The following is a 96,832-nucleotide window of genomic DNA, read 5'->3' on the forward strand; positions in this document are numbered from 1 at the left end:
GTCGGACCAGGTGAGGTTGTTCTGCGCCAGCTCGGCGGCCAGCAGCACCTCCTGGATACCGCCGCGGGTCACACCCACCTTCTTGCCCTTCAGGTCGGTGACCTTGGCCACCTTGGCCTCGGGGGCCGCCACCAGGCGGGCACCGCCCTTGGCGAAGCCGGCGACGATGTAGATGGGGGCGCCGGCGGCGCGGCCGGAGATGGCGGCCTCGGACGCGGTGGCGCCCACGTCCAGCTCACCGGCCACCATGGCCTGCATGATGTCGGGGCCCTTGGCGAAGATCCGCTCCTCCACCTTGATGCCGCAGTCGGTCAGCATCTGGGTGTAGGACACGGCGCCGAAGTGGGCCAGCTTCAGGTTGCCCAACCGCACCACATCCTCGGCCGCGGCCGGCAAGGCCGACAGCGACAGGGCGGACGCGGTGAGAAGGGCGGCCAGCAAGGTCTTTTGGGACAGGGTCTTCTTGGACTTCATCTAAGATGCCTCCCGGGCTTTGGTATCCAATGGCCGCCGATCAGCGCCGGCGGTTCCTGGTCGTCTTGGAACTGGCGCCGATACTAGCAGAAGCTGTGCCAACCGCCGGATCAAACCATCACCGGGAAGGGGAACGGCTTGAAACACCAGCATCCCCGCCACCGTGCGCAGGTCAGGTCTTAAGTTGGGGAAGGGACGGGTGACGCACCGCCGGCGGTTTTTCCGCCACGGCGGGGAGGGGGCTGTCACCTTTTCCGCCGCGACCGGGCGGCGGCCGGTCTTGTTCCGTCAAGCGGCGTAGGCGACAGCGGCGAATTGCGCTATGACGGCGTCCAAGCGGCCGCAAGGCCGATGGGGTTCCTGCCTTTCGGAGAGCTTGGATGAACCGTTCCCTGTACGCCCTGGGCGCGCCGTTGGCGTTGGCCCTGGCCGTCACCGTTTCGCCTGTGGCCATGGCGGCGGAGGCCACGCACGGCCTGACGCCGATGGAACTGGCGACGATGGACCGCGCCAGCGACGCGCGGGTGTCGCCCGATGGCCGCCATCTGGTATTCGACGTGCGCACCGTCGACTACGACAACAACAAGTCCAGCCATTCCCTGTGGCTCAAGGAACTGGACTCCCAGGGTGACGGCCACCGCCTGGCCATTTCCGAGGGCGGCGCCACCAACCCGCGCTGGTCGGCCGACGGCAAGAGCCTCTATTTCCTCTCCGGCCGCTCCGGCAGCCAGCAGGTGTGGAAGACGGACGCCAGCGGCGCGCAAGCCACGCAGGTGACGACCTTGCCGCTGGACGTGGGCAGCTTCAACCTGGCGCCCGACGGCCAGCACGTCGTCGTCTCCATGGCCGTGTTCCCCGGCACCGAGACGGGTGACAAGCCGGCCAAGCCGGCGCAGATCGCGAAGTCCAGCGGCGTGGTGTTCGACAAGGTCTTCGTCCGCCACTGGGACGAATGGGCCGACGGCACCCGCAACCACCTGTTCGCCCTGGCGCTGAACGGTGAGGGGGTGGCCACCGGCGCCCCCGTGCCGCTGATGAAGGGCTTCGACGGCGACGCGCCGGGCAAGCCCTTCGGCGACGACAGCGAAATCACCATCAGCCCGGATGGCAAGACGGTGGTCTTCACCGCCCGCCTGGCCGGCCGGACGGAACCGTGGAGCACCAACCTGGACCTGTGGCAGGTGCCCATGGACGGCAGCGCCGCCCCCGTCAACCTGACGGCCGGCAACGCCGCCATGGACACGGGGCCGGTGTTCAGCCCCGATGGGTCCAAGCTGGCCTGGCGCGCCATGAAGCGGCCGACCTTCGAGGCCGACCGCTTCGGCATCCTGGTCCGCGACCTGAAGAGCGGCGAGACGCGCGAGATCGATCCCAGCTGGGACCGTTCCGCCGACACGCTGGCCTGGACCGCCGATGGCCGCACCCTGCTGACCACGGCCTACGACGTAGGCCAGTCCAAGCTGTTCTCCGTCGACGTGAAGTCGGGTGCCGTGAAGGCGCTGACGGGCGAGGGCCACGTGACGGCCATCGACCTGGTGAAGGGCGGCGACAAGGGCGTGGTCTACATGGCCGACAGCTTGTCCGGCCCATCGCAGGCCTACAAGGTGTCGCTGAAGGGCGGCAAGGCGGAGCAGCTGACCCATGTGGGCGCCGACAAGCTCGCCGGCGTCACCCTGGGCGCCTATGAACAGTTCAGCTTCCCCGGCTGGAACAACGAGACGGTGCACGGCTATGTCGTGAAGCCGGCCAACTACCAGGAAGGCCACAAGTACCCGGTGGCCTTCATCATTCATGGCGGCCCCCAGGGTTCCTTCGGCAACGCCTGGAGCTTCCGCTGGAACCCGCAGGCCTACACCGGTGCCGGCTATGCCGTGGTCATGATCGACTTCCACGGCTCCACCGGCTATGGCCAGGCCTTCACCGACGCCATCAGCCAGCATTGGGGCGACCGCCCGCTGGAAGACCTGCAGAAGGGCTGGGCCGCGGCGCTGGCCAAGTACCCCTTCCTGAATGGCGACCGGGCCTGCGCGCTGGGCGCCAGCTACGGCGGCTTTATGATCAACTGGATCGCCGGCAACTGGAATGGCCCGTGGAAGTGCCTGGTCAACCATGACGGCGTCTTCGACAACCGCATGATGGGCTATTCCACCGAGGAACTGTGGTTCAGTGAGTGGGAAAACGGCGGCAAGGTCTGGGAAAACCCCGCCGGGTATGAGCGCTTCAACCCCGTCAACCACGTCGACCAGTGGACCAAGCCACAGCTGATCATCCACGGCGGCCGCGACTTCCGCATCCCCTTCGAACAGGGCCTGGGCGCCTTTACCGCCCTGCAGCGCAAGGGCGTGCCTAGCAAGCTGGTGTACTTTGCCGACGAGAACCACTGGGTGCTGAAGCCCCAGAACTCCGTCCAGTGGCACCAGGAGGTGCTGGGCTGGCTGAACACCTGGACGGCCGAGGCCAAGTAAGGCCCGGTGTCAGCTAAAAGCAAATGGAGAGGGGGCCGTCCGTGGGGGTGGCCCTTTTTCTATGGGTCCCGCTGTTAGTTTTCAGAGCATTCGTCAGCGCGGGCATTACCCATGAACCGATCCTGTATGGCCGCAATGATGCTCGTTCTCTCCGTATAGACTTCAATGTAACTCGTATCGAAGGCCCAGATCTCCACCAGCGCATTGAGCACGAGCGGGGCCATCGGCCCATCAGCGGTGAAGTTCTTAGCTTCCACACGCGGTGTTTCTTGACCCGGAACCCAGGCGAAGACTCCATCCAGAAGTTGGGGGATACCCCGAATGCGCTGCAGCAGATCGGATAAGGCGGGCACCAGACGCGGCGCTGGTTCCTCGTAGTCTTCCAACCGTTTGCCAAGACCCTCCACCGCGCCCGCATACCAGGTGCCTATGCCCAACTCCGGCAGCGTGGCAATAAAATCCAAGATGGATGCCACTTGCATGCCTGTGCAGGTCACCTGGTCCCCATCGATGTCCGCGCCACGGATGTCAAGGGTCAGCATGAAATCCTGCGCTTATGAAATAAGGCATACATCCCCATCATCATGACATCGAAACAAGGCATCGTTCAATCTGGTCGCGGCAGCACGACATGCCAGACCCAGGGAGGGGTGTCGAGGAGGACCTGGCGGGCACCTGAATAGGGCGATTTTTCACGGCCGCTGCCCTTGAAGATGGCGCATCCAATACAACCATTGTTGCCGCCTGGATCAACCGCCCGTCGTGAAAACGCCATGGATCAGATGCTGCCGCCGTCCACCGGAGCCAAGCTAGCCGCTTCAGCCGAGAATTTCCTCATCACCTACGGTGAGGCGCGCTATGCCAGCCCTCCCGTATCAGATCGGGCCTTCGACTGTTCCTACTTCGTCTGGCTTGTCATCAGAACTGTGAATCCACACTTTGACCGCGAAGCGTCCGGCGCCATTGCTGCGGACCGCCTTCGCTTCCAGCCGGTGCTGGGCGCACCGGAAGCCGGTGATATTGTTTATTTCCCGCCGGGCCCGGTGCCTTATGAGGTCAAGAAAGGTCGTAAGGGGAATTACCCCGGACACGTTGCCATAATGGTGTCCGCTTCCGAGTTTATCGGTATGCAAAGCAGCGGCGTCGGCAGGGTTCATGTGCCCGACACTTGGTGGTGGCCCCGTACCAAAGAATTTTACCGCTACATAGGACCCACGCAATGAAGCTCGCGCCCACGATCGCCTTTCTGGTCGGCATTTCAGCATCGGTCGGCAATGCGGCCGTAAATGTAGACGCCATTCCGATGGGGAATCCTCAAGGTACGCCCGAGATGTTCGGGACATGGACGGTCACCAAGGTCCTCTGCAGGGACTGCGCAGGTCGGCGCCCGGAAGAGGTGGGGACGAAATTCACCTTCGCTCCGACGTCGTTCACGGATCCATTCTCAATCACCTGCGCCAATGCCTCTTATCCCAACCGGGCCATACCCGGCGACCAAGTCATGAAACTCTTTGGTAGCAACTTGCCCAAGAGCGCCAAGAATCTTATTCCTCAGAAGGGGTCAGTCATTGATGCGCGGCTTGCTTGTGACAAAGGTCCCGTCGGCCGAGTATTGTTCCTGGGCGACGATAAGGCCATTTATCTCTATGAGGGCGAGGACTATTTCATAGAGCGCGCCAAGACACCGTAATCCCTTACCCCGCCTGGCCCGCCCGCTTCATCGCCCCTTCGATATCCGGCAGGAATACCGTCAGGATGCCCAGGGCCGGCAGGTAGGCGCAGATTTTGTAAACGGTGGTGATGCTGGTCAGGTCGGCCAACCAGCCCAGGGCCGCGGCGGCCACACCGGCCACCCCGAAGGCCAGGCCGAAGAACAGGCCGGCCACGGTGCCGACCTTGCCCGGCATCAGCTCCTGGGCATAGACGACGATGGCCGGGAAGGCGGAGGCCAGGCAGACGCCGATGACACCGCTGAGCACGCTGGTCCAGAACAGGTTGGCGTAGGGCAGGATCAGGGTGAAGGGCAGCACGCCCAGGATGGACCACCAGATGACATGCTTGCGCCCGAAGCGGTCGCCGATGGGCCCGCCGGCGATGGTGCCCACGGCGGCGGCGCCCAGGAAGATGAACAGGTGCAACTGCGCCGCCTTCACCGAAACGCCGAAGGTCTGGATGAGATAGAAGGTGAAGTAGCTGGTGATGCTGGCCAGGTAGACATACTTGGAGAAGATCAGCGCCAGCAGGATGGCGAAGGCCAGCCCCACTTGGCGCGGCGTCAGGCCGGTCAGATCCTCCTTCACCGCCTTGGCGGCCTTGGGCTTGGCGTTGCGCTTGTACCACAGGCCGATCCTGGCTAGGACGATCATGCCCAGGAAAGCGGCCAGGGAGAACCAGGCGATGCTGTCCCGGCCGTGCGGCACGATGATGAAGGCGGCCAGCAGGGGCCCCAAGGCGGAACCGGCGTTGCCGCCCACCTGAAACAGCGACTGCGCCAGGCCGTGCCGCCCGCCCGAGGCCATGCGGGCCACGCGCGAGGATTTAGGATGGAAGACGGAGGAACCGGTGCCCACCAGGGCCGCCGCCGCCAGCACCAGGGCAAAGCTGGGCGCCGTCGCCAGCAGCACCAGGCCCACCAGGGTGAAGCCCATGCCGATCGACAGGGAATAGGGCTTGGGCTTGGCGTCGGTGTAAAGGCCGATCAACGGCTGCAGCAGCGAGGCGGTGATCTGGTAGACCAGGGTCACCAGGCCCACCTGGCTGAAGCTGAGGTCGAAGCTGCCCTTCAGCATGGGGTAGATGGCCGGCAGCATGGACTGCATCATGTCGTTCAGCAGATGGCAGAAGCTGATGGCCCCCAGCACCGAGAACACGGTGCCTCCGACCTTGGTCGTGGCCTGGACAACGGGGGATGGTGCCGCCGCACCCACGCTTTCAGCCTGACTCACCGGTGACACTCCCACCACAGGGGGCCGCGTGGCGCCGCGATCTCCCGATTTCCCAACCAGCCCCCTTGCATTTCGGCGGCTGATGGACAAGCTAGCGCGCATGCCGGCGGCCTGCTTTCGTCTTTAGGCCAAATTATTGCGGAAGCGGGCCAACAAAGAGAGACGCATCTATGGTCCGCGACGTCCGCTCCCAGGTCTATGAGACAGCACCCCAGCCGATCTTCGCCCTGGGCAACGACTATCCACCGGGGCATGTGCTGCCGCCGCACCAGCACCGCCGCTGCCAGCTGCTGTATGGCATCCGGGGCGTCATGACGGTGGCGACGGCGCAAGGCTCGTGGATGGTGCCGGCGGAGCGGGCGGTGTGGATCCCGGCCGGCGTGGTGCATGAGGTGGCGGTGGTGGTGGGCCCCGCCGCCATGCGCAGCCTGTACATCGACCCGGCCGTGCTGCCGGCGGCGCGCGGACCCGACACGCTGGACCCTGGCGGGGGTCGCTGCCAGGTGGTGGGTGTCACGCCGCTGGTGCATGCCCTGCTGATGGAGGCGGCGGAGCTACCGGTCGATGACGCGCCGACGGACAGCAGGGGCGGCATGATCATGGCCCTGCTGCTGCATGAACTGGCGGCGCTACCGGTGCTGCCGCTGTCCATGCCCCTGCCCAACGATGCGCGGCTGGCGGCGCGCTGCCGCGCCTTCGTGACCGACCCCGACCCGCATGCCACCATCGATGGCTGGGCCAACGACCTGGGCATGAGCCGCCGCGCCTTCACCCGCCAATTCCGCCGCGAGACCGGCCTCAGCTTCGCCGCCTGGCGCCAGCAGGCCTGCCTGTTCGCGGCCTTGCCCCGGCTGGCGGCGGGGAACGCGGTGACCACCGTGGCGCTGGATCTGGGTTATGACAGCCCGGCCGCCTTCACCAGCATGTTCAAGCGCCTGCTGGGCGTGCCGCCGAGCCGTTACCTGCGGGCCTGAACGAACAGGGCGGCGCTCGCCGGCACCGCCCTGTCCTTAAGCCCAAAGACCATGCGGACGGTCAGACCGCCTGGAACGTGGCGATGGCCGGCGCGCCAGCCATCTGACCCGTGTAGGTGACGATGAAGGGAACAGGCAACTGCGGCCCCAGCAGAACGGTGGCGGTGATGATGTACTCCTCCCCCTTCGACAAGCCCTGGCCCGTGACGGCGAAGACGGTGACGTTGGGGGACGGCCCGCCCCAGACATAGCTGCCGATGCCACCAGCGATGTTGGCGCCGTGGCCCGAGATGCGGGTGTTGGTGAATTCAGTCACGCCGGCCATTCCGATCTCCATTTTCCAAAGGGTTGAGGCCCAAGACGATGCGAGCCGCGGCGTGCGGCATTAAATTGTTCGCATTTGCGATAGGGCACGCATAAGGTGTGCCGCAATGCACCAATCGTCAATTCAAAAAAGGGCAGAGTCGGAAAAAATTCTTATTTAGGTTGTGGCGCGCCAAGCCGTCCGCCTTCAGGCGTCGATGATGGCCACCGCGCGGGTCCAGCCGGCCGACGCCCCCTTGATCTTGGCCGGGAAGCAGCTGACGGTGAAGCCGGTGGGGGGCAGCGCTTCCAGATTGTACAGCTTCTCCAGATGGCAATAGCCGATGTCGCGGCCGGCCTTGTGGCCTTCCCAGATCAGGCCCACGTCCTTGGTCACGGCGAACTTCTTGGCGGTGTGGGGGAAGGGGGCGTCCCAACTCCACGCGTCGGTGCCGGTGACGCGCACGCCCCGCTCCGTCAGGTACAGCGTCGCCTCCCGCCCCATGCCACAGCCGGCGCCCAGGAAGTCGGCATGGCCGTAACGCGAGCCGGCGCGGGTGTTGACCAGGACAATGTCCAGCGGCCGCAAGGTGTGGCCGATGCGCGCCAGTTCCGCCGCCACTTCGGCGGCACTGACCACATGGCCATCAGGCAGGTGACGGAAGTCCAGCTTGACCCCGGGATTGAAGCACCACTCCAGCGGCACCTCATCGATGGTGATCGCCCGCTCCCCCTTGTTCATGGTGGAAGCGTAGTGCCAGGGCGCGTCCAGATGGGTACCGTTGTGGGTGGACAGACGCACGGTCTCGGCCGCCGCGAATTCCGCGTCCGGCATGTCGTTGGGGTCCAACTCGGGGAAGAACATCGTCAGCTCATGCAGCGTGTCCTTGTGTGTCTGGTACTCGATGTGCGGGCGCATGAAGGGCGGATCGGCCACCACGTCGTTGTCGAGGGTGACGGAGATGTCGATGAAGGTGCGGGCCATTTGGTATCCTTATCCTCCCGTTTTGGGTCCGCATTAGACCGGCGCGCGGGGGTAAAAGGAAAATCGATAAAACCCATGCGATATCATCGACGGGGCGGATAGATCAGGCCCCTTTAGGTGTGGCCAAGTTGCGGGCCCGTCAGGCGGCGGGAATTGAGGCTTTCATCCTGTCAGGTTACCCGCATGTGGGCAAATGCGACCTGCTCGCCCACCGCGTCCTGCCGCATTTGAGCCATGGCCCCATTTTAAAACGTTTCTTGAAGGGGAACATCTGTACCCTTAACCCCAGCCGCAACCGCCGGTATACAGGCGGCTTGCGGCTGAATTACGGGATGCGTCGGCCATGGCTGTGGAAGAGTACCGGAAACGTGTGAAATCCGAAAAGCGCGCGGCGGCCCTGGCCGCCGCCGGCCGGGCCTTCCTGTCCCAGGGCTACGACCGCACCACCCTGGCCCATGTCGCCAGGGAGGCCGGGATCTCCACCGGCACGCTGTTCAAGCACTTCCCCACCAAGGCCGCCCTGTTCGAGGGCATCATGGAAGAGCTGTGGGAGGTGGATCCGGAGCTGCAGCGCCCGCTGCCATCCGCCGGCAATCCCGCCGCCGGCCTGACCACCATCGGCCATGATTATGCCGGCAAGCTGCGCCAGCCCCACACCGGCCCCCTGTTTCGCGTGATCATCGCGGAGGCGCCGCGCTTCCCCGAACTGGGCCGCGCCCTGTTCCTGCGGGGCAAGGCGCCTTACCTCGACCGCCTGCACGCCTACCTGCGCGCCGAAATCGCGGCCGGCACCATGGCCATCCATGACGTGCCACTGGCCGCGCGCCAGTTCCTGGGCATGATCAACGACCTGATCTTCTGGCCCACCTTCCTGGCCGCCGACCAGGTGGTGGATGATGCCGAGGTGGCGCGGGTGGTCGATGAGGCGGTGCTGACCCTGCTGGCCCGCTACGGCCGGCCGGTCAAGGGCGGGGCGGTATCGCCGGGTTGAGCCGCTGGGCGAACAGCCATTCCCGCCAGCCGGGCGCCAGGATCATGTCCGGCGGCACGCGGTGTTCCATGCCCTGATAACGCACGAAGACAGGCGCGCCGCCGGCGGCGGCCACCGCCTCCGCCCAGGCATGGTCGGGCGCGTAGGGGTTCTCCCTGTCCTGGTCGCCATGGACCTGCAGGGTGGGCACGCCCGCCACCCCCGCCGCCCGTGCGCGATCCGGCGGCACGGCGGAAAAAGCCACCGCGGCGGCGAAGCGGCCCGGCTTGGCCACCAGCGCGTCCAGCGCCGCCGAGGCTCCCATGGAGAAACCCACGACATAGATCCGCGCCGTGTCCACCGGCAGGCGTCCCGCCAAGTCATCCACCAGGGCCAGCACGGCGGGCAGGGAGACACCGGGATGGGATGCCAACAGGCCGTCCTCGCCCGGGGCATAGTCGGCGCTGCGCGCGTCCACCTGCGGCACCACCACATAGGCGGGGAAGCGCCGCCGCAGGTCGGGCAGGGCCCAGGCCTTGGCGAAGCCGGTCATCTGCCCGGCATTGTCGTGGCCGATGCTGCCGGAGCCGTGCAGGACCACCACCAAGGGCAGCTTGACCAGCGCCGGCTGGGCCGCCACCACCGTGGCCGGGACCAGCAAGCGGTAGGGCACGGCTCGCCCATCGGGGGCCGTGTAGGTCTTGGCCGCGAAGTCGTCGCTGAGCGGCGTCCTGATGACCTCCTCCACCGCCTGGAGGTCGGCCGGCAGCGGGGCGTAGGGCAGGGTGCGTTCCTCGATGCGTCCCGCTTCCGCCTGTGCCGCTGATGCCAGCGCCATCATCGACAACGCCACCCAACCTGTCCGCGGCACGGCCACCTCTCCCTTAGTCCGCCAGCAACATGGGGGCGCAGCCGTTGACCAGCAAGCGGTCGCTTTCGTCCTTCAGGGCGACACCCGTCACCTGGCGGCGCCAGGCCTCACGCAGCAGCCAGGCCAGCTTGAAGGCCGCCAGTTCGTGGCCCAGGCCGCCGTCGCGGATGTTGGACAGGCAGTTGCGTTCGGCATCCAGGCGGCCGGGCGCGGGGTTCAAGGTCAGGTAGACGCCCAGGCTGTCAGGGGCGGACAGGCCCGGCCTCTCCCCGATCAGCACGGCCACGGCGCGGGCGCCCAGCGCCTGGCCCACCGCGTCGCCCAGGGCCACCCGCGCCTGGGACGCCACCACCACCGGGGCCAGGCGCCAGCCCTCTTGCCGGACCCAGGGCAGGAAGGCGGCCAGCAGGGGCAGGGCCTGGCGGTGTACCGCCGTCGCCGACAGGCCGTCGGCGATCACGACCGACAGATCAGGGCTGGCGGTGGGCAGGGCGGCCAGCGCCAGCCGGCTGGGCGTGTCAAGCAGACGTCCCAGGTCCGGACGGCTGAGGTAGGTGGCGCGGTCGGGTGCGGCGCTGTGCACCGCCACCGGCGCCACCCCCAGGGCCGTCAGTTGCTCCACCAGGCCGGCGGCGTCGAACGGGGTGTGCACGGCATCGCGCGCCTGGGCGTGCGCCAGGGCGAAGCGCAGCACCTCCGCCGTCGGCAGGCTGTCGCCGGCGCGGCCCAGGGCGATGCGCGCCGGCGTGGCGGCGGCCAGGTGGGTCCAGGCGTCGGACGTGACCGTCGGCTTGTCCATCAGTGCCACCCCCGCAGCAAAGGCTGGCTCGGCGGCTGGGGCAGGGGCCGGCCGTCGGCGCCGGTGATGCCCGTGGCGGCCAGCCACGCCTCGAACTCCGGCGCGCGCTTCAGGCCCAGCAAGCGCCGGACATAAAGGGCGTCGTGGAAGGAGGTCGACTGATAGTTCAGCATGACATCGTCCGCCCCTGGTACACCCATGACGTAGGACACGCCGGCCGTGGCCAGCAGGGTCAACAGCGTGTCCATGTCGTCCTGGTCGGCCTCGGCATGGTTGGTGTAGCAGACGTCGCAGCCCAGCGGCAGGCCCAGCAGCTTGCCGCAGAAATGGTCCTCCAGCCCGGCGCGGATGATCTGCTTGCCGTCATAGAGGTATTCCGGCCCGATGAAGCCGACGACTGTGTTGACCAGCAGGGGCCGGAACTCCCGCGCCACGGCGTAGGCTCGCGCTTCCAGCGTCTGCTGGTCCACGCCATGGTGCGCGCCGGCGGACAGGGCGCTGCCCTGACCGGTCTCGAAATACATGACGTTGTCGCCCACCGTGCCGCGCTTCAGCGCCCGGGCCGCTTCCATCCCTTCGCGCAGCAAGGCCAGGCTGACGCCGAAGCCCTCGTTGGCCGCCTGGGTGCCCGCCACCGACTGGAACACCAGGTCCAGCGGCACGCCCCGGTTCATCAGTTCGATGCTGGTGGTGACATGGGTCAGGATGCAGGCCTGGGTGGGGATGGCGAAGCGCTGGATGACCCCATCGATCAGGCGTGCCAGGTCGGCCAGGGTCGACAGGCTGTCCGACACCGGGTTGAGGCCGATGACGGCGTCACCGCAGCCATAGAGCAGGCCGTCCAGGATGCTGGCTGCCACGCCACCGGGATCGTCCGCCGGATGGTTGGGCTGCAGCCGCACGGCCAGGGTGCCGGGCAGGCCGATGGTGTTGCGGAAACGGGTGACGACGCCGCACTTGCGCGCCGCCAGGATCAGGTCCTGGTTGCGCATGATCTTGGACACGGCCGCCACCATCTCCGGCGTCAGGCCGGGGGCCAGGGCCGTCAGCGTCTCCGTCGTGGCCAGGTCCGACAGCAGATGGTCACGGAAACCGCCCACCGTCAGGTGCGAGACGGGCGCGAAGGCCGCCGTGTCGTGCCGGTCCAGGATCAGGCGGGTGACCTCATCCTCCTCATAGGGCACCAGCGCCTCGGTCAGGAAGGTCTTCAGCGGCAGGTCGGCCAGGCACATCTTGGCCGCCACGTTCTCCTCTGCCGACTGGGCCGCGATGCCGGCCAGCCGGTCTCCAGACCTCGGCGGCGTCGCCTTGGCCATGAGATCCTTCAGATCGGCGAAGGTCCAGGTGCGGGGGCCCACGCTGATGCGGTACGGCGCGCGTCCAACCAAACCCACGTCTCCCTCGATCCCTTGAGCGGCCTCATGGCGCAAGCGATCATGACATCGAATACCGGCGTGGAGAAGGCGGCCGCGCCCCCCTCGTCTCAAGTGGCCCCACCTGGGCAGGGGCAAAGCGGCCTCCGCCACGGGGCGGCACCCTGGTATGTTGGTTGTGGATGCAGGGGAGGGGCGGGTATGAACCGGTCGGTGTGTTCCGCTGTCTTGGGGGCGTGGCTGTTCTTGGCGGGTACGGCCGCGGGCGCGGTTCCCGTGTCGCTGGCGCTCGACACATCGGAGGCGGATGAGGCCCTGCGCATCCTGGACAAGCGGGCGACCCATGAAACGGTCACGGCGGAGGATTGGAACCGCCTGTTCGCCACCAGGCCCTATCAGTGGCTGAAGGCCCGGGAGGCGGCCATGGGACGCCCCCTTTCCGACGAGGACTTCCAGCGTTTCCTGACGTCGTCGGAAGCGGCGGCCCAGCGGGCCGACTGGGCATCGACCTTGGCGGCCATGAAGCAGGCGGACATGGCCCGGCTGGGCGCCGGGGTGCTGGCATGGCTGCCGCCAGGGGCCAGCATCCGCGCCCAGGTGTTCCCGGAGATCAAACCGCAGCGCAACAGCTTCGTGTGGAAAAAGCCCGCCACGTCGGAGGCGGACGATGGCGGCGGCCCGGCCATCTTCCTAGCCGTCAACCATCAATCGCAAGACCAGTTCGAGAACACGGTGACCCACGAATGCCACCACATCGGCCTGGAAAGCCTGGCGGCGCGACAGGAAGAACTGCAGGCCGGGTTGCCCCCCAATGTGAAGCGCGCCGTGAACTGGCTCAGCGCCTTCGGGGAGGGCGAGGCCATGCTGGCGGCCGCCGGCGCCGATCGGCATCCCCATTGGGAAGACGATGCCCTGGTCCGTGCCCGCTGGGACGGCGACATGCAGCGCTTTGCCGCCGACCTTGCCGCCATCCAGCAGTTGCTGATGGACATCCTGGACGACAAGCTGATCCAGGACGGGGATATCATGAAGCGCGCGGCCCCCTTCTGGGGCGACGCCCAGGGGGCTTGGTACACGGTGGGCTACGAGATGGCCGTCCTGGTGGAAAATCGTTTCGGCCGCGCGGCCTTCAACGATTGCCTGCTCGACCCGCGCAAGCTTCTGGAACTCTATAACCAGGTGGCGCAGGAGGCCGACGCGCACGGCGCCCGGCTGGCCACCTGGTCCCCGGAATTGCTGAAACGGCTGCAAGGCGGTTGACCCCCACGACCACGCGTGGAACGGGGCGGATGGAACGGGCGCGACAGTCGCGAAGTTATTGTGTACCAATACCTTGGTAGACACCGTTGGGTAGACACCGTTTAGGGAACGCGCCCATGATGCCCCATGAGGATGAGCCGCCCGCGCCGTCGTCGGTTTCCCGCGCCCTCATCCTCTTCGTCGTCCTGGTCCTGGGGATCGGGCTGGCCATCGGCTATCTGACGGCGCCGGGCCTATGGTACCTGCGTCTGGCCAAGCCCAGCTTCACGCCACCCAACTGGGTGTTCGCACCCGCCTGGACCACCCTCTACGTTCTGGTCGCCATCGCCGGCTGGGTGGTCTGGCGGCGGGACAGGGACAGCCGGCCCATGCGGCTGTGGTGGATCCAGATGCTCCTGAACTTCTTCTGGTCGCCCATCTTCTTCGCCGCCCATCTGCCGGGCCTGGCACTGGCCGTCATCCTGTTGCTGCTGGCCACCATCCTGGCCTTCATCGCCACGGCTTGGCGCAGCGACCGGATCGCCGCCCTGCTGTTCCTGCCCTATGCCGTCTGGGTCGCCTTCGCCACCGCGCTGAACGCCGGGATCTGCGTGCTGAATTAGGGAGCGGGCCAGGAGGAAAGGGCGGACGCCGGGATTCCGGGACCCGCCCTTTCACAACGGATCAATCCGTCACGCCGGCGTGGCGTTGGGATCGACCTTCACCACGGCCCAGATCTGGTTGGTCAGCGCCGCCCACGTCCCCAACCCGACAGTTCCAGCCTGCGTGAAGCTGATGACCCAACCGGCCGCGCCCGACCACCCGATATATCCAGGTACGCCCACGCTGGACCCCAGCACCCATTTGGCGTTGCCCGAAGACGAATCCGTCGTCTGAACGAGCTGATTGTTTATCGCGCTGAAATTCGTCGGCATTGCCAGGTATTGCTTGCTGGCACCGTTGAGGAAGAACGAATAAAGGCCATCCTGCCTCAGGATCCATCGCTGGGTGACATCGTTGGGATCCAACGGCTTCAGAATTAGGGCGCCCGTGCCATCGGCTTTCTGCGGTGCGATGACATTGCCCAGGTTCTGGATATAAAAGTAGATGGAACCATTCCCCAAGTAATCGCCGCTGGCGTTTCGCAAGGTGAGCGCCGGCAGTGACGGCAGGGGCGTGACGGTGACGGGGAAGTTTTGCGGAGCGTCGGACGTGGAGATATTGTCCTTGTAGGTCTTCAGGCCTTGGACGGCCGCCGCCCGGTAGGTCTTGAGCGTGGCGATGGCGGGATCGGCGATGGCGGCCAAGGCGGTGGCCGTGCCGTTATAACGCTCCGGGTGCTCCTTGGCGTCCCGGTACTGCCCCAGCAGGGTATCCGTGGCGTCGATCTCCTGCTGCAGCGCCGCGCAATTGTGGAGCAGGGTTGTGCCCAACGCCCACGGGGTCGGCTGCGGCAGTGTTTTGTCTTTCAAGGCCGCACGGGCGACGGCGTCGTAGTCGGTGATCGTGGCGCTCAACGCGACCGAATTGGCTGCGGAAACCGACAGCAGGAAAGTGTTCACGGCATCGAACGCGGCCACCGCGTCCAACTGCCCCGGTATGACCTTGCCACCCTTGGAGACATAGTAGACTTGAGCCCGGGTGTTCGAGAGCGTCCGCTTGAAATTCTGCTGCACGTCAACCGAGGCGCTGGCGCTGAACGCCCCCTGTGCCGCCACTGAAATCGAGGTGTGCAGGTTCCGCTGCTCGGTTTCACTGGTCGTCAGCCATTGAAACACCATGGTGACGGATGCGCCCTTCTCGATTTCACGGACATAACCGTGGCCGTAACTTGCCGAGAAGGGTCCGGCGCCGGCCGGATTCTGCAGAAGCGCCACCGCGGGGTCGGTCAATGTAGGCTGATTGTAAGAGGAGGTGCCGGTGACGACCTTGCCCACGACGGTCAGCCAGACGCCGTAGCTGCTGTAGTCGAGGGAATTGAAAATATCCAGCGAACCGGACGCGGAAAAAATGCCGTAACTGGCACTGGCGCTGGCCTGGACATGCAGGCTGGTGGCCAGCTCCTCTTTGGAGGTCGCGAAGGTGATGGTCAGCGCCTCCTCGGCGCTGTTGCTTGGGCTCGTGGTGCTTCCAGGCAATTCAGCAGGCACGTTTGCCATGCCGATCAACTTGGAGGCGCCGGTCGCGATATCCACACCCATTCCCAGCGCCAGCCCCGGTGCGCAATCAACTTGCAGATCCATGATTTTCTCCATTTCTACATTAACATGCTGTTTGCGTAGTTTTTTCTACTAGCAAGTGCATGCAGCGGAGGCTATCAAGCCGTTGCCGACAGAATGTCGATAGGGTGTGAATGGCGGTTGACCGGTGCATCATCGGGGCGTCACCCCGCGCTCGCTGTCCGTTCACCAGGCGGTGCCGGTTCAGTGCCCGGGTGAGCTTTGCTCGTGCTCTGGCGGCCTTTCTCGCCGTTTGGCTGGCAACCGTTTGCGCCGTGGCCCAGGGAGCCCCTTCCACCGTGGAGCAACTGGCCACGCCGCTGTTCAGCCATATCGGCGTCGCCGAGGGGCTGCCGGTGCCATCCGTCCAGAAGGTCGCGCAAGATCGGGCGGGCTTCATGTGGTTTTCCACGCCCAGCGGCCTGGCCCGCTGGGACGGATACCGGATGCGCGTCTTCCGGCATGTGGACGGGCGGGACGGCAGCCTGCCGGAGAATTTCGTCGACGAGCTTCTGCCCGACCCGGACGGATCGATGTGGGTTTCCACCCTGTCCGGCCTGATCAGCCGCTGGGATCCCGTGACCGAACGGTTTTCGACCTATCAACCGCCGGACGAGGGGACGGGCAGGGTGGGGCCGATGGCTGGTGATGGCCATGGCGGGGTGTGGGCCGGTGGCCGCAACGGGTTGATCCATCTCGAACGGGCCAGTCCCGTCACCCGACGGATCACGCGCCAAGGGGTGGGCATGGTCTTCCGCGACCGTGACGGCATCCTATGGGTCGGTGGCAGCATCAAGGCGCCACCGCTATCCCGCATGAACCAGCGGGAGGAACTGGTGCCGGTTCCCTTGCCGCATGGGGCCGACGCGCCGCTCGTGTCCATGATCCAGGCGCCGGACGGCACCCTCTGGTACGGCACCTATGACGGCGCGCTGGGCCGGATACGCCTCATCGACGGACGCCCCCAGGCCGAGGCCGTCCTGCCGCCGCAGGGTTGGTACGCGCTGTCCCTGGTGCAACCCGATCCGGACACCCTCTGGATCTCCCTGTTCGGCGGCGGGCTGTTGTCGTACGACATTCCCACGGGACGTACCCGTCACATTCGCCGTGACGCGGTCGAGCCGGGTCGCCTTCCCGACGATTTCGTGACCCAGATTTACCTGGACCACTCCGGGCTGGCCTGGGTGGCGCATCAATCGGGGGTCGAGCGCTTCGATCCCGGCGGCCAGGCGATCCGTCCCATCTTCGCCCCCAGCGCCACCCTGCAAGGCGACCAGGTGCGCAGCATGGCGCTGGACGCGGACGGTGGCCTTTGGCTGGGCTATCGCCGTGGTGGCGTGCAACGCGTGGACATGGCTAGCGGCGCCGCGCCACGCTTCTTGCCCCGGATATTGACCGAGAACCGGCCCTATGAACTGATCCAGGGCTTTGCCCAGTTGCCCGATGGCGACATGCTGACCGCCACGCGCTTCGCCGTCTTCCGCACCAGCCCGCGCACCGGCCGGGTGGCGCCGATCCAGCCCCTGGCGGGATTGAACACGACGGTGCTGCTGGCCGACGGCAACGATCTGTGGGCTGGAGGATTTTGGGGGCTGGGCCGGTTCGACGCCCATGACATCGATGGTGGGCCGCGCGAAACCTGGCGGAACGACGCGGCCGCCCCGGGAAGCCTGAATTTCGGCGCCATCAATGCGCTGTGGCGCGACACCGCCGGGCGCCTTTGGGTCGGTACGGTGGGCGGCCTAGACCTACTCGGTGCCGAACCGGCGGCGTTTCCGGCATTTCCGGCACGACCCCAACGACGGGGCCAGCCTGCCCAACGACGTTGTCAACGCTTTCGCCGAGGATGGACAAGGACGACTGTGGGTCGGCACCGAAGGAGGGATCGGCATTTTGCTCCCGGCCGGGGATCACTTCGACCGGCTGACCCGGGCCCGAGGCCTGCCCAGCGACGGCGTCCGCATGCTGTTGCGCGATCGCCAGGGCCGCATGTGGGTCAGCACCGATGCCGGTTTGGCCATGGTCGACCCCGGCACCATGGCCGTCCGCCGTTTCGACGCCGCCGATGGCGACGGCATGCATTCCTATTTCGCCCGATCCGGCGTCCTGTTGCCGGATGGCGGCCTGCTGTTCGGCGGTGTGGCCGGTATGACGCTGGTGAGGCCTGACCGGCTGCGCGACTGGTCCTATGTGCCGACCATCGCGGTAAGTCAAGCGAAGGTCGGCGGCCGGGTCTTGCCGGCGGCGGAACCGCTGGTGGTGCCGTCGGACAGCCGTAGCGTCGAGGTGGAGTTCGCCGCCCTCGACTACGCCGCGCCGGAGCACAACCAATATGCCTACCAGTTGGAAGGGTTCGACACGGGCTGGATCTCGACCGACGCCGGTCGGCGCATCGCGGCCTATACCAACCTCCCTCCCGGGTCGTACCGTTTGCTGCTGCGCGGATCGAACAGGATCGGCACTTGGGCCCATCCGGTCGCGTTGCCGGTGACGGTGCTGCCGGCCTGGTATCAGACCAGCTGGGCAAAAACGGCGGGCGTGATCGCCGGATTGGCGGCCATCGCCGGTCTGATACAGGCCCGCACTGGCCAGTTGCGCGCCCGGCAGCACACGCTGGAGCGGCTGGTGGCCGACCGGACGCTGGAACTGCGCCACGCCGTGGATCGGGCTGAAAGCTCGGACCAGGCGAAGTCCCGTCTTCTGGCCGTCGTCAGCCATGAAATCCGAACGCCGCTCAACGGCATCCTGGGCATGCTCCAACTCCTCGACCCGGATCGGCTGCCGCCGGACCAACGCCACCTGCTGGACATCGCCGAGACGTCGGGAGGCACGCTGCTGAGCCTGCTCGACGGCATCTTGGACTATGGCCGGTTGACGGCGGAGGGAGAGACGCTGGCGCTGGGCGACGTCGACTTGCGCCGCCTGGCCGAGGCCGCGCTGGTTCTGCTTGGCCCACAGGCGGACGCCAAAGGATTGGACCTGCGCTTGGAAATCGCCCCGTCCGTTCCGGTTTCCATTCGCGCGGACGAGGCCCGCCTCAATCGTGTACTGCTGAACCTCCTGGGTAATGCCGTGAAATTCACCCCGGCGGGTGGCATCCGTATGTCGGCTTGGGTGACCGATGGATTGCTGCTCATCGCGGTATCGGACCAAGGCATCGGCATCGCGCCGGAATTGCGCGACGCCATTTTTGAGGATTTCGTGCAAGCTGACGACAGCATCACCCGGCGCTTCGGCGGCACCGGACTGGGGCTTGCCATCAGCCGGCGCATCGCCAGGCTGATGGGAGGCGACCTTACGGTCGACAGCACCCTGGGCCACGGCAGCACCTTCATCTTGGCCGTACCGCTGGTGCATCCCGTCGCCTGCGGTGAAGCCGGGCCTTCGTCCTCGCAACCTCGTCATCGGCCATCGTTCCGGGGGGCTGGTCCAGGGCTGGAAGACGGCGGCCTGCCCGCTTGGTCGGTGCTGGCGGTGGATGACGATGCGGTCAACCGGCAAGTGGTCGCCGGATTACTACGCCGCCTGGGGCAGAAACCGACCCTTGCGGCCTCGGTGGCCGAAGCCTTGGACCGGATGAGGACACAGTCCTTCGACGTGGTCATGACCGACCTCCACATGCCAGGCCAAGACGGTTTTGTCTTGGCGGAGAGTTTGCGGGCGCTGCCTGGCCGGTCCCCACGCGTCATCGCTATGACGGCGGATCTCACGGACGTGAGCCGGCGGCGCTGTCTGGCGGCGGGCATCGAGCTGACCATTTCCAAGCCCCTGTTGCTCAGTGCCGTGCGGGCGGCCTTGGTATGCGGGGAGGGGGCGGCGGCTTGGGAAACGGTCAACCAAGCGGGATCGGAACCGGGAAACCCACTGGATCTGGCTTTCCTGCGGCAGCAATGGCAGGCGCTGGGAGCGGGGGGCCTGACACGGCTGACGCGGTTGTTCGTCCGCACATCCCGGACCACGCTGGCTGCCTTGGAACGCGCCGCCGTCGAAAACGACCGCCGGCAACTGCGCGAAATGGTGCACCGGTTGCGCAGCGCCGCGGGGGCGGTGGGCTTGGCTGAACTGTACGCGGCGGCCGGACGGCTGGAAACGGCGGCGGAACGGGGTGACGCGGCCGATTTCATCGCCTGGGTGGCGGATTTGCGCCGGCAACGCCGGGCCGGCTTGATGGCCCTGTCGGCAACGCGGCGGCGCATCAAGTTCCACGCGGGGGATGACCTGGTGCCCTTTTAGGCTGCGGTTGGCAAGTTCCCAGCCGGTACCCCATGCCGGAAACGGTGATGATGGCTGGCAGGCTCGGCGAGCTTTGCGGGGTGACGAGCTTGTGGCGCAGCCGCGCGATCAAAGTGTCCACGGTGCGCGGATTGACCTCGCCACTGCCGCGGTTGCTGACCACTTCCGCCAGGTAGTCCCGGCTTAAAGGGCGGCCATCCGCTTCCACCAACGCGGCCAGCAGATCGAATTCGCCACGGGTCAGATGCAGGGGGCGTCCATCGCCATCCAGAAGCTCGCGCCGTGTCAAATCCAGCAGCCAGGTTCCAAATTGCGTGACGGTCTGTCGGGCAAGGTCCGCGCTGGCGCGCAGGCGCCGAAGCAGGGCATGGGCGCGGGCCAGCAGCTCACGAAGGTCCACGGGCTTGGAGACGAAATCATCTCCTCCCAACTCGAAGGCGATGATGCGGTCGATCGTATCGTTCAATTCGGTCACGAAGATGATGCCGGCCTGGCTGGTGGCACGAATTTCACGCGCCAACTCCATTCCCGATCCATCCGGCAGCCTCACATCAAGGAAGATCAAGTCGGTTGGCCGTCGTCGCAAATGGGCCATGCATTCAGCCAAGCCACCCGCTTCGCGCACTTCAAAGCCGTTTGCGCTGAAATAGGTGACGATGGCCAGCCGCGTAACCTCATCATCCTCCACGACGATCAGTTGATCCGGCCGGAGGCGCGCCGATGGACGGAAGTGCATTGCCATAACTCTCAAGGAGCGGATCGCTTAAGGGAGAAAGTGTTTTGCCGGTGAACAATTCTTAGATGCGTCTGACGGAGATGCCCAGGGTAAAACAGGAGCGGGATCCCGCGCCTTGACCCACGATGGCGGCCAAGGCGTGCGACAAATTCTCCAGCATCCGCATAAGGCGTGACGACGCCTGGGCGATCAATAGGATGGGGGCGTTTTCTCACCTTGGACCGCCGGTGGCCATGCGACGCGCCCTTCCGCTTCTTGCCGGTGCCTGCCTGCTGATCGGTTCCGTGGCGCGGGCCGCCGATGGTGGGCCGGCGCCGCTTGGTCATGGGCAGGTGGCGGATGCGGTGGCGACCATCAGCCGCCTGCTGCGCGACCATTATCCTTTGCCTGACATTTCAGCGCGGTATGGGAAGGTGCTGGCGCGCGGGCTGAAGGCCGGGCGCTATGATGGGCAAGCGCCATGCTCCCTGGCCAAGAGGCTGACCGAGGATTTGCGGGCCGAGCATGCCGACCTGCATCTGAGCGTACGGTGCGACGCCGCGCCTGGCGACGATCCGGGCCCGGAGGAGGTGGCCGGCCCCTACCACGGCATCGCCGCCGTCACCGTCGACCCCGATCTGCCCGTCACCATCATCCGCTCCCCGGGACCGTGGACCGCTAATGAGGCCGGATTCGCCAGCGCCGCCGCCGCCATGACCCTGGCCGCCCGGTCGCACTACGTCATCATCGACGTGCGCGGCAATGGCGGCGGCAATGGCGAGATCGGGGTGTTCCTGGCGACATACTTCTTTCCCGTGGGGCAAGAGCGCCTGCTGGTCCGGGGTGTGCACCGCGACCCCGCGCGGGAAGAACAGGAGTGGACCTACGGCTATGTCCCCGGCCGCCGCCTGGCCGACGCCAAGCTCTACATCCTGGTCGACGCCCACACCGGTTCGGCGGCGGAGGGCTTCGCCTTCGGCCTGCAGCGGGCGGGGCGCGCCACCGTCGTGGGCCAGACGACGGCGGGCGCCGGTATCGCGGGCCACCTGGAGGATTTGCCCTGCGGCCTGTCGCTGTTCCTGCCGACCAAGCTGCTGCGGGCGCCGGATGGCGGCGACGGCTGGGAAGGGGTGGGGGTGCGGCCCGACGTGGTGACGGAACCCGGCCAGGAAAAGGCCGCCGCCTACGACCTGATCCGCGCCGACTGGCCCACAGCGCGCGAGAACCCGGACTTCGCCCTGACCACGACGTTGCCGGCCGACCAGCGGCCACCCCTGGACGCGACGGCCGAGCCCTGGGACCTGGGTCGGGCGACGCTGCCCCAGGTGGAGCGCTGCCGTCATACCGAGCCCGATCCGGATGACGCCGGCGTCCGCCTCATGACCAACGTCTGTCCCCAGCCCATCACCCTGGAACAGCGCCGCAGCACCAACCCGAACACGCTGCGCCTGGACACGCTGGACAGCGGCCAGACCCTAGCCACCAGGGCCACGCCGCGCGGCGGCTGGCGGATCATGGCCGTCTGCCCCGCCGGCTATCGCAGCAGCGTGCCGGTGACAGCGGACAACATCCCGGCCATTTCCAATGGCGCCTATGACTGCGTGCGGGAGTAAATGCCCCGTCGCTGGCCAAGCACGCGCCCGGCGGCGGGGCAGGGCAATGATGAGGGGCGGTCAGGCACGGGCGGCCTTGGCCCTATCCCCATGCCGGAATTGTGGAAGGCGGCGCAGAGTCAGCGGCCTTCGTGCCTCACCAGGACAAAGGTCTGGAACTTGTCATGGGGGAAGGGCGGGGCTATGTCACGTAGGTCGCATCGTCGTTCCCAATCGGGAGGCCCACATCCATGCAATCAGGCACCGCTCATGGATAGCGCGCACTGCTTGCGTTGGGAGGGCGAGCGCGATGCCGTTAGGCGCATCTCCTGACCGTCAATGAGCTTCTTGCCCCTTGGATAGTAGGTGATGACGCGCTCACGGGCACCGTCGCGAACACGGACACTCCACGCTGTTGTGGAGACGCCCATCGTTCCGCTCAACTTTGCCAATCTGACCATGCCGTCGCGCAGTCCGGCGGCATAGGCAGGACCATCCGGCTGAACCCCGGCAAACACGCCACCGCTTTTCCCCGTAGCTACGCGATCATAGCCAAGGTCGAACTCCGCCAGCTTCACACCCGTGATCGTGGCACAACTGGCGAAGAGGTCCGCCGGTAATATAATCGTATCGCCCGCGTCGATGTACTTTGCGAGCATCGGCCGCATATCGAAGGCAACGGCATCGGCGGCTGAGAGCAGATTCGCGATCACGGGCGGTTTGGCGTTCGCGGGCGCAGCCTGCCAGCGGTCGCGCATGAGAAGCATGATGCTGTCCAGTCCGCGCTTTCCAGACCCCCGCAACGCATGGTCAAGCAGGAACGCAAACAATTGTCCGCGGTCATAGGCGAGTTGGTGCACGTCCTGATCCGACCATGCCCCTTTCGCGGTTTGGGCGTTGGTGTAGTTGCGGGCTTTCGACGTTGCCAGGCGGGTGATTACTTCGTTTAGGTTGTCCGTAAACTGCCCCGGCGACCACAGACCTGAGCGCAACAGCGTCCTTCCCGTATAAAAATCAGTGAACCCCTCGCTGAACCAATAGACTGATGCCTCGCCATCCGTGTCGGGCATCTCTCCGACTTGGCGCGGTATCCAATTATGCATATGTTCGTGCGCTATATTCCGTTCAAGGACGGGCATCTGCGTATCCGGAGAGGCATATTGGACGAAGCCATGGTTTCGACCTGTGCCCCCGGACGAACTGAACCCCAGCGACGGAGCCAAGCCGACCATGGTCACTGTGTAGTTGCCCGTGATGCCACCCCAGAATTTGCGCTCGGCATCGATCGTCCGCGCCACGCGATCAGCATACGCATCAACATTCCATTCAAAAGAACCGTGACTTACGAAGCGAAGCGTGCCTCCGCTGATCGGACGGCTCCGTATTGCGACCTCCCGTCCGGCGATGAAGCTGGCGCCGATTACATCGGCGACAGTTGAGGGTCGAGCATCCTCGCTCGATACCGTCACCCAACCTTTCGGCCAACCTTTCCAGCGTACCGTTGCCGGCGCGGTGTCGCGGTCCTTGAGGCCGACGATAAATTGGTCGCCCATGCCGGTGAACCAATCCGGGCGGATCATAGGTCCGTTCGTGAGGATCCCGTCCTTCGCATTCGGCTCATGGTCATAAGCACTGGATACAGCGTAGCGCAGTGTGACACTCCGGCTCGGCGGACCTACAACCTTACGTTGTGATGGCGACAGCGTTACAATAGACCCTCCGATTACATCGATGGGTGAAAGATATCGGTAGAGCTGGTCAGTACCGCCCCATTCTTCAGGTAAGATAAGAACAACGTCACCCGTCGCGCCGATCGGCACCGTGACCTCTACCAATACTCCGATTAACTGACCGGCATCAGCTTTCGGAGATATCGTATAAGTGATTGAAGGGGCGGAGAATACTGCCGTCGACGCGCTGCTTGTCCCCAACAAAGCGAGCAGCGCGATCCCTATGAAGCTGGGAAACAGCTTGAACCCGATCGCCCTTCGTTTTCCCCGCATACGCCCTGCTCCTGCCATTAGGAATCTCATGTTACCCATTATCATGAGAAGGGGGGACTCAAGTCGAAGTGCGACAAGGCTTTTTCATCCTACCCAACCGCGCCGAATTCCGCGAGCTTGGCGTGGAAGACCTCCGCAGTTGAGGCATCGGCGGTCTCGCTCCGCCGTGTGGTAGAAGTGACGCGCAATCTCCCGATAGACCGTCGACCGGTGCCGACCCAGCGTCGAGGCCAGCGCCGCAACCGAGAGACCGGCAACCACATCCCCCAGAACCTCCACCCGCCGAACTTCCCGGTCGCTCATCACCACCCAGCCCATCACCAACCTCCCAGCTGGCACCACCCAACCGGAAGACTGACACTTCTACTTTGCTCTGGACTGACAGTTTAACTTTGCGCCTACATAGGAAAAACCGATAATCTATCTTATGGAAATTATATAACGCCATTGGGAAGGATCGCCTTTTCGGGCGGTCCTTCCCAAGCACCTTAAGCCCATCCCGTTCAGGATCACTGCGCCGGTTGCACCATCAGGCTGATCTTCTGGATGGTCAGGCCCGCGTCGGCATTCATCGTCGGCTTCTCGCCCGTACCTTCGCGGCCGGTGGTGGCTTCGAAGCTGACGGTGACGTCGGACAGGCTGGCCTTGCCGCCGGCGACCTCGCGCAGGGCGTCGGTGACGTCGAAGTCGTCGGTCTTGGGCGCCTGGTGCTCGGCGTGCTTGGTGGCCGCCGCGCCGGACAGGGTGAAGAAGCTGATGGTGCCCACCTGCACGCGTTTTTTGGGATCCTTGCTGTTCTCCAGGAAGACGTCGAACATGGTGCCGGGGTGGGCCTTGTAGCTGATGCCTTCCAGGATCAGGTGGGTTTCGGTCGCCGCCTTGTTCTGCGGCGCCAGCGCGAAGGCCTGCAGCCGCTGCTGTTCACCGCCCTGGGGCAGGGTGATCTTGACCTTGGTCTTGGCCTGGGTCAGCGACAGCGGCTGGGACGGCGCGTTCAATGGCTTGGGCTCCGCAAGCAGGCTCTCGGTGGCCGGCGAATTGGGCGGCAGCGGATTGGGCGGCTGCTCGGCGGCCTTCACCGTCGACGCGGCCAGCGCGACGACGGAGCCGGCGCTGGCCACCAGCGTCTTGGCGGCGCCGCGGGCGCAATTCACTTCCTGCTCATATTTGTAGTCGACCAAGGTACCATTGAACAGGTCGCCGACCTTGACGGTGAACTCGTTCCCCTTCGTGTCCACGAAGGAATATTGCTGGTTCAGGAAGGCGGCCGTGTCCGGGTTCTTGTTTCCGGAAATGTTGGTCCAGCAGCTCCACATCCGGTCGATGTTGGCGTGATGCGACCAGAACACCGGGTCGTTGGAGGAATAGGGCACCGAGCCCATATCCACCACCGGGCAGGTCACGCCCACGGTGCAGTGGACATAACCGTGCACCCTGCCCTCAATATAGTTCTGATAGGCGGTGAATTGCTTCAGCTTCAAGGCTGAATTGATGTTGGTGGAATTGCCATTCAGCTTGGCCTTGCCTGTCAGCCAGCCCGGTGCGCGACGGGCCTCATACAATGGGTTCGCCTGCGTCTTGCCCGAGCCGTCGATATAGGTCTTGTCGATGAAGGCCGCTGGCATGGCCAGTTGGTTCGGGTTGCTGTAATCCCAATACGGCAGGCGCAGGCTCGGGTCGCCCGAGGCCGCTTGCAGCTGCTTCTCGAAGTACAGCAGATACAGGCGATGCCAGGCGAAGAACCAGGGGGTACCGTGCTGGCAATTCGCCCACACGTCCTTGGCCACCTGGTCCGGTGGGGTCGTGTCCTGGACGCCCTTGAAATAGACCAGGTACTGCTGCGGCAGACCCTGCGTGTTGTCGGCCACCGTGCCAAAGGGTGAGTCCGGACCGAAATAGCCATGGATGTTGGCCCAATACTCCCAACTGGTGCGGTACTCGGCGCTGGCGTGGTTCGCGCTGTTGCGCGCCTTCATGACCGCCACCGCCTTCCGCAGGCTGGCGACCTTGGCCGGGTCCTTGGCAAAGTCCTGCCAGTTGAGGCGGATGCCGCCCTGAGCCTTGGCGCCCTCGGCAACTCCCTCGGCGGCGGCCCCCTCGGCGCTGGACAGGGACGGGACGGCGAATGCCGTGGCGATGGCAAGCGCCGCCGTGCCGATCAGGCGACGGGCGGCGCGCGATGATCTGGTGACGCGCATTTCGCAACCCCCGGGTGAAATCGATGCGCAACACATACCCCGGATGACGAACCATGTCACCACACACATACACGCATTAATAGAATGTAAATGATGAAAATTGGCGTATTTTCGCCAAAAACCGCAAATCTTCCCACTGATAGTCCACAAGAGATACCCTTTTTACGCGTATGCCTCCATGCACCTCATGCGCCTCCGGAACCACGCTGACGCCCAAGCGGTTGAAGGCGCGGGGAAGGTTATGGAGAGGAGCGGCCATGCCCAGCGACATCACGCGATCGACCGTCCAGGGAACACCGGTGCATTTGACCACCGCCGAAAGCGCGACCACGGAGGTCGTGCGGCACCCCCTCTATCCCATGCTGGTCCCCTTCCCCAGCGTCTGCTTCGTTGGCGCCTTCTTCACCGATCTCGCCTACTGGGGCACGGCGGAAATGATGTGGGCGGACTTTTCCGCCTGGTTGCTGTTCGCCGGCGTGGTGCTGGGGTGCCTGGCGCTGATCGCCGGCTTGGTGGACCTGGGACAGCGCCGTTATGTCGTCACTCAGGCGCCTATCTGGCCGCACGTGCTGGGCAACCTGGTGGCGCTGGGCTTGGCCCTCCTGAATTGTTTCGTGCACAGCCGCGACGCCTGGACCTCCGTCGTGCCGCAGGGACTGATCCTGTCGGCCCTGGTGCTGATCGTCGTGCTGACCAGCAACTGGATTGGCTGGTCGGTGCTGGTCTACCGCCGCCGGGTGGTGGAGGTGCGGCCATGAAGCGGCATGTCCTTCGCCTGCTGGCCCTGGCCGGTGTGGCCACCTTTGCCCTGAGCGCGTGCGACGACGGCAGCAAGGGCACGGACCCCAACGCCCAGATCGGCGCCAACCCCACCCTGCCCAAGCAGCAACAATACCTATTGCCGCCCATGAAGGTGGCCAAGGTGGTCGGTTGGAAGGATGGCGAGAAGCCGGCCGTGGCCCAAGGGTTGAAAATCCAGGCCATGGCCACCGGGCTGCATCATCCACGGTCCCTCACCGTGCTGCCCAATGGCGACGTGCTGGTGGTCGAATCCGTGGCGCCCAAGGGTGAACCCATCAAGCGCCCCAAGGACCTGATCATGCATTGGGTGGAATCACTGGCCACGTCCGGCGGTGAAACCAAGGACAGCAACCGCATCACCCTGTTGCGCGACGCCGACGGCGACGGCGTGCCGGAGTCCCAGAGCGTTTTCCTGGACCACCTGAATTCCCCCTTCGGCGTGGCCCTGGTGGGCAACGACCTGTACGTGGCCGACACCGACGCCATCATCCGCTACCCCTATACCGAGGGCGACACCCAAATCACGGCGGAGGGCACGACCCTGACGCCCCTGCCCGGCGGCCCCATCGACCACCATTGGACCAAGAGCCTGGTGGCCAGCCAGGATGGCACGCGGCTCTATGTCGGCGTTGGATCCAACAGCAACATCACCGAGAACGGCATCGAGGCGGAAAAGAACCGTGCCGCCATCTGGGAGGTGGACCGCGCCACCGGCCGCTGGCGCATCTACGCCGATGGCCTGCGCAATCCCAATGGCCTCAGCTGGGAACCGCAGACCGGCACCCTGTGGGCGGTGGTGAACGAGCGCGACGAGCTGGGGCCCAATTTGGTGCCGGATTACATGACTTCGGTCAAGGACGGCGGCTTCTACGGGTGGCCCTATAGCTATTACGGTCAGAACATCGACCCGCGGGTGAAGCCGCAGCGCCCCGATCTGGTCGCCCGCGCCATCGTGCCGGACTATACCCTCAGCACCCACGTCGCCCCCCTGGGCATGGTCTTTTATACCGGAAACGCCCTGCCCAGCAGCTACCAGGGTGGCGCCTTCGTGGGCGAGCACGGCAGCTGGAATCGAAAGATTCCAAATGGATACAAGGTGATTTTCATACCGTTCAGCAACGGCCGGCCCTCTGGCCAGCCGGTGGACGTGGTCACCGGCTTCCTGGACCAGGGGGGCAAGGCCCATGGCCGGCCGGTGGGCTTGGCCGTGGACAAGGCCGGCGCCCTGCTGATCGCCGACGACGTCGGCAACACGGTCTGGCGGGTGACGGCGCAATAGGCCGCAGCCTGAAGTTAGGCGGCGACAAATCCTTCGGGCGGCGGCATAGCTGGGCGGTCATTCCCCAGCTTGCGCCGCCGCCATGCCCATTCTTTCCCTGACCGACGCCCATTCCCTGACCGTACAGGCGCTGACCGCCTGTGGCACCCTGCCCGCCGCCGCCGGCAGCGTGGCCCGCGCTCTGGTGGCGGCCGAGGCCGATGGCCAAGCCGGCCACGGCCTGGCCCGCGTGCCGTCCTATGCCGCCCAGGTGCGTGCCGGCAAGGTTGACGGCGGGGCCGTGCCGCGCCTGACCCAAACCGCCGCCGCCAGCCTGCGGGTGGACGCCGCCGGCGGCTTCGCCTATCCCGCTATGGACATGGCCGTGGAGGCGGTGGCTGCCCTGGCGCGCCAGATGGGCACGGCGGGCGCGGGCATCCATACCTCCCACCACATCGGCCAAGCGGGCCTGGTGGTGGAGCGGCTGGCGGACCAGGGCATGGTGGCCCTGGTCATGTCCAACACGCCGGCCGCCATGGCGACGGCTGGCGGACGGCGGGCGCTACTCGGCACCAACCCGCTGGCCTTTGCCGCCCCGGTGGCGGGCCGGGCGCCGCTGGTCATTGACATGGCGCTGTCCCTGGTCGCCCGATCCAAGATCGTGGCGGCGCAGAAGGCAGGGCGCCCCATTCCGGCCGACTGGGCCGTGGACGCCGATGGCAATCCCACCACCGATCCGGCGGCGGCGCTAAAAGGGGCGCTGGCCCCCAACGGCGGCCCCAAGGGGGCGGCGCTGGCCTTGATGGTGGAAATCCTCTGCGGTGCGCTGGCCGGAGGGCGGTACGGTTGGCAAGCCAGCTCCTTCCTGGATGACCAGGGACCCAGCCCCGCCGTGGGCCAGGTCATTATCGCCTTCGATCCCGCGGCGTTCAGCGGCACCGACTTCGCCGGCCGCATGGGAGAGCTGGTTCAGGCCATCATCGCGGATGGCGCGCGCCTGCCGGGCGACCGCCGCCTGGCCGCCCGTGCCCAGGCGCAAACCCATGGGCTGGAGGTGCCGCCGGCGCTGCTGGAAGAACTCCGGTCCCTGGCGGCCGGATAAAAAGAGGGGGACCGGCAGCGGATGGAACCGGTCCCCCTTCCCTGACGGCATGATCGCGTCGCCCACAGGGAACTACATGAATTCAACCTCTTAGAACGACACCTTCACACCACCATAGAAGGTGCGCGGCGCGCCCAGGGTCAGGGTGCGGGCGTCGCTCAACGAGCGGCCCAGCAGGTCGCTGGCGCCTGCCGTATCGAAATAGGTGCCGTAGCTGGCGTAACGGCGGTCGAACAGATTGTTGATGCCGCCGACCAGCTGGATGTTGGGCAGGACCTGGTAGGAAGTGCGCAGGTCCATGGTCCAGTAGGGTGTCAGCTGGGAATTCTGGTTGGCGTCATCACCCACCAGATACTGGCTGCCATAGTACTGCACGGCGCCGCCCACGCTCCACGCGTCGGTCACCGCCACGTCGCCGCCCAGCTTCACCTGGTGGCGGGGGATGCCGGGGATGCGGTCGCCGCTGTGCACGGTGACGGTGCCGTTGTCATCCGCCTGCGGGTTGTTGGGCGAGGCCAGCACGCCGTCGAACTGGTAGGTGGCATCGACGAAGCTGTAGTTCAGGTAGACCTGCCAGCGCTCGGCGGCGAAGGTGAGGCCAGCGTCCACGCCCTGGCGGCGGGTTCCGGGCACGTTGGTGTAATAGCCGCGGCCCTGGATGCTGCTGGCCAGCGCCACGATGTCGTTGTCGCTATTGGTGCGGAACAGGCCCACGGTCCAATCCAGCCGGCCGGAAAGGACGCCCTGGGTACTGCGGACGCCGGCCTCGTAGGTGTCGGCCACCACCTGGCGCAGCGGTGGATCCGCCACCAGCGAATTCTCCAGCAGGCAGGGGCGCAACGGATCGGCGCAGTCCAACTCCAGCGGCGTGGGCGCGCGGTTGGACTGGGAATAGCCGCCATAGACGCTGACCCCACCGCCCAGCTGATAGGTCAGCCCGGCCTGCGGGTTCCAGTGGGTGTAGCGGTTGTCGCCGTTCAGTTCGGGCGCCGCCCCGCTCCGGTCGCGGGTGCCGATGTCGGCCACGTTCAGGCGCAGGCCGGCGGTCAGCGACAGGGCCGGCGTCAGGTCCAGCGTGTCGGTGACATAGGCGCCGTAATAGTCGGTGGTGCCGGATAGCCAGACGGGGGCGTAGCCTAGGTTGCCCAGGGTGCGGATGATCAGGCCGGCCCCTGGGATATCATCGGCGTCGCCGCCTTGGGTCGTCACCGAGAGGTCGGGGTTGATGATGCCCAGCGTGCTGGTGGCGGTGAAGCGGATGTCGCTGTGATCGATGCTGCCGCCGGCGGCGAAGCGGTTGCCCAGGCCCATCAGCGGCCGGTCGCTGGTCAGTTGCAGCGACCCGCCCACGGCGGTCGTGTCGGTGGCGCTGCGATCCAGGGTGCCGTAGGTGGCGTCGCGGTCGAAGGCGAAGGTGTGGCCGGCCAGGTCGGTGATCACGAATTGGTTGCGGAACGCGGTTGTCTTGCCGCCCGCCGGCGTGCCGAAGGCGTCATCCTCCAGGCACAGCTTGCCGCCGTAGGAGGAGCGCGCGCTGCAGCCTTCGAAATCGCTGTCGTTGCCGTCCACATGCTTCTGCCCGAAATGGCGGCCGTAGACATTGCCCTGCAGGGCCCAGCCCGGGGCGATGTCGATCCTGCCGTTCAGGGCCAGCATGCCGCTGTCGTTCTTGGTGGTCTGCGGCCAAGTGTAGATTGAGGTCTCATCCGCCTGGATCATCTCCAAGGGCGTGGGGCCGACGACACCCAGGCTGGACCGCGCCGCGGCGCCGATCAGGTGCAGCTCCGCCGTTTCGCCGCGCCAGCCGGCGTCGGCGTAAAAGCGCTCGACGTCCGAGGCCGACTGCTTGCGCCAGCCATCATCCTTCTCCGCCTCCGCCGCGAGATACAGGCTGAAGGGCCCCGATTGCCAGCCGAACTCGGCGGAGCCTTGGATCCGGCCGTTGCTGCCACCCAGCAGCTCCGCGTTCGCCCCCTGGAAGGTGAAGCCGTTCTTCATCTCCAGGGTCACCGCCCCGCCCAGGGCGTTCAGCCCATAGGCCGGGTTGTTGGTGGCCAAGGTCAGGCGGCTGATCGCCACCTCGGGCGCGAGATCCCAGTTGACCGTGTCACCGAAGGCTTCGTTCAAGCGCACCCCGTTCTGGTAGACGGCGATGCCCTGGGGCGTGCCCTGCAGGGGAGAGACGGTGAAGCCGTGGTAGCGGACATCCTGGAACAGGGCGTTGCCCTGGGTGTCCGACAGGGCCAAGCCCGGCACCCGCTGGGCCATGCCGTCCAGGATGGACACGGAATGCAGGCGGGCCAGATCGTCCGCCGACAGGGTGGTGGCGGCGGCCGGCAGCTTGTCCAGCGGCACGTTGGCCCCGGGCAGGGGCGTGACCCCGATGACGATGATGTCGCTCAATGTCGGCGGGGCGCCATCGGGGGCCGGATCGGGCTCGGCCGCCAGGGCCAAGGTGGAACAGGTGGTGCAGAGCAGAGCCAACAAGCCGGCCGGGATGTTTTTCATTATGGGGCGCACCGGTGGGATGGAGCTGGTCTTAGGCTAACCTTGGGGCCCCGGCCCGGCCATAGGCCCCCTTCCCGATTTTCCCGGGAAAAATTCCCGATATCGCGGCGGTTGTTGCATGCGGGCCCCAGGCGCCTGTTAGATAAGGGCGGGAGGGCCGCCCGGCATTCCCTGAAGCAGGGGCGGGCGGCGACAGTCACGGGCCGTTGAGGAAGCAACCTCATGTCGCTACGCATCCGCCTGGTCCTGAGCATCGCCCTGCTGCTGCTGGTCAGCCTGGTCACCGGCGGGGTCGCCGCCTGGCTGCGGGCGGAGCGTTCCGTGCGCACGGAGATGGAGGCGGCCTTGTCCGTGGGCCAGCATACGGTCAGCAGCGCGCTGGCCCACCTGGCCGGCCGGCCGGCGCCACAGGAAACCAGTGACGAGGACATCACGGCCATGCTGACCCGGCTGGTGGGCGCCTTCAACGGCGACCGGCATCTGAAGGTCAGCCTGCGCCAGCCGGGCGGCGGGGTGGTCGCCAGTTCCCGCCTGGCCATGCCCGACCACCCGGCCCCGGCCTGGTTCGTGAAGTCGCTGGATGTGCCGCAGTTGAGCGCCGAGGTGCCCTTGCCCGGCTTTTCCGGCCAGGGCCTGTGGCTGCGCCTGGAAACCGACCCGGCGGGCGAGGTGTCGGAGGTGTGGGGCGAGTTGGGCGACGACGCCGTCATGATGCTGCTGTTCAGCGCGTTGGCCCTGCCCATGGTCTACTGGACGCTGGGCAGGGCCCTGCGCTCCGTCGATCGGCTGTCCAAGGCCTTCGCCCAGGTGGGCATGGAAATTGAAACCGCCCGGCCCGTGGCCGAGGTGGGCCCGCCGGAGCTGCGCCGCCTGGCGGTGGGCTTCAACCGCATGATCGAGCGCCTGGCGGCGGCGGAGGCGCGCAACCGCCGCCTGCACGAACAACTGCAGACCATCCAGGAGGAGGAGCGCGCCGACCTTGCCCGCGATCTGCATGACGAGGTCGGGCCCTATCTCTTCGCCATCAATGTCGATGTCACCGCCCTGCTGGCGGCCGCCGAGCGGGCGGGAGACCCGGCGATGCGGGACCAGGCGCGGTCAGCCCGCGAGGCGGTGGCCCATGTGCAGCAGGAGGTGAAGGCCATCCTGGCCCGCCTGCGGCCGCCGGGCTTGAGCGACCTGGGCTTGGGCGCCGCCCTGGAGAACCTGGCGGCTTTCTGGCGCGCGCGTCGGCCGGACGTGGCCATCACCGTCACCGTGGCGCCCGGCCTGCATCTAGGCGAGGCCGGCGACACCGCGGTCTACCGCGTGGTGCAGGAAAGTCTGAGCAACGCCATCCGCCACGGCCGGCCCCGGGCCGTCACCGTGGGTGTGGCGCCCTCGGCCGATGGCGTCACCGTTGACATCGCGGACGACGGCGACGGGCTGCCGGCGGACGCGCCGCCCCACACGGGCTACGGCCTGCGCGGCATGGCGGAGCGGGTGGCGGCCCTGGGTGGCCGCCTGACCGTGGGCAACCGGCCTGAGGGCGGCGCGCGGGTCCAGGCCCTGTTGCCGCCCGCTGTCGACGTGTCGGCCGCCTCGGAAGCGGCGTAACCAGGGATGACCGGCCCCATGAAGCTGTTGCTTGTCGACGATCACGCCATCGTGCGCTCCGGCCTGCGGCGCCTGCTGGCCCCCCTGCCCGGCGTCGCCATCGCCGAGGCCGCAACGGGCCGCGACGCCCTGGCGCGCTATCGCGACGACCGGCCGGACATCGTGCTGCTGGACCTGAACCTGCCCGGCGTGGGTGGGCTGGAGTTGCTGCAGCGCCTGCTGATCGAGGACCCCACCGCCTGCGTCCTGGTGTTCAGCATGCATGCCGAGGCGCTGTACGCCTCGCGCGCCCTGGCAGCCGGGGCCAAGGGCTACATGAGCAAGAACGCCGACCCGGAGGAGCTGCTGGCCGCCATCCGTCGCCTGGCCGAGGGCGGCCGCTACGTGGAGAACGAGATCGCGCAGGAACTGGCTGTGCATGGCATGCCGGCCAGTCATCCGGCCCAGCGTCTGACGGAACGCGACCTGGAAATCCTGCGCCTGCTGGGCGAAGGCCGGGCGCTGGCGGAAATCGCCAGCGAACTGGGCGTGGGCTACAAGACCATCGCCAACACCTGCACCGCCATCAAGGCCAAGCTGGGCGTGGCCCGCACCGCCGACCTGATCCGCCTGTCCATTGAAATGGGCGTGAGCTGACCGGCCCGCTCGCGCGTATTCTCAAGCGAATGCACGCGACGAAGGGGGTGTTGGGATGTTGACGGGACGACAGACCGCTATTCTGGTCCTGCTGGGGGGCGTGTTCTGGTTGTCGGCGCTGGCCTACCTGCGCGGGCTGCCCCAGCTTATGGCCGATCCTTTCTGGAATCCGCTGAACTTCGCCAGCACCGTCTTGGTCGCCTGGACCGCCGTGTATCTCATCCGGCGGCTGGCGGGATTGACACCGGAACAGCTGATGGCGGGCGTGGGGCTGGTGGGTGCCGTGGTCATGGTCACCGACGGCCTGGTCCTGAACTGGTTCCCCCGGGTTTACGGACCCGATGATACTGTCAGCCGCCTGGCCGGCGCCTGGCTGCTCTGGGGTTATGGCTTCAGCTTGGCGGCGGCTCTGCTCATGGCGCGGATCGCAAAGGGGGCCGCCGCGTCCGGCGACGGCTCCCCTTCCCAACCCCGTACCCCCATCACGCCGCCTTGATGGTGGCGACGAAGCCGCTGACCACCGAGCGCAGGGTGTCGGCCTCGCGGCCCAGCACGTCGGAGGAGCTGAGCACGCTGCGGGCGGCGCTGCCCGTCTCATCGGCGGCGGTGCGCACGCCGGTGATGTTGGACGACACCTCTTGCGTGCCGACGCTGGCCTGCTGGACGTTGCGGGCGATCTCCCGCGTGGCGGCGCCCTGTTCCTCCACCGCCGAGGCGACGCCGGTGGTGATCTGGCTCATGCTGGCGATGGTGGTGGTGATGCCGTCGATGGCGGTGGCGGCGCGGGCCGTCTCCTCCTGGATGGCGGCCACCTGCGCCTGGATCTCCTCCGTGGCCTTGGCCGTCTGGTTGGCCAGGGCCTTGACCTCGCTGGCCACCACGGCGAATCCCTTGCCGGCCTCACCCGCCCGCGCCGCCTCGATGGTGGCGTTCAGGGCCAGCAGGTTGGTCTGACTGGCGATATCGGTGATCAGCTTCACCACGTCACCGATACGCTGGGCCGCGCCGACCAGCCCGTCGATGGACTGCTTGGTGGCGGAGGCCTCACGCACCGCCGCTTCGGAGGTGGTGGTGGCGCCCACCATCTGGCGGGCGATCTCGTTGATCGACTGGTTCAGTTCCTCGGCGGCCGCCGCCACCGTCTGCACGTTGGCGGAGGTTTCCTCGGCGGCGCCGGCCACGGTGTTGGACAGGCTGATGGTGTCGCCGGCCGACAGGGTCAGGCTGTCCGCCGCCCCGCGCAGCGAGCGCTCGGCGCCGGAGAAACCCTCCACCACATGGTCGATGGACGTGGCGAATTCCCGCGTCGCCGCCTCCAGGCGCAGGCGGCGACGCTCCTTGGCGGCCTCCTCCTCCCGCTGGCGCTCGGCCAGGATGTCGGCCTCCTTGGCGTTGGCCCGCAAGGTCGAGATGGCGCCCGCCATCTCGCCGATCTCGTCACGGCGTTCCGTCAAGGGCACGGCCAGGTCATGGTCACCGCCGGCGATCTTCATCACCACCTGCGTCAGGACCGACAGCGGGCCCGTGACCCGGCGGCCGACCAGCCAGACGATGCCGCCCAGCACGCCGGCTGCGGCCAGCAGCAGCAGGGTGACCAGCAGCAGGGCCCGGCGGGCACCGGCGTGCTGCGCATCGGCCAGGCGGGTCGCCTCGGCAATGGCGGCGTCGCGAATGCCCAGAATGGTGGCCAACTGGGGCACGCTGGTCTTGCGGTATTCCGTGACGTCGACGGGATAGGATGTGCCGGCGGCGCTGGCCTCCAGCACTTTGGCGCGCATGACGCCGAAGATGCCCTTGTAACCCTGGCGCGCCGCGTCCGCCGCCTTCACCAGGCTGTCGGGCGTGCCAGCCAGGGCCAGCTGGCCATCCAGCCGCCCCTCCAGGTCATCCAGGTGCCCCTGCATGACCTGCACCTCGCGCGCGGCCTGGGGGCTCATGGGCTTGCCGCTGTTCAGGACCTGCAACAGCATGGAGGACTGGCGGCCGGCATAGTCGCGGTAGGACCAGGCCATCACCGCGATGTTGGCGTAGTGCCCAGCCTCTGGCGCGCGCTGCAACAGCGACCGGCCGGTGGCGTTCAATTCGGTGCCGAGGTCCGCCATGATGGCGAACATGCCCTTGACGTAGGTGTCGATTTCACCCGCCGGACGGTTCGCCACCGGCTTGGCCAGCAGGGCGTCGACGATGCCGCGCTGGGTGGCCAGCCGGCCGTCCAGCGTGGACATGACCGCCTTCAGGCTGTCCTTGGTATCGAAATCCTCCGTGGCCAGCAGATCGGTCAGGGCCTTGCGCACGGCATCGGACTTGGCGCGTTGCTCCTTCATCGGGACTAGCGTCGTCGGATCGACGCTGCCCAGCGCCACCAGCGTGGGGCCGCGCTCGACCGCCAGGTTTTCCGTCATCCGGGTCAGCGCGGCCATAACGCGGGCCAGACCCTGGGCGTCGGCCGCCGCGGCCGCCACACGCCATTGTTCGACGGCCACCACAGCCCCCAGCACCAGCATCAGGACGGCGACGCCGCCCAGGCATGACGCGATCAACTTGCGAATGGTCATTGGACGTCTCCCCTGCCGGTCCTTCGGGCGCCCGGTTCCGCACCCAACGAAACCGCGCCCCGCACCACGGTCACCATCCCGCAATGGCTAGCCGTAATGGTTAATCCCTAACGTGAGGTGTAGGGCAAATCCTTGAACAAACCGTTAAGGCTAGAGTTGGCAGGCGGAAGCCCAGCCCCTGAAGGGCGGACCCCGCATCCAGGCCAGCGATACGACATGTTCGAACTATCGATTTGATGGCCGGCGGCACCGGATGATATCCCGGTCAGAGAGGGGGCCGCCAAATAACCATCCCACCAGGACCGGGGGTGGCCATTGGAAACGATCGGCGTTCCTGGGAATTCGCGCGGTAATCGCATCGCCGCCGCGCGCCCTTCATCCAACCAGAGCTACGGGGATATGGTGACTCCGCCCATGCCGACCTTCGAATATTGGCACCATCACGGCGCCGTCAGCGTTCCCGACCTTGAGGCCGCCATCGCCTGGTATGATACCGTCCTGGGGTTCAAGCTGGAACGGCGCATTCGTATCGACGCCATCCCCGCAGACGTCGCCTTCGTGCGCAACGGGCCGCTGCGCATGGAGATTTTCCAGGTACAGGACGCCGGCGCCTTACCCGCTGAGCGCCGCATTCCCAACCAAGACCTGAAGACCCACGGCAACAAGCACATCTCCTTCGCCACCGGCGACGTGCACGCCCTGGCGGATGAACTGCGCCGCCGGGGGGCCGACATCGTCTTCGTCGCGGACTTCGCCTGGGGCTCCAATGTCTTCCTGCGGGACAACACCGGCAACCTGATCGAGTTCGTCCAGGAAAAGCCGGAGACGGAAACGCGCGCCCACCTCTGACGGATCACTTCTGGCGCGCGGAACGCAGGTCGCCGCCGGCGGCGACCTGCCGGCCCTGCCGCGTGGCCGTTACGGCCTGGCCCAGGGCACGGGCGGCATTGCGCACCTCTTCCTGCACGGCCTCGTCCGCGTCCAGTTCCTGGTGGTTGGTGGCGTAGGGCTTCCAGTAGCCGATATAGCGGTCCAGTTCCGCCTGGGCCCCAGCCGGCACCAGATGCATGAAGCGCAGCCAGTCCGACAGGCTGCGCCGCACGTTTTCCGCCCCCGCCACGTCGCCGTGGACGATGACGGAGTAGAGGCGGCCAGCCAGATGGCGGGGATAGTTCCAGCCCTCCAGTTCCACCGCCTTGGCGCGCCGCGCCTCCTTACCCTGGGTCAGGGTGGGGTCCGGGTTGCCGCCATCCGCGCAGACCAGGCGGTCCATCATCAGCTTCACGGGTGAGGACACCTGGTACCAGTTCACGGGTGTCACGATCATGACGCCGTGCGCCCGCACCCACATGGGATAAATCTCGTTCATCCAGTCCTGCGCCTGGCCCAGGGAATAATTGGGATAACAGGAACAGGGCCAGTGGCAGAGCGGGGCGGCGGTGGAGAAGCACGCCTTGCACGGGTGGATGTGGCGGCCGTACTCCGCAGCCAGGCGATGCAACTCCAGCACCTCCACCGCCGTGTCGGGCATGCCCTCCAGCACCAGCCGCGCCGTCTGCATCAGGCGATGCGACTTGGACATCTCCCCGGGGCACGTGTGTTCGCTGCGCGACGAACCGCTGATGAGCAGGAAGCGGCTGGGACCGGCCGGATCGTCATGCAGGGCCTGGGCCGTCCGGATGGCGTCGCGGGCGGTGATCCAGTCCACCGCCAGGTCGTAGTCCGGGTCGTGGAACCCCGGGCCCGCCTTGCGCGTGCGCGGGCTTTTGCGATGGCGGCTGTAGGCGTCCCAGGCCGCGCCCGCCACGCGGTCCAGCTCATCGGACAGGGTGTCGAAGGCGGGATCCTGGAAGGGCGCCAAGAAGCGGCGGCGGAACTCGCCCTCATCCAGGAGGGGGCTGGGCGTGCCCTTGCGGGGCTGGGTCGGGTCCGGCATCGGGTCGCTCGCGAAAAGGCTTCGGGCATAACCGGCAGCGGCGAGGGGCGGTTCCGCCCCTCAGGTCACCAGCCGACGGCGCAGCAGGCGCCAAGGGTGCGCGTACCAGAGCAGCGCCAGGACCAGCAGGACCGATCCGCCGGCGACGGCACCGGCCACGGCTGAGTCCAGGATGAAGCCGATGGTGACGGCGGCGTCGGCGGCCATGCCGGCGCCCAGCGGCAGGGTCGCGGCCGTGATAAGGCGGCTGGCCACGCTCAGGAAGCGCGGGCTGGCTTCGCCGGCGTAGACCAGCCGATGATAGGCGGCCGGCGCCATCAGCAGGATGATGGACAGGGCCACGCAGCCCAAGGCGGCCGCGTGCAAGCCCTTCTCCGTCGGCGACAGGCCGGCGAAAGCCTTGGTCAGGACGACGGCCAGTTGAAAGCCCAGCATGGCCTGCGCGCCCGGCAGGATGGTCCGCGCCTCCGTCATCATGAAGGTGATTTTCTGCGACACGTCGGCGGTCTCATCCCCGCGCAGATCGGCCATTTCCCGCTCCTTCCGGCCATGACGCGCCCGCGCCAGCATGCCCCAGCCCAGCCAGGCGCACAGCGCCAGGGCCGCGAACACCAAGCCCCCGGCCACCCCCGCCGCGGTGCCGTAGATCTGTTCGGCGCCAATCAGCACGTCCAGGCCCAGGGACAGGGCGAACGGCGGCAGGGCCCAGTCCGCCATGCGGCTGGTCATGTGCGCGACGCCCCGCGTCGCCTGGTGGTCGCCGTAAAGGGCGTGATGGATGCCCGGCGCCATCAGCAGGCCCACCGCCAGGATCATCAGCAGAAGGCCGGCGATGTTGGCCGCCTTGGCGTGGGCTGGCAGGTCGGTGAACAGTTCCTGGAAGACGGCTTGGAACTGGAAGCCCACCAGGACCTGGCAGCCCAGGGTCAGCATGCGGAGTTCATCCAGCCCCGCCTTCACCTTGCGCGTCAGGTCCATGGGCGCCCTTGGGTGACGTCATGATTGTTACAGACGCATGAACCCCACAGGCGGGCTGTTGTTCCTGCCGCGTCAAAGCCTCGCCACCCGCAGACGCGTCAGGACGCCGCAGGCGGGGAACCAAACCGGCCGAGCGCCGGTTCAGGGGGCGGCTCGGTTCCGCTCTAGCTCCGAAGCCCAACATCCGAATAAGGGGATACCCCGCCCCATGTCCCAGATCTTCACGGCATCCGCCGATACCTGGCTGCGCAGCGGCGTGCTGCTGGCGGCGCTGGGCGTATTGGTGACGGGTCTGCTGTGGGACGGGGCCATCGGGTCCAGCTATATCACCGCCGTGGGCTGGGTGCGCGACCAGCCGGTACCCTTCAGCCACAAGCACCATGTGGGCGATGTCGGCATCGACTGCCGCTATTGCCACACGACGGTGGAGACGGGGCCGCATGCGGGCTTTCCCGCCACCCACACCTGCATGACCTGCCATTCCCAGCTATGGACCAGCGCCCCCGCCCTGGCACCGGTGCGCGACAGCCTCGCCACCGGTACGCCCATCCACTGGCAGCGGGTGGCCCGGCTGCCAGACTACGTCTACTTCAACCACAGCATCCATGTGGCGCGCGGGGTGCCCTGCGTCACCTGCCACGGGCGGGTGGACCAGATGCCCCTGATGATGCGGGCCCAGCCCTTCCAGATGCGCTGGTGCCTGGACTGCCACCGCGACCCCGGACCGCACCTGCGCCCGCCCGACCAGGTGACGCGCATGGACTGGCGCGCCTGGGATCGCGAGGGCCACGCCGACTACGGTCCCCACCAGGCGGCGCTGTTCGGGATCAAGCCCGAGCGCATGACCGACTGCACCCTGTGCCACCGGTGACGCCCATGGACCGCACGGCGCGCGACACCGTCATCCAGGCCCTCAGCGGCCGTACCGGCAGCGGCCTCTGGCGTAGCCTGGAGGATCTGGCCGATACCGCCGCCTTCCGTGACCTGCTGGCGGCTGAGTTCCCGGCCCTGTTGCCGTCGCTGGCACCTGGCGGGCTGAGCCGCCGCGCCGCGCTTAAGGCCGTGGCCGCCAGCCTGGCGCTGGCCGGCCTGACGGGCTGCGACGGCCGGCCGGATGAGACGGCCCTGCCCTATGTCACGGCACCGGAGGGCGACGTGCCGGGCGTCGCACGCCACTACGCCACCGCCGTGCGCCTGGGCGGTTATGCCCAGCCAGTTCTGGGCAAGACCCACAGCGGGCGGCCGGTGAAGCTGGAGGGCAACGCCAGCCACCCCGCCACCGGCGGCGGCACCGACCTGTTCACCCAGGCGGCCCTGCTGGATCTTTACGATCCCGACCGCTCGCAGGGTCCCCGCCACCGCGACCAGCCCACGACCTGGGCCGCATTGGATACCGCGCTGAACGGGATGGCGCGGGCGGCGGACGCCAGCCAGGGTGAGGGCCTGCGCCTGCTGACCGGCTCCACCACCTCCCCCACGCTGGTCCGCCAGATCACGGCTTTGGCCCAACGCTGGCCCCAGGCGCGCTGGCATGTGCTGGACCCGATGGGTGACGCCTCGCGGCTGGAGGCGGCGCGCCTGGCTTTCGGCCAGCCCGTGCAGGCGCACCCCCTGCTGGATCAGGCGGACGTGGTGGTGTGCCTGGACGACGACCCGCTAGGGCCGGGGCCTGCCCAGGCCACGCTGGCCCGGCGCTGGGCGCGGCGGCGTCTGGCCAGCCAGACCGGCCAGGGTCCGTGCCGGCTGTTCGTGGCGGAACCGACCCCCACCCTGACCGGCGCCCGTGCTGACCTGCGGCTGGTGGCCGGGGTGCAGCGGCTGTCGGCCCTGATGCAGGCCCTGGGCGGTGAGGCGGCGGACTTGAGCCCTCAGGAAGCCCGTTGGGCGGATGAGGCCAGGGCGGCGCTGCTGGCCCATCCCGGCCGTTCATTGATCACCGTGGGGGCCTGGCACGATCCGGCGCTGCAGGCCCAGGCCTTGCACCTCAGTACCCGGCTGGGCGCGCTGGGCGGCTGCCTGCGCTTCACCGGGCCGCTGGTGGCGACAGCCGCGCCATGGCATGACCTGTTGTGGGACATGGCCGAAGGCCAGGTGCGCGCCCTGCTGGTCCTGGACGCGAACCCGGCCTATGCCGCCCGCGAGGCCGCCGCCTTCCGCGACGCCCTGGCCCGGGTGTCCTTCAGCCTGCATGCCGGAACGCTGGTGGACGAAACCGCCGCGGCCTGCCACTGGCATGCGGCCCTGGCCCATGACCTGGAAAGCTGGGGCGATGCGCGCGCCGTGGACGGCACGGTCAGCCTGATCCAACCGCTGGTGCGACCGTTTTACGATGTACGCGGGCGCCACGCCCTGCTGGACGGCCTGCTGGGCGGCGGCTCCACGGATCGGGAGGTGGTGCAGGCCACCTGGCGTCCCGCCTGGAGTGATGACTTTGAGCGGCGCTGGACCGACGCGCTGGTGCGCGGCTTCATTCCCGACAGCGCCCCGGCTTGGGTGGTGCCCCCGCCCGGCGAGCTTCCCGCCAACCCACCCGAGCTCGCCGAGGCGGCAACCTCCGGCGGCCTGACCCTGCTGGTCCGGCCGGATCCCACCCTGGGGGACGGCGCATCCGCCAACAACGCCTGGCTGCAGGAAACGCCCAAGCCGCTGACCAAGGTCACCTGGGGCAACGTCGTGCACATCAGCCCCCAGCTGGCGGCCGAGCGCGGCCTGAGGAATGGCGATGAGGTGCGGGTGACGGCGGGCGGCGCCAGCGTCGCGGGTCCCGCCTGGATCCTGCCCGGGCAACAGGCGCTGACCATCACCCTGACGCTGGGCTATGGCCGGCGCCTACCCGGCCAGACGGCGGATGGCCTGGGCCACGACGCCTATCCCCTGACCCCGGGTCCCCTGGTACCGGGCCCCGTGTCGCTGGAGGCTACGGGCCGGCGGCTGGACGTCGCCAGCACCCAGCGCCACCACGCCATGGAGGGCGGCGACTTCGTGCGCACGGTGCCGGTCGACCACCCCGCGATGCCGCATGAGGAACCCACGCCCAGCTTCTATCCCGACACGCCGCGCGAGCGCCCATCCTGGGGCATGGCGATCGACCTGGACCTGTGCATCGGCTGCAACGCCTGCGTCGTCGCCTGCGTGGCGGAGAACAACGTGCCCATGGTGGGGGCCGAACTGGTGGCCATGGGGCGGGAGATGCATTGGTTGCGCGTCGACAGCTACCACGCTGGCGACGCGGCGGCACCAGCCACCTATTTCCAGCCCGTGCCCTGCATGCACTGCGAACAGGCGCCGTGCGAGATGGGCTGCCCCGTCAACGCGGCGGTGCACAGCCACGACGGCCTGAACCTGCAGGTCTACAACCGCTGCATCGGGACCCGCACCTGCTCGTCCTACTGCCCTTACAAGGTGCGGCGCTTCAACTGGTACGATTACACCGCCGCCGCGCCCGAAGCGGTGAAGGCCCAGCGCAATCCCGATGTGACGGTGCGCCAGCGCGGCGTCATGGAGAAGTGCACCTACTGCGTCCAGCGCATCAGCGCCGCCCGCGTCCAGGCCAAGCTGAAAGGGGAGGCCATCCCTGACGGCGCCATCGTGCCCGCCTGCCAGCAGGCCTGCCCCACCCAGGCCATCACCTTCGGGGATGTCACCGACCCCAACTCCGCCGTCAGCCGCCAAAAGGCCAGTCCCCGCAATTACAGCCTGGTGCCCGAGGCGGGGACGCGGCCGCGCACCACCTACCTCGCCCGCATCGAGCCCGCCCCCATGGACAAGGACGGCGGGCCCGCATGACGGACGCGACAGACACCCAACGGGCCGATACCCAACGGGCCGCCGCCTACGCCCACGTGACGGCGGAGGTGACGGGCATCCCCCTGCACTATCCCCGGCCACGCGCCTGGTGGCTGTGCTTCCTGCCCGCCTGCGGCCTGCTGGCCCTTTTCTTCACGGCGCTGGGCGTCCTGCTGTGGAACGGCGTGGGCGTATGGGGCCTCAACATCCCCGTCAACTGGGGCTTCGACATCATCAACTACATCTGGTTCCTGGGCATTGGCCATGCCGGCACCCTGATCTCGGCCATGCTGCTATTGCTGAACGTGCACTGGCGCAATTCGCTCAACCGTTTCGCTGAGGCGATGACCCTGTTCGCCGTGGTCTGCGCCGGCCTTTATCCGCTGATGCACCTGGGCCGGCCCTGGCTGTTCTACTGGGTGGCCCCTTATCCCAACAGCATGACGCTGTGGCCGCAGTTCAAAAGCCCGCTGACCTGGGACTTCTTCGCCGTCCTGACCTACCTCACCGTCTCCGCCCTGTTCTGGTACATCGGCATCGTGCCCGACTTGGCCGCCACGCGGGACCGGGCCCGGGGCCGCCTGGCCCAGGTGCTGTACGGGCTGGGCGCCCTGGGCTGGCGCGGATCCGCCCGGCACTGGGCGCGCTGGGGCCAGGCCTATCGCCTGACGGCGGCGATCGCCGTGCCGCTGGTGGTTTCCGTGCATTCGGAAATCTCGCTGTTGCTGGCGGCCGGGCCGGTGCCGGGATGGAGTTCCACGGTCTTCCCGCCCTATTTCGTGCTGGGGGCCGCCTTCTCCGGCTTCGCCGTCGTCTCGATGATCGCGGTGGTGCTGCGCGGGGCCCTGGGACTGCAGGACCTGGTGCGGCCTCTGCACCTGGACATGCTGGGCCGCCTGCTGCTGGCCACCGGACTGATGACCGCCTACGGCTACGCGGCGGAGGTGTTCGACATCCTCTATGGCGGCGAAAAGGCCGAGCTGTCGCTGCTGGCCGACCGGCTGACCGGGCCGTTCGCCTGGAGCTATTGGGGCGCCGTCATCGCCAACTTCGTTCCGCTACAGCTGTTGTGGTGGCGGGGTGCGCGGCGGCATCCGCCGGCCCTGTTCCTCATCGGCTTTTCCGCCATGGTAGGCATGTGGTGCGAACGCTTCATGCTGCTGGCCACCAGCCTGCACCACAGCTGGGTCCCGTCCAGCTGGCGGCCCTACACCCCCAGCTTCTGGGAGGTGGCGCTGTTCGCCGGCATGCTGGGCGTGTTCCTGGTGCCCTTCCTGCTGTTCGTCCGCTTCCTGCCCGTCATCTCCGCCTTCGAGGTGAAGGAAGCGCTGTTCGAGGAAAGTGAAGAGAAGGAGGGCGGCCATGCCGGAGCGTAAGGCGCCCCTGCCACCCTTCGGCGTGATGGCGGAATTCGATGACGCCGAACGCCTGGTGGACGCCGTGAAACGGGCGAGGAACGCGGGCTTCCGTCGGCTGGACGCCTATACCCCCTTCCCGGTGGCCGACCTGACGGAGGCCTTGGGCATTCAGGACAACCGCGTCCCCTGGCTGACCCTGGCCGGCGGCGTTATGGGTGCCGCCGCCGGTTTCGGCCTGCAGGTGTGGAGCAACCTGGACTATCCCATTCCCGTGGGCGGCCGGCCGCTGGTGGCCTTTCCCGCCACCCTGCTGATCACCTTCGAGCTGACGGTGCTGGGCGCCGTGCTCAGCGCCATCCTCGGCATGCTGGTGCTGAACCGCCTGCCCCGCCTGCATCACCCGGTGTTCGGGGTGCCCGACTTCCACCTGGCCAGTTCAGACAAGTTCTTCCTGGTGATCCTAGGCCAGGACGCCCGCTTCGCCAAGGCGGCCGGGTTCCTGGCGGATCTGGCGCCGGTGCGGGTGGTGGACGTGCCGCAGACGGAGGGCCCGGAATGAGATACCTGCTGCTGCTCGCCCTGCTCGCCGTTCTGATCATCCTGCTGGCCGGCTGTGATGAGATGACCCATCAGCCTCGTTACCAGGCGGCGGGGCCGGGCCGGCTGTTCCCCGATGGCAAGGCGATGCAGGCCCCGCCGGCCGGCGCGGTGGCGCAGGACGACCCCGCCCGCGCCGCCGCCTTGGACCGGCGCCCGGCCATGAGCGCGGCGCTGCTGGCGCGCGGACGCCAGCGCTATGACATCTATTGCAGCCCCTGCCATGACGTCGCCGGCACCGGCCACGGCGCCGTGCCGGCACGGGGCTTCCCGGCCCCGCCCAGCCTGCATGAGGCGCGTCTGGTGCAGGCGCCGTCCCGCTATATCGTGGAGGTCATCACCAGCGGCCATGGCGTCATGTACAGCTATGCCGACCGTGTGCCCCCGGCCGACCGTTGGGCCATCGCCGCCTACATCCGCGCCCTGCAACTCAGCCGCGACGCGCCCGCGTACACGCTGGATGCCACGGACAGGGCCAAGCTGGATGGGGGCCCCCCTTGACCGCCCGCCGCTATTTTCCGGCCGTCTGCGGCCTGCTGATGTGCGGCGCCGTGCTGGTCTATGCGGCGGTGGAGCCCGCCGTGGCGCTCGGTGGCTGGCTGGCGGCCTTCGCCTTCTGGAGCGGCCTGCCCATCGCAGCACTGATCCTGCTGGCCATGATGCGCCTCATCCCCGGCGTCTGGCGCCAGGGTCTGGCGCCGGGGGCGGAAGCCGCCCTGCCCCTGCTGGCCTTGGCGGCGCTGGCCCTGCTGCCCCTGCTGATCGCGCCGCGTGTGCTGTACCCTTGGGCGGATGAGGTCATGGCGGGCTTTCGCGGCTGGTACCTGTCGTCCTGGCCCTTCCGGCTGCGCGGCGTGCTGTTCTTCGCCCTGGCCGGCCTGCTGGCCTGGGGGCTGATGCGGCGGCCGCCGGCGGTGCCGATGGCCATCTTCACCCTCATTCTGCTGGTCCCCTTCCAGGACATGATGGCCACCGACTGGCTGATGTCGCTGGATCCGGAATTCCATTCCTCCGGCTTCGGGCTCTACATCCTGTCCCTCCAGATGGTGACGGCGCTGGCCGTGCTGATACCCCTGCGGGTGATGGCGGACAAGGAGGCGCCCACGGGGGTGCTGGCGGGGGTATGGCTGACGGCCCTGCTGCTGTGGGCCTATCTCGCCTTCATGCACTATTTCATCAACTGGTCCACCGATCTGGCGCCGGGCGTGCGCTGGTACCAGCGGCGTGGCGAGGGCGTCTGGGTCCTGGTGGAATACGCCATGGCCCTGCTGGGCCTGCTACCCCTGTTCCTGCTGTTCTTTCCGCCCACCCGCCGCAGCCGCCTGGCCCTGGTCTGCCTGGCGCCCATCGTGCTGTTGGGCAAGGTGCTGGAGACGGCCTGGCTGGTGCTGCCCGCCCTGCCCCGCGACCGGGGGGCGGCAGCCTTCGCCTGGCTGTTGGCGCTGCTGGGCCTGGGCCTGCTCAACTGGGTCGGCCTGCGGTGGCGGGAAGCGCGGCCATGAGCCGGATACCGGAAACACGCGACATGTCCGCCCGCGGCGTGCTGTGGTCCGCGCTGGGCCTGGTGGCCTTCATCGCCGTGGCGCTGGGGATGGTGGCCGGGCTGGTCCACGCGCTGGGCCATGGCCGGGGACCGATGCCCGTCACCGCCCCGCCGCCCGTGGCCGGCATTCCCTTGGATGAAGTGCCTTATCAAGGCGGGCCTCAGGTGCGGGCGCGGGCCCAGGCGGACCTTACCCGTTATGGCTGGGCCGACCGTGGCGCCGGCCGCGCCATCATCCCCATAGACCGGGCCATGGACCTGTTGGCCAGGAAGGGTTGGCCAGACCAGGACGACAAGGGTACGGAGGCGCCGAGATGAGGCGCGTCCCGGCCCTCATCGCCGCCGCCTTCTGGCTGGCCGCGTTCGATCCCTTCCAGGTGGCGGGCATCGACCCGCGCCTGGGCGCCCGCGTTCCCCTGGACGGCACCTTCCTGGAAGCCGACGGCCGCGCGGTCGGTCTGGGCGATCTGGCCGGCGGGCATCCCCTTGTGCTGGTCCCGGTGCTCCACCGCTGCCCCAATATCTGCGGCGTCACCTTGGCGGGCTTGGCGCAAGCCATCGCGGCGCAGCGTCATGTTCCCGGACGCGACGTCACCCTGGTGGCCTTCGGCATCGACCCGCGTGAGGGGCCGACCGAGGCCGCCGCCGACCTGGCCGATCTGCGCCGGGCCTTCCCTGCCCTGCCCGCCGACGGCGTCCACGCCCTGACCGGCACCGGGGAGCAGATCCGAGCGGTAACGGACGCCCTGGGCTACCGCTACGCCTGGGACGACCGGATCGGGCAGTACGCCCATGTCGCGGCGGTGGCCATCCTGCGGTCCGATGGAACCTTGAACCATTGGCTCTATGGCCTGGCACCGGCACCCGACGAGCTGCAACAGGCCCTGGACGAGGCGGCGCAGGGTCGGGCCGGCGACTGGGGCCAGCGTATCCTGCTGCTGTGCTTCCACTACGATCCCATGACCGGGCGCAATGGTCCCCTGGTCTGGACCCTGCTGCGCATCCTGGGTGGCCTGGTGGCGCTGGGCGGCGGTGGCTGGATCGCCTGGTCCCTGTGGCGCGACCGCCGCCTGGTGAAGTCATGAACCGGCTGCTGACCTTCTGGGGCGGCCAGGCCTCGCACCACGCGCACCAGGTGGACACGCTGTTCCTTGGGTTGGCGGCCCTGGCCGTGTTGCTGTCGGCGCCGGTATTCATCTTGATCCCCTGGTTCGCGGTGAAATACCGGCGGGGCAAACCGGCCGACCGCGCCCACGCCGCGAACCGCAGTGTCTGGCTGGAGGTGTCGTGGGCCGCCATCCCCTTCCTGGCCACCCTGGCCTTCTATGTCTGGTCCACCCGCCTGTATATCGACCTCTACCAGCCGCCGGCCGAGGCGCTGGCCATCAACGCCGTGGGCAAACAGTGGATGTGGAAGTTCCAGCACCCGGGCGGCCAGGCGGAAATCAACGAGCTGCATGTGCCGTCCGGCCGTCCGGTGGTCGTCACCCTCGCCTCGCAGGACGTCATCCACAGCCTGTTCGTGCCCGCGCTGCGCCTGAAACAGGACGTGGTGCCGGGCCGGTACACCCGTCTGTGGTTCACCGCCGACACGCCCGGCAGCTACGCCTTGGTCTGCGCCCAGTTCTGCGGCGCCGACCACGCCGTCATGGGCGGCCGGCTGGTGGTGCAGACGCCGGCCGACTATGCCCGCTGGCTGGAGGGCATGGGCACCGACGGTTCGCTGGCAGCGCAAGGGGCCGTTCTGTTCCGCACCCGGGGCTGCAGCGGCTGCCATGGCGCGGCCAGCACCGTCCACGCCCCGCCGTTGGAAGGGCTGTACGGCCGCCCGGTGCCCCTGGCGGACGGCAACGTGGTGACGGCGGATGACCAATACCTGCGCGACAGCATCCTGCTGCCCCAGGCCCAGGTGGCGGCGGGCTATCCCGCCGTCATGCCCACCTTCCAGAACGTGTTGGGGGAGGACGATGTGCTGAAGCTGATCGCCTACATAAAGTCCCTGGCCGACGCGCGGCCGCCGGCGGGAGGGCGCCATGACTGATGAGGTCAGTTACCTGGAGCATGGCCACAGCCTGAAATCCTGGCTGCTGACCACGGACCACAAGCGCATCGCCATCCTCTACTTCCTGTCCATCACCTTCTTCTTCTTCGTGGGCGGGGCGGCGGCGGCGCTGATCCGCATCGATCTGCTGACGCCCGAAGCCGACCTGATGAGCAATGAGGGCTACAACCGCGCCTTCACCCTGCATGGCGTCATCATGGTGTGGTTCTTCCTGATCCCGTCCATCCCCAACACCTTCGGCAATTTCCTGGTGCCGCTGATGATCGGCGCGCGCGACCTGGCCTTTCCCCGGCTGAACCTGCTCAGCTGGTACATCTACATGCTGGGTGGGCTGTTCACCCTGGCGGTGCTGGTGCTGGGTGGGGTGGACACGGGCTGGACCTTCTACACCCCGCTATCCTCCATGTTCGCCAACGGCAACGTCATCCTGGCCGCCACCGCGATCTTCGTGGTGGGTTTCTCCTCCATCCTCACCGGCCTCAACTTCATCGTCACGGTGCACCGGTTGCGCTGCCCGGGCATGACCTGGGGCCGGCTGCCGCTGTTCGTGTGGTCGATCTACGCCACCTCGCTGATCCTGGTGCTGGCGACGCCGGTCCTGTCCATCACCCTGGTGCTGATCGCGGCGGAGCGGCTGTTCGGCGTCGGCGTCTTCAACCCGGCGCTGGGCGGCGACCCGCTGCTGTACCAGCACCTGTTCTGGTTCTACAGCCATCCGGCGGTCTACATCATGGTGCTGCCCGCCCTGGGGGTGATCAGCGAGCTGGTGTCCACGGCGGCGCGCAAGCCGGTGTTCGGCTACCGCTTCGTGGCCGGATCCTCCATCGCCATCGCCATCATCGGCTTCCTGGTCTGGGGCCATCACATGTTCGTGGCGGGGCAGTCCATGTACGCCAGCGCCGTCTTCAGCTTCCTCAGCCTGGCGGTGGCCGTCCCTTCGGGCATCAAGGTCTATAACTGGACGGCCACCCTGTATAAGGGCCACATCGCCCTGGATCCGCCCTTCCTGTTCGCCATGAGCTTCATCGGCCTGTTCGTGGTGGGCGGCATGACGGGCCTGATCCTGGCCATGCTGGCGGTGGACGTGCATGTGCACGACACCTATTTCGTCATCGCCCATTTCCACTACATCATGGTGGGCGGCACGGTGTCCGCCTACTTCGGCGCCCTGCATTACTGGTGGCCCAAGATGATGGGCCGCTGGCTGCCCCTGGTGTGGGGGCGCCTGTCGGCCATCTTCATCTTCCTAGGCTTCAATCTGACCTTCTTCCCCCAGTTCATCCTGGGGTACCTGGGCATGCCCCGGCGCTACCACGTCTATCCGGCGGAGTTCCAGACGCTGCACGTCCTGTCGTCGGCCGGGGCCAGCGTGCTGGGCCTGGCCTATCTGCTGCCCTTCACCTACCTGCTCTATTCCCTGCGGCATGGAGAGAAGGCGCCGCCCAACCCCTGGGGGGCCACAGGTCTGGAATGGACCGTGCCCTCGCCCCCGCCCCAGCATAATTTCCATGAACTGCCCACGGTGGACGGCCCGCCCTACCAATATCCGATGGAAATGGGCAACGAGGGGGAGGCCGCTCATGGCTGACGTCGCCGAGGCCCGCCGGCGCGACACCACGCTGATGGGCATGTACCTGTTCCTGGCCAGCGAGATCATGCTGTTCGGTGGCTTGTTCGCCGTGGCCCTCGCCCTGCGCCTGCTGCATCCACAGGACGTGGTGGCCGCGTCCCGGCGTCTGCACTACGGCGTCGGGGCCGCCAACACCGTGGTGCTGCTGACCTCCAGCCTGGCGGTCGCGCTGGCGGTGGCGGCGGCGGAGATGGGCAAGGCGAAGGGCACCGTGGCGGGCCTGCTGGCGGCCGCCGGCCTGGGTGTGGGCTTCCTGGCCCTGAAGGCTGTGGAGTACGGGATGGAAATCCGCGAGCGGCTGCTGCCGGCCTTCACGCCGGCCGATGCCTTCGAAAGCCCGGCGGCCCATCTGTTCCTGGACCTCTACCTCATCGCGACGGCGCTGCACGCCGTGCATGTGACCGTGGGCGTCGGCCTGCTGGCGGGCTTGGCATGGCGGGTCCGCCGCAGCGGCCTGCCTCTGCCGCGCGGGGCCACGGGGGTGGAGGTGGTGGGCCTCTACTGGCACCTGGTGGACGTCATCTGGGTCTTCCTCTACCCCGTCCTTTACCTGGTGCGCTGAGATGAAGGCCATCGCCCCCCTGATTGGCACCTGGGCCGCCCTGCTGGCTCTCCTGGGCCTGACCGTGGGCGCCAGTCTGGTCCTGACCGGGACGCCCAGCCTGGTGGCCAGCCTGGGCATCGCCGCCGCCAAGGCCGCGCTGATCGCCTGGGTCTACATGCGGCTGCGCCGTGAAGGCGGCCTCATGCGCATCATGGCGCTGGGGGCCGCCTTCTGGCTGCTGATCCTGCTGGGCTATCTGGCGCTGGACTACCTGACGCGTTGAGCGACGGGTCAGTGCTTGCGGGCTGTTCCGGGCGCGGCCATGCCACGGTGCTGGTCCGCCAGCATTTCCGCCGGCATGATGTTCGCCAGGGTGGTCTGCAGCTTGTTCTTCCAGCCGCTGACCACGTCGGCCTCACCCTTCATCAGGGCGTCGAAGCCATCGCGGGCGACCTTGGCCGGATCATCCTTCTTGGCCGTGCCCACCTCCGTATCCAACAGCTCGGCACGGCGGAAAAAATCAGTGTCCGTCGGCCCCGGCATGAGGCAGGAGACGGTGACGCCCGTGCCTTCCAGCTCGTTGCGCAAGGCGTAGGCGAAGTTGTCCAGGAAAGCCTTGCTGGCGTTGTAGATGGCCTGGTAGCTGCCGGGGATGAAGCCGGCGATGGACCCGGTGATGAGGATGCGGCCCGAATTCAGCGCCCGCATGTCGCGACCCACCAGATGGATCAGATGGACGGTGCCAGTGACGTTGGTGTCGATCACCCGCTTGGCCTTGATGAAGTTCTGGTCCAGGAAGGCCCTGCCCAAGCCCCGGCCGGCATTGGCGAACAAGGCGTCCACCGGCCGGCCCTGGGCCTGGATGGCGGCGTAAAGCGTGTCGACGCCGTCCAGCGTGGAGAGGTCGGCCTGCACCGCGTCGACATGCGCGCCCAGGGCGCGGAAGGTGTCGGCGGCGTCGTGTATTTCGGGTTCGTCGGCGGCGACCACCAGGTCGAAGCCGTTCTGGGCACACAGCTTGGCGAGTTCGTAGCCGATGCCGCTGGAGGCACCGGTGACGACGGCCAGAAGGCGCATGGGCGCGCGGGAGGCAGCCATGGCGTTTCTCCTTTTTATGGGATTGGAATGGGTCAGGGCTTCATGACGACCTTGATGCAGCCGTCCCGCTTGTCGCGGAAGGTCTTGTAAAGTTCCGGCCCCTCCTCCAGCGACGCGCGGTGGGTGATGACGAAGGACGGGTCGATGTCCCCCTCCTCGATGCGGCGCAAGAGGGGGGCAGATAACGCTGGACCGGTGTCTGGGCCATGCGGAAGGTCAGGCCCCGGTTGATGGCGGACCCCATGGGGATCTTGTCCAGCAGGCCGCCATAGACGCCGACGATGGAGACGGTGCCGAAGTTGCGGCAGCACATGATGGCCTGGCGCAGCACATGTGGCCGTCTGTGCCCATGAAGGTGGCCACCTTGATCCGGTCCACCACGGCGTCGAAGCCGCTTCCCGTGTCAGGCTCCGTCCCCACGGCGTCGATGCAGGCGTCGGCCCCCCGGCCCTGGGTCAGGTCCATGATGCGGTCGTAGATGTCCTCTTCGTTGAAATCCAGGGTCAAGGCCCCACCCTGGCGGGCCAATTCCAGCCGCTCCGGCACCTGGTCAATGGCGATGACCCGCTCCGCACCCAACAGGTAGGCGCTGCGGATGGCCATCTGACCCACCGGGCCGCAGCCCCAGACGGCGATGGTGTCGCCCGGCTGGATGTTGCAGAAGTCGGCGGCCATGTAGCCGGTGGGGAAGATGTCCGACAGGAACAGGGCCTGCTCGTCCGTCAGGCCGCCCGGCACCTTGAGGGGTCCGACATCGGCATAGGGTACCCGCAGGAACTCCGCTTGGCCGCCGCTGTAGCCGCCCAGCAGGTGCGAATAGCCGAACAGCCCCGCCGGGGAGTTGCCCCACAGCTTGGTCGCCTTGGCCTTGTCGGGGTTGGAGCGCTCGCAGGCGGAGTAATAGCCGCGCTTACAGAAGAAGCACTCGCCGCAGGAGATGGTGAACGGCACCACCACCCGGTCGCCGACCTTCAGGTTGCCGACACCGCTGCCCACCTCCACCACCTCGCCCATGGTCTCGTGCCCCAGCACGTCGCCGCTTTCCATGGAGGGGATGATGCCGTCGTAAAGATGCACGTCGGAACCGCAGATGGCGCAGGCCGTCACCTTGATGATGCAATCGCGGGCGTGCTCGATCGTCGGATCGGGAACCTGCTCACATCGTACGTCGCCCTTGCCATGCCAGGTCAGCGCTTTCATGGGGAACCCTTTCCATGGTCGGTCACGGATTGAACGGGACTCCCCACCTGGGCGTGAGCAGGGGACGGCCCCTGGGACAGGGGCCGGCATGCGCGCCATATCGATTTGGCCAACGCGCCTTGGGGTGGTGGTTCCCGAGCTTGGGGTCAATCCCGGTGGGACCACGGGGTTCCGCGCATGGCGCGTCGGCGGGAAAAAATTATCGCGACGCTCGCGACGTTCCTCAGGCCAGCGCCTTTTCCCGCTGCACCAGGGCCAGCATGGCGGCCATGAAGGCGTCCTGCCGCACCGGCTTGGTCAGGACGGGTATCGTGGGATACTTGGCCTGCATGCCGGGCGACAGCATCTGGCCGCTGTAGAAGAAGAACGGAATGCCCCGCTCGGTCAGGACGTCAGCCACGGCTTCCGACGTTTCCCGGCCCAGCCGCACGTCCAGCACGGCGGCGGAGAGACCGGGGTTACGGGCGGCGACGATCGCCTGGGCCACGGTGGCGGCGCTCAGAATCTCGGCACCCGCCTCCCGAAACGTCTCCTCCAGGTTCAGCGCGATCATCACCTCGTCGTCGGCGACCAGGATACGCAAACCGGCCAGCGGCAGCTCAGGCTCCATCATAGTGTCCATCCTGCTCCTCCTCCTCCAGGCCGATCTCCATGGTGCAAACCAGCCCATGGGGCTCGAACCGGCGCGTCACGGTCGCGCCAGGCAAACCCCGCTCAATCAAAACACCGCCGAAGCCATGATGTTCCGGTGGAACCACGGTGGGGCCGTCGAATTCCCGCCACGTCACCGCCAGCAGGGAATGGCCGTCCCGGACCATCTGCGTCCAACTCAACACCACCCGGCCGCCGGCGATGGAGAACGCGCCGTACTTGGCGGCGTTGGTGGCCAGTTCGTGCAGCACCAGCCCGAAGGGTGTCGCGAGGTGGGGCGGCAGCAGCACATACCCGCCCTCCAGGCTCAGGCGCTGCGGGTCGGCGCTGATGTAGGGCGCCAACTGGACGCGGGCCAGCGCTATCAGCTCCGCCCCTTCCCACTGGCAGTCCACCAGCAAGGCGTGGGCGCGGGCCAGGGCCGTCAGGCGCCCCTCGAACAGGTCGACGAAACGCTCGCTGGAGCCAGCCGTGCGCAGGGTCTGGCGGGCCAGCGACTGCACCACCGCCAGGGTATTGCCCACCCGGTGGCGCAACTCGCCCAACAGCAGCCGCTGGCGCCGTTCCCACTTCTTCCGGTCGGTGACGTCGCGCGTGCTCTCCAGCACCAGCCGCCGGCCCCCGACGCTGACCATCTCGATCTGGCTTTCGACGGTCAACACCCGGCCGTCCTTGGTGGTGTGCCGCAGCTCCCCACTCCACACCCCCTGGTCGGACAATGCCTGGCGCACGGCGTCGAAGCTTCCCTCCACCGGCGCCGCCCGCAGCAGCTGGGCCGGATCCCGTCCCTTCGCCTCCTCCCGGGAATAGCCGTACAGTTCCTCGCTGCCCCGGTTCCACTGGACGATGCCGTCGTCATATTCCCAGACGAAAATAGGGGCTCGTGAGAATTCGACCAGGCGCATTTCCTGCTTCAGCCGCGCCTCGCTGTCGCGCAGGGCCTCTTCCACCCGGCGGCGCTCCGTGATGTCGACGAAGGTCACCACCACGCCGTCGATCCGGTCGTCCACCGTCCGATAGGGACGGATGCGGACCAGATACCAGCCGCCGGTCCGGCTCTTGACCTCATGTTCCAGCAGCGTCAGTTCGCGCAGGACCGCATGGGCGTGGTCGGCCAGCTGGTCATAGTCCAACTGGTGGGTGAAGTCGGTGATGGGCCGGCCGGCGTCGGTGGCCGTGATGTTGAACAGCTCCGTCACGCGGGGCGTGAAGCGCTTGATGCGCAACGCCGGGTCCAGGAACAGGGTGCCGAAATCCGCCGCCGCCATCAGGTTCTGCAGGTCACTGTGCGCACGTGAGACGCTGGCCAGCTTCTGCTTCAGCTCATTGTTGACGGTCTGCAGTTCCTCATTCGTGGACTGCAGCTCCTCCTTGTTGGTTTCCAGTTCCTCGGAGGTGGAGCGGTACTCCTCGTTGATGGACTGCAATTCCTCATTGGCGGCGCGCAGTTCCTCGTTCGCCGCCTCCGACTCCTCCCGCGTCGCCCGCAGGCGGCTCTGCGCCAGCTGCAGCTCCTCCTGCAGGTGTCGAATGGTCTCATTGCCGGGCTCGTGGTTCTGGACGGCGGCGTCGCCCTCAACCGGCACCGCCTCGCCCTCGATGAACAGCACCAGGGCGTAGCGGCTGGGATCGCCCTCCTCCAGCACCGGCTTCACCTGCAGGTAGACGCGTTGGGGCTGCCCCTCGAACCGCACCACCAGCGGCCGGGTCAACGTGGTCTCCCCCCGGTCGAAGGCGCGATGCAACGCCGCCTCCAGATGGTAGCGCAGCTCCGGCCGGACCATGTCCGTGGCCACCGTGGTGACCGGCCCGCCGGACGGCTGCAGGAAGCGTCCGGCGGTTTCGGACAGGTGGATGGCGCGGTGGGTCTCATCGACCAGCATGCTGGGTGGCGCCACGCGCTCCAGCATCTGCCGGTGCAGGGTCACGTCGCCGCCCGGCAGCCGGTGTGAGGGGGCCGCCCGGTTGGGGGCGGCGTGGTGGGTGCTGGGCATGATGGGCAAGGCCGTGCGCCTGTCCCCCGTGTTGGGGACCATGCGGTAGATACGCGCGTCCCGGTCGATGGCGCGGAACAGGCCCTGCGGGTTGTCCGCATTTTCCGACGCGCCGAGGAACAGGAAGCCGCCGGGGTTGAGCGCGTAATGGAAGGTGGTGCACACCTGCTGCTGCAATTCCCGCTCCAGGTAGATCAGCAGGTTGCGACAGGACACCATGTCGACGCGGGCGAAGGGCGGGTCACGCAAGATGCTGTGGCTGGCGAACATGACGGCATCGCGCAGTTCCCGCCGCACCCGGTAATGATCCCCTTCCCGCTGGAAATAACGGCGCAGATGTTCCTCGGAAACGTCCTGCTCGATGGTCATGGGGAAACAGCCCTCGCGCGCGACGGCCAACGCCTCGGCATCCAGGTCTGACCCGAACACCTGGATCTCGGGCCGAACGTCGCGCCGTGCCGCCTCTTCCAGCAGCAGGATGCCGATGGTGTAGGCCTCTTCCCCCGTGGCGCAGGCCGGCACCCAGATGCGGATGCTGTTGGCCGCCTCCTTGCCTTCGAACAGCTGGGGGATGACCAGGGCCGCCAGTTGTTCGAACGCCCGCTTGTCGCGGAAGAACGAGGTGACGGAGATCAGGAAGTCGGCGAACAGCGCATGGGCCTCGGTGGCGTGCTCCCTCAGGTGGGCGTAGTACTGGCCCAGCGTCTCCTGCTGCGTGACCTGCATGCGGCGGGCGATGCGGCGGGCGATGGTGGCGCGCTTGTACTGGCTGAAGTCATGGCCCAGGCGCACGCGCACATGGGCCAGGATGCGGCGCATCATGTCGTCGTCGCCCTCCGGCATCGGCGGTGTCGTGCCGTCGTGCCGATTCCGCAGCAGCTCCGCCAGCCGGCGGGCGAGATCCCGCACCGGCAGGACGAAGTCGGCGGCATCGGTGGCGATGGCGCTGCGCGGCATGGAGGTGAACTCCGCCTCGTCCGGATCCTGCACCAGAACGATGCCGCCCACCTCCTTGATGGCCCGCACGCCCTGGGCGCCATCGGCGCCAGCGCCGGTCAGGATGATGGCGAAGCCGTCGCTGTGCTGCGCGGCCAGGGAGCGGAAGAACAGGTCGATGGGCGCCCGCTTGGCTCGCGGCTCGTCAAACGACAGGGCCGAGATCATGTGATCGGCGATGTTGAGCGCGCTGTCCGGGGCGATGACATAGACATGGTTGTTGCGCAGGTGCACGCGGTCGGCCACCTGCGACACCGGCATGCGGGTGCGTGTGGCCAGGATGCCGGCCAACTCGCTGCGCCGTTCGGGATTCAGGTGGACCACCACGACGAAGGCGGCGTTGGGCTCATCCGGCAGCGCCTCGAAGAAGGCCTGCAGCGCCTTCACCCCACCCGCCGATGCCCCGATGCCGACGATCGGCGGATCGGTTTCCAACTCCACGTGTCCCTCCCAGGCGCCCCGTGCATCTCAACGCCGGCGCAAATCGATCCATCGTACCGTCAGACTATCGTAAATCATTGAAACGTCTGGCAACCACGGTCCCACACCGTCGCCCCGGCGCCCTGTGAGGAACGCAATCCGGCCCATGCGGCGCAAGGGCGACAAAGGAACTATGTCCATTGCCAGCTTTTCAATTCCCAAGGGTATAGGCCCGGACATAATCGCCGATCTTGGTGCCGAAGGAGCCGTGACCGCCGTCCACGGTGACGATGTACTGCCGCCCCCCCTGCTCATAAGCCATGGGCGTGGATTGGCCTCCGGCCGGCAGCCGATCCTGCCACAGCAGTCGGCCGTCGCTCACATCGAACGCCCGGATAAAATAGTCCATGGTGGAGGTCAGGAACACCACCCCGCCCGCCGTCACCAACGGGCCGCCCAGCATGGGCACCCCCAGCTCCAACGGTATCGGCAGGGGCGCCATGTCGCGGATGGTGCCCACCCGGTGCCGCCATACCACCCTGCTGGTGCGCAGGTCGATGGCCGCCAGTTCACCCCAGGGCGGCTGCAGGCAGGGAATGCCCAAGGGGGACAGGAAGACGCCCAGGTTGGCGCCGAAGGGCGTGCCGTACATGGGCTGCACGCCCAGTTCCGTCCCCGGCGGATGCCGGCCGTTGGGGGCGGCCGGGTTGTCCTTGCCGCGCGGGACCAGGCGGGAGACGAAGGGGATGGACATGGGGTTGGCGATGGCCACCTGCCGCCGGGGGTCGATGGCCAGCCCGCCCCATTCGAACATGCCGAGGTCACCGGGGAAGACCAGCGTGCCCTGAAGCGACGGCGGGGTGAACGGCCCCTCGTAGCGCAGGCGGTGGAACAGGATGCGGCAGGCCAACTGGTCGAACATGGTGCCACCCCACATCCGCGCGCCAGTCAGCCTGTCCCGCGGGCGAAAGCTGAGCTGGGAGGCCGGCTGCGTCGGGGCCAGCCGGTCGCCGGGGGCGGGCCCCTGCGGGACCGGCACCTCGGGCGCCGGCACGATCGGGTGCCCGTCCCGGCGGTCCAGAACGAAGATGTTGCCGGTCTTGGCGGGGACGTAGATGGCCGGCACCGGGCCGGACGGCGTCACCACGTCCGCCAGGCTGGGCTGGGCCGGCACATCCATGTCCCAGACATCGTGGTGCACGTTCTGGTAGGACCAGCGCAGCTTGCCCGTGGCGATGTCCAGCGCCACCAGGGCGCTGTCGTAGCGTTCCTGAGCCGGCGTGCGGTTCCCGCCCCAGATGTCGGGAGAGGCCGAGCCCAACGGCACGTAGACCAGGCCCAGGGCCTCATCCACCGCCGACACCGCCCAGGAGTTTGGGCTGCCAGCGGTGAAGTGATGGGTGGCCGACGGCATCTCGTTGGGGTCGGGATTGCCAGCGTCGAAGGCCCAGACCAGGCGGCCGCTGTAGACGTCAAAGCCCCGGATGACGCCGGACGGCACCTTGCCGGAATAGTTGTCGATGACGGCGCCGCCCATGATCAGCACCTTGTCCGTCACGGCCGGCGGCGAGGTGCCCTGGTAGAAGCCCACCTGCTTCACCTCGCTGCCGCGCTTGAGGTCGATCTGGCCATGGTCGCCGAAGCCGTCGCAGGGCGTGCCGGTTTCCCCGTCCAGGGCGAATAGCCGGCCGTCATCGGTGGGCAGGTAGATGCGGGTGGGGCATTCAGCGGGGGCCGGCGCACCATCGGCCGTCGTGGCCCCAGGCCGGGTGCGATGGAAGGCGACGCCCCGGCAGGTCATGTGCTGGAACCCGGGATCGCGCTGGACCTGGGGGTCGAACCGCCAGCGCAGCGCGCCCGTGGCGGCATCCAGCGCGAAAACGATCTGGTGGGGGGAACAGGTGTAAAGCAGGTCGCCCACCTTCAGGGGCGTCACCTCGGTGGTGATCTCACCCGGGTCGTCGGGTCCAGGCAGGTCGCCGGTGCGGAACTGCCAGGCCAGCTTTAGTCGGCCAACGTTCGCTGGCGTGATCTGGGCCAGGTCCGAATAACGGTCGCCCCGGCCGCTGCCGCCATAGGCGGGCCAGTCGTCCCCAGCCCGATCAGGGGCGGGCGCTTCGAGCCCCAGCGGCGGCACCGTGCCCCGGATGGCGTGCCGGTCGCGCGCCAGGGCGACGCCCACCACCACCACGGCCAGCACCAGCACGCCGCCCAGGGCCAGCACCGGCCCCCTGCCCGCCCCACTGGCCGCCCCACCGGCCGCTGGCGACAACCGGCGAGTGATGAAGGGCAGCAGCAGCCAGACGCCCAGGGGGACCAGCACGTCGCCGCGCGGCGCCAGGGCCCAGAAATCGAAGCCCACCTCCCACACCGCCCAGACCATGGTGGCCAGCACCAAGGCGGCATGCAGCCACAACGCCGCCGCCCGGCGGCGCCACAGCAGGGCGGCGACCGCCAACAGCGCGGCGCCGGCGACGGCGTAATAGGGGCTGCCGCGCAGAAGCACCAGCCACACGCCACCGACCAGGAGATAAAGGCCGGACAGCGCGATCAGCGCCGCCGTGCCTGTGGACAAGCGCCGGTCCCACGCTGGGCTCATCGGGTCGGCTTCCCGGCCTGAACCTTGGCGAAGTGCATCGTCAGCCAGGCGCCCGTCAGCAGCGCGCCCACCGCCAGCACCGCGAAATCAGGTGTCAGCACCGCCATGATCGGCCGCACCGACCACAGCAGCAGCCCGACGATGAGGTTGGCGAAGCCCCACAGGAAATTCACCAGCGGCGGGCTGTCCCCGGCCGCGGGCGGCTTGGCGAAGGGTGTGGGGAACGGGCGGCCATGCAGACCGGCGACCAGGTGGGGGATGCCGTTGCACAGGAAGACCCCGGCGAAAAACAGGGCGATATAGTCCATGGCGGCCACAGCTCCGCTAAGGGTCGGCTTCCTCCGGCGTGAGGCCGGGGGGCGAGGTTGGGGATCGCGCCCGCCGGGTCCACAATCCGCCGTCGCCGGAGAAGGTTCCGGATGGGAAAGCCGCCGACCGTCCCGCTATGGTTGCGTCCCCAACGCGGCCATCAGCGGACGCGCCTGGAAGACCGTCTTCAGGCAAATGCGGGTGGAGAAGGTCTTGACGCCCGGCAGGCGCGACAATTCCGTCCGCAGCAGTTGGTCCAGCGCCTCGACGTCCCGCAGCGCCACCCGCAGTACGTAGTCGAACGGCCCGGCCGTGGTATGGCATTCCAGCACGGCGGGGACCTGGGCGATGGCCTCCTCGAACGCCTGGTGGCGCCCCAGGTCGATGGCCACGTCCACGAAGGCCAGCAGCGGCAGCCCGACGCGGGATCGGTCAAGCTCCGCCCGGTATCCGGTGATCACGCCGCCTTCCTCAAGGGCCTGCACGCGATTCCAGCAGGGCGTTTTCGACAGGCCCACCGTTTCCGCGATCTGGGCGAAGGACGCGCGGCCGCTCGTCTCCAGGATGGTCAGCAGGCGGTGGTCGATCGCATCCACAGTCGTTCTCCTATTGCTCCATTTTCCAGAACGATGTTCTTGACGCTTCGCCAAGGCAAGCATCTTCGTAACAATGTTCCCCTTCGGGGGCGGTATGATGGGGGAAAGGGAAACCTCAAGGAGACCTCGGGACATGCCCCTGGACCGTGCCGCCTGCGCGGCGCTGGATCGCGACGATCCGCTGGCCGAATTCCGTGACGCGTTCGAGATCGCCGACGGCGTCATCTACCTCGACGGTAATTCGCTGGGCGCCCTGCCCAAGGCGACGCGCGCGCGCCTGGCCGATGTGGTGGCGCGGGAATGGGGCGGCGAGTTGATCCGCGGCTGGAACACCGCCGGCTGGATCACGATGCCCCAGCGCGTCGGCGACCGCATCGCCTCCCTCATCGGCGCGGAGGCGGACGAGGTCATCGCGGCGGACTCCACCTCCGTCAATCTGTTCAAACTGGCGACAGCCGCCCTGGCCCTGCGGCCCGGCCGCCGGGTGATCGTGACGGAGCCGGGCAACTTCCCCACCGATCTCTACATCCTGCAGGGCGTGCACGACCTGCTGGGCGATCGGGTGGACCTGCGGGTGGTGGAGCCTGACCGCATCGAGCAGGCCCTGGACGCGGATACGGCCCTGCTGCTGCTGACCCAGGTGCATTACAAGACCGGCCGCATCCATGACATGGCCCGGCTGACGGCGAAAGCCCATGCCGCCGGCGCCCTGGCCCTGTGGGACCTGTCGCACAGCGCCGGCGCCATCGACGTCAACCTGAACGCGGCCGGCGCCGACCTCGCCGTGGGCTGCGGCTACAAATACCTGAACGGCGGTCCCGGGGCGCCGGCCTTCCTGTTCGTCGCCAAGCGCCACCAGGCGCGGCTGCGCTCCCCCCTCTCCGGCTGGATGGGGCACGCGACACCCTTCACCTTCGGCGACGATTATGTGCCGGCCCCCGGCGTCGAGCGCATGCTGTGCGGCACGCCCCCCATCCTGGGCCTGGCGGCCCTGGAGGTGGGTGTCGACCTCATGGCCAGCGCCGATCGCCGTGCGATCCGGGCCAAGTCCATGGCACTGGGCGATTTGTTCATCCGACTGGTGGAACACGCGTGCCCAGACCAATTCACCCTGCACTCCCCCCGCGACGCGCAGGCCCGGGGCAGCCAAGTCAGCTTCGGCCATGCGGACGGCTACGCCATCATGCAGGCGCTGATCGCCCGGGGGGTCATCGGCGACTTTCGCGCGCCGGACGTCATCCGCTTCGGCTTCGCCCCCCTCTATGTGCGCTATGTCGACGTTTATGACGCGGCGATGCACCTGAAGGACATCATGGACAGCGGCGCCTGGCGGGATGCCGCCTATCAGACCCGTGGAGCCGTGACGTGACCGACACCCCTCGCCCCCATACCGCCGCTGTCGACCTGTCGGGCGAGGCGCTGCACACGGCGCCGCCCATGAGCTACGGCAGCTATCTGGGGCTGGAGGAACTGCTGGCCGCCCAGCACCCCCGTTCCGGCGAGCATGACGAACTGCTGTTCATCATCATCCACCAGGCGTCCGAACTATGGATGAAGCTGAGCCTGCATGAGCTGCGCGCGGCCTTGCGCCAGATCCAGGCCGATGATCTGGGCCCGGCGCTTAAGATGATCGCCCGCGTCAGCCGCATCCAGGCGCAGCTGATCCAGTCGTGGGAGGTGCTGTCCACCATGACGCCGGCGGACTACAGCCTGATCCGTCCCCACCTGGGGCAGAGCAGCGGCTTCCAGTCCTATCAGTATCGCCACCTGGAATTCCTGCTGGGCAACAAGAACGCCGGCATGATGACGGTGCACCAGGGCGAGCCGGCCATCTTCGCGGCATTGGAAGAGAGCCTGAACGCCCCCAGCCTGTATGATGAGGCCCTGCGCCTGCTGGCCCGGCGCGGCTTCGACATTCCGCGAGAGAAGCTGGAGCGTGACTTCGCCCAGCCCTACGAGCCGGACGCCCGGGTGCAGGCCGCCTGGCTGGTGGTCTATCAGGACCCGCATCGGCATTGGGAGCTGTATGACTTGGCGGAAAAGCTGGTGGATCTGGAATATCGTTTCCAGCAATGGCGCTTCAGCCACATGAAGACGGTGGAGCGCATCATCGGCTTCAAGCCTGGCACAGGCGGCACCGGCGGCGTCAGCTACCTGGTCAAGGCGCTGAGCCTCAGCTTCTTCCCCGAACTGCTTTCCGTGAGGACGGCGCTATGACCCGCATCTGGGACATCACCCAGCCCATCCGCCCCGGCATCCCGGTGTGGCCCGGCGACACCGCCTATCAGGAAGAACGCGTGTGGGCCCTGGGGCCGGGGTGCCCGGTCAATGTCAGCCGGTTGACCCTGTCCACCCACACCGGGACTCACGCCGACGCCCCCCTGCATTATGATGCCGCCGGCCTGCCCATCGGCGCCGTCGACCTGGCGCTCTATCTGGGCCCCTGCCGCCTGGTCGATGTGACCGGGGAGGGGCCGGTCATGCCGGCGGAGGTGGCGACCGCCTGGCCGGCGCGCCGCCGCGCATCCTGCTGCGCACTTACCGGCGCTTCCCGCACGACCGCTGGGTCACCGACTTCCGCGCCGTGGATGCCGCCACCATCGACCTGATGGCCGCCCATGGCGTGCGCCTCATCGGGGTGGACGCCCCCTCCCTGGACCCGGAGACGTCCAAGGACTTGCTGGCCCACAACGCCGTGCGCCGCAACGGCATGGCCATCCTGGAGGGGCTGGTGCTGGACGACGTGCCGGCGGGGGATTACGAGCTGATCGCCCTGCCCCTGAAGCTGGCCCAAGCCGACGCCGCCCCCGTCCGCGCCATCCTGCGCGCGTTGGCTTAGAATAGGGATCAGCTGTGCAGGCCGGGCGCCTCCTGCCCGGTGCTGGCCACGTATTCGGTGTAGCCGCCGCCGTACTGGTGGATGCCTTCCGGTGTCAGTTCCAGGACGCGATTGGACAGCGTGGCCAGGAAGTGGCGGTCGTGCGACACGAACAGCATGGTGCCCTCGTACGCCGCCAGCGCCGTGATCAGCATCTGCTTGGTGTCGAGGTCCAGGTGGTTGGTCGGCTCGTCCAGCACCAGGAAGTTGGGCGGGTTGTACAGCATCATGGCCATCACCAGCCGGGCCTTCTCCCCGCCCGACAGGACGCGGCAGCGCTTTTCCACGTCGTCGCCGGAGAAACCGAAGCAGCCGGCCAGCGCCCGCAGCGATCCCTGGCCCGCCTGGGGGAACTTGGCCTCCAAGGCCTCGAACACCGTTTGCTCACCATCCAATAGTTCCATGGCGTGCTGGGAGAAATAGCCCATCTTGACGCTGCCGCCGACCGTGACGGTGCCCGCGTCCGGCTGGTCCGCGCCGGCGATCAGCTTCAGCAGGGTGGACTTGCCCGCGCCGTTGACGCCCATGACGCACCAGCGCTCCTTGCGGCGGATGGTGAGGTCCAGCCCCTGGTAGATGGTGCGGCTGCCATAACCCTTATGCACGTTCTTCAGCACCGCCACGTCGTCGCCCGAGCGCGGCGCCGGCGGGAATTCGAACGTCACCGTCTGGCGGCGCTTCGGCGGCTCGATCCGCTCGATCTTGTCCAGCTTCTTCACCCGGCTCTGCACCTGGCTGGCGTGCGAGGCCCGGGCCTTGAAGCGCTCGATGAACTTCAGCTCCTTGGCCAGCATGGCCTGCTGGCGTTCGAACTGCGCCTGCTGCTGCCGCTCGTTCAAGGCCCGCTGCTGCTCATAGAACACATAATCGCCGGAGTAGCTGGTCAGCGACCCGCCGTCGATCTCGATGATTTTGGTGACGATCCGGTTCATGAATTCCCGGTCATGCGAGGTCATCAGCAGGGCGCCGTCGTACCCCTTCAGAAACCCCTCCAGCCAGATGAGGCTTTCCAGATCCAGATGGTTGCTGGGTTCGTCCAGCAGCATGGCATCGGGCTTCATCAACAGGATGCGGGCCAGCGCCACGCGCATCTTCCAACCGCCGGACAACATGCCGACGTCCTTGTCCATCATCTCCTGGCTGAAGCTGAGGCCGGCCAGCACCTCGCGCGCCCGTCCCTCCAGCTCATAGCCGCCCAGCTCATCGAAGCGCGCCTGCACCTCGCCATAGCGCTCGATGATCTCATCCATGCGGTCGGCCTGGTCCGGGTCGGCCATGGCCGCCTCCAGGACGGCCATCTCCTTGGCCACCTCGCTGACCGGGCCGGCGCCATCCATCACCTCGGCCACCGCGCTGCGGCCGGACATCTCGCCCACGTCCTGGTTGAAGTAGCCTATGGTGATCTGCTTCTCCACCGACACCTGGCCGGTGTCCGGCAGCTCCTCACCGGTGATCATGCGGAACAGGGTGGTCTTGCCGGCGCCGTTGGGACCGACCAGGCCCACCTTCTCACCCCGGTTCAGGGCCGCGGACGTCTCCATGAACAGGATGCGGTGGCCGTTGTGCTTGCTGATGTTTTCGAGGCGGATCATGGGGACCGGGTTCCAAAGGCGGGATTGGCCCCCTTATGCCACAGGATGCGCGACGCGATAGTGCCCGGATCGGCATACCCGTCCAGCGATGGGGCGGCGCCCCGCACATCCTGGCTCCGAAAATTTTCCCGTTGCCCATAACGGATTTTTGGCGCCCGTTCGTCATCCAGGGAAAGGGCGCCAGAGTGCGCACAGAAAACCGAGGGAGGAAGGACGTCCGGTGAACAGAAGTGCGGTGGATCTATGGTTTGTGGAGGAAGTCCTCCCCTTGGAGGCGGCGCTGACCGGCTATCTGCGCCGCAAGTGGCGGGAGGCGTCCGAGATCCCCGATCTTCGGCAGGAGATCTACACCCGCGTCTACGAGGCGGCGACCGTGGCCATCCCTGAAATGACCAAACCCTTCCTGTTCATGACCGCCCGCAACCTGTTGATCGACCGCGCGCGCCGCGCGCAGGTGGTGTCCATCGAGACGGTCATCGATCTTGAGGATCTGGACGTGGCCGACACCGTGCCCAACCCGGAACAAAACGCCGGGGGCCGCGAGATCCTCCGGTTGCTGCAGGCTGCCATCAACCGCCTGCCGCCGCGCTGCCGCGAGGTGACCCTGCTGCGCAAGGTGCACGGCCTGCCCCAGCGTGACGTGGCCCGCCGCATGGGCATCAGCGAAAGCACCGTGGAACAGCAGGTGGCCAAGGGCGTGCGCCTGATCGCCGACGCCATGGTCGACATCGTGCCCGAACCCGTGACCGGCCGCTTCGGCCGGCGTTTGCGAAAAATGGGGCCGCGCAAGGTGGGGCAGCCATGATCGAGCATGATCCCATCGAGGAACAGGCGGCGCGCTGGCTGGCCCGCCAGGATGCCGGCCCCCTGGACGCGGCGGTCAAGGCCGGGTTCGACGCCTGGATCGCCACCTCCACCCGCCATCGCGTGACCTATCTGCGATTGGAGGCCGCGTGGAAGCGGGCCGACCAGTTGCGGGCGGCGGGTCCGGCCCCGGCCATGACGCGCGCGGCGCTGGAGCGGGCGCCGTGGCGCCGGTGGGCACCTATGATGGCCGCCGCCGCGGTGGCCCTGGTCGTCATCGGCCCAACCATGGATCAGTGGGACTGGCCCTTCGCCGCCGGGCAGAAATTCAGCACCGGCGTGGGCGACCGCTACACCGCCCATCTGCAGGACGGCTCGCAGATCGAGCTGAACACCAACACCCGCCTGCGTGCCTCCATCGACCAGACGACGCGCGAGGTGCGGCTGGACAAGGGCGAGGCCTTCTTCGAGGTGGTGCACGACGACAAGCACCCCTTCGTGGTCATCAGCGGCGATCTGCGCATCGTCGACGTCGGCACCAAATTCTCCGTCCGCCGCGACGGCGACAGGCTGGAGGTGGTGGTGGCCGAGGGTGCGGTCCTGGTGGAGGACATGGCCCATCCCAACGACGTGGCCCCCACCCTGGTGACGCAGTTAAGCGCGGCGGTGGCGCAACCCAAGGCCATCCGCAAAAGTTCGCGCAGCGAGGAACAAGTACGGGATGCCCTGGGTTGGCGCCACGGGACGCTGGTCTTCACCGACCGTCCCTTGCGGGAGGTGGCGGCGGAGTTCAACCGATATAACCGCAAGCAACTGGTGGTACCGGCCGAGGGTCCCATGGGCGATATCCGCATCGGCGGCAGTTTCGAGGCCACCAATGTCGACGCTTTCGCCCGCCTGCTGCACAGCGGCTTCGGCCTGAAGGTAATTGATGACGGCAGGGAAATAAGAATTTCAAATTGAGAATAGGGGATCTGGCACGGTCCTTCGTCATAGCCGAATACAACAATCCAGAAATGAGGGAGAAATCGTGCCAAATCCCAATATCCGTCACGCCCTTTCCGCCGCCCTTCTGACGACGGTCTGCTGGCCAGCACTAACGCAAGCCGCTAAATCCATGGCGACGCCGCAACCTGCGCGCGCGATCACTTTGGCATCCGCCGCCGAAACGATGATCGACATCCCGGCTGGTGACCTACGCACCGCGCTGGAAAGCTATATTCGCCAGACCGGCTCGCAGCTGATCTATAAGGCCGACGAGGTCGCCGGCATCAGCACCAAGGGCGCCCAGGGCCGTCTGTCCGCCCAGCAGGCGCTGGACAGCATCCTGGCCAACACGGGCCTCACCGTGCACCGCGACCCCTCGGGCGCCGCCGTGGTCAGCCGCAAGTCCGACCGCGCCGCCACAGCGACCCCGGCCCTGCGCAATGCCGCCGCCCAGGGCGCTACGGCAGAAGGCACCGCCGCCCAGCCGCAGGTCGCCCAGGCCACCCCCGCCACGACCGGCACCGATGACACCGTGCAGATGGGCGGCGCGCCCGACCTGCAGGAAATCATCGTCACCGGCCTGCGCTCCAAGCGCAACCTGCTGAACGCCTCCGTCGCCATCACCGCGGTGAACGAGGCCGACTTGGCCCAGAAGGCGCCGCGCAGCACCGTCGACGTGCTGGAAATGATCCCCGGCATCTTCGTCGAGGGCACGGCCGGCCCGGTGTCCAACAACTACTCGGTGCGCGGCCTGCCCGGCGGCACCCAGCAGTTCGTCCGCCTGATCGAAGACGGCATGCCCGCCATCTACGGCGGCCTGAACGATGACGAGGTGTTCCAGAACGACATCTCGATCGACCGGGTCGAGGCGCTGCAGGGCGGCAGCTCGGGCATCCTGACACCCAACGCCGCCGGCGCCTCCATCAACTTCATTTCGCGCAAGCTGAACTTCGACGAGGCCGGCGGCATCGCCCGCATCACCGGCACCACCTATGGCGACCGGCGCGGCGACCTGTGGTTCTCCTCCCCCATCCCGGACCTGAAGGACACCGCCTTCGCCATCTCGGGCTATTACGACAGCACGCCGGGTGTGCGCAGTTCCCCTTTCCGGTATGAGACCTACCATGTGAAGGGCCAGCTGGAGCACAAGTTCGAGGACGGCTGGATCCGCTTTACCGTCAAGGATTGGGACGAGCACGATCCCTACTACGCCGACCAGCCCTACGCCTATAACAACGGCACCATTTCCAGCGTGCCGGGCCTGGACACGCAGTTCGGCAACATCATCGGCAAGGGCTTCGCCAACGTCAGCGTGCCGGACTCCTGCTACGCCAACGGCCAGTGCTTCCGCAATTTCAGCATGCAGGACGGCATCCACGCCACCGGCCACCAGTTCCGCGTGGATGGGGAGCGTGAGTTCGACCACGGCATCTCCCTCTTCGTCCGTGGCCGCTATACCGAGACGGATTGGGACTTCAACGGTGTGTTCGCCGGCAGCGGCAGCGGCAACGGCGGCCTGGCGTCGGCCCTCACCTACCTGACCCCCACCAGCGCCTCGCCCATCTACGACCTGCTGCAGTCCGGCCTGGCCGCTTTCCCGGGCACCACGCAGTTCGGCATCCGCAACCTGACCAACGGCCAGGTCACCGCGGCGTCCAATGCCGCGGCCCTGAATGCGCTCAACGGCAACGGTCTGCTGCAGCAGACCGTGCTGAACCGCCAGCTGGTGAAGCTGCGCGACTGGGGCAGCGATTTCGGCGCCAAGTGGGACACCTCGGGCGATGGCTGGACCAACAGCCTGACCGTGGGCGGTATGATCTACGCCACGGACATCGCCAACGACCAGTCGGGCGTCTCCACCGTCATCAACGACGTGAAGAACCAGTCCAACATCTATGACATCGTGGCCATGAACAGCGCCGGCACCGTGCTGGGCACGCTGGGCAACAACGGCCTGATCTCGTACGGCAACTGGGGTGCGGGCATCAGCGCCACCCACCAGACGTCGAAGTCGGTTTATGTGAACGACGAATTCGCCTGGAACCAGGACCTGCACTTCGACTTCGGCGTGCGCTATGAGCGCGAGGACACCGTCGGCGTGGCGGGCAACAGCTCGCCCCAGCCCATCCCGGCGGGCGTGGGCGGCATCGTCCAGGTAAACCCGAACGCCTTCAACGGCACCTACAGCTACACCTCGGGCCATGAGTTGCCGGTGCACGTCACGGCCGGCGTCAACTACACCATCGCCCAGAACCTGTCGGTCTACGCCCGCTACGCCCGCGCCTACCAGACCCAGGGCACCAACCCGCAGGCGGCCGCCCTGAGCCTGTACGAAGGCGGCGTCACCTATTCCGACTATGGCCTGACCGGCACCGTCCGCGGCTTCCGCACCGAGTTCAAGAACCAGACCTGGGGCGGCGGCGTCAACCCGGCCGATCCCAACCTGAACCAGGGCTTCTTCGCCGATTCCGAAACCAACGGCGTCGACGTCGACCTGTACTACCGCCCGCAGTACGAGCCGCTGAGCGCCTTCGGCGTGCACGCCCAGGCCACCTACCAGGACCCGACGTTCAGCAACGTCAAGGTCGGCTTCATCGACGTCAACGGCACCAACATCGCGCCGCAGGTTGCCGCCTTCTACAACGGCAAGATCCCGGGCCGCACCCCGAAGATCCTGTACGCCGTCACGCCGGAGTACAACCTGCCCAACAACAAGGGCCAGATTTACCTGCGCTACAAGTATGTCGGCCGCATCTTCGCCGACAATGGCAACCAGGTGGAGCTGCCCGGCTACGGTGTGGTGACCATCGGCGCCATCTACAACCTCACGCCGGCCATGACGCTGAACGTCAGTGTGGACAATGTCACGGATGAGCTGGGCCTGACGGAAGGCAACCCCCGCCAGGGCTTCACCCAGCAGGTCGTGAACGGCTACTTCTATGGCCGTGGCATCGTCGGCCCCAACGCCATGGTGTCCCTGACCGCGAAGTTCTGATCCCTTTCCCTCCCCTGGGCGGCGGGTTCGGGTCCGGGCGCCGCCGCCCATCTTTTTAAAGGCCTCTGCAGGCTTGGCGGGGAAGCCTTGGTGGTCGCCTATTGTCTGGCCCCCAACCCATTTGCCTACCAGCACAGAAAAAAGCCTACGCGCGAACAGCCGGGCGAGTGAGGAGAAGGCTAATGTCTGATCGGCGAAGCACGCACGAGAACCGCGTGACCGGTGCCATGATCATGAGCGCGGCCGGTGCCGCGCTTGGCGGATTGCTCTTTGGCATCGACACGGCTGTCATTTCCGGGACCACCTCGGCGCTTCAGGAACGTTTCACGCTCAGCAATTCCGCCCTCGGTTTCACAGTAGCCTCAGCGCTTATCGGAACCGTAATAGGCGCATTGGCGGCGGGTTCTCCTGCTGATCGCTTTGGCCGACGCGCGATGCTGGTCACCATTGCCTTGTGTTACGTCTTTTCGTCTCTAGGCTGCGCCTTTGCGGGGAATTGGCATGTTCTCCTGGTTTTCCGTTTCCTCGGAGGGCTTGCCATTGGTGCCGCTTCGGTCGTGACCCCCATCTACATCGCCGAGGTGTCGCCCGCAGTTTATCGTGGGCGCCTCGTGGCGCTCAATCAGCTCAACATCGTCTTCGGCATCCTGCTTGCCTTCGTATCGAACTTCATTATAGCCGGACTGGCGCCTCCGGAAACGGCATGGCGCTGGATGCTGGGCGTCATCGCCGTTCCCTCCGCCGTGTTTTTGCTGATTACCGTGCTGCTGCCGGACAGTCCCCGCTGGCTGGCCGTCAATGGGCGCGCCGACGCCGCGCGGAAGGTGATGGGCCAACTCGGATTCCATGATCTTGAAAGCGAGGTTGAGCGTATGCTTGCGGCCGCGGCCCGCGACCGGCATGGAGAGAAGCCCAGGCTGTTCCAGCGGAGGCACGCGTTGCCCGTCACCTGTGCCGTTCTGATTGCAATGTTCAATCAGCTTTCCGGCATCAACGCGCTTCTCTACTACGCGCCCAGGATCTTCGAATTAGGAGGGGCGAAGGCGGATTCCGCTATGCTCCAGTCGATCGCCGTTGGTGGCGTCAACCTGATCTTTACAATCATTGCCATGTTCCTGATCGACAAGATCGGCCGCAAGCCGCTGCTCTACTTCGGTTCAATTGGAACAGCGGTGACTCTGTTCGTTGTCGGTGCACAGCTTGAAACACCACATCCGGATGGAATACTGGTTCTTCTTGGTCTTCTTGGCTTTATCGCCGCTTTCGCCCTATCCCAGGGAGCGGTCATTTGGGTTTTCATTTCGGAAGTGTTTCCCAGCACCGTACGCGGCAAGGGACAAGCGCTCGGCAGCGCGACCCACTGGATCATGGCGGCCGCAATCACCTGGGTCTTCCCTCTATTCGCGACAGGCTTGGGCGGGTGGGTGTTCGCCATCTTCGGCGCGATGATGCTGCTTCAGACCCTATTCGTATGGAAGTTGATGCCTGAAACCAACGGCATCTCTCTCGAGGACATGGACCTTGGACTTCACGAAAACCCGCTCCGCCCCGAGTTGGTCGGTAGCGCCAAATGAACAGGAAGTCCAGCATGAAGGTCGTCAGATGCGTTGCGGCGCTCGCCTTGGTTGCAACGCCCTCCTTCGCGCAGGGGGTAAGCGACGTCCACCGTCCCCATTATCATTATGCTCCGGCTGAAAACTGGATGAACGATCCGAATGGATTGCTCTATTACGAGGGCGAATATCATCTTTTCTATCAGTACAATCCCTACGGTGATCGTTGGGGGCACATGAGTTGGGGGCACGCTGTAAGCCGCGACCTGATCCGCTGGCAAGAACTGCCGGTCGCCATTCCCGAAGCCGATGTGATGGCCTTCTCGGGAAGTGCCGTTCTCGACTGGAATGACAGCAGTGGATTCGGAAAAAACGGCAAACCTCCGCTCGTTGCGCTTTATACCGGCTATAATCCTGTCACAAAAATCCAGGCCCAGTACGTGGCCTATAGCAATGATCGGGGGCGGACTTGGAACCGCTATGGTGATAAGCCGGTTCTGGACATCAGCTCGACTGCTTTCCGTGACCCCAAGGTCTTCTGGTATGCCCCCGGAAAACGTTGGGTCATGGTGGTGGTGCTGGCCACTGAAAACAAGGTCGCCATCTATACTTCGGGTGACCTCAAACAGTGGAGCAAAGCCAGCGAATTCGGACCGGCTGGCGCAAGGAGCAGAAGCTGGGAATGCCCCGACCTGTTCGAACTACCCGTCGAGGGCCATCCTGACGAAAGCCGATGGGTACTTAGTATCGATCTGGACCAGGATGCGATTGGCGGCGGTTCCGGCGTTCAGTATTTTGTGGGTAATTTCGATGGCGCGCGCTTCACCCTCGATCCGTCCTGGGGACAGCAACCCGTCTGGGCGGACTATGGTGCGGACTTCTACGCCGCCGCATCCTGGAACGATATTCCCCAACAGGACGGGCGTAGGATTTGGATCGGCTGGGCCAATGACTGGCGCTATGCGCAGGCGGTCCCAACATGGCCTTCGCGGGGCCTCATGTCCTCTCCACGAACTGTGACGCTGCGCAAGACGACCGAAGGCTACCGCATCGCGCAGGCGCCGGTCAAAGAGGTGGAAACGCTGCGGCACGACCATGTGTCGGCAAAGGACGTTCGCCTAGCCGCAAACCCCGTAAACTTGCCCATTAAAGGTGGCGCGGTCGAACTCCAACTCGACATCGATACGGGAACGGCCGACCAGATCGTCGTGGCGCTGACGGATGAAAAGGGCTTCCAGACGCTAATAGGCATCAATCCGTCCATCGATGAATTATTTCTGGATCGCACCCGATCAGGCCCCGCCTTCCACGATGCTTTTCCTGACCGCCACACCGCGCCAATCAAAATTCAAAACGGCAGAGCGAAGCTGCGGATCCTTGTTGATGAGTCACTTGTCGAAATCTATGCCGACGATGGGGAGACGACACTCACCGATCGTTTCTTTCGTGGCGGCGGCCAACTCAGATGGACAGCGCAGGCGCGCAACGGAAGCGCCATCATGCGATCCGTCGATGCATGGCAAATGAAAGCCTCCCCAAATAACCCGGGTTGAACCCCTATGCTTCGAAAGTTGGCCGATGACGAGGCCCGGGTGAACACCGCAAACGCCGCAAGAACACAGTTTGCCCCGTCCGCATCCACCGGCGGTAGGGCCCCGGAGCCGGCCAGGACCACCAACCCACGTCCGGCAATTGCCCACGTCACTGATCGCATCAAGGAGAGCGAAGCCGTGTCAGATCGTCGTATCCGGAGGATCGTCATCCTGGGGGGCGGCACCGCCGGATGGATGACGGCGGCGGCGCTGGCCAAGGTCAACACCCCGCCGCAGTTCGAGGTGACGCTGATCGAATCCGATGAGATCGGCATCATCGGCGTGGGGGAGGCCACCATCCCCACCATCCACTGGTTCAACCGCCTGGTCGACCTGGATGAGGCGCAATTCCTGCGCGAAACCAAGGCCACCTTCAAGCTGGGCATAGAGTTCGTCGGGTGGAACGGGGGCAACAGCCGCTATTTCCACCCCTTCGGCCGCTATGGCGGGCCGGCCGACGCGCAGATGTTCTTCCACCGCTGGATCCGCGCCAGCCTGGGCGGCTTCCCGCACGGCCATCAGGATTATTCCCTAGCCACGCTGGCGGCCATGGCGGGCAAGTTCGGCCCGCCCGCCCCCGACCCCAATTCCCTTTTCTCCACCCTGGGCTACGCCTACCATTTCGACGCCGGCCTCTACGCCGCCCATCTGCGCCGCCGATCCGAGGTGCTGGGGGTGAAGCGGATCGAAGGCAAGGTGGAGCGGATCGAGCAGGATCCGGAGACCGGCTTCGTCACCCGCCTGACCACCCACCGGGGCGAGGTGGTGGAAGGCGACCTGTTCATCGACTGCTCGGGCCTGCGCGCCCTGCTGATCGAGGGCGTGATGAACAGCGGGTTCGAGGACTGGTCGCACTGGCTGCCCTGCGACCGCGCCCTGGCCGTGCCGTGCGAGCGTGTCGCCGACCCCGTCCCCTACACCCGCGCCACCGCCCACGCCTTCGGCTGGCAATGGCGCATCCCGCTGCAGCACCGCACCGGCAACGGCATCGTCTACAGCAGCCGGTTCGCCGGCGATGATGAGGCGGCATCCACCCTGATGGCCAACCTGGACGGCAAGGCGTTGGCCGACCCGCGCCTGATTCGCTTCCAGACGGGGCGGCGGCGGCGGTCCTGGGTCAAGAATGTCGTCGCCATTGGCCTGTCCAGCGGTTTCCTGGAGCCCCTGGAGTCCACCTCCATCCACCTGATCCAGAGCGGCATCGCCAAGCTCCTGTCCCTGTTCCCCACCCGCGACTGTCCGGAGGAGACGGCCGGCCAGTTCAATCAAGTCTACGGTGCCGACGTTGAATCGGTGCGCGACTTCCTGGTGCTGCACTACAGCCGCACCCAGGGACGGGATGAGCCCCTATGGCGCCACTGCCAGGCCATGGCCGTGCCCGAGGGGTTGTCGCTGAAGGAACGTCACTTCACCCGCACCGGCCGCATCGTGCTCTCAACCGATGAGCTGTTCCGCGAAGCCAGCTGGTTCGCCGTACTGATGGGCCAGGGACTGCGGGCCACCGACTACAACCCGCTGCTGGACACCATGCCGGCGGACGAGAACCTGGCTTATTTGCTGCGCCTGCGCGACCAGATGGCCAAGGCCGCCGCCACCCTGCCCAGTCACGAAGAGTATCTGCACCGCGTGATGGGACCAGCCTGATCCCATCCCTCCCCGTCTTTCCACCCCGCCACCGCCCCAATCCCCGGGGCGGCGCACCCCGGTTCATGCCTGCCTATAGGACCCACCCATGCCGCGCCTTCCGCACCTGCTCTCCAGTTCCATCCTGGCCCTGACGCTGGCCTGGGCGCCGGCATGCTTCGCCGATAGCGTCGCCAAGCCTGCCCTGTCCTACAGCCTGACGGAGGGGCGGAACCTCAACGCCTTCGTGCGTGAGGGCGAGGTGGCGGCCCACCTGCTGCTGCGCTCCGGCAAGGACGCGCGCATCCTGGTGGCCTTTCCCGCCGGCAATAGCAGCGTCGGCCTGTGGCTGGACACGACCGACACCGCCAGTTGGACCCTGACCGGCACACCCCAGCCCGTGACCACCACCGACGCCCTGGGCCGCCCCTTGCGCGGGGTGGTGTTCGAGGCCGCGTTGAAGGCCGACAGCGCCGTGCCCCGCCAGGGCGTGCTGTCCAGCACCCGGGTGCTGCGCGACTATGAGGCCCTGCACACCGTGCCCGCCCAGGTTCAGGTTCAGCCCACCCGCACCAGGGATACGCTGGACTGGGCGCGCGACCGCCTGGACGGCCAGGCCGGCTACCGCCTCACGGTGACGGTGACCCACGGCCAACTGACGGACGGTGGGCTCAAGGCCGGTGCCGATGGCACCATCGGCCTGCGCGTCACGGCGCTGACCGGTGAGATGCCGCTGACACCGCTGGCCGGCGACCATCTGCTGAACGGCGGTGCCGCCCCCCAATCGGCCAGCCGTGACGCCCTGACCTTCCTCAGCTACCAGGAAAAGCTGTTGGCCGGGTCATGGCGGTTCAACACCTATTTTGGCCGCGACACCTTGATGTCGGTCATGCTGATGATGCCGGCCTTGCAGCCGGAGGCGGTGACGGCCGGCCTGCGCTCCGTCCTGGCCCGCCTGTCGCCCGACGGCCAAGTCGCGCATGAGGAGGATATCGGCGAGTTCGCCATCTTGGACCATCTGAAGGCTGACGGCAGTACGTCGGATGCGCCGGTCTACGACTACAAGATGGTGGACAGCGACTTCCTGCTGGCGCCGGTGGCGCGGGCCTGGCTGTTGGACGACGCGCGCGGCCGGGCGGCGGCCGCCGAATTCCTGGCCGCGCCCGATGGCCGGCAGGGGACAAACGAGGCGGCGGGTGCGGCCCTGGTACGCAATCTGCGCCGGGTGGTGGCCCAGGCCAGGCCTTTCGCCGCCGCTCCCGGCACTGCTACCCTGGTGCGGCTGAAACCGGGCCAGCAGGTCGGCGAATGGCGGGACAGCGACACCGGGCTGGGCGGCGGCGTCTACCCCTACGACGTCAACGCCATCCTGGTGCCGGCGGCCCTGGAGGCGGCGGACGCCCTGCTGAAAGCCAAGCTGCTGGACCCCTGGCTGGACGCGACCGCCCGTGCCGACCTGGCCAAGGCGGCGGACCTGGTCAAGGTGTGGCGGGCCAAGGCCCCCGCCCTGTTCGACGTGACGGTGGCGCCGGCGCAGGCGCGCCAAGACGTCGCCGCCTATGCCGCCAAGGCGGGCGTGCCGGCCGACGCGGCGCTGGCGGCTCTACCCCAGGGCCCCGTGCGCTTTCACGCCTTGTCGCTGGACGCGGCGGGCACACCCATTCCCGTGCTGCATTCGGACGAGGGGTTCGAGATGCTGTTCGGCCACCCCAGTCCTGGGGCGCTGGCCGCCGCCGTGGAGGCCGCCGACCGCCCCTTCCCCGCCGGCCTGATGACCGGCATCGGCATGCTGGTGGCCAACCCGGCCTACGCGCCGGCGGCAACGCAGGACCTGTTCCCCCGCACCGCCTATCACGGCACCGTCGTGTGGTCCTGGCAGCAGGCGCTGACGGCCGCCGGGCTTGCCCGCCAGTTGGCTCGCCCCGATCTGCCGGCCACGACCCGGGCCAAGTTGACATGGATGCAGGCCGCCCTGTGGCGGGACATCGATGCCGCCAAGGACGTGCGGAATTCGGAACTGTGGTCCTGGGACTACCGCGACGGCCACTACGTCGTCGCCCCCTATGGCGCCGCCGGCAACGACGCCGACGAGTCCAACGCCGCCCAACTGTGGAGCACCGTTTTCCTGGCCGTGCGGCCGCCCAAGGGCGGGCATTGAGGAGCCGCGTCACCGGACTGGCAAAAAAGTCAGTGTGAGGTTTCCGGCCAGAAGCTGGCATCCATGATCTGCTCGAACGACCACGGGCATTCCGCCGGGAAGGTCGCTTCCGGCAGGCCGGTTTCGTCGGCGGCCAGGATCAAGGCATTGCCGTAAGCCTGCTGAATGGCCTCCGGCAGTTTCGCCCTCAGGCTTGGGTTGTCCTGGAGATGCACATCCAGGTCACGTCGTTGCACACGGATGGTCGCCTCCCAGGAGGAGCCGCGCCGCACCGGCTGGAACTGCCATTTCAGCAGATGCAGGAGCAAGACAACGAGACGGTTCGCCAGCTCACGCTTCTCGGCTTTGCCCATGCTCTCGATTTCCTCGGCGATGTGCTCAACGTCGGCCGCTGAAAGCTGACCGGAGCGCAGCAGGGCCGCCTGTTCATTGGCCCAGGCGTAGAAGTCCTGCTCATAAAGGCCGGACTTAGGCATCAGGTCTTCCTCCTCTGATCGACGGGGCCCAAGGATAGCATATTGGCCGGCCGCGACGTTGGCGGTTCTAATCGGCTACTGCAGCCGAATAATGAAACCAAAATTACTAAAGTTCCGTGACAGTCCGGAATCTGGCCCCGTGCCGCGTCTTGGCTTTCCGAGGGCGCCCGTCGTGGGCGTCCATGACGGAGCCGAAAGAAGACTATGCGACACACGATGCTCAAGGACGTCCTGCTGTGCGGCGCCATGGCCGGCGCCCTGCTGGCCGCACCGACCATCCATGCCGCTGAAGCCAGCGCCCCCGCCACCCCTGCCCCCAACGCCGCCGACGCCGGCGCGCCCGACGCCAGCACCGACGGGACGCTGGACGAAATCCTGGTCTTCGCCAACCGCGACCAGGCCGACACCGCCAAGATCCGCGCGTCCAACACCGTCGACATCATGTCGGCGGCGGAGCTGGAGCACACCGCCGTCCATAACGTGGCCGAGGCGCTGGGCCTGCTGCCGGGCGTGACCGTCAGCAACACCGGCCAGTCTGTGGCCGGTGGCATCGACGGCGCCTCGCGCGGTGAAGGCATGCTGGTGGCCATCCGGGGCATGAACTCCGAATTCGCCGTCGACCTCATGAACGGCGTGGAGGTGGCCCAGGGCCTGCCCTACAGCCGCAGCGTCCAGCTGGACCTGCTGCCGCCGTCCGGCCTGCAGACCATCGTCGTCAACAAGACGCTGGACGCGTCCATGAGCGGCGACGCCATTTCCGGCACCGTCGACTTCCGCACCCCCACCGCCTACGACTTCGCCAACCCGCTGCACTTCAGCATCCAAGGGGGCGCCCGCCTGGAGAGCCGGGCGCGCGACTATGGCGAGACCGGCCTGGGCGGCAACACCGCCGCCGAGGTGGCGACCCAGTTCGGCCGTGACCGCCAGTTCGGCATTTATGTCAGCGGCTATTACGATAAGCGCTACTTCACCAACAGCGAGATGGCGGGCATCGACAGTGCCCATAACGACGGCGGCTGGGGCTTCGCTGTCAGCGGCACCAAGAACGGATCGACCAACCCGGCGGGCACGGACCCGGCGTCCAACCTGCGCCAGACCGGCATCAGCGTCGGCGTGTCGGACGGCAGCACGGAACGCTATGGCGGCAACCTGTCGCTGGACTGGCACCCGGACGACACCACCGCCGTTTTCCTGCGCGGCTCCTTCGCCCGCGAGAACGCGGTGCAGAACAGCACGCTGAGCCAGATCATCAGCACGGACAAGAGCTGGAACGCCCTGGCCAACGGCCTGTACGGCCTGAGCGTGGACAAGTACCGCACCTCCGTCTGGTATGAGACCAACCCGGAGCGCGCCGACCTGTCCACCCTGCAGCTGGGCGGTGAGAAGAAGGTGGGCGCCCTGACCCTGACGCCCACCCTGTTCTTCAGCGCCGCCAACAACGACCGCCCCAACCATATCGAGGCGTCGTCCCGCATTGACCAGTACAGCAGCGGCGCCCGCTTCCCCAGCGGCATCGCCGGCATGGGCAGCAACGACGGCTATCCGGTACCGGTGTTCAGCCCCGGCATGTACGACGCGCTGAACAACGCCGCCACCGCGCTGTGGGCCCGCCGCGCCGGCCAGCTGACCCAGCAGGGCAGCCATCAGGACAAATACGGCGGCAAGCTGGACGGCCAGTACGACATGAACGACAACGGCCCGCTGTCCTTCATCAAGGCTGGCGTCAAGTTCGTGGAAAGCGACCGCGCGGTCACCAACCGCGACTGGACCAACCCCTATTTCTCGGCCCTAGGCTACCCCAACAGCACCTGGTCCAGCCTGGGCATCGCCAACGGCTATTATTCCTCCGTCTATCCCGGCCGTTACAGCTGGTCGGTGCCCAAGGTCAGCCAGCAGGCCCTGCTGGACTATTTCTACAAGCTGCAGACGGCCGGCAGCTTCGACACCTGCAACGGCAACTACGTCGACAACATGAACTGCAACACCCTGAAGGGGCGGGAGCAGGTGACGTCGGCCTATGTCATGGCCAACCTGCAGTTCGGCCAGGTGGAGGTCATCCCCGGCATCCGGTTCGAGCACACGGATATCCACAACACCTTCTGGCAGCTGAACAGCGACGGCAAGACCGTGGGCCACTGGGAAAACAGCAGCACCACCTACAACGAGCCGCTGCCCAGCGTGCTGGTGAACTGGCGCCCGGACAACGACACGGTTTACCGAGCCAGCGTCAGCCAGTCCTACACCCGGCCCGCCCTGGTGCAGCTGGGTGCCTCTTCCTCCGTGTCCATCAGCGCCGACACGGGTGTCAAGACCATCACCCAGGGCAACCCCAACCTGAAGCCCATCGAGTCCACCAACCTGGACATGTCAGGTGAATGGCACAACAGCCAGGGCGGCACGGCCTCGGCCGCTGTCTATTACAAGCGGCTGTCGAACTACCTGTTCGACAACGGCTCCACCCTGGTGAATCCGTTCAGCACAACCAGCAACCTGGTCAGCATCAGCCAGCCCAAGAATGGCGGCGACGGCGACGTCTACGGCATCGAACTGGCGTTCCGGCAGAAGTTCGACACCATCCTGCCCGGTTGGCTGTCCGGCTTCAGCATCGGCGGCAACGTCACCCGCCAGTGGTCGGTGGTCGACACCGGCATCAAGGGCCTGGACGCCGACCAGCCCATCCAGAACGCCCCCGGCTGGCTGGCCAACGCCACCCTGTCCTACACCGTGGGCGGCTTCTCCGCCGACCTTGGCTACAACTACACCGGTTCGTATTTGGCCTATTACGACTACCTGGGCCAGGGCGGCAGCTGGGACAACATGTGGGTCCGGCCGACCAACCGCCTGGACCTGCACGTGGGCTACAAGTTCGACAACGGCTTCGCCGTCGACGGCTCCGTCTCCAACCTCACCGGTGATTACACCTACTGGGCACATATCGGGCGCAACAGCCTGACACTGTCGAACATTGTCGACAGCGGCACCACCGCCCTGATGACCGTCAAGTATACCTACTGATCCGTTCCGCTACCGGGGGTGGGGCCGCCAGGTCTCACCCCCACTCCACCCCCGCGTCCCCGTCATCCGGAGCCTGCACATGGCGCAGCCCTCCATCATAAATCTGCAGCCTGCCGTCGCTATGACCTTGTCCGCGCCCATTAGCCGGCCGAGGGGAAAGATGGACAGTCAGGCCGATGCCAGGGCCAGGAGCGATGCGCCGTCAGCGTTCGACGGCGCGGAGTTCGAGGCGCACCAATCCGTGCTGCGCGGCTATTTCGCCCGCCGCGTGCGCCAGGCGCAGGACGTGGATGATTATGTCCAAGACGTCTATCTGCGCGCGCTGGCCGCCGCCCCCGCCCGGGGCGTGGACAACTGGCGCGCCTTCCTGCTGCGCGTGGCCAGCAGCCTGCTGGTCGACCGCTTCCGCCGCAACGCCGCCCGCCACCAGGACGCCCACGACGGCCTGGATGAGGTGGCGGAACTGGCGGACGACGGCGCCGCCACGCCCGAGCACACCGTCATGGTCCGGCAGGAACTGGCCAGCCTGGAGGCGGCGCTGCGCGACGTTGATCCCCTGGCGCGGCATGCCTTCCTGCTGGTACGCGTTGATGGGCTGAGCCACCGGGAAGTGGCCGGCCGCCTGGGCCTTGAGGTCAAAATGGTGTCCCGTCAAATCGAACGCGTCCTGGCCCACCTGGCCCGGACGATGGTGGAGCCGGCGCGTTGACCTCCACCGATCACGATCAAGTCTTGCTGGAAACAGCCGCCAACTGGCTGCGGCGCATACAGGCGGGGGAACTGGGGCCGGAGGGCCAGCGGACCTTCCGCGCCTGGCTGGCGGCCGCCCCCCGGCACGCCGCCGCCATGGACCTGGTGACCCGCGCCTGGACGGCCAGCGGCGCCATCGACGACAAGGGTGCGCTGCGGCCGGACCTGACCCGCGCCCGTGGCCTGCGCCTGGCTGATGGTCAGACGCGGCCCCACCGCTCCTCGCGGCCCATCGCCTGGATGCCCCCGGTGGGCGGCTTGGCCGCCGTCCTGGCCCTGGCGCTGGTCTGGCTGTGGAACGGTGCCGTCAGCGAAGCCGACTATGTCACCGCCACCCACGACCATCCCCAGGTGACCTTGTCCGATGGCACGGTCATGCGCCTGGGCGGTTCCACCCACCTGCGTGTGCGCATCGACCCGCTGGGCCGCCGCGTTGACCTGGTCCAGGGCGAGGCGGAGTTCCAGGTGGCGCATGAGAGGCTGCGCCCCTTCCATGTGATGGCCGGGGCGCTGGAGGTGCGCGACCTGGGCACGCGTTTCACCGTTTCATCCCACGGCGGGCAGGTACGCGCCGTGCTGCTGGAGGGGGCGGCCGAAATCCGCGACCGCGACAGCGGCCGGGTGCTGGCCAGCCTGGCGCCCGGCCAGCAGGTGGACCAGGACGGCCGGGGCCCCCTGCGCCTGGGCAAGGCCAATGTGGACCAGGTCAAGGCCCGCCAGGACGGGCGCATGCTGTTCGATGACGTGCCCCTGGTCCAGGTGGTGCCGGAGGTGGCGGCACGAACCGGCATTGTGCTGCACCTGGACGACCCCGCCCTGGGCGCCATCCGTGTCAGCGGCAGCTACCGCGCCGACGATGTCGCCGGCTTCCTCGCCGCTCTGGCCCGCCTGCATCCCATCACCTGGCGGCAGGACGCCAATGGGGATTACCGGATTGCGCGCCGGCGGTAAGCCCCAGCGCCGGCCCGGACGCCGCCGCCTGGCGGCGTCCTGCGCCGTGCTGCCGTTGTTGGCAGCGGCGCCCGCGCCGGCGGGAACGCCGTTCACCATCGCGGAACAACCCCTGGGCAGCGCGCTGTTGGATCTGGCGCGCCAGTCCGGCCGCGACGTGCTGTTCCGGCCGGAACTGGTGCGCGGCTGCCGCGCCGGACCGCTGGCGGGCGTGACGGATTTCGAGGCGGCGCTGGGCCGCCTGATATCGGGTTGCCATCTGCGCTATCGCCTGGGCGACGGCGGCGCCATTGAGTTGGAACGGGCATCGCCCATCCCGACCACACCGGCCGTGGCACCGGCCAGCGGCGGTCAGCTGCCCGAGGTGCTGATCGTCAAGGCGCCCTACCACGGCACGCCCCCGGCGGAAATCACCGCCACCGCCGTGACCGACGGCCTGACCACGGCGGATCTGCACGACCGGGCCGATCGCACCCTGGCGGAAAGCCTGGGCCGGCTGGCCGGCGTCAACGTGCTGGTCACCTCCCTTCAGGGCGACCTGGGCGGCATCGACCGGGCGGCGCGGGGGGAAGGCCAGTTCGCCGCCGTGCGCGGGCTGGACAGCGCCTACGCCGTCACCCACCTGGACGGCGTGTCGGTGGCGCAAAGCATGCCCTACAGCCGCGCTGTACAATTGAGCCTGCTGCCACCGCTTGCCATGGACGGGGTGGAACTGACCAAGACGCCGGACGCCCATGACGACGGCGATGCCACCGCGGGCCAGTTCGACCTGCGCCTGGCGTCCGCCCTGGAGGGTGGGGAGCACACGCGCCTGCTGGTCCAGGGCAATCTGGACGAACGCTCCGCCAGCCTGGGCCGGCCCTCGGGCGGGGGCCTCGCCACCGTGGACGTCGCCCGCCAATTCGGCCGCGACCATAGCCTGGGCCTGGCCGCCACCGGCTATTACGGCCGCAACCGCTTCGCCAGCGTGGAGCAGTCCTACCAGTCCACCCAGTTCGAATACCGCCTGGTCGACGCCAGCGGACAAACACCAGTCGGCATGGATCCGGCGCGCAACCTGCTGGCCACCTCGCTGAACGTGCAATATTCGGAAGGGGAGACACGGCGGTGGGGCGGCAGCCTGGCGGCCGACTGGCAGCCCAACGACACCTTCCGCGCCTTCGCCCATGTCACCGTGGCCACGGCCGACACCGACCAGGAGGTCTACCAGATGGGCTTCCAGGGTGGGCGCGACCCCAGCTTCATCACCCGCGTCGCCCTGGGCAACGGACTTTATGAGAACCGCAGCGTCAAGACCCAGGTGCATTACTGGTTCGAGACCAACCCCGACACCGCCACCCTGGGCACGGCCCAGCTGGGCGCCGACTGGCACACCGGCGCCCTGACCCTGTCGCCCCGCCTGTTCTACACCTGGGGGAGAACGGCCGGCCCCAGCATATCGAGCTGTCGTTCTGGAACCCGACCGGCACCACGGTGAACCAGGGACTGAGCCTGGGGCACCAGGATGGCTATCCCGTGGTGGCGAGGCCGTCGGCAGCGCTTGCGATGGCTGACGGGGTGGAGAACTTGCCAGTTTCCAACCGCGGCCAGATCACCAGCTTGTCCAGCCGTCAGGATAGGCTGGGCGGCGCCCTGGACGGCAAACTGGCCGTGACCTCCGACGCCACGCTGGAAGCCGGGGTAAAGATCACCGACAGCCAGCGCGACAGCTACCGCCGCGACCAGGAAGGGCAACTGGTAGGCGGGCTGGGGGCGGTGGACGCCGGCACCAGCGTGGCCGAGCTGGCGGCTGCGGGCCTGCGCGCCGGCACGCTGACGGCACCGCTCAGCGGCATCTACAATTTCACCTTCCCCTTGATCGATGCCGACCGGCTGGCGCAGCTGTACCGCCAGCGTGACGGCACCGCGACCTGGACCGCCGATGCCTGGAACGGCAACACGCTGAGCGGTGGGGAGCGCACGGTGGCCGCCTATGCCCAGGCGCGGCTGACCTGGGATGACCTCACCCTGCTGCCGGGGTTACGGGCGGAATTCTCTGACCTGACCAACCGCTATTGGCTGTCGGGCAACAACGGCGTGCCCACGGGCGGCGTCCATTACGGCTGGAATGAGAGTGGCAGCCGGTTCACCGCCCTGCTGCCCCGCCTGCTCGCCCGCTGGCAATCGGATGAACGCTCGACCTACCGCGCCGCCGTCTGGACCAGCCAGACCGCGCCGTCGCCCTATCAGCTGGCGGGTAACGCCACGGCCACTCAGGACAGTGACGGCGTGGTCACCATCACCCGGGGCAACCCTGACCTGAAGGCGGTGGACGGCCTGAATTTCGACTTGTCCGGTGCCTGGACCTGGGGCGACACCGCCGGGGAGGAGGGCCGGCTGGAACTGGCGCTCTTCCACAAGCGCTTGAAGAACTACCTTTACGACGCCGGCGGCGGCCTGGCGGTGGGGTCCCCCACCAGTGACGCGCAAGTCCGTCTCAGCATCCCCACCAACGGCGGCACCGCCCGGCTGACCGGAGCGGAGCTGTCGGTGGACCAGGGACTGGCGCCTGTGGCCGAGATCCTGCGTGATTTCCATCTGGCCGGAACCCTCAGCTGGGAGACCACCGCGGTGCGCCTCAACAGCCCCGATTTGAACGCGGTGGAACGGGTGCAGTACGCGCCCCGCTGGCTGGCCGGGGTACAGCTGCGTTACGACCGAGACGCTCTGCATCTGGCCGTGGATTACCGCTGGGCCGACGATTACGTGCAGTCCTACGGCACCGCGTTTGTTTCCGGGGGTGGAACGTCCCCGGCAGGCAGCGCGCTGGACACCTGGGTGCATCCCACGCGACGGCTTGACCTCAGCGCCGGCTATGATGCCGGCGGGGGCTTGAGTGCGCGCCTGACCGTGCGCAATCTGGGCGACGCCCTGGCCTACCGCACCAGTGTCGGCCGTCATGGCGACACGGTGGTGCAGACCATCGCCGCCGGCCGCAGCTATGAACTCAGCCTGCAACAGGAGTTCTGATGAACCCGCCCCTCCGCCTGGCCGCCGCCTTGGCCGTCCTGCTGCTGACCCCGCCCGCGCTGGCGGCCGATGCCGCCGCCCTGGCCGGCGCCTCGCCCCTGACGCGCGATTCCCTGGCCCGCTTGCGGGTGGATGTCGACGCCATGCGCAACCCGGTCATCAAGGCCGCGACCGAGGACGCCCTGTTCAATCCCACCACCTGCGTGGCCCATCGCGCCAACCTGGGCCAGGCGGACAAGCGGGCCATCATCGACCGGCTGGTGGCCGAGGGCCTGGCCGATCCCGGCGATGGCCTGGCGGATGGACTGTTGCCGGCTTTGCCCGGCGAGGGCGGCCCCTGCCCCCATCTGCCCCAGCCCTTCGCCGCGGCCCCCGGCGGCAATGCCGGCAGCCACCATTCCTGGCCGGGCGGCCTGCCCTTGCATGAGGCCTTCAACGTCCAGAGCGCCAAGGATTTCGCCGCCGCCTACCAGGCCGTCGACGGCGTGGACCTGGACGGGCGGGACGACCTGATCGCGGCCGCCCCGCTATGGCATGACTGGGCCAAGGCCCTGCTGTTCGTCTGGCGGCCGGATGGCGGGTTGCCGCCCGAGGTATCCCTGGGCGGGCATGGCGCCGATGGCGACTACCGCACGAGCGCCCACCATATCCTGGGCCTGGCGGAGGCGATGGCCCGCCGCCTGCCGGCCGACTTGGTCATCGTCCAGGCCTGCGCCCACCAGGCACCGGAACGGGGCAAGCCCGATCGGCTGGTGCACTGGCTGCGGGCCGCCGCCATCATCGCCCGGGTGGACCCAGTGGCAGCGGGTTACCTGGCGCCGGCACAGGCGGGTGGCCTGACCCTGCCCGGCATGATCGATGCCACCGGCGTGCCGCGCTGGTGGTCCGCCTGCCTGATCCACGCGCAATCCGACCACAACTGGGTCTACGCCGAACCGGCTGTGGAGGATGCCGACGCCCTGCTGCGCCAATTGGCCCCCCGCTTCGGCGTGGATGCCAGCGATCCCGCCCGCTACACCTGGGGTTATCGCCACGCGGTGCTGAGCCACCTGGGAGCGGCCCGTGTACAGTCGCTGGCAGCCCAGGGCGGACTGAACGCCCTCGCCCAAGCCTTGACCAAACTGCGCGCCCAAGGCGTGTTTTGACCCCTGCTGCTGGAAAGATGCCCGTGACCCGCCTTCTTCCCCTTCTCCTGGCCGGCCTGATGCTGGCGACCGCCCCGGCCCAAGCGGCACCAGACGCCACCGTGGCACCCCGTGCCGCGAACGGCCAGCCCCTGACGCTGGAGCGGGTGGTCATGCTGGTGCGCCATGGCGTGCGGGCCCCCCTGGATACCGAGGCGGCCCCTGGGCTGGCGCAGGGACCGTGGCCCACTTGGCCGGTGGCGCCCAGCCACCTCACGCCGCATGGCGCCGCCGCCGCGACGCTAATGGGCGCCTATCAACGCCAGTGGCTGGCCGCCAACGGCCTGCTGCCCGCCCAGGGCTGCCCCAGCGAAGCCCAGGTGGCGATCTGGACCAATTCGGCGGAGCGGACCATCCGCACCGGGGAGGCCGTGGCGCAAGGCTTGGCGCCGGACTGCCCCCTGCCCGTGGGGCACAAGCCGCCGGGCACGCTGGACCCGCTGTTCGATCCGTTCGAGGCCGGCGCCGCCACCGTGGATGCCACCGCCGCCGTGAAGGCTATGGAGCCGGAGATGGACAACGTGCGCAACGCCTCCACCTACTTGGTGCCGGCCATCGCGCTCACCATCCGCGGCCTGGGCTGCGACAAGACCTTGCCGGCCTGCGACCTGGTGCAGGAGCGCACGGTCATCAGCCCCAGCGCCGACAACCGTGGCGTCGACCTGCGCGGGCCTGTCGCCCTGACCGCCGGTGCCGCCCAAATCTTCATCCTGGAGTATCTGGAGGGCATGGCGCCGGACCAAGTAGCCTGGGGCCGCTTTGGCGCGGGCCCGGGCCTCAGCGACGCGCTGGCGCAGATTTCCCGCCTGCACGGCCTGCAGTTCGACGTCTTCGCCCGCAACACCTACATGGCCCCGCGCAAGGCCGTGGCCCTGGCCCCGCGCCTGGTGGAGGCGCTGACCGGCGCCGGCCAGCCGCCCGTCACCCTGCTGGTGGGCCATGACGACAACATCGCCGCCATCGCGGGATTGCTGGGCGTGCACTTCCAGGTCCAGGGCTATGGCGAGGATGATCCGCCCGTGGGCGGCGGCCTGCGGCTGGAGCTGTGGCGCGACGCCGCCGGCCAGTCCCTGGTCCGCGTCGCCTATGTCGCCCAGACGCCGGACCAGGTGCGCGATCTGGTCCCCCTCAGCCTGGCCAGCCCGCCGTGGAGCGCCGTGCTGCCCCTGCCCGGCTGCGGCGCGCTGTGCCCCGTGCAGACCGTGACCAACAAACTAAGCGTCGCCCACTAATCCCCTTTCTCCGGCCTGGAAAGACCGCCCACCATGATGGATCGCCGTTCGCTTCTTCGCCATGCGCTGGGCGGTGCCGCCCTGGCCGGATTGCCCCCCGCCTTGGCCCGCGCCGCCGCCATCCCCGCCGACGTGCGCACCGGCACCATCGACGATGTGGCCCACATCGTCGTGCTGATGCAGGAGAACCGGGGCTTCGATCATTACTTCGGCACCCTCTCGGGTGTCTGCGGCTTCGGCGACCGCTTCCCCATCCCGGTGCCGCCGGGCCTCGAGGGGCAGCCCCTGACCGTGTGGGACCAGCGCGACCGCACCGACCCGCACCCACGCCTGGTCAACCCCTTCCATCTGTCGACCAAGGCGCATTTCGACCTGATGCGCATGCTGGGCACACCGCACCAATGGGCCAACGCCCAGGCCGCCTGGGATAACGGCCGCATGGCCCATTGGCCGGAGGCCAAGACCCAGCGCGCCATGGGCTATTACACGCGGGAGGACATCCCCTTCCAGTTCGCCATGGCGGAGGCGTTCACGATCTGCGACGCCTACCACTGCGCCATGCACACCGGCACCAACACCAACCGCCTGTTCCTGTGGACCGGCACCAACGACCCGCACGGCAAGGGCGGCGGGCCGGCCATCGACAACCCCGACGACGATCTGAAAAAGCCGGACGCGGCCAGCACCCCGCGCTTCTCCTGGACGACCTATCCGGAGCGATTGGAGGCGGCGGGCGTCAGCTGGGGCCATTACCAGGACATGGCCGACAATTTCGGCGACAACCCGCTGGCCAATTTCCTGCAATACCGCGCCGCCTACCGCGGCGATCCGGGCTCGCGCGCCGTGCTGCGGGACAAGGGCCTGTCCACCCGGGCGCTGGACAAGCTGCGCGAGGATGTGCTGGCCGACCGGCTGCCCCAGATTTCCTGGGTCGTGGGCACGGAGGAAGGGTCGGAGCATCCCGGCCCGTCCAGTCCAGCCCAAGGAGCGGCCTACACCGCCCAGGTCATCGACGCGCTGACCGCCAACCCCAAGGTGTGGGCGCGCACCGTGCTGTTCATCACCTTCGATGAGAATGACGGCTTCTTCGACCATGTGCCGCCACCGGCCCCGCCCTCCCCTGACCCGGACGCGCCCGGCGGCTACGCCGGCGCCAGCACGGTGGCGACGGACGACGACTACCACCGCCTGAAAGCCCCCGGCGCCGATGGCGACGATTTGAACCTGCGCGGTCGGCCCTATGGCCTGGGGCCGCGCGTGCCTTGCTACATCCTGTCCCCTTGGTCGCGCGGCGGCTGGGTGCATTCGGAGGTGGCCGATCACACTTCCATCATCCGCTTCATGGAGCGGCGCTTCGGCGTGATGGAACCCAACATTTCTCCCTGGCGGCGGGTGGTATGCGGCGACCTGCTGACCGCCTTCGATTTCAAGACGCCCAACGCCAAGTTGGCCGCCCTGCCGGACACGGTGCCCGCCCGTGATCGCGCCCGCGCCATCGTCGGCCAGACGGTGCCGGAAACGCCGGTGGCCCCGCCCCATCCGGCTCAGGAGGCTGGGGCCCGGCCGTCGCGCCGGCTGCGCTACGTCCTGGAGGTCGCCGGTCAGATCGACGCGGCCGCCGGCACGATCCGCCTGGATTTCGAGGCCGGCGCGGGCCAGGGCGCGGTGTTTCATGTGTATGATCGGCTGCGGCTGGATACCATCCCCCGCCGCTACACGGTGGAAGCCGGCCGCAGCCTGTCGGGCGACTGGCACCTGATTGGGCCGGAGGGCGCCTATGACCTCTGGGTGCGTGGTCCCAACGGCTTCCACCGCGCCTTCACCGGCAACCGGGCGGGCACCACCGGCATCAGCTGGGCGGTCGAGGGCGATGCCATCCGCGTCACCGTCGCGCCTGGTGCTGATGTGGCCGTGCGGCCGGACGCGTATCAGGACCATCACCGGCCTTGGGTCCCCGGGGCGGAAGGTGGGATCATGCGCTGGCCGCTGCGCCCCACCGCCGGCTGGTACGATCTGGTCGTCACCGGCGATCACATCCAACGTCGCCTGGCGGGCCGCGCCGATGGCGACTGGCCGGCCACCAGCGACCCGGCCATCGGCTCGAAGTAAGCCTGGAATAGGAAAGCCCCGCCGGATCGCTCCAGCGGGGCTTTTTGTTGGACGCTCGACCTCAGAAGTTCCAGCTGGCGCGGAGGACGCCGCCGTGGCTCTGGTAGTCGTGGCGGTACTCGCCGTTGTACTCCAGGCGCAGGCTGAAGGCTTCGCTCTGCTGCAGGGTGGCGCCCAGGTTGACGGCCAGGCCGTCGGTGTTGACCCGCCCGGTGGTGCTGGCGAAGGCCACCCCCGCCAGCACGCCCGTGGTCGGGATGGGCGCGTCCTTGAAGTCGTGCACCCAGGCCACCCGCAGGTCCGGCGACAGCAGGCCGACGCCCGTGTTCCACTGCGTGTCCACCTTCAGCCCCAGTTCCTGCGTCACCGCGTTGGTGCCCAGCGTGTCCACCTTCAGGTTGGCCGGGCCGGCGTCGTGTTCCTGGTAGTCGTGGTTCACCAGGCGCACGAAGCGCAGGCTGTACTGTGGCGTGAAGGTGAACGCCCCCTGCTTGGGCAGGTCGTAGCCCACCGTCACCTTGCCCAGGTACTGCTCCCCGCCGTAATTGGCGTTGGCGCGGGCGCCCAGGAACTGGATGGCACGGCGCTGGTCGAAGTGGTTGTAGCCGAAGCCCAGCTGGCCTTCGACCGACAGCTTCTGGTCGGCGAAGTCCGGACGCCAGACGCTGTAGGCCGTCAGCTGGTAGCTGCCCACCCGCGTCGTGCTGCCCGCCATGACCCCCTGGCCCACCGAGGCGCTGTTGATCCAGCTGAACGCCAGGCCGGCCATGACCTCGTCGCTGGCGAACCAGTCGGCGCCCAGCACCAGGCCGGCGCTGCTGGCGCGGTAGCCCGCCGCCTCCGTCGTCGTGCCGCGCAGCACGCCGGCCCCCACGATCTCGCCCCAGATCACCCCCTCGCGCCCGTTGGAGCCCGCGGCCATGCCCTTCCCGCCGCCGTCCATCAGGCCGGCCACCGTTTCCTGGTGCTGGCTGATGGCCGTGGTCGTCGGCGTCACCGACGCCGCCGTCAGCTGCGGCGTCAGCTGGCTGGGCGACAGCTGCGCCACCGCCACCTGCTTGGCCGCCGGCGTCAGCGTCGCCAACGGCGCCAGCACCTGCTGCGTGAACGCCGCCAGCTGCGGGTTGGTGGTGATGCTGTTGCCGGCCAGCGCCGCGATCTGGTCCAAGGCGGCGCCCGTGCCCACCGCCGCACCGCCCTGCGCGTTGCCCACCGCCGTGTAGTTCGTGGCCCTGCCCGCCACCTTCACCACCAGCTGGGTGGTGCCGCCCACCGTCACCAGGTCGCTGGTCACGGTGTAGCCCGTGGCCGTGAAGTCCACGCCGCTCAAGGTCAGCCCATTGCCCGAGGCGATGGTGTAGGTCCCGGCCTGCAGGGCCCCCGCCCCGCTGCCCACGCCCTGCAGCAGCACCGAACCGCCGGTGAAGGCCGCGGCACCGCTGACCGCCAGGTTGCCGTAGCTGGTCGGCGTGGTCACGCCGATGGCCAGCGTGCCCGCCGACTGGCTGTAGCCGCCGGTGATGTTGATGGCGCTGTTCACCAGCAGGGTGGCCCCGCTGTTGAACACCGTGTGGCCGCCCGCGTTGATGTGGTCGTTCAGCAGCTGCGCGCCGCCGGTGAAGCGCACGTTGGACTGGGTGTTGCTGATCGTGCCGACGGCGCCGTTGTATCCGGTCAGGGTGCCCGGGCTGGCCAGGCTGCCGCCGGTGATGATCAGGTCGCCGGTCGACAGGTTGGTGATGTTGCCGGCCAGCGCCCCGCCGTTGGCCAGGGTGCCCAGCGTGCCCGTGGCGGCGATGTACAGCGCCGTCGGGCTGGCCACCGTGCCGGTGTTGTTGAGCGTATCCAGGCTGGCGCCGATGTAGTCGTTCGCCGCCGCCGCCAACAGGTTGCTGCCGCTGGTGACCGCGTTGGCCGTCAGGCCGGTGATGCCGCTGGTGACCGTGGCGCCGGCGTAGTTGGACCCCGTGCCGCCCTGGATCAGGGTGACGCTGTCGCCCACCAGGTAGTTGCCCACGGCGCTGACCCCGGCGTTGACCACGCCGCCCGTCACGTTGGCCGCCCCACTGACCGTCAGCACATGGCCGCCCGTGGTCAGCGTGCCGCCGCTCTGCGCGAAGTTGCCCGTGATGCCGACGTTGCCGGCCAGGCTGAGGCTGGCGCCGGCGTTGCTGACCGTGTGGGTCGCCACATTGATGGCGTCGCCCAGGCTGACCGCACCCGAGGCGAACATCACGTTGGCGCCCGTGCTGGTGATGGTGCCGCCGCTGAAGCGGCCCACCGCGCCGTTGCCCCCACCGTTGATGGTGAGATCCCGGGCCGACTGGTTGACCACGTTGCCGACGAGGACGCCGCTGTTGGCCAGGTTGCCCAGGGTACCGGTGCTGGCGATGTACAGCGCCGTGGCGCCGCCCGCCGTGTTCACGAGCGTGCCCGTGACGTTCAGGACGTTCAGGCTGGCCCCGATGTAGTCGTTGCCCGCCACCGCCAGTAAATTGTTGCCGCTGACCGAGCCATTGGCGTCCAGGCCCGCCAGACCGCTGGTGACCACGGCCCCGGTGTAGGACGAGCCCGTCCCACCCTGGATCATCGTCACGCTGTCGCCCACGAAGTAGTTGCCCACGCCGGACACCCCGGCGCTGACCGTGCCGCCGCTGACCAGCGCCGGGCCGCTGACCGTCAGCACATGGCCGCCCACGGTCAGGCTGCCCGCGCTCTGGGCATAGGTGCCGTTGACGCCGACGTCCGCGGTCAGCGCGATGGCCGCCCCGATGTTGCTGACCGTGTGCGTCCCGCCCACGTCGATGGCGTCGCCCAGGGCCACCGTGCCCGAGGCGAAGATGACGTTGGCGCCCGTGTTGCGGATGGTCCCGCCGGTGAACACACCCACCGTGCCACCCGTGCCGCCCCCAGTGGCGCCAATGATGGTCAGATCACGGGCGGAGACGTTGGTGATGTTGCCGCTGACGGTGCCGCTGTTGGCCAGGGCCCCCAGCGTGCCGGTGCTGGCGATGTACAGCGCCGTGGCCCCGCCCGCCGTGTTCACGAGCGTGCCCGTGACGTTCAGGGTGGCCAGGCTGGCGCCGATGTAGTCGTTGCCGGCAACGGCTGCCAAGTTGCTGCCGCTGGTGGACCCCAGCGCGTCCAGGCCCGTCAGCCCGCTGACCACCGTCGCCCCGGTGTAGGTCGAGCCATTGCCGCCCCGGATCAGGGTCACGGCATCGCCCACCAGGTAGTTGGCGGCACCCGCCATCCCGGCATCGACCACGCCGCCCGTCACCTGCGCCGCACCGCTGACGCCCAGGACGTGGCCGGCCACCGACAGGGTGCCGGCGGTCTGGGCGAAGTTGCCCGTGACGGCCACATCGCTGGCCAGCGTCAGGCTGGCGCCGGTGTTGCCGACCGTGTGGCCGGTCACGTCGATGGCGTCGGCCAGGCTGACGGCGCCGCTGGCGAAGCTCAGGTTGCTCAGGCTGTTGCGGATGGTGCCGCCGCTGAAGCCGCCCACCGTGCCACCGGAGCCCCCGACGATGACCAGGTCATTGGCACTGCCGTTGACCACGTTGCCGATGATGGCCCCGCTGTTGGCCAGCGTGCCCAGGCTGCCGGCGCTGGTGATCAGCACCGCCGTGGCGGCGTTGATCGTGCCGGTGTTGGTCAACGTCCCCAGCGTGCCGCCGACATAGTCGCTGAGCAGCGTCAGCAGCAGGTCGGTGGCCGCCCCGTTGGCGCCCGTGCCCAGGGTGGCGCTGAAGCCGCTGGCCGCGGCCGTCAGCCCGCTGGTGGTCAGCGTCCCGCCCACCTCGGCGATGGTGTAGCTCTGGCCCGCGATCAGGTTGCTGCCCGTCAGCGCCGTCACCGCCACCGTGCCCCCGGTGAAGGCCGCGTCGCCGCTGACCAGCAGCTCACCCGCCGTGGCCGCGCCGATGCCCATGGCCAGCGTCCCCGCCGACTGGCTGTAGTTGCCCGTCACGCTGAGGACGGTGGTCAGCAGCACGTTGGCGCCGCTGTTCACCAGCGTGCCCGTGCCAACATTGACCTGGTCGTTCAGCAACAGGGTGCCGCCGGCCAGTTCAACATTGGCCAGGGTGCTGGTGATCGTGCCGATGCCGCTGGTCCCCGTCAGCGTGCCCACGGTGCCGCCCGTGCCGCCGGTGAACACCAGGGCGTTGGCGCTGGTGTTGACGATGTTGCCCGATATCGTGCCGCTGTTGGCGATCGTGCCGATGCTGCCCTGGTTGTACAGGGCCGTCACGCCGGCGATGGTGCCGCTGTTGCTGATGACACCGATGGTGCCGCCGCTGGTGTTGCGCAAGGCCCGCCCGCTGACCGTGTCGGTGGCGCTGACCAGGCCGCTGTTGTCGAGGCTGGCGATGGTGCCGCTGTTGTACAGGCCATAGGCCACGCTGCTGATGGTGCCCTGGTTGATGACGGCGCCGATGGTGCCCCCATTGTTCAGGCCGGCGGCGTTGACCTCCGGCGCGTCCTTCAGCAGGCCGGTGTTCAGCACCGTGCCGATGCTGCCCTGGTTCCACAGGCCCACCCGGCCGGTGGCCGTGCCGCTGTTATCCACCAGGCCGATGGTGCCCCGGTTGCGGATGCCATAGAGTTCGCCGTCCAGCACGCCGCTGTTGACCAGCGTGCCCAGGCTGCCGCCACTGGCGATGTAGGCCGCCGTCACCACGCCACTGATGGTCCCGGTGTTGTTCAGGGTTCCCAGCGTGCCGCCGATGTAGTCGTTCACCGCCGCCAGCACCAGGTCGACGTTGGACCCGATGGTGGTGACGCCGGTGCCGATGGTCAGGCCGGTGATGCCGGAATAGATGCCCACGCCGGTATAGCTGGACCCCGCCCCGCCCTGCACCAGGATGACGCCGGTTGACGACCCCACGATGTAGTTGGTGATGGAGCTGACGTCGGCCGTGATGGTGCCGCCGCTGATGGCGGCAACGCCACTGACCTCCAGATGGTTGCTGCCCAGGGCCAACGTGCCCGTGGCCTGGCTGTAGGCGCCGGTGATGGTGACGGTGCTGGCCAGGGCCAGGCTGGCGCCGCTGTTCACCACCGTGTGGCCGCCCACGTTGACGATGCTGTCACCCAGAACCTGGGCCCCGCCCGCGAACACCACGTTGCTGGCCGTGTTGGTGATGACGCCGCCCGTCAGCGTGCCACCACCGCCCGCGATGACCAGGTCGCCCGTCGACAGGTTGGCGATGGCGCCGCTGATCGTGCCGGCGTTGACCAGGGTGCCCAGCGTGGCGCTGGCGCCGTTGTACAGGGCGTAGTTGGTGCCCGTGATCACCCCCTGGTTCAGCAGGGTTCCCAGAATGCCGCTGTTGCGCACACCCGTGGCCGACCCCACGATGCTGCCCAGCAGCGTGCCGAAGCCGATGTTGCCCAGCAGGGCGATGGAGCCGCTGTTGTTGATACCGATGGAACCGGAGATCAGGCCGGCGTTCTGCGCGATGGTCAGCGTGCCGCTGTTGTTGATGCCCGCGGTCACGCCACCAATGGTCCCGGCGTTGCCCAGGCCGTACATCGTGCCCTGGTTGTCCACGCCCGCGCCCGTCGTGCCCAGGATGGTGCCGTAGCTGGTCAATGTGCCGAGGTGGCCGGCGTTGGCCACACCCACCGCGCCCACCATGACGCCCAGGCTGCCGCCCACCGTCCCCAGCGTGCCGTTGAGGATGCTGTTGATGCTGCCCAGGTTGTTCAGGGCGGCGGTGGCGCCCAGCAGCGTGCCGGTGTTCGTCAGGCTGCCCAGCGTGCCCGTCGCCGCGACGTAGACCGCGTTGTTGGCGATGATCGTGCCCGTGTTGTTCAGGCTGCCCAGCACCGTGCCCACATAGTCGTTCAGGCCCGCCAGATACAGGCTGTTGCCGCCCACCGAGCCCGAGACCTCCATGCCCGTCACGTCGGAGGTGTAGCTGAGTCCGGTGTAGCTGGAGCCGGTGCTGCCGGTCACCAGGGCGGTGGTCCCGCCCACGCCCGCCAGCATGTTGATGGCACTGGGGACGCCTGTGACGGCGATGGTGCCGCCGGTCACGACCGCGGCGCCGCTGACCGACAACGCGCCGGTGCCGTAGGCCTCCACCAGCGTGCCCGACGACTGGCTGAAGTTGCCCGTCACGCTGATGGCGGTGGTCAGCAGCACGTTGGCGCCGCTGTTCACCAGCGTGCCGCCACCCACGGTGACCCGGTCGTTCAGCAGCAGGGTGCCGCCCCCCAGCACCACGTTGGCCAGCGTGCTGGTGATCGTGCCGATGCTGCCCGACTGGCCGGTCAGGGTGCCGACCGTCGCCCCCGCCCCGCCGGTGATGGTCAGGGCGTTGGCCGACAGGTTGGTGATGTTGCCCTGGATCACGCCGCTGTTGGCCAGAACGCCCACGGTCCCGGTCGCGGCGATGTAGACCGCCGTCGTGGCGCTGAGCGTGCCCGTGTTGCTGAGGGTGCCGATGCTGCCGCCGACATAGTCGTTGCTGACCGTCAGCAGGAAGTCGTTGCCGCTGGTCGTCCCCGTCGCCCCCACGCCGGCCACGCCCGCGACCGTCGCCGTGGCCCCGGTGTAGCTGGAGCCCGCACCACCCGACACCAGGGTATAGGCGCTGCCCACCAGGTAGACGCCGCCGCTGGCGAGGCTGGCCAGCACCGTACCGCCGGTGATGCTGGCCGCCCCGGTCACCACCAGCTGGCTGACCCCCGGGTTGACCACCAGCGTACCCGCCGTCTGGCTGTAGTTGCCGCTGATGCTGATCGTCCCCGCCAATGCCAGCGACGCGCCCGTATTGCGCACGGTGTTGGCGCCGACGTTGA

The 96,832-nt window shown here is 67.6% G+C and carries 75 protein-coding genes and 1 pseudogene (1 of these 76 cut by a window edge); 48 read left to right on the forward strand and 28 right to left on the reverse strand.

Translation table 11 applies throughout. The features are described 5' to 3' along the window. Positions 1–474: the beginning of an ABC transporter substrate-binding protein gene (locus UAA55_RS06490; protein WP_322951831.1), read on the reverse strand. 522 nt of this gene lie to the left of the window's left edge; the window shows 474 of its 996 coding nt (coding positions 1–474); its start codon is at positions 472–474; its stop codon lies beyond the left edge, outside the window. A 380-nt stretch (positions 475–854) separates the two neighbouring features. On the opposite strand from UAA55_RS06490, the gene UAA55_RS06495 reads away from it, so the two are divergent. Next, on the forward strand, positions 855–2,939 hold the full coding sequence (locus tag UAA55_RS06495; protein WP_322951832.1) for a S9 family peptidase: 2,085 nt from the start codon (positions 855–857) through the stop codon (positions 2,937–2,939). 74 nt (positions 2,940–3,013) lie between these two features. Here the strand turns inward: UAA55_RS06495 and UAA55_RS06500 are convergent, their stop codons facing one another. Continuing rightward, a complete protein-coding gene (locus UAA55_RS06500) occupies positions 3,014–3,481 on the reverse strand; it encodes a hypothetical protein (protein ID WP_322951833.1) in 468 nt (155 codons plus the stop codon). A 231-nt stretch (positions 3,482–3,712) separates the two neighbouring features. Between UAA55_RS06500 and UAA55_RS06505 the strand changes: the two genes are divergently transcribed. Both UAA55_RS06505 and UAA55_RS06510 read left to right on the forward strand, forming a co-directional pair. Beyond that, a complete protein-coding gene (locus tag UAA55_RS06505; protein WP_322951834.1) occupies positions 3,713–4,162 on the forward strand; it encodes an NlpC/P60 family protein in 450 nt (149 codons plus the stop codon). Further along, positions 4,159–4,629, forward strand: coding sequence for a hypothetical protein (locus UAA55_RS06510; RefSeq protein WP_322951835.1), 471 nt, complete (start codon positions 4,159–4,161; stop codon positions 4,627–4,629). The genes UAA55_RS06505 and UAA55_RS06510 overlap by 4 nt, the downstream gene beginning before the upstream one ends. 4 nt (positions 4,630–4,633) lie before the next feature. On the opposite strand, the gene UAA55_RS06515 is transcribed toward UAA55_RS06510, so the two are convergent. Continuing rightward, complete coding sequence (locus UAA55_RS06515; protein ID WP_322951836.1) at positions 4,634–5,884, reverse strand: MFS transporter; 1,251 nt, start codon at positions 5,882–5,884, stop codon at positions 4,634–4,636. Between the two features lie 170 nt (positions 5,885–6,054). Between UAA55_RS06515 and UAA55_RS06520 the strand changes: the two genes are divergently transcribed. Further along, positions 6,055–6,858: an AraC family transcriptional regulator gene (locus UAA55_RS06520; protein ID WP_322951837.1), complete on the forward strand. Its 804-nt coding sequence runs from the start codon at positions 6,055–6,057 to the stop codon at positions 6,856–6,858. 61 nt (positions 6,859–6,919) lie between these two features. Here the strand turns inward: UAA55_RS06520 and UAA55_RS06525 are convergent, their stop codons facing one another. Next, positions 6,920–7,183 carry a hypothetical protein gene (locus UAA55_RS06525; protein WP_322951838.1) on the reverse strand — a complete coding sequence of 88 codons (264 nt, stop codon included), beginning with the start codon at positions 7,181–7,183 and terminating at the stop codon, positions 6,920–6,922. Positions 7,184–7,369: 186 nt separating this feature from the next. Then, positions 7,370–8,146: a cyclase family protein gene (locus UAA55_RS06530; RefSeq protein ID WP_322951840.1), complete on the reverse strand. Its 777-nt coding sequence runs from the start codon at positions 8,144–8,146 to the stop codon at positions 7,370–7,372. A gap of 343 nt (positions 8,147–8,489) precedes the next feature. Between UAA55_RS06530 and UAA55_RS06535 the strand changes: the two genes are divergently transcribed. Next, positions 8,490–9,137 carry a TetR/AcrR family transcriptional regulator gene (locus UAA55_RS06535; RefSeq protein ID WP_322951841.1) on the forward strand — a complete coding sequence of 216 codons (648 nt, stop codon included), beginning with the start codon at positions 8,490–8,492 and terminating at the stop codon, positions 9,135–9,137. Here UAA55_RS06535 and UAA55_RS06540 read toward each other — a convergent pair. The 3 genes from UAA55_RS06540 to UAA55_RS06550 are packed head-to-tail and all read right to left on the reverse strand — an operon-like array spanning position 9,109 to position 12,102. Then, complete coding sequence (locus UAA55_RS06540) at positions 9,109–9,987, reverse strand: carboxylesterase family protein (RefSeq protein WP_322951842.1); 879 nt, start codon at positions 9,985–9,987, stop codon at positions 9,109–9,111. The genes UAA55_RS06535 and UAA55_RS06540 overlap by 29 nt on opposite strands. 13 nt (positions 9,988–10,000) lie before the next feature. Then, positions 10,001–10,786, reverse strand: a complete 786-nt coding sequence (eutC, locus tag UAA55_RS06545) for an ethanolamine ammonia-lyase subunit EutC (RefSeq protein ID WP_322951843.1) — start codon at positions 10,784–10,786, stop codon at positions 10,001–10,003. Beyond that, on the reverse strand, positions 10,786–12,102 hold the full coding sequence (locus UAA55_RS06550; RefSeq protein ID WP_416235169.1) for an ethanolamine ammonia-lyase subunit EutB: 1,317 nt from the start codon (positions 12,100–12,102) through the stop codon (positions 10,786–10,788). The genes eutC and UAA55_RS06550 overlap by 1 nt, the downstream gene beginning before the upstream one ends. 303 nt (positions 12,103–12,405) lie before the next feature. On the opposite strand from UAA55_RS06550, the gene UAA55_RS06555 reads away from it, so the two are divergent. Both UAA55_RS06555 and UAA55_RS06560 read left to right on the forward strand, forming a co-directional pair. Beyond that, complete coding sequence (locus UAA55_RS06555) at positions 12,406–13,419, forward strand: DUF5700 domain-containing putative Zn-dependent protease (RefSeq protein WP_322951845.1); 1,014 nt, start codon at positions 12,406–12,408, stop codon at positions 13,417–13,419. Between the two features lie 116 nt (positions 13,420–13,535). Then, positions 13,536–14,021, forward strand: a complete 486-nt coding sequence (locus UAA55_RS06560) for a TspO/MBR family protein (RefSeq protein ID WP_322951846.1) — start codon at positions 13,536–13,538, stop codon at positions 14,019–14,021. Between the two features lie 69 nt (positions 14,022–14,090). Here UAA55_RS06560 and UAA55_RS06565 read toward each other — a convergent pair whose 3' ends face one another. Next, complete coding sequence (locus UAA55_RS06565; RefSeq protein WP_322951847.1) at positions 14,091–15,641, reverse strand: RICIN domain-containing protein; 1,551 nt, start codon at positions 15,639–15,641, stop codon at positions 14,091–14,093. A gap of 1,731 nt (positions 15,642–17,372) precedes the next feature. Here UAA55_RS06565 and UAA55_RS31205 point away from each other — a divergent pair. Beyond that, positions 17,373–17,465: pseudogene (locus UAA55_RS31205) on the forward strand (hypothetical protein); the annotation flags it as partial. 114 nt (positions 17,466–17,579) lie between these two features. Further along, positions 17,580–19,850 carry an ATP-binding protein gene (locus UAA55_RS06570; protein ID WP_322951848.1) on the forward strand — a complete coding sequence of 757 codons (2,271 nt, stop codon included), beginning with the start codon at positions 17,580–17,582 and terminating at the stop codon, positions 19,848–19,850. On the opposite strand, the gene UAA55_RS06575 is transcribed toward UAA55_RS06570, so the two are convergent. Continuing rightward, complete coding sequence (locus UAA55_RS06575) at positions 19,813–20,586, reverse strand: response regulator transcription factor (protein WP_322951849.1); 774 nt, start codon at positions 20,584–20,586, stop codon at positions 19,813–19,815. The genes UAA55_RS06570 and UAA55_RS06575 overlap by 38 nt on opposite strands. Before the next feature lie 233 nt (positions 20,587–20,819). Here UAA55_RS06575 and UAA55_RS06580 point away from each other — a divergent pair, with 233 nt between their 5' ends. Further along, positions 20,820–22,178: a S41 family peptidase gene (locus tag UAA55_RS06580; RefSeq protein WP_322951850.1), complete on the forward strand. Its 1,359-nt coding sequence runs from the start codon at positions 20,820–20,822 to the stop codon at positions 22,176–22,178. Between the two features lie 236 nt (positions 22,179–22,414). On the opposite strand, the gene UAA55_RS06585 is transcribed toward UAA55_RS06580, so the two are convergent. The 3 genes from UAA55_RS06585 to UAA55_RS06590 form a co-directional block, all read right to left on the reverse strand. Next, a complete protein-coding gene (locus tag UAA55_RS06585; protein WP_322951851.1) occupies positions 22,415–24,160 on the reverse strand; it encodes a M61 family metallopeptidase in 1,746 nt (581 codons plus the stop codon). An 84-nt stretch (positions 24,161–24,244) separates the two neighbouring features. Beyond that, the gene (locus UAA55_RS31210) at positions 24,245–24,478 is read right to left on the reverse strand and encodes a helix-turn-helix domain-containing protein (protein WP_416235158.1); all 234 of its coding nucleotides are present in this window, start codon (positions 24,476–24,478) and stop codon (positions 24,245–24,247) included. Positions 24,479–24,669: 191 nt separating this feature from the next. Continuing rightward, positions 24,670–26,358 (reverse strand): tyrosinase family protein, encoded by a 1,689-nt coding sequence (locus UAA55_RS06590; protein ID WP_322951852.1) that lies wholly within the window; start codon positions 26,356–26,358, stop codon positions 24,670–24,672. 257 nt (positions 26,359–26,615) lie between these two features. Between UAA55_RS06590 and UAA55_RS06595 the strand changes: the two genes are divergently transcribed. The 3 genes from UAA55_RS06595 (at position 26,616) to UAA55_RS06605 (ending at position 29,519) form a co-directional block, all read left to right on the forward strand. Then, positions 26,616–27,116 carry a DUF2231 domain-containing protein gene (locus UAA55_RS06595; RefSeq protein WP_322951853.1) on the forward strand — a complete coding sequence of 167 codons (501 nt, stop codon included), beginning with the start codon at positions 26,616–26,618 and terminating at the stop codon, positions 27,114–27,116. After that, a complete protein-coding gene (locus UAA55_RS06600) occupies positions 27,113–28,438 on the forward strand; it encodes a PQQ-dependent sugar dehydrogenase (RefSeq protein WP_322951854.1) in 1,326 nt (441 codons plus the stop codon). Before UAA55_RS06595 ends, UAA55_RS06600 begins: the two co-directional genes overlap by 4 nt. Positions 28,439–28,520: 82 nt before the next feature. After that, positions 28,521–29,519, forward strand: a complete 999-nt coding sequence (locus UAA55_RS06605; RefSeq protein WP_322951855.1) for an Ldh family oxidoreductase — start codon at positions 28,521–28,523, stop codon at positions 29,517–29,519. Positions 29,520–29,609: 90 nt separating this feature from the next. On the opposite strand, the gene UAA55_RS06610 is transcribed toward UAA55_RS06605, so the two are convergent. Further along, positions 29,610–32,027, reverse strand: coding sequence for a TonB-dependent receptor (locus tag UAA55_RS06610; RefSeq protein WP_322951856.1), 2,418 nt, complete (start codon positions 32,025–32,027; stop codon positions 29,610–29,612). A 222-nt stretch (positions 32,028–32,249) separates the two neighbouring features. Here UAA55_RS06610 and UAA55_RS06615 point away from each other — a divergent pair, with 222 nt between their 5' ends. From UAA55_RS06615 to UAA55_RS06625, 3 genes are read left to right on the forward strand one after another with little or no spacing between them, the layout of a single operon-like run. Next, positions 32,250–33,623, forward strand: coding sequence for a histidine kinase (locus UAA55_RS06615; RefSeq protein WP_322951857.1), 1,374 nt, complete (start codon positions 32,250–32,252; stop codon positions 33,621–33,623). An 18-nt stretch (positions 33,624–33,641) separates the two neighbouring features. Further along, the gene (locus UAA55_RS06620; protein ID WP_322951858.1) at positions 33,642–34,259 is read left to right on the forward strand and encodes a response regulator transcription factor; all 618 of its coding nucleotides are present in this window, start codon (positions 33,642–33,644) and stop codon (positions 34,257–34,259) included. 55 nt (positions 34,260–34,314) lie between these two features. Further along, positions 34,315–34,755, forward strand: coding sequence for a hypothetical protein (locus UAA55_RS06625; protein ID WP_322951859.1), 441 nt, complete (start codon positions 34,315–34,317; stop codon positions 34,753–34,755). On the opposite strand, the gene UAA55_RS06630 is transcribed toward UAA55_RS06625, so the two are convergent. Continuing rightward, on the reverse strand, positions 34,742–36,814 hold the full coding sequence (locus UAA55_RS06630) for a methyl-accepting chemotaxis protein (protein WP_322951860.1): 2,073 nt from the start codon (positions 36,812–36,814) through the stop codon (positions 34,742–34,744). The two genes, UAA55_RS06625 and UAA55_RS06630, sit on opposite strands and share 14 nt — an antisense overlap. Before the next feature lie 414 nt (positions 36,815–37,228). Between UAA55_RS06630 and UAA55_RS06635 the strand changes: the two genes are divergently transcribed. Next, on the forward strand, positions 37,229–37,663 hold the full coding sequence (locus tag UAA55_RS06635; RefSeq protein WP_322951861.1) for a VOC family protein: 435 nt from the start codon (positions 37,229–37,231) through the stop codon (positions 37,661–37,663). 4 nt (positions 37,664–37,667) lie between these two features. Here the strand turns inward: UAA55_RS06635 and UAA55_RS06640 are convergent, their stop codons facing one another. Further along, positions 37,668–38,750, reverse strand: a complete 1,083-nt coding sequence (locus UAA55_RS06640; protein ID WP_322951862.1) for a flavodoxin family protein — start codon at positions 38,748–38,750, stop codon at positions 37,668–37,670. A gap of 60 nt (positions 38,751–38,810) precedes the next feature. Next, entirely contained in the window at positions 38,811–39,728 is a 918-nt protein-coding gene (locus tag UAA55_RS06645) for a DUF6328 family protein (protein ID WP_322951863.1), read from the reverse strand. 208 nt (positions 39,729–39,936) lie between these two features. On the opposite strand from UAA55_RS06645, the gene UAA55_RS06650 reads away from it, so the two are divergent. Genes UAA55_RS06650 through UAA55_RS06705 form a run of 12 tightly spaced genes read left to right on the forward strand, consistent with a single transcriptional unit; the run spans position 39,937 to position 51,531 of the window. Further along, positions 39,937–40,599, forward strand: coding sequence for a cytochrome c3 family protein (locus UAA55_RS06650; RefSeq protein WP_322951864.1), 663 nt, complete (start codon positions 39,937–39,939; stop codon positions 40,597–40,599). Positions 40,600–40,604: 5 nt separating this feature from the next. Then, positions 40,605–43,514 carry a TAT-variant-translocated molybdopterin oxidoreductase gene (locus UAA55_RS06655; protein ID WP_322951865.1) on the forward strand — a complete coding sequence of 970 codons (2,910 nt, stop codon included), beginning with the start codon at positions 40,605–40,607 and terminating at the stop codon, positions 43,512–43,514. Next, positions 43,511–44,890: an NrfD/PsrC family molybdoenzyme membrane anchor subunit gene (gene nrfD / locus UAA55_RS06660; RefSeq protein ID WP_322951867.1), complete on the forward strand. Its 1,380-nt coding sequence runs from the start codon at positions 43,511–43,513 to the stop codon at positions 44,888–44,890. Before UAA55_RS06655 ends, nrfD begins: the two co-directional genes overlap by 4 nt. Further along, positions 44,877–45,431: a DUF3341 domain-containing protein gene (locus UAA55_RS06665; RefSeq protein ID WP_322951868.1), complete on the forward strand. Its 555-nt coding sequence runs from the start codon at positions 44,877–44,879 to the stop codon at positions 45,429–45,431. The genes nrfD and UAA55_RS06665 overlap by 14 nt, the downstream gene beginning before the upstream one ends. Continuing rightward, a complete protein-coding gene (locus UAA55_RS06670; RefSeq protein ID WP_322951869.1) occupies positions 45,428–45,970 on the forward strand; it encodes a c-type cytochrome in 543 nt (180 codons plus the stop codon). The genes UAA55_RS06665 and UAA55_RS06670 overlap by 4 nt, the downstream gene beginning before the upstream one ends. Further along, complete coding sequence (locus UAA55_RS06675) at positions 45,967–46,971, forward strand: hypothetical protein (RefSeq protein ID WP_322951870.1); 1,005 nt, start codon at positions 45,967–45,969, stop codon at positions 46,969–46,971. The genes UAA55_RS06670 and UAA55_RS06675 overlap by 4 nt, the downstream gene beginning before the upstream one ends. Further along, positions 46,968–47,330, forward strand: coding sequence for a hypothetical protein (locus tag UAA55_RS06680; protein WP_322951871.1), 363 nt, complete (start codon positions 46,968–46,970; stop codon positions 47,328–47,330). Before UAA55_RS06675 ends, UAA55_RS06680 begins: the two co-directional genes overlap by 4 nt. Beyond that, positions 47,327–48,097 (forward strand): SCO family protein, encoded by a 771-nt coding sequence (locus UAA55_RS06685; protein ID WP_322951872.1) that lies wholly within the window; start codon positions 47,327–47,329, stop codon positions 48,095–48,097. Before UAA55_RS06680 ends, UAA55_RS06685 begins: the two co-directional genes overlap by 4 nt. Beyond that, a complete protein-coding gene (coxB, locus tag UAA55_RS06690; protein WP_322951873.1) occupies positions 48,094–49,053 on the forward strand; it encodes a cytochrome c oxidase subunit II in 960 nt (319 codons plus the stop codon). Before UAA55_RS06685 ends, coxB begins: the two co-directional genes overlap by 4 nt. Beyond that, positions 49,046–50,662 carry a cytochrome c oxidase subunit I gene (ctaD, locus tag UAA55_RS06695; protein WP_322951874.1) on the forward strand — a complete coding sequence of 539 codons (1,617 nt, stop codon included), beginning with the start codon at positions 49,046–49,048 and terminating at the stop codon, positions 50,660–50,662. The genes coxB and ctaD overlap by 8 nt, the downstream gene beginning before the upstream one ends. After that, positions 50,655–51,266 (forward strand): cytochrome c oxidase subunit 3, encoded by a 612-nt coding sequence (locus tag UAA55_RS06700; RefSeq protein ID WP_322951875.1) that lies wholly within the window; start codon positions 50,655–50,657, stop codon positions 51,264–51,266. Before ctaD ends, UAA55_RS06700 begins: the two co-directional genes overlap by 8 nt. Position 51,267: 1 nt before the next feature. Next, positions 51,268–51,531, forward strand: a complete 264-nt coding sequence (locus UAA55_RS06705; protein ID WP_322951876.1) for a cytochrome C oxidase subunit IV family protein — start codon at positions 51,268–51,270, stop codon at positions 51,529–51,531. A gap of 8 nt (positions 51,532–51,539) precedes the next feature. Here the strand turns inward: UAA55_RS06705 and UAA55_RS06710 are convergent, their stop codons facing one another. From UAA55_RS06710 to UAA55_RS06740, 8 genes are all read right to left on the reverse strand, one after another. Further along, positions 51,540–52,346 carry an SDR family NAD(P)-dependent oxidoreductase gene (locus UAA55_RS06710; RefSeq protein ID WP_322951877.1) on the reverse strand — a complete coding sequence of 269 codons (807 nt, stop codon included), beginning with the start codon at positions 52,344–52,346 and terminating at the stop codon, positions 51,540–51,542. A gap of 32 nt (positions 52,347–52,378) precedes the next feature. After that, complete coding sequence (locus UAA55_RS31215) at positions 52,379–52,516, reverse strand: hypothetical protein (RefSeq protein ID WP_416235159.1); 138 nt, start codon at positions 52,514–52,516, stop codon at positions 52,379–52,381. Positions 52,517–52,562: 46 nt separating this feature from the next. Then, positions 52,563–53,546, reverse strand: coding sequence for an alcohol dehydrogenase catalytic domain-containing protein (locus UAA55_RS06715; RefSeq protein WP_416235160.1), 984 nt, complete (start codon positions 53,544–53,546; stop codon positions 52,563–52,565). A 223-nt stretch (positions 53,547–53,769) separates the two neighbouring features. Continuing rightward, positions 53,770–54,159: a response regulator gene (locus UAA55_RS06720; RefSeq protein WP_322951878.1), complete on the reverse strand. Its 390-nt coding sequence runs from the start codon at positions 54,157–54,159 to the stop codon at positions 53,770–53,772. Continuing rightward, positions 54,146–57,628: a chemotaxis protein CheB gene (locus UAA55_RS06725; protein ID WP_322951879.1), complete on the reverse strand. Its 3,483-nt coding sequence runs from the start codon at positions 57,626–57,628 to the stop codon at positions 54,146–54,148. Before UAA55_RS06725 ends, UAA55_RS06720 begins: the two co-directional genes overlap by 14 nt. Before the next feature lie 190 nt (positions 57,629–57,818). Beyond that, positions 57,819–60,206 carry a membrane-bound PQQ-dependent dehydrogenase, glucose/quinate/shikimate family gene (locus tag UAA55_RS06730; protein WP_322951880.1) on the reverse strand — a complete coding sequence of 796 codons (2,388 nt, stop codon included), beginning with the start codon at positions 60,204–60,206 and terminating at the stop codon, positions 57,819–57,821. Further along, positions 60,203–60,514 (reverse strand): hypothetical protein, encoded by a 312-nt coding sequence (locus tag UAA55_RS06735; protein WP_322951881.1) that lies wholly within the window; start codon positions 60,512–60,514, stop codon positions 60,203–60,205. Before UAA55_RS06735 ends, UAA55_RS06730 begins: the two co-directional genes overlap by 4 nt. A 135-nt stretch (positions 60,515–60,649) precedes the next feature. After that, positions 60,650–61,111 (reverse strand): Lrp/AsnC family transcriptional regulator, encoded by a 462-nt coding sequence (locus tag UAA55_RS06740; protein WP_322951882.1) that lies wholly within the window; start codon positions 61,109–61,111, stop codon positions 60,650–60,652. Positions 61,112–61,244: 133 nt separating this feature from the next. Between UAA55_RS06740 and kynU the strand changes: the two genes are divergently transcribed. The 4 genes from kynU to UAA55_RS06760 are packed head-to-tail and all read left to right on the forward strand — an operon-like array spanning position 61,245 to position 63,950. Beyond that, the gene (gene kynU / locus UAA55_RS06745; protein ID WP_322951883.1) at positions 61,245–62,480 is read left to right on the forward strand and encodes a kynureninase; all 1,236 of its coding nucleotides are present in this window, start codon (positions 61,245–61,247) and stop codon (positions 62,478–62,480) included. Beyond that, positions 62,477–63,328, forward strand: coding sequence for a tryptophan 2,3-dioxygenase (gene kynA / locus UAA55_RS06750; protein WP_322951884.1), 852 nt, complete (start codon positions 62,477–62,479; stop codon positions 63,326–63,328). Before kynU ends, kynA begins: the two co-directional genes overlap by 4 nt. Beyond that, positions 63,325–63,720 (forward strand): cyclase family protein, encoded by a 396-nt coding sequence (locus UAA55_RS06755; RefSeq protein WP_322951885.1) that lies wholly within the window; start codon positions 63,325–63,327, stop codon positions 63,718–63,720. Before kynA ends, UAA55_RS06755 begins: the two co-directional genes overlap by 4 nt. After that, on the forward strand, positions 63,696–63,950 hold the full coding sequence (locus UAA55_RS06760) for a cyclase family protein (protein WP_322951886.1): 255 nt from the start codon (positions 63,696–63,698) through the stop codon (positions 63,948–63,950). Before UAA55_RS06755 ends, UAA55_RS06760 begins: the two co-directional genes overlap by 25 nt. A gap of 8 nt (positions 63,951–63,958) precedes the next feature. Here UAA55_RS06760 and UAA55_RS06765 read toward each other — a convergent pair whose 3' ends face one another. Beyond that, positions 63,959–65,581, reverse strand: coding sequence for an ABC-F family ATP-binding cassette domain-containing protein (locus UAA55_RS06765; protein ID WP_322951887.1), 1,623 nt, complete (start codon positions 65,579–65,581; stop codon positions 63,959–63,961). A 220-nt stretch (positions 65,582–65,801) separates the two neighbouring features. Between UAA55_RS06765 and UAA55_RS06770 the strand changes: the two genes are divergently transcribed. The 7 genes from UAA55_RS06770 to UAA55_RS06800 all read left to right on the forward strand — a co-directional run bounded on the left by UAA55_RS06770 (position 65,802) and on the right by UAA55_RS06800 (position 77,293). Continuing rightward, positions 65,802–66,386 (forward strand): RNA polymerase sigma factor, encoded by a 585-nt coding sequence (locus UAA55_RS06770; RefSeq protein WP_322951888.1) that lies wholly within the window; start codon positions 65,802–65,804, stop codon positions 66,384–66,386. After that, positions 66,383–67,348, forward strand: coding sequence for a FecR family protein (locus tag UAA55_RS06775; RefSeq protein WP_322951889.1), 966 nt, complete (start codon positions 66,383–66,385; stop codon positions 67,346–67,348). Before UAA55_RS06770 ends, UAA55_RS06775 begins: the two co-directional genes overlap by 4 nt. 208 nt (positions 67,349–67,556) lie before the next feature. Further along, on the forward strand, positions 67,557–70,367 hold the full coding sequence (locus UAA55_RS06780; RefSeq protein ID WP_322951891.1) for a TonB-dependent receptor: 2,811 nt from the start codon (positions 67,557–67,559) through the stop codon (positions 70,365–70,367). A gap of 182 nt (positions 70,368–70,549) precedes the next feature. Then, entirely contained in the window at positions 70,550–71,941 is a 1,392-nt protein-coding gene (locus tag UAA55_RS06785) for a sugar porter family MFS transporter (RefSeq protein ID WP_322951892.1), read from the forward strand. Between the two features lie 14 nt (positions 71,942–71,955). Then, entirely contained in the window at positions 71,956–73,473 is a 1,518-nt protein-coding gene (locus UAA55_RS06790; RefSeq protein WP_322951893.1) for a glycoside hydrolase family 32 protein, read from the forward strand. Between the two features lie 177 nt (positions 73,474–73,650). Further along, the gene (locus UAA55_RS06795; protein ID WP_322951894.1) at positions 73,651–75,156 is read left to right on the forward strand and encodes a tryptophan halogenase family protein; all 1,506 of its coding nucleotides are present in this window, start codon (positions 73,651–73,653) and stop codon (positions 75,154–75,156) included. Between the two features lie 88 nt (positions 75,157–75,244). Beyond that, a complete protein-coding gene (locus tag UAA55_RS06800) occupies positions 75,245–77,293 on the forward strand; it encodes a hypothetical protein (protein ID WP_322951895.1) in 2,049 nt (682 codons plus the stop codon). A gap of 29 nt (positions 77,294–77,322) precedes the next feature. On the opposite strand, the gene UAA55_RS06805 is transcribed toward UAA55_RS06800, so the two are convergent. Continuing rightward, on the reverse strand, positions 77,323–77,769 hold the full coding sequence (locus UAA55_RS06805) for a DUF29 domain-containing protein (protein ID WP_322951896.1): 447 nt from the start codon (positions 77,767–77,769) through the stop codon (positions 77,323–77,325). Between the two features lie 216 nt (positions 77,770–77,985). On the opposite strand from UAA55_RS06805, the gene UAA55_RS06810 reads away from it, so the two are divergent. From UAA55_RS06810 to UAA55_RS06845, 8 genes are all read left to right on the forward strand, one after another. Further along, a complete protein-coding gene (locus UAA55_RS06810; protein ID WP_322951897.1) occupies positions 77,986–80,784 on the forward strand; it encodes a TonB-dependent receptor in 2,799 nt (932 codons plus the stop codon). Between the two features lie 160 nt (positions 80,785–80,944). Next, a complete protein-coding gene (locus UAA55_RS06815; RefSeq protein WP_322951898.1) occupies positions 80,945–81,493 on the forward strand; it encodes an RNA polymerase sigma factor in 549 nt (182 codons plus the stop codon). After that, entirely contained in the window at positions 81,490–82,485 is a 996-nt protein-coding gene (locus tag UAA55_RS06820) for a FecR family protein (protein WP_322951899.1), read from the forward strand. The genes UAA55_RS06815 and UAA55_RS06820 overlap by 4 nt, the downstream gene beginning before the upstream one ends. Then, the gene (locus UAA55_RS06825) at positions 82,469–83,962 is read left to right on the forward strand and encodes a TonB-dependent receptor plug domain-containing protein (RefSeq protein ID WP_322951900.1); all 1,494 of its coding nucleotides are present in this window, start codon (positions 82,469–82,471) and stop codon (positions 83,960–83,962) included. Before UAA55_RS06820 ends, UAA55_RS06825 begins: the two co-directional genes overlap by 17 nt. Positions 83,963–84,030: 68 nt before the next feature. Beyond that, complete coding sequence (locus UAA55_RS06830) at positions 84,031–85,494, forward strand: TonB-dependent receptor domain-containing protein (RefSeq protein ID WP_322951901.1); 1,464 nt, start codon at positions 84,031–84,033, stop codon at positions 85,492–85,494. Beyond that, on the forward strand, positions 85,494–86,639 hold the full coding sequence (locus UAA55_RS06835) for a hypothetical protein (protein WP_322951902.1): 1,146 nt from the start codon (positions 85,494–85,496) through the stop codon (positions 86,637–86,639). The genes UAA55_RS06830 and UAA55_RS06835 overlap by 1 nt, the downstream gene beginning before the upstream one ends. 23 nt (positions 86,640–86,662) lie before the next feature. After that, positions 86,663–87,910, forward strand: coding sequence for a histidine-type phosphatase (locus UAA55_RS06840; protein WP_322951903.1), 1,248 nt, complete (start codon positions 86,663–86,665; stop codon positions 87,908–87,910). Between the two features lie 33 nt (positions 87,911–87,943). Beyond that, a complete protein-coding gene (locus UAA55_RS06845) occupies positions 87,944–90,019 on the forward strand; it encodes a phosphocholine-specific phospholipase C (protein ID WP_322951904.1) in 2,076 nt (691 codons plus the stop codon). A gap of 61 nt (positions 90,020–90,080) precedes the next feature. Here the strand turns inward: UAA55_RS06845 and UAA55_RS06850 are convergent, their stop codons facing one another. Continuing rightward, the gene (locus tag UAA55_RS06850; RefSeq protein WP_322951905.1) at positions 90,081–96,812 is read right to left on the reverse strand and encodes a hypothetical protein; all 6,732 of its coding nucleotides are present in this window, start codon (positions 96,810–96,812) and stop codon (positions 90,081–90,083) included. Positions 96,813–96,832: the final 20 nt, after the last annotated feature.

It is taken from the genome of Nitrospirillum guanabarense (assembly GCF_034653355.1).
In the GTDB taxonomy this organism is placed as follows: Bacteria; Pseudomonadota; Alphaproteobacteria; order Azospirillales; family Azospirillaceae; genus Nitrospirillum.

Coding starts and splice junctions, on each gene's coding strand:
- UAA55_RS06495 (WP_322951832.1), top strand. CDS start 855: ATGAACCGTTCCCTGTACGCCCTGGGCGCGCCGTTGGCGTTGGCCCTG.
- UAA55_RS06500 (WP_322951833.1), bottom strand. CDS start 3,481: ATGCTGACCCTTGACATCCGTGGCGCGGACATCGATGGGGACCAGGTG.
- UAA55_RS06505 (WP_322951834.1), top strand. CDS start 3,713: ATGGATCAGATGCTGCCGCCGTCCACCGGAGCCAAGCTAGCCGCTTCA.
- UAA55_RS06510 (WP_322951835.1), top strand. CDS start 4,159: ATGAAGCTCGCGCCCACGATCGCCTTTCTGGTCGGCATTTCAGCATCG.
- UAA55_RS06520 (WP_322951837.1), top strand. CDS start 6,055: ATGGTCCGCGACGTCCGCTCCCAGGTCTATGAGACAGCACCCCAGCCG.
- UAA55_RS06525 (WP_322951838.1), bottom strand. CDS start 7,183: ATGGCCGGCGTGACTGAATTCACCAACACCCGCATCTCGGGCCACGGC.
- UAA55_RS06530 (WP_322951840.1), bottom strand. CDS start 8,146: ATGGCCCGCACCTTCATCGACATCTCCGTCACCCTCGACAACGACGTG.
- UAA55_RS06535 (WP_322951841.1), top strand. CDS start 8,490: ATGGCTGTGGAAGAGTACCGGAAACGTGTGAAATCCGAAAAGCGCGCG.
- eutC (WP_322951843.1), bottom strand. CDS start 10,786: ATGGACAAGCCGACGGTCACGTCCGACGCCTGGACCCACCTGGCCGCC.
- UAA55_RS06550 (WP_416235169.1), bottom strand. CDS start 12,102: ATGGCCAAGGCGACGCCGCCGAGGTCTGGAGACCGGCTGGCCGGCATC.
- UAA55_RS06560 (WP_322951846.1), top strand. CDS start 13,536: ATGATGCCCCATGAGGATGAGCCGCCCGCGCCGTCGTCGGTTTCCCGC.
- UAA55_RS06565 (WP_322951847.1), bottom strand. CDS start 15,641: ATGGATCTGCAAGTTGATTGCGCACCGGGGCTGGCGCTGGGAATGGGT.
- UAA55_RS06570 (WP_322951848.1), top strand. CDS start 17,580: ATGCTGTTGCGCGATCGCCAGGGCCGCATGTGGGTCAGCACCGATGCC.
- UAA55_RS06575 (WP_322951849.1), bottom strand. CDS start 20,586: ATGCACTTCCGTCCATCGGCGCGCCTCCGGCCGGATCAACTGATCGTC.
- UAA55_RS06580 (WP_322951850.1), top strand. CDS start 20,820: ATGCGACGCGCCCTTCCGCTTCTTGCCGGTGCCTGCCTGCTGATCGGT.
- UAA55_RS06585 (WP_322951851.1), bottom strand. CDS start 24,160: ATGCGGGGAAAACGAAGGGCGATCGGGTTCAAGCTGTTTCCCAGCTTC.
- UAA55_RS31210 (WP_416235158.1), bottom strand. CDS start 24,478: ATGGGCTGGGTGGTGATGAGCGACCGGGAAGTTCGGCGGGTGGAGGTT.
- UAA55_RS06590 (WP_322951852.1), bottom strand. CDS start 26,358: ATGCGCGTCACCAGATCATCGCGCGCCGCCCGTCGCCTGATCGGCACG.
- UAA55_RS06595 (WP_322951853.1), top strand. CDS start 26,616: ATGCCCAGCGACATCACGCGATCGACCGTCCAGGGAACACCGGTGCAT.
- UAA55_RS06600 (WP_322951854.1), top strand. CDS start 27,113: ATGAAGCGGCATGTCCTTCGCCTGCTGGCCCTGGCCGGTGTGGCCACC.
- UAA55_RS06605 (WP_322951855.1), top strand. CDS start 28,521: ATGCCCATTCTTTCCCTGACCGACGCCCATTCCCTGACCGTACAGGCG.
- UAA55_RS06610 (WP_322951856.1), bottom strand. CDS start 32,027: ATGAAAAACATCCCGGCCGGCTTGTTGGCTCTGCTCTGCACCACCTGT.
- UAA55_RS06615 (WP_322951857.1), top strand. CDS start 32,250: ATGTCGCTACGCATCCGCCTGGTCCTGAGCATCGCCCTGCTGCTGCTG.
- UAA55_RS06620 (WP_322951858.1), top strand. CDS start 33,642: ATGAAGCTGTTGCTTGTCGACGATCACGCCATCGTGCGCTCCGGCCTG.
- UAA55_RS06625 (WP_322951859.1), top strand. CDS start 34,315: ATGTTGACGGGACGACAGACCGCTATTCTGGTCCTGCTGGGGGGCGTG.
- UAA55_RS06630 (WP_322951860.1), bottom strand. CDS start 36,814: ATGACCATTCGCAAGTTGATCGCGTCATGCCTGGGCGGCGTCGCCGTC.
- UAA55_RS06635 (WP_322951861.1), top strand. CDS start 37,229: ATGCCGACCTTCGAATATTGGCACCATCACGGCGCCGTCAGCGTTCCC.
- UAA55_RS06640 (WP_322951862.1), bottom strand. CDS start 38,750: ATGCCGGACCCGACCCAGCCCCGCAAGGGCACGCCCAGCCCCCTCCTG.
- UAA55_RS06645 (WP_322951863.1), bottom strand. CDS start 39,728: ATGGACCTGACGCGCAAGGTGAAGGCGGGGCTGGATGAACTCCGCATG.
- UAA55_RS06650 (WP_322951864.1), top strand. CDS start 39,937: ATGTCCCAGATCTTCACGGCATCCGCCGATACCTGGCTGCGCAGCGGC.
- UAA55_RS06655 (WP_322951865.1), top strand. CDS start 40,605: ATGGACCGCACGGCGCGCGACACCGTCATCCAGGCCCTCAGCGGCCGT.
- nrfD (WP_322951867.1), top strand. CDS start 43,511: ATGACGGACGCGACAGACACCCAACGGGCCGATACCCAACGGGCCGCC.
- UAA55_RS06665 (WP_322951868.1), top strand. CDS start 44,877: ATGCCGGAGCGTAAGGCGCCCCTGCCACCCTTCGGCGTGATGGCGGAA.
- UAA55_RS06670 (WP_322951869.1), top strand. CDS start 45,428: ATGAGATACCTGCTGCTGCTCGCCCTGCTCGCCGTTCTGATCATCCTG.
- UAA55_RS06680 (WP_322951871.1), top strand. CDS start 46,968: ATGAGCCGGATACCGGAAACACGCGACATGTCCGCCCGCGGCGTGCTG.
- UAA55_RS06685 (WP_322951872.1), top strand. CDS start 47,327: ATGAGGCGCGTCCCGGCCCTCATCGCCGCCGCCTTCTGGCTGGCCGCG.
- coxB (WP_322951873.1), top strand. CDS start 48,094: ATGAACCGGCTGCTGACCTTCTGGGGCGGCCAGGCCTCGCACCACGCG.
- ctaD (WP_322951874.1), top strand. CDS start 49,046: ATGACTGATGAGGTCAGTTACCTGGAGCATGGCCACAGCCTGAAATCC.
- UAA55_RS06700 (WP_322951875.1), top strand. CDS start 50,655: ATGGCTGACGTCGCCGAGGCCCGCCGGCGCGACACCACGCTGATGGGC.
- UAA55_RS06705 (WP_322951876.1), top strand. CDS start 51,268: ATGAAGGCCATCGCCCCCCTGATTGGCACCTGGGCCGCCCTGCTGGCT.
- UAA55_RS06710 (WP_322951877.1), bottom strand. CDS start 52,346: ATGGCTGCCTCCCGCGCGCCCATGCGCCTTCTGGCCGTCGTCACCGGT.
- UAA55_RS06715 (WP_416235160.1), bottom strand. CDS start 53,546: ATGAAAGCGCTGACCTGGCATGGCAAGGGCGACGTACGATGTGAGCAG.
- UAA55_RS06720 (WP_322951878.1), bottom strand. CDS start 54,159: ATGATGGAGCCTGAGCTGCCGCTGGCCGGTTTGCGTATCCTGGTCGCC.
- UAA55_RS06730 (WP_322951880.1), bottom strand. CDS start 60,206: ATGAGCCCAGCGTGGGACCGGCGCTTGTCCACAGGCACGGCGGCGCTG.
- UAA55_RS06735 (WP_322951881.1), bottom strand. CDS start 60,514: ATGGACTATATCGCCCTGTTTTTCGCCGGGGTCTTCCTGTGCAACGGC.
- kynU (WP_322951883.1), top strand. CDS start 61,245: ATGCCCCTGGACCGTGCCGCCTGCGCGGCGCTGGATCGCGACGATCCG.
- UAA55_RS06755 (WP_322951885.1), top strand. CDS start 63,325: ATGACCCGCATCTGGGACATCACCCAGCCCATCCGCCCCGGCATCCCG.
- UAA55_RS06765 (WP_322951887.1), bottom strand. CDS start 65,581: ATGATCCGCCTCGAAAACATCAGCAAGCACAACGGCCACCGCATCCTG.
- UAA55_RS06775 (WP_322951889.1), top strand. CDS start 66,383: ATGATCGAGCATGATCCCATCGAGGAACAGGCGGCGCGCTGGCTGGCC.
- UAA55_RS06780 (WP_322951891.1), top strand. CDS start 67,557: ATGATCGACATCCCGGCTGGTGACCTACGCACCGCGCTGGAAAGCTAT.
- UAA55_RS06785 (WP_322951892.1), top strand. CDS start 70,550: ATGTCTGATCGGCGAAGCACGCACGAGAACCGCGTGACCGGTGCCATG.
- UAA55_RS06790 (WP_322951893.1), top strand. CDS start 71,956: ATGAAGGTCGTCAGATGCGTTGCGGCGCTCGCCTTGGTTGCAACGCCC.
- UAA55_RS06800 (WP_322951895.1), top strand. CDS start 75,245: ATGCCGCGCCTTCCGCACCTGCTCTCCAGTTCCATCCTGGCCCTGACG.
- UAA55_RS06805 (WP_322951896.1), bottom strand. CDS start 77,769: ATGCCTAAGTCCGGCCTTTATGAGCAGGACTTCTACGCCTGGGCCAAT.
- UAA55_RS06810 (WP_322951897.1), top strand. CDS start 77,986: ATGCTCAAGGACGTCCTGCTGTGCGGCGCCATGGCCGGCGCCCTGCTG.
- UAA55_RS06815 (WP_322951898.1), top strand. CDS start 80,945: ATGGACAGTCAGGCCGATGCCAGGGCCAGGAGCGATGCGCCGTCAGCG.
- UAA55_RS06830 (WP_322951901.1), top strand. CDS start 84,031: ATGGCTGACGGGGTGGAGAACTTGCCAGTTTCCAACCGCGGCCAGATC.
- UAA55_RS06835 (WP_322951902.1), top strand. CDS start 85,494: ATGAACCCGCCCCTCCGCCTGGCCGCCGCCTTGGCCGTCCTGCTGCTG.
- UAA55_RS06845 (WP_322951904.1), top strand. CDS start 87,944: ATGATGGATCGCCGTTCGCTTCTTCGCCATGCGCTGGGCGGTGCCGCC.